97 protein-coding genes, 4 tRNA genes and 1 pseudogene (2 of these 102 running past the window's edge) are annotated in these 115,343 nt (G+C 38.8%); 55 read left to right on the top strand and 47 right to left on the bottom strand.

Features of this window, described 5'->3' with window-relative positions:
• Positions 1–12: the 5' portion of a GspE/PulE family protein gene (locus MKL33_RS01600; RefSeq protein WP_270906345.1), read on the bottom strand. Its footprint begins 1,746 nt before the window's first position; the window shows 12 of its 1,758 coding nt (coding positions 1–12); its start codon is at positions 10–12; the stop codon falls past the left edge of the window.
• Positions 13–267: 255 nt separating this feature from the next.
• Between MKL33_RS01600 and MKL33_RS01595 the strand changes: the two genes are divergently transcribed.
• A complete protein-coding gene (locus MKL33_RS01595; protein WP_270906344.1) occupies positions 268–1,539 on the top strand; it encodes an MgtC/SapB family protein in 1,272 nt (423 codons plus the stop codon).
• A 5-nt stretch (positions 1,540–1,544) separates the two neighbouring features.
• Here the strand turns inward: MKL33_RS01595 and tsaA are convergent, their stop codons facing one another.
• A complete protein-coding gene (tsaA, locus tag MKL33_RS01590; RefSeq protein ID WP_270906343.1) occupies positions 1,545–2,279 on the bottom strand; it encodes a tRNA (N6-threonylcarbamoyladenosine(37)-N6)-methyltransferase TrmO in 735 nt (244 codons plus the stop codon).
• A gap of 101 nt (positions 2,280–2,380) precedes the next feature.
• Here tsaA and MKL33_RS01585 point away from each other — a divergent pair, with 101 nt between their 5' ends.
• Entirely contained in the window at positions 2,381–3,160 is a 780-nt protein-coding gene (locus MKL33_RS01585) for a ferredoxin--NADP reductase (RefSeq protein WP_002118187.1), read from the top strand.
• Between the two features lie 57 nt (positions 3,161–3,217).
• Here MKL33_RS01585 and MKL33_RS01580 read toward each other — a convergent pair whose 3' ends face one another.
• Complete coding sequence (locus MKL33_RS01580; RefSeq protein WP_270906342.1) at positions 3,218–4,087, bottom strand: PhzF family phenazine biosynthesis protein; 870 nt, start codon at positions 4,085–4,087, stop codon at positions 3,218–3,220.
• 230 nt (positions 4,088–4,317) lie between these two features.
• Here MKL33_RS01580 and MKL33_RS01575 point away from each other — a divergent pair, with 230 nt between their 5' ends.
• The 4 genes from MKL33_RS01575 (at position 4,318) to abeS (ending at position 8,042) form a co-directional block, all read left to right on the top strand.
• A complete protein-coding gene (locus MKL33_RS01575; protein WP_270906341.1) occupies positions 4,318–5,784 on the top strand; it encodes an aminotransferase-like domain-containing protein in 1,467 nt (488 codons plus the stop codon).
• Positions 5,785–5,840: 56 nt separating this feature from the next.
• Entirely contained in the window at positions 5,841–7,211 is a 1,371-nt protein-coding gene (gene trhP / locus MKL33_RS01570; RefSeq protein ID WP_270906340.1) for a prephenate-dependent tRNA uridine(34) hydroxylase TrhP, read from the top strand.
• Between the two features lie 2 nt (positions 7,212–7,213).
• Positions 7,214–7,477, top strand: coding sequence for a YfhL family 4Fe-4S dicluster ferredoxin (locus MKL33_RS01565; protein WP_198306938.1), 264 nt, complete (start codon positions 7,214–7,216; stop codon positions 7,475–7,477).
• Between the two features lie 235 nt (positions 7,478–7,712).
• Positions 7,713–8,042, top strand: a complete 330-nt coding sequence (gene abeS / locus MKL33_RS01560) for a multidrug efflux SMR transporter AbeS (RefSeq protein WP_003650669.1) — start codon at positions 7,713–7,715, stop codon at positions 8,040–8,042.
• A gap of 74 nt (positions 8,043–8,116) precedes the next feature.
• Here abeS and MKL33_RS01555 read toward each other — a convergent pair whose 3' ends face one another.
• The 5 genes from MKL33_RS01555 to MKL33_RS01535 form a co-directional block, all read right to left on the bottom strand.
• Entirely contained in the window at positions 8,117–8,893 is a 777-nt protein-coding gene (locus tag MKL33_RS01555) for an ABC transporter ATP-binding protein (protein WP_151766947.1), read from the bottom strand.
• 9 nt (positions 8,894–8,902) lie between these two features.
• Positions 8,903–9,616, bottom strand: coding sequence for an ABC transporter permease (locus MKL33_RS01550; protein ID WP_270906339.1), 714 nt, complete (start codon positions 9,614–9,616; stop codon positions 8,903–8,905).
• A complete protein-coding gene (locus MKL33_RS01545; protein WP_087399935.1) occupies positions 9,613–10,302 on the bottom strand; it encodes an ABC transporter permease in 690 nt (229 codons plus the stop codon). Before MKL33_RS01545 ends, MKL33_RS01550 begins: the two co-directional genes overlap by 4 nt.
• 91 nt (positions 10,303–10,393) lie before the next feature.
• Positions 10,394–11,179, bottom strand: coding sequence for an ABC transporter substrate-binding protein (locus tag MKL33_RS01540; RefSeq protein ID WP_005307073.1), 786 nt, complete (start codon positions 11,177–11,179; stop codon positions 10,394–10,396).
• Between the two features lie 175 nt (positions 11,180–11,354).
• A complete protein-coding gene (locus MKL33_RS01535) occupies positions 11,355–12,383 on the bottom strand; it encodes a LysR family transcriptional regulator (protein ID WP_151821300.1) in 1,029 nt (342 codons plus the stop codon).
• Positions 12,384–12,584: 201 nt separating this feature from the next.
• On the opposite strand from MKL33_RS01535, the gene adeF reads away from it, so the two are divergent.
• Genes adeF through MKL33_RS01520 form a run of 3 tightly spaced genes read left to right on the top strand, consistent with a single transcriptional unit; the run spans position 12,585 to position 18,479 of the window.
• On the top strand, positions 12,585–13,805 hold the full coding sequence (adeF, locus tag MKL33_RS01530; protein ID WP_151821299.1) for a multidrug efflux RND transporter periplasmic adaptor subunit AdeF: 1,221 nt from the start codon (positions 12,585–12,587) through the stop codon (positions 13,803–13,805).
• A 6-nt stretch (positions 13,806–13,811) separates the two neighbouring features.
• Complete coding sequence (adeG, locus tag MKL33_RS01525; RefSeq protein WP_267530804.1) at positions 13,812–16,991, top strand: multidrug efflux RND transporter permease subunit AdeG; 3,180 nt, start codon at positions 13,812–13,814, stop codon at positions 16,989–16,991.
• Between the two features lie 12 nt (positions 16,992–17,003).
• Positions 17,004–18,479: an efflux transporter outer membrane subunit gene (locus MKL33_RS01520; RefSeq protein ID WP_270906338.1), complete on the top strand. Its 1,476-nt coding sequence runs from the start codon at positions 17,004–17,006 to the stop codon at positions 18,477–18,479.
• 62 nt (positions 18,480–18,541) lie between these two features.
• Here the strand turns inward: MKL33_RS01520 and glyA are convergent, their stop codons facing one another.
• Positions 18,542–19,795 carry a serine hydroxymethyltransferase gene (gene glyA / locus MKL33_RS01515; protein ID WP_032052288.1) on the bottom strand — a complete coding sequence of 418 codons (1,254 nt, stop codon included), beginning with the start codon at positions 19,793–19,795 and terminating at the stop codon, positions 18,542–18,544.
• A 61-nt stretch (positions 19,796–19,856) separates the two neighbouring features.
• Here glyA and MKL33_RS01510 point away from each other — a divergent pair.
• Positions 19,857–19,979, top strand: a pseudogene (locus tag MKL33_RS01510) (hypothetical protein).
• 62 nt (positions 19,980–20,041) lie between these two features.
• Here MKL33_RS01510 and MKL33_RS01505 read toward each other — a convergent pair.
• Positions 20,042–21,271 (bottom strand): alpha/beta hydrolase, encoded by a 1,230-nt coding sequence (locus MKL33_RS01505; RefSeq protein ID WP_270906337.1) that lies wholly within the window; start codon positions 21,269–21,271, stop codon positions 20,042–20,044.
• A gap of 248 nt (positions 21,272–21,519) precedes the next feature.
• Here MKL33_RS01505 and MKL33_RS01500 point away from each other — a divergent pair, with 248 nt between their 5' ends.
• The 11 genes from MKL33_RS01500 to MKL33_RS01450 all read left to right on the top strand — a co-directional run bounded on the left by MKL33_RS01500 (position 21,520) and on the right by MKL33_RS01450 (position 30,679).
• Complete coding sequence (locus tag MKL33_RS01500) at positions 21,520–22,206, top strand: putative quorum-sensing-regulated virulence factor (RefSeq protein WP_032035691.1); 687 nt, start codon at positions 21,520–21,522, stop codon at positions 22,204–22,206.
• Positions 22,207–22,350: 144 nt separating this feature from the next.
• Complete coding sequence (locus tag MKL33_RS01495; protein WP_161282428.1) at positions 22,351–22,980, top strand: hypothetical protein; 630 nt, start codon at positions 22,351–22,353, stop codon at positions 22,978–22,980.
• Between the two features lie 102 nt (positions 22,981–23,082).
• Positions 23,083–23,159 (top strand) — tRNA-Arg (locus tag MKL33_RS01490).
• Positions 23,160–23,276: 117 nt separating this feature from the next.
• Positions 23,277–24,212 (top strand): ABC transporter ATP-binding protein, encoded by a 936-nt coding sequence (locus tag MKL33_RS01485; protein WP_002118101.1) that lies wholly within the window; start codon positions 23,277–23,279, stop codon positions 24,210–24,212.
• Positions 24,209–24,982, top strand: coding sequence for an ABC transporter permease (locus tag MKL33_RS01480; protein WP_002118099.1), 774 nt, complete (start codon positions 24,209–24,211; stop codon positions 24,980–24,982). Before MKL33_RS01485 ends, MKL33_RS01480 begins: the two co-directional genes overlap by 4 nt.
• Positions 24,979–25,791, top strand: coding sequence for an NADPH-dependent 7-cyano-7-deazaguanine reductase QueF (gene queF / locus MKL33_RS01475; protein ID WP_086399239.1), 813 nt, complete (start codon positions 24,979–24,981; stop codon positions 25,789–25,791). The genes MKL33_RS01480 and queF overlap by 4 nt, the downstream gene beginning before the upstream one ends.
• A 23-nt stretch (positions 25,792–25,814) precedes the next feature.
• Entirely contained in the window at positions 25,815–26,465 is a 651-nt protein-coding gene (locus tag MKL33_RS01470; RefSeq protein ID WP_270906336.1) for a hypothetical protein, read from the top strand.
• A 126-nt stretch (positions 26,466–26,591) separates the two neighbouring features.
• Positions 26,592–27,734: a rod shape-determining protein RodA gene (rodA, locus tag MKL33_RS01465; protein WP_005068220.1), complete on the top strand. Its 1,143-nt coding sequence runs from the start codon at positions 26,592–26,594 to the stop codon at positions 27,732–27,734.
• Between the two features lie 19 nt (positions 27,735–27,753).
• Positions 27,754–28,755 carry a lytic murein transglycosylase B gene (mltB, locus tag MKL33_RS01460; RefSeq protein ID WP_130172347.1) on the top strand — a complete coding sequence of 334 codons (1,002 nt, stop codon included), beginning with the start codon at positions 27,754–27,756 and terminating at the stop codon, positions 28,753–28,755.
• 289 nt (positions 28,756–29,044) lie between these two features.
• On the top strand, positions 29,045–29,656 hold the full coding sequence (locus MKL33_RS01455; protein WP_002118141.1) for a septal ring lytic transglycosylase RlpA family protein: 612 nt from the start codon (positions 29,045–29,047) through the stop codon (positions 29,654–29,656).
• A 573-nt stretch (positions 29,657–30,229) separates the two neighbouring features.
• Positions 30,230–30,679, top strand: coding sequence for an Mpo1 family 2-hydroxy fatty acid dioxygenase (locus MKL33_RS01450; RefSeq protein WP_002118194.1), 450 nt, complete (start codon positions 30,230–30,232; stop codon positions 30,677–30,679).
• 43 nt (positions 30,680–30,722) lie between these two features.
• Here the strand turns inward: MKL33_RS01450 and MKL33_RS01445 are convergent, their stop codons facing one another.
• The 6 genes from MKL33_RS01445 to rpsB all read right to left on the bottom strand — a co-directional run bounded on the left by MKL33_RS01445 (position 30,723) and on the right by rpsB (position 35,094).
• Complete coding sequence (locus tag MKL33_RS01445; protein ID WP_270906335.1) at positions 30,723–31,040, bottom strand: AzlD domain-containing protein; 318 nt, start codon at positions 31,038–31,040, stop codon at positions 30,723–30,725.
• An 11-nt stretch (positions 31,041–31,051) separates the two neighbouring features.
• Positions 31,052–31,759: an AzlC family ABC transporter permease gene (locus MKL33_RS01440; RefSeq protein ID WP_270906334.1), complete on the bottom strand. Its 708-nt coding sequence runs from the start codon at positions 31,757–31,759 to the stop codon at positions 31,052–31,054.
• 88 nt (positions 31,760–31,847) lie between these two features.
• Entirely contained in the window at positions 31,848–32,672 is an 825-nt protein-coding gene (locus tag MKL33_RS01435) for a helix-turn-helix transcriptional regulator (RefSeq protein ID WP_005068210.1), read from the bottom strand.
• Positions 32,673–32,777: 105 nt separating this feature from the next.
• Entirely contained in the window at positions 32,778–33,263 is a 486-nt protein-coding gene (locus MKL33_RS01430) for a DUF3465 domain-containing protein (RefSeq protein WP_060464752.1), read from the bottom strand.
• A 65-nt stretch (positions 33,264–33,328) separates the two neighbouring features.
• Positions 33,329–34,204, bottom strand: coding sequence for a translation elongation factor Ts (tsf, locus tag MKL33_RS01425; RefSeq protein ID WP_002118238.1), 876 nt, complete (start codon positions 34,202–34,204; stop codon positions 33,329–33,331).
• A 137-nt stretch (positions 34,205–34,341) separates the two neighbouring features.
• Positions 34,342–35,094, bottom strand: a complete 753-nt coding sequence (gene rpsB / locus MKL33_RS01420; RefSeq protein WP_002118204.1) for a 30S ribosomal protein S2 — start codon at positions 35,092–35,094, stop codon at positions 34,342–34,344.
• Positions 35,095–35,304: 210 nt separating this feature from the next.
• Between rpsB and map the strand changes: the two genes are divergently transcribed.
• From map to MKL33_RS01400, 4 genes are all read left to right on the top strand, one after another.
• Entirely contained in the window at positions 35,305–36,132 is an 828-nt protein-coding gene (map, locus tag MKL33_RS01415) for a type I methionyl aminopeptidase (protein ID WP_002118165.1), read from the top strand.
• Between the two features lie 203 nt (positions 36,133–36,335).
• Positions 36,336–37,406, top strand: coding sequence for an OmpW/AlkL family protein (locus MKL33_RS01410; RefSeq protein ID WP_014207246.1), 1,071 nt, complete (start codon positions 36,336–36,338; stop codon positions 37,404–37,406).
• A 404-nt stretch (positions 37,407–37,810) separates the two neighbouring features.
• On the top strand, positions 37,811–39,157 hold the full coding sequence (locus MKL33_RS01405) for an MFS transporter (RefSeq protein WP_014207247.1): 1,347 nt from the start codon (positions 37,811–37,813) through the stop codon (positions 39,155–39,157).
• A gap of 170 nt (positions 39,158–39,327) precedes the next feature.
• Positions 39,328–40,542 (top strand): MFS transporter, encoded by a 1,215-nt coding sequence (locus MKL33_RS01400; RefSeq protein WP_202732170.1) that lies wholly within the window; start codon positions 39,328–39,330, stop codon positions 40,540–40,542.
• Positions 40,543–40,785: 243 nt separating this feature from the next.
• Here the strand turns inward: MKL33_RS01400 and sthA are convergent, their stop codons facing one another.
• On the bottom strand, positions 40,786–42,198 hold the full coding sequence (sthA, locus tag MKL33_RS01395; RefSeq protein ID WP_002118117.1) for a Si-specific NAD(P)(+) transhydrogenase: 1,413 nt from the start codon (positions 42,196–42,198) through the stop codon (positions 40,786–40,788).
• Positions 42,199–42,394: 196 nt separating this feature from the next.
• Here sthA and lipA point away from each other — a divergent pair, with 196 nt between their 5' ends.
• From lipA to MKL33_RS01380, 3 genes are all read left to right on the top strand, one after another.
• The gene (lipA, locus tag MKL33_RS01390) at positions 42,395–43,408 is read left to right on the top strand and encodes a lipoyl synthase (RefSeq protein WP_002118167.1); all 1,014 of its coding nucleotides are present in this window, start codon (positions 42,395–42,397) and stop codon (positions 43,406–43,408) included.
• Positions 43,409–43,687: 279 nt separating this feature from the next.
• Positions 43,688–46,150, top strand: coding sequence for an acyl-CoA dehydrogenase (locus MKL33_RS01385; RefSeq protein ID WP_270906332.1), 2,463 nt, complete (start codon positions 43,688–43,690; stop codon positions 46,148–46,150).
• Positions 46,151–46,256: 106 nt separating this feature from the next.
• On the top strand, positions 46,257–46,640 hold the full coding sequence (locus MKL33_RS01380; protein ID WP_270906331.1) for a carboxymuconolactone decarboxylase family protein: 384 nt from the start codon (positions 46,257–46,259) through the stop codon (positions 46,638–46,640).
• 37 nt (positions 46,641–46,677) lie between these two features.
• Here MKL33_RS01380 and MKL33_RS01375 read toward each other — a convergent pair whose 3' ends face one another.
• Positions 46,678–47,214 carry a cysteine peptidase family C39 domain-containing protein gene (locus MKL33_RS01375; RefSeq protein WP_270906330.1) on the bottom strand — a complete coding sequence of 179 codons (537 nt, stop codon included), beginning with the start codon at positions 47,212–47,214 and terminating at the stop codon, positions 46,678–46,680.
• A 221-nt stretch (positions 47,215–47,435) separates the two neighbouring features.
• Here MKL33_RS01375 and ahcY point away from each other — a divergent pair, with 221 nt between their 5' ends.
• The 6 genes from ahcY (at position 47,436) to MKL33_RS01345 (ending at position 57,290) form a co-directional block, all read left to right on the top strand.
• Positions 47,436–48,818, top strand: coding sequence for an adenosylhomocysteinase (gene ahcY, locus MKL33_RS01370; protein ID WP_033847673.1), 1,383 nt, complete (start codon positions 47,436–47,438; stop codon positions 48,816–48,818).
• A 70-nt stretch (positions 48,819–48,888) separates the two neighbouring features.
• On the top strand, positions 48,889–49,725 hold the full coding sequence (gene metF / locus MKL33_RS01365) for a methylenetetrahydrofolate reductase [NAD(P)H] (RefSeq protein ID WP_270906329.1): 837 nt from the start codon (positions 48,889–48,891) through the stop codon (positions 49,723–49,725).
• 18 nt (positions 49,726–49,743) lie between these two features.
• A complete protein-coding gene (locus MKL33_RS01360) occupies positions 49,744–50,466 on the top strand; it encodes a 16S rRNA (uracil(1498)-N(3))-methyltransferase (RefSeq protein WP_017480723.1) in 723 nt (240 codons plus the stop codon).
• A gap of 134 nt (positions 50,467–50,600) precedes the next feature.
• Positions 50,601–53,453, top strand: coding sequence for a putative bifunctional diguanylate cyclase/phosphodiesterase (locus MKL33_RS01355; protein WP_270906328.1), 2,853 nt, complete (start codon positions 50,601–50,603; stop codon positions 53,451–53,453).
• A 236-nt stretch (positions 53,454–53,689) separates the two neighbouring features.
• Complete coding sequence (locus MKL33_RS01350; RefSeq protein WP_002118176.1) at positions 53,690–55,960, top strand: NADP-dependent malic enzyme; 2,271 nt, start codon at positions 53,690–53,692, stop codon at positions 55,958–55,960.
• 91 nt (positions 55,961–56,051) lie between these two features.
• Positions 56,052–57,290, top strand: a complete 1,239-nt coding sequence (locus MKL33_RS01345) for a multifunctional CCA addition/repair protein (protein ID WP_262440600.1) — start codon at positions 56,052–56,054, stop codon at positions 57,288–57,290.
• A gap of 42 nt (positions 57,291–57,332) precedes the next feature.
• Here MKL33_RS01345 and MKL33_RS01340 read toward each other — a convergent pair whose 3' ends face one another.
• A complete protein-coding gene (locus MKL33_RS01340; RefSeq protein WP_005068179.1) occupies positions 57,333–58,508 on the bottom strand; it encodes a S1C family serine protease in 1,176 nt (391 codons plus the stop codon).
• 194 nt (positions 58,509–58,702) lie between these two features.
• Between MKL33_RS01340 and MKL33_RS01335 the strand changes: the two genes are divergently transcribed.
• The 6 genes from MKL33_RS01335 (at position 58,703) to MKL33_RS01310 (ending at position 61,293) form a co-directional block, all read left to right on the top strand.
• Positions 58,703–59,461 carry a Nif3-like dinuclear metal center hexameric protein gene (locus tag MKL33_RS01335; protein ID WP_001284932.1) on the top strand — a complete coding sequence of 253 codons (759 nt, stop codon included), beginning with the start codon at positions 58,703–58,705 and terminating at the stop codon, positions 59,459–59,461.
• 145 nt (positions 59,462–59,606) lie between these two features.
• Positions 59,607–60,233, top strand: a complete 627-nt coding sequence (locus tag MKL33_RS01330; RefSeq protein ID WP_000208083.1) for a superoxide dismutase — start codon at positions 59,607–59,609, stop codon at positions 60,231–60,233.
• 146 nt (positions 60,234–60,379) lie between these two features.
• A tRNA-Asn gene (locus tag MKL33_RS01325) sits at positions 60,380–60,455 on the top strand.
• An 8-nt stretch (positions 60,456–60,463) separates the two neighbouring features.
• Positions 60,464–60,539, top strand: a tRNA-Asn gene (locus tag MKL33_RS01320).
• A 178-nt stretch (positions 60,540–60,717) separates the two neighbouring features.
• Positions 60,718–60,793, top strand: a tRNA-Asn gene (locus MKL33_RS01315).
• A 56-nt stretch (positions 60,794–60,849) separates the two neighbouring features.
• Positions 60,850–61,293, top strand: coding sequence for a DUF2726 domain-containing protein (locus tag MKL33_RS01310; protein ID WP_032035708.1), 444 nt, complete (start codon positions 60,850–60,852; stop codon positions 61,291–61,293).
• A gap of 4 nt (positions 61,294–61,297) precedes the next feature.
• Here the strand turns inward: MKL33_RS01310 and MKL33_RS01305 are convergent, their stop codons facing one another.
• The 5 genes from MKL33_RS01305 to glnA all read right to left on the bottom strand — a co-directional run bounded on the left by MKL33_RS01305 (position 61,298) and on the right by glnA (position 65,947).
• Complete coding sequence (locus tag MKL33_RS01305) at positions 61,298–61,498, bottom strand: hypothetical protein (RefSeq protein ID WP_032035709.1); 201 nt, start codon at positions 61,496–61,498, stop codon at positions 61,298–61,300.
• Positions 61,499–61,604: 106 nt separating this feature from the next.
• Complete coding sequence (locus MKL33_RS01300) at positions 61,605–62,912, bottom strand: alpha/beta hydrolase (protein WP_069036066.1); 1,308 nt, start codon at positions 62,910–62,912, stop codon at positions 61,605–61,607.
• Positions 62,913–63,021: 109 nt separating this feature from the next.
• Positions 63,022–63,900, bottom strand: a complete 879-nt coding sequence (ubiA, locus tag MKL33_RS01295) for a 4-hydroxybenzoate octaprenyltransferase (protein WP_002119072.1) — start codon at positions 63,898–63,900, stop codon at positions 63,022–63,024.
• Positions 63,897–64,406, bottom strand: coding sequence for a chorismate--pyruvate lyase family protein (locus MKL33_RS01290; protein ID WP_032004566.1), 510 nt, complete (start codon positions 64,404–64,406; stop codon positions 63,897–63,899). Before MKL33_RS01290 ends, ubiA begins: the two co-directional genes overlap by 4 nt.
• A 125-nt stretch (positions 64,407–64,531) precedes the next feature.
• Positions 64,532–65,947: a type I glutamate--ammonia ligase gene (gene glnA / locus MKL33_RS01285; RefSeq protein ID WP_002052696.1), complete on the bottom strand. Its 1,416-nt coding sequence runs from the start codon at positions 65,945–65,947 to the stop codon at positions 64,532–64,534.
• A 763-nt stretch (positions 65,948–66,710) separates the two neighbouring features.
• On the opposite strand from glnA, the gene MKL33_RS01280 reads away from it, so the two are divergent.
• The 6 genes from MKL33_RS01280 to MKL33_RS01255 all read left to right on the top strand — a co-directional run bounded on the left by MKL33_RS01280 (position 66,711) and on the right by MKL33_RS01255 (position 73,526).
• On the top strand, positions 66,711–68,270 hold the full coding sequence (locus MKL33_RS01280) for a peptide MFS transporter (RefSeq protein ID WP_202732164.1): 1,560 nt from the start codon (positions 66,711–66,713) through the stop codon (positions 68,268–68,270).
• Positions 68,267–70,069 carry an aminopeptidase P family protein gene (locus tag MKL33_RS01275; protein WP_270906327.1) on the top strand — a complete coding sequence of 601 codons (1,803 nt, stop codon included), beginning with the start codon at positions 68,267–68,269 and terminating at the stop codon, positions 70,067–70,069. Before MKL33_RS01280 ends, MKL33_RS01275 begins: the two co-directional genes overlap by 4 nt.
• 292 nt (positions 70,070–70,361) lie before the next feature.
• Positions 70,362–70,946, top strand: a complete 585-nt coding sequence (locus MKL33_RS01270) for an anthranilate synthase component II (RefSeq protein WP_000925673.1) — start codon at positions 70,362–70,364, stop codon at positions 70,944–70,946.
• A gap of 9 nt (positions 70,947–70,955) precedes the next feature.
• Positions 70,956–72,005, top strand: a complete 1,050-nt coding sequence (gene trpD / locus MKL33_RS01265; RefSeq protein ID WP_069036882.1) for an anthranilate phosphoribosyltransferase — start codon at positions 70,956–70,958, stop codon at positions 72,003–72,005.
• A 9-nt stretch (positions 72,006–72,014) separates the two neighbouring features.
• On the top strand, positions 72,015–72,821 hold the full coding sequence (gene trpC, locus MKL33_RS01260; RefSeq protein ID WP_069036883.1) for an indole-3-glycerol phosphate synthase TrpC: 807 nt from the start codon (positions 72,015–72,017) through the stop codon (positions 72,819–72,821).
• A gap of 9 nt (positions 72,822–72,830) precedes the next feature.
• Positions 72,831–73,526, top strand: a complete 696-nt coding sequence (locus MKL33_RS01255) for a Smr/MutS family protein (protein ID WP_014207268.1) — start codon at positions 72,831–72,833, stop codon at positions 73,524–73,526.
• A gap of 10 nt (positions 73,527–73,536) precedes the next feature.
• Here the strand turns inward: MKL33_RS01255 and xdhC are convergent, their stop codons facing one another.
• The 3 genes from xdhC to xdhA are packed head-to-tail and all read right to left on the bottom strand — an operon-like array spanning position 73,537 to position 78,403.
• The gene (gene xdhC / locus MKL33_RS01250; protein ID WP_069036884.1) at positions 73,537–74,520 is read right to left on the bottom strand and encodes a xanthine dehydrogenase accessory protein XdhC; all 984 of its coding nucleotides are present in this window, start codon (positions 74,518–74,520) and stop codon (positions 73,537–73,539) included.
• 6 nt (positions 74,521–74,526) lie between these two features.
• Positions 74,527–76,902 (bottom strand): xanthine dehydrogenase molybdopterin binding subunit, encoded by a 2,376-nt coding sequence (gene xdhB, locus MKL33_RS01245; RefSeq protein ID WP_270906326.1) that lies wholly within the window; start codon positions 76,900–76,902, stop codon positions 74,527–74,529.
• Position 76,903: 1 nt separating this feature from the next.
• The gene (gene xdhA / locus MKL33_RS01240; RefSeq protein WP_270906325.1) at positions 76,904–78,403 is read right to left on the bottom strand and encodes a xanthine dehydrogenase small subunit; all 1,500 of its coding nucleotides are present in this window, start codon (positions 78,401–78,403) and stop codon (positions 76,904–76,906) included.
• Positions 78,404–78,664: 261 nt separating this feature from the next.
• On the opposite strand from xdhA, the gene folE reads away from it, so the two are divergent.
• Positions 78,665–79,213: a GTP cyclohydrolase I FolE gene (gene folE, locus MKL33_RS01235; RefSeq protein ID WP_002118643.1), complete on the top strand. Its 549-nt coding sequence runs from the start codon at positions 78,665–78,667 to the stop codon at positions 79,211–79,213.
• Between the two features lie 149 nt (positions 79,214–79,362).
• Complete coding sequence (locus tag MKL33_RS01230) at positions 79,363–80,514, top strand: extended-spectrum class C beta-lactamase ADC-285 (RefSeq protein WP_262697121.1); 1,152 nt, start codon at positions 79,363–79,365, stop codon at positions 80,512–80,514.
• A 67-nt stretch (positions 80,515–80,581) separates the two neighbouring features.
• On the opposite strand, the gene MKL33_RS01225 is transcribed toward MKL33_RS01230, so the two are convergent.
• The 4 genes from MKL33_RS01225 to hemE all read right to left on the bottom strand — a co-directional run bounded on the left by MKL33_RS01225 (position 80,582) and on the right by hemE (position 85,029).
• Positions 80,582–82,465, bottom strand: a complete 1,884-nt coding sequence (locus tag MKL33_RS01225) for an Lnb N-terminal periplasmic domain-containing protein (RefSeq protein ID WP_436792456.1) — start codon at positions 82,463–82,465, stop codon at positions 80,582–80,584.
• Positions 82,466–82,535: 70 nt separating this feature from the next.
• Entirely contained in the window at positions 82,536–83,006 is a 471-nt protein-coding gene (locus MKL33_RS01220; RefSeq protein ID WP_003650547.1) for a DUF3015 family protein, read from the bottom strand.
• Positions 83,007–83,155: 149 nt separating this feature from the next.
• Positions 83,156–83,950: a DUF817 family protein gene (locus MKL33_RS01215; RefSeq protein ID WP_039759049.1), complete on the bottom strand. Its 795-nt coding sequence runs from the start codon at positions 83,948–83,950 to the stop codon at positions 83,156–83,158.
• Between the two features lie 5 nt (positions 83,951–83,955).
• On the bottom strand, positions 83,956–85,029 hold the full coding sequence (hemE, locus tag MKL33_RS01210) for a uroporphyrinogen decarboxylase (protein ID WP_014207275.1): 1,074 nt from the start codon (positions 85,027–85,029) through the stop codon (positions 83,956–83,958).
• A gap of 301 nt (positions 85,030–85,330) precedes the next feature.
• Between hemE and MKL33_RS01205 the strand changes: the two genes are divergently transcribed.
• Positions 85,331–86,569, top strand: a complete 1,239-nt coding sequence (locus tag MKL33_RS01205; RefSeq protein WP_270906323.1) for a L,D-transpeptidase family protein — start codon at positions 85,331–85,333, stop codon at positions 86,567–86,569.
• Positions 86,570–86,689: 120 nt separating this feature from the next.
• Here MKL33_RS01205 and basJ read toward each other — a convergent pair whose 3' ends face one another.
• The 8 genes from basJ to basE all read right to left on the bottom strand — a co-directional run bounded on the left by basJ (position 86,690) and on the right by basE (position 96,786).
• Positions 86,690–87,859 (bottom strand): acinetobactin biosynthesis isochorismate synthase BasJ, encoded by a 1,170-nt coding sequence (basJ, locus tag MKL33_RS01200; RefSeq protein ID WP_270906322.1) that lies wholly within the window; start codon positions 87,857–87,859, stop codon positions 86,690–86,692.
• A 124-nt stretch (positions 87,860–87,983) separates the two neighbouring features.
• On the bottom strand, positions 87,984–88,739 hold the full coding sequence (locus MKL33_RS01195; protein ID WP_270906321.1) for a 4'-phosphopantetheinyl transferase family protein: 756 nt from the start codon (positions 88,737–88,739) through the stop codon (positions 87,984–87,986).
• Between the two features lie 10 nt (positions 88,740–88,749).
• On the bottom strand, positions 88,750–89,484 hold the full coding sequence (gene basH, locus MKL33_RS01190; RefSeq protein WP_270906320.1) for an acinetobactin biosynthesis thioesterase BasH: 735 nt from the start codon (positions 89,482–89,484) through the stop codon (positions 88,750–88,752).
• Between the two features lie 71 nt (positions 89,485–89,555).
• Complete coding sequence (gene barB / locus MKL33_RS01185) at positions 89,556–91,151, bottom strand: acinetobactin export ABC transporter permease/ATP-binding subunit BarB (protein ID WP_270906319.1); 1,596 nt, start codon at positions 91,149–91,151, stop codon at positions 89,556–89,558.
• Positions 91,148–92,758, bottom strand: coding sequence for an acinetobactin export ABC transporter permease/ATP-binding subunit BarA (gene barA / locus MKL33_RS01180; RefSeq protein ID WP_270906318.1), 1,611 nt, complete (start codon positions 92,756–92,758; stop codon positions 91,148–91,150). The genes barB and barA overlap by 4 nt, the downstream gene beginning before the upstream one ends.
• Positions 92,759–93,003: 245 nt before the next feature.
• Positions 93,004–94,155, bottom strand: a complete 1,152-nt coding sequence (basG, locus tag MKL33_RS01175; protein ID WP_270906317.1) for an acinetobactin biosynthesis histidine decarboxylase BasG — start codon at positions 94,153–94,155, stop codon at positions 93,004–93,006.
• Positions 94,156–94,270: 115 nt separating this feature from the next.
• Positions 94,271–95,140, bottom strand: a complete 870-nt coding sequence (gene basF / locus MKL33_RS01170; protein ID WP_130120285.1) for an acinetobactin biosynthesis bifunctional isochorismatase/aryl carrier protein BasF — start codon at positions 95,138–95,140, stop codon at positions 94,271–94,273.
• A gap of 17 nt (positions 95,141–95,157) precedes the next feature.
• Positions 95,158–96,786: a (2,3-dihydroxybenzoyl)adenylate synthase BasE gene (gene basE / locus MKL33_RS01165; RefSeq protein WP_270906316.1), complete on the bottom strand. Its 1,629-nt coding sequence runs from the start codon at positions 96,784–96,786 to the stop codon at positions 95,158–95,160.
• A 161-nt stretch (positions 96,787–96,947) separates the two neighbouring features.
• On the opposite strand from basE, the gene basD reads away from it, so the two are divergent.
• Both basD and basC read left to right on the top strand, forming a co-directional pair.
• Entirely contained in the window at positions 96,948–99,890 is a 2,943-nt protein-coding gene (basD, locus tag MKL33_RS01160; RefSeq protein WP_270906315.1) for an acinetobactin non-ribosomal peptide synthetase subunit BasD, read from the top strand.
• Positions 99,891–99,937: 47 nt separating this feature from the next.
• A complete protein-coding gene (gene basC / locus MKL33_RS01155; RefSeq protein ID WP_000717757.1) occupies positions 99,938–101,248 on the top strand; it encodes a putative histamine N-monooxygenase in 1,311 nt (436 codons plus the stop codon).
• A 67-nt stretch (positions 101,249–101,315) separates the two neighbouring features.
• On the opposite strand, the gene MKL33_RS01150 is transcribed toward basC, so the two are convergent.
• The 5 genes from MKL33_RS01150 to bauD form a co-directional block, all read right to left on the bottom strand.
• Entirely contained in the window at positions 101,316–103,643 is a 2,328-nt protein-coding gene (locus tag MKL33_RS01150; RefSeq protein WP_270906314.1) for a TonB-dependent receptor, read from the bottom strand.
• A gap of 85 nt (positions 103,644–103,728) precedes the next feature.
• On the bottom strand, positions 103,729–104,697 hold the full coding sequence (bauB, locus tag MKL33_RS01145) for a siderophore-binding periplasmic lipoprotein BauB (protein WP_114159093.1): 969 nt from the start codon (positions 104,695–104,697) through the stop codon (positions 103,729–103,731).
• A 6-nt stretch (positions 104,698–104,703) separates the two neighbouring features.
• Entirely contained in the window at positions 104,704–105,474 is a 771-nt protein-coding gene (bauE, locus tag MKL33_RS01140) for a ferric acinetobactin ABC transporter ATP-binding protein BauE (protein WP_000582122.1), read from the bottom strand.
• A complete protein-coding gene (gene bauC, locus MKL33_RS01135; RefSeq protein WP_207272409.1) occupies positions 105,471–106,418 on the bottom strand; it encodes a ferric acinetobactin ABC transporter permease subunit BauC in 948 nt (315 codons plus the stop codon). Before bauC ends, bauE begins: the two co-directional genes overlap by 4 nt.
• Entirely contained in the window at positions 106,418–107,359 is a 942-nt protein-coding gene (gene bauD / locus MKL33_RS01130; protein ID WP_001210791.1) for a ferric acinetobactin ABC transporter permease subunit BauD, read from the bottom strand. The genes bauC and bauD overlap by 1 nt, the downstream gene beginning before the upstream one ends.
• A gap of 631 nt (positions 107,360–107,990) precedes the next feature.
• Here bauD and basB point away from each other — a divergent pair.
• Entirely contained in the window at positions 107,991–110,021 is a 2,031-nt protein-coding gene (basB, locus tag MKL33_RS01125) for an acinetobactin non-ribosomal peptide synthetase subunit BasB (protein ID WP_270906365.1), read from the top strand.
• A gap of 70 nt (positions 110,022–110,091) precedes the next feature.
• Here the strand turns inward: basB and MKL33_RS01120 are convergent, their stop codons facing one another.
• Positions 110,092–111,939: an AMP-binding protein gene (locus MKL33_RS01120; RefSeq protein ID WP_270906313.1), complete on the bottom strand. Its 1,848-nt coding sequence runs from the start codon at positions 111,937–111,939 to the stop codon at positions 110,092–110,094.
• Positions 111,940–112,332: 393 nt separating this feature from the next.
• On the opposite strand from MKL33_RS01120, the gene MKL33_RS01115 reads away from it, so the two are divergent.
• Positions 112,333–113,193, top strand: a complete 861-nt coding sequence (locus MKL33_RS01115) for a siderophore-interacting protein (protein ID WP_270906312.1) — start codon at positions 112,333–112,335, stop codon at positions 113,191–113,193.
• A 190-nt stretch (positions 113,194–113,383) separates the two neighbouring features.
• Positions 113,384–114,070 carry a pirin family protein gene (locus tag MKL33_RS01110; protein ID WP_005068005.1) on the top strand — a complete coding sequence of 229 codons (687 nt, stop codon included), beginning with the start codon at positions 113,384–113,386 and terminating at the stop codon, positions 114,068–114,070.
• A gap of 34 nt (positions 114,071–114,104) precedes the next feature.
• On the opposite strand, the gene MKL33_RS20655 is transcribed toward MKL33_RS01110, so the two are convergent.
• Both MKL33_RS20655 and MKL33_RS01100 read right to left on the bottom strand, forming a co-directional pair.
• A complete protein-coding gene (locus tag MKL33_RS20655) occupies positions 114,105–114,350 on the bottom strand; it encodes a hypothetical protein (RefSeq protein WP_394899705.1) in 246 nt (81 codons plus the stop codon).
• A gap of 106 nt (positions 114,351–114,456) precedes the next feature.
• Positions 114,457–115,080 (bottom strand): helix-turn-helix transcriptional regulator, encoded by a 624-nt coding sequence (locus tag MKL33_RS01100; protein ID WP_017402695.1) that lies wholly within the window; start codon positions 115,078–115,080, stop codon positions 114,457–114,459.
• A gap of 254 nt (positions 115,081–115,334) precedes the next feature.
• Between MKL33_RS01100 and MKL33_RS01095 the strand changes: the two genes are divergently transcribed.
• Positions 115,335–115,343, top strand: partial view of a threo-3-hydroxy-L-aspartate ammonia-lyase gene (locus tag MKL33_RS01095; RefSeq protein WP_270906310.1) — the 5' end (the start) only. The gene runs 960 nt beyond the window's last position; only the first 9 of its 969 coding nucleotides appear in the window; it begins with the start codon at positions 115,335–115,337; its stop codon lies off the right edge, out of view.

The following is a 115,343-nucleotide window of genomic DNA, read 5'->3' as shown; positions in this document are numbered from 1 at the left end:
ATGTGCATTCATGCGTTATCCCCAATATATTTTTATAATATAGCAGAGATGTTTTACATTTAAATATCCTTTAACATCAGTTAATTAAACCACTTCTCATCTTAGTATTTTTTTGTGTCACAGGTCATATTTATAGAAATATTTTCTACATAGTTTTGTCTAAAAAAGACACTATGCTCACTATAATAAAAAGCATAAACTGAACATGAATACATGATTTTAAAATGATTCAAATCTACATATAACAATAAGCAAAGAGGAAGTAATATGGAACTTCCAATGACAATGTCATTACAAACAGCATCATTTGAAGAATTTATTACAGTCATTGCTGCGGCGCTTGGTTGTGGTTTATTAATTGGTTTAGAACGAGAACGAAGTAAGCTTAAACATGAATATAAAACCTTTGCGGGATTTCGATCTTTTGCCATTAGTGCATTATTAGGAGCGGTCTGTTTTATATTTGGCATTGAAATTGGAATTGTAGGTGCCTTACTCATTGGTGCTATTAGTATTGTTTCCCTCAAAAATCAGCCAAATGACCCGGGCGTGACCACCGAACTCGCCTTTATTATGACTTACTTCATTGGGGCACTTTGCATTTGGAATATTTCGCTCGCTGCTGGCCTAGCTGTGATAATGACAACTATCTTAATAGCTAAGCAGTCTATGCATGGCATTGCCAGTCAGTGGATTACTGAATCGGAGTTGCGTGATGGTATTTTTCTACTTGCCTTACTGTTAATTGCTCTGCCTTTAGTACCTAATAAGCCTTTTTGGGGGCCTGTTTTAAATCCACATGTGATTTTAAAATTACTGACTTTAATCTTATTTGTACAAGCCCTCGCCCATATTGCGAAGCGACTTTTGTCATCTAAAAATGCTTTATTGCTTTCTTCTTTAGCTTCTGGATTTGTTTCTAGTACAGCAACTATTGCCAGTTTAGGTTTAGAAGTACGCTCTGGCAAAGCCAACGCAACAACAAATGCAGGTGCTGCATTGATGTCTTGCGTTTCAACACTGATTCAAACCTTAATTATTGTGATCGGTATTAGCTTTGCTTGGTTCAAACTGATTATATTTCCTACACTTATTACCTTACTAGTTTTAGCAGTATGGGCTTTTATTTTATTACGTAAATCCGAACCTAGTACGGCTTCGCCCGAGCTTGACTCAAGAATGTTCAGCTTAAAAGAAGCCATTATTATTGCGGGTACACTTACCCTTATTCAGGCAGGTGTTTATGGTTTAAGTCTATCTTTAGGCGATGCGGGATTAATCGCGGGGACCTTACTTGCTTCTTTATTTGAAATACATGCAGCTATAGCGGCGGTCATTGTGCAAGGTGAACCTGATAGCGCACATATGACACCTTTATTAATTGCCTTTTTAGGAGGTTTTGCAGTTCACGCTCTTGCTAAAAGTGTGAACTCTGCAATTTCGGGCGGACTACGCTATGCCCTTGCTTTCGTTCCCGCCCAGCTCATTCATATGGCTATTTTTATTACTTTACTTTGGCTCAACATCCACTGGTTTTAAAATATCTATTGTGCAAGCGCAGAAGTCTTCACCACATCAATGACGGAAACTACAAATTGATCAACCTTAAAATGAATATCAAAGTCTGAAAATTTCATTTTATAGATTCTTTCAGGGTCTTCTTGGTAGGCAGGCCGAGGATCTAAAGCTAACACTTGCTCAAGCTCATCAATGTATTGCGAATCTATTTCTTTATTTTGAAGAAAATATTTTTGAGCTGTTAACGCAGTTTCATTCCAAATAACTGCCTTTCGTTCTGGTTCTGCATGCGCATAACCACTTTGAGCCTCCGCAATTGCATCAGAATATTGAATATAAGGTTTGATATCTAAAATTGGGGTGCCATTTAATAAATCACTTCCAGTGACATAGACACGCACAGACTTCCCCACTTTTTCGACTTTATTAAGTTTTACGACTGAAAGCCCGATTGGAGAAGGTCTATACATACTTCGTGTAGCAAATACTCCAATTTTTTCATTACCACCTAAACGTGGCGGACGAACCTGTGGACGGAACTTAGCTGCATTGCCTTGATTTTTATTGTCATGAAACTGCCAAACTAACCAGAGATGACTAAATTGCTCAATTCCCTCAAATGCTAACAAGTCGTTATATGGTTCTACCATATCAATATAAGACTCGATATTGACCAAATTAGGCTGGCGTGGAATACCGAATTTTTCACGATAGGGAGAGCACATGTGGCCAATGATGGGGAAGGTGACAGAATTGATCATCACTTTTTCTTATAAACACAATTAAATATATTCAGTTTATCGGGAATGAAATTAGATTAGAATAGCAATCTGTTTTCTTTTAATCGTGATCGAGACCTTTAATGGCTGCTTTTAACGTTGAACGCATTACTCATGTTCACCACTGGAATGACACTCTTTTCAGTTTTAAAACTACACGCGATACCAGCTTACGTTTTAAAAATGGTCAGTTCGTAATGATCGGACTTGAAGTGAATGGCAAACCGTTAATGCGTGCGTATTCGATTGCAAGTGCAAACTACGAAGAAGAGTTAGAATTCTTCTCAATTAAAGTACAAGACGGTCCTTTAACTTCGATTTTGCAAAAAGTACAAGTTGGTGATGAAATCTTAGTTTCTAAAAAACCAACAGGTACTTTGGTTCATGATGACCTTTTACCAGGTAAAAACTTATACCTTTTATCTTCTGGTACTGGTCTTGCTCCATTCTTATCAATTATTCGTGATCCAGAAACTTACGAACGCTTTGAAAAAGTAATCGTTGTTCATGGTACACGCTATATTTCTGAATTAGCTTATCAAGACCTTATCTTGAACGAATTACCAAACCACGAATTCTTTGAAGAGTTAGGTATTAAAGACAAGCTTGTTTACTACCCTACTGTTACTCGTGAACCTTTCCACACTCAAGGCCGTGTAACAACTGCAATTGAAACTGGTGCTTTATTCGAAAAAATCGGTTTACCACGCTTCAACCGTGAAACTGACCGTGCAATGCTTTGCGGTAGCCCTGCATTCTTAAAAGATGTGGCTGCATTACTTGACCAACACGGTTTAGTTGAATCACCTCGTATGGGTGAAATGGGCGACTACGTCATTGAACGTGCGTTCGTAGAAAAATAATTTTTTTCTAGACATAAAAAAACCGAGGCAAAGTCCTCGGTTTTTTTATGTCTGTCTTTATAACTTAATTGTACCATCGATACAGGTGACAGCGGTTCCACCCACCAAAATTTTATCTTGATACAATTCAAGTTGAAGTTGTCCGTCTCGACCTACCGCCCCACCTTGTGAAGAAACTACGACATCATTTTGTGCAGGAAGAATCCCATAATAACGAATAAATGAAGCTACGCTACCATTACCACTACCACAAACAGGATCTTCATTTATTCCACATGAAGGGGCAAATGAACGAACTTCTATGTGTTTTTGTTCATCATTATTTTCATGAAAACCAAAAACTGTCGCACCCGTAACTTTCATTTCTAAATCATGTTCTTTTAAAGCGGCAAAGTCTGGTTGGCTCTCTAGAACAGCCTCAGCATTAACAGCTTGTAATACAATCCAGCGCGCCCCTACATCTACCAATGCAGCGTTCCATTGAGTATTAATTTCACATTTTAAAATTTCTGCTAATTTTTCAGTGTGCATTGCATCTAGTGGAGTAATTTTAGGCTTAGGTAGTTCAAATGAAATATGACTTGACTCACTCACGGTCAGAGTCACGAAACCAGCACCGCACTGCTGTACCAGCTTACCTTCTTTCGCTTTAATTAGATTAGCCTCAAGCAAAGCATAGGCAGTACCAATTGTAGGATGGCCTGCAAATGGCAACTCACTTTGCGGAGTAAAGATTCGAACCTGATAGTCAGCTTGTGAATCGGTCGCAGGGAGTACAAATGTGGTTTCAGAAAGATTGGTCCAGTTCGCAATGGCTTGCATCTGCTCAGACGTTAAGGTGCTGGCGTCCATAATGACCGCAACAGGATTTCCTTTAAATGCTTGTGAAGTAAAAACATCAACTTGTTTAAATGCAACAACAGACATAGACCTCTCCTACTAATTTTAATATTAAAAAATATGGCTTTTAAGTCCTTACCATTTTTTGATCTTACTGATTTATTTTTAATGGTCACAGTATCAGTTTATATGAAAAATAATAGACACAGTTATTAAAACTATATCCCTATTAAATGGATTAATCTAAACGCATAACAATATTTGAGATAAATCAGAGATCGCTATAAAGTGTATCCATTGCTTTGGCTTTTTAATGAATGGATATGTACAAATATAAAAAAGTGAGTGATGACCTCACCCTTCAAATCCAGAATGGCAGGCAGCCTATTGGTTCACGCTTACCATCAATTCGCGACTGCGCAAATCATTATCAGGTCAGCATTAACACCGTAAAAGAAGCTTATCGTCAGCTTGAAGATCAAGGATTGATTTCTGTTCGTCCACAGTCTGGCTACTACGTTTGTCATGCGCCTTCAAACTTATTAGAACTCGAAGAGCGTTATGTCAGTGAAGAAAAAGTATCTCTTTCAGGAATTAGCTGTTTTCTCGCACAAATTGTTAAAAAACAAATGAACCCCGACTATGTCAATTTGGCCCTAGCTTGCCCTTCTGGGGAAAATTTTTATCCAATTGAACGCTTAAAACGCTTAACTGCTCAAGTTTTACGGACACAACCAGACATTTTTAAAAACTATACTTTACCGCCAGGTTCTATACGTTTACGCACTCAAATTGCTAGGCGAAGCTTACAACTCGGTATGTTTCTTTCAGCAGATGATATTGTGCTCACTCATGGCACGATGGAGGCTTTAAGTCTCGCGATTATGGCAACAACTCAAGCGGGTGACAGCATAGCGCTTGAGATTCCTACATTTCATAACCTGTACCCCCTCCTTCATAATTTAGGTCGAAAAATTGTAGAAGTGCCGACCTCACCACATACAGGTATGTGTCTGGATGCACTTGAAGAACACTTAAAATCTCAAAGTGTACAAGCCATTTTAACCATTCCGACAGGACACAATCCTCTCGGTTTTAGCATGCCTGAGAGCAGCCGCCGTCGCTTGGCAGAGTTAGCTAATCAGTTTCAGATTCCTGTTATTGAAGATGCGATGTATGCCGAATTGCAACTCACCGAGCCTCTCCTACCCAATATTAAGGCATTTGACCAAAATGGATGGGTTTTGGTGTGTGGCAGCTATACCAAAACTGTAGCACCTGATTATCGGATTGGTTGGTTAGAAGCTGGACGTTTCCGTAATATTGTGCAGCAGCTTAAATTTACAACCACTGTTGCTGAGCCAGCTTTACTCACAGAAACTTTAGGACTTTTCTTAGAGAATGGCGGATATGATCAACATTTACGTCAACTCAAAAAACGCTATCAACAGCAAATTGACACCATCAAATCTTATATTTGCCGTTATTTTCCAGTCGGTACTCGAGTCAGTCGTCCACAAGCGGGATTTATTTTATGGTTAGAACTACCCGAATCAATTGATACCCTAGAACTGTTTCACCAAGCAATGGACGAAAAAATCTTATGTATGCCCGGAATTTTGTGTTCGGCTGATAAACGTTTTAGTCATTGTTTACGTATTGCAGCTTGTTTTGAGTTAAACCCCAAAATGTTAAATGCTTTGATGCGCTTAGGAGAGCTAGCAAAAAATATGCTGCCCGTACAAAAGGATAATGATCAAATCCCTACTAATTCAGTAGGTTGAATCCCAAATCCGGAGTTAATAAAATAAAACCATATATTTTTTATGCCTTTTATTTTATGAAAACTGAGCTTCTCTCTCCCGCAGGTTCACTTAAAAACATGCGCTATGCTTTTGCCTATGGTGCAGATGCCGTATATGCAGGCCAACCACGTTACAGTTTACGTGTGCGTAATAATGCTTTTGATCATGACAACCTAAAAATCGGAATTGATGAAGCCCACGCTTTGGGCAAAAAGTTTTATGTTGTGGTGAATATTCAGCCACATAACAGCAAATTAAAAAACTTTATTCGTGATCTTGAACCAATTATAGCCATGCAGCCGGACGCACTCATTATGTCTGACCCGGGCTTAATCATGATGGTGAGAGAGCATTTTCCTGATGTGCAAATTCATCTATCGGTTCAAGCCAACGCTATTAATTGGGCCACTGTTAAGTTTTGGAAAGACTACGGTCTAAGCCGTGTGATTTTATCGCGTGAGTTATCTTTAGAAGAAATAGAAGAAATCCAGCAATATGTGCCAGATATTGAACTTGAAGTTTTTGTACATGGTGCTCTATGCATGGCCTACTCAGGCCGCTGCTTACTTTCTGGATATATGAATAAACGTGATGCCAACCAAGGTGCTTGTACCAATGCTTGCCGTTGGGACTATAAGTTGCATGAAACCCAAGAAGATGCAAACGGTGATGTGATTCCAGTTACTCAGCTCAATGAGTCAGAAAAGTCTTGCTGCTCATCAGCACAATCAGAAACAACCTCGGCTCAAACGCTGCTGGTACAACGCAATGATGAAGAAATGTTTGCTGCCGAAGAAGATGAACACGGCACCTATTTTATGAACTCTAAAGATTTACGTGCGGTACAACATGTAGATCGTTTAACAAAAATGGGCATCGCCTCACTAAAAATTGAAGGCCGTACTAAATCCTATTTTTACTGTGCCCGTACCGCCCAAATTTATCGAAAAGCTATTGATGATGCTTTAGCAGGCAAACCATTTGACCCAAGCTTAATGAACCAACTCGAAGGTTTGGCAAACCGTGGTTATACCGAAGGCTTTTTAAGACGTCATGTGCATAGCGAATATCAAAATTATGCTGATGGTTCATCACATTTTGACTATCAACAATTTTGTGGAGAGGTTTTAGAACGTCACGGTGATTATATTCGCATTGAAGTTAAAAACCGTTTTTTAGTTGGCGACTCACTTGAGCTGATGACGCCTCAAGGCAACATCACTTTTACTTTAACCGAAATGCGTGATTTAAAAGGTAACCCAATTACAGATGCTAAAGGTTCTGGGCATTTCGTTGAAATTCCACTCTCACAAGATGTTGATATCAGTTATGCCCTACTCGTACGCAATTTGCCGCATGCGAAAGAAAGTATTACTGCATCTACATTGGCTTATTCAGCGAGTTAAACATGGCACTTTTGATTACGAGTGACTGCATTAACTGTGATATGTGCTTACCTGAATGCCCTAACATCGCCATTTTTGAAGGGAGCAAAGTTTATGAAATTGATCCATACCGTTGTACCGAATGTATAGGCTTTTACGATGCGCCAACATGTAAGGCAGTTTGCCCTATCGATTGCATAAAACCAGACCCTGCGCATATTGAGAATAAAGAGCAACTTTTAGAGAAATTTAAAGGGTTAAATTTACTCAGCGAATCTATTTCTTAAAAAGACTATCGAGGATCAGGCTAAAGTTACTGATCCTCTTAAATGACTATGCAGATCAATGATTAAATAAATGAATAAATAGCTGAGAACACTTTGCTAGTGATAAAATCAATTTATCAGTTCAGTTTGATTTACTGGTCATTTTGTACCAAAAAAATTAAACAATCGTTAAAACTGCCAAACCATTTCAACATTTCATGTAGATTGATTAAAACTCATTCTGGCGCAGCTCCCCATGTCTTATCTTTATTTAGCAATTGCGATTGCTTGTGAAGTCATTGCAACTTCAGCTTTAAAAGCATCTCAAGGTTTTACTGTTCCTATTCCATCCATCATTACAGTTGTGGGCTATGCAATTGCTTTTTATTTATTATCTCTTACGCTAAAAACAATTCCGATCGGAATTGCATATGCCATTTGGTCGGGCGCGGGTATTATTTTAATTTCTGCAATTGGCTGGATATTTTACAAACAGCATTTAGATTTGGCGGCCTGTATTGGTCTTACTTTAATGATTGCAGGTATTATCATTATTAATGTGTTTTCTAAAAATACCCATCTATAAAATATAATTAAAAAAGTAACCGAGTAAGATGAAAATTCTTTTATAAAAATTTCACCTTACTCGGTATAAACAGCTTATTTCAAACTGCCCGTCAAAAATTGCTTTAAACGCTCACTTTTCGGATTGTTGAGTACTTCATCAGGATGGCCCTGTTCCTCAATTTTCCCTTGATGCAAGAAAATCACTTGATTAGACACATGACGTGCAAAGCCCATTTCATGTGTCACCACAATCATGGTACGGCCTTCTTCAGCCAAACTCTGCATAACCTTGAGTACTTCACCCACCAACTCTGGATCAAGTGCACTGGTGGGTTCATCAAATAGCATCACTTCCGGTTCCATTGCCAAAGCACGAGCAATTGCTACACGTTGCTGCTGACCACCAGATAAAAATGCTGGATATTTATTCTCAACACTTTCAGGCAATCCAACTTTACGTAGATATTTCCGCGCACACTCTTCTGCTTCAGCACGTTTTATCCCAAGAACATGAATTGGCCCTTCAATGACATTTTCAAGCACTGTCATATGTGACCATAAATTAAAGTGCTGGAACACCATCATCAGTTGAGTACGCATTTTTTGTAGTTGCTTTGGATCAACCACTTTTAAATTGCCTTTTTTATCAAAGACTGTGCGCAATTTTTCACCATTGAGTTTAATGGTGCCATTGCTCGGTTGCTCTAAAAAGTTGATACAACGCAGCAAGGTACTTTTACCTGAACCAGATGAACCAATAATACTAATCACATCGCCAGCATTTGCATCAAGTGATATCCCTTTCAATACTTCATGATCGCCAAATGTTTTGTGTAAATCACGAATCACTAGTTTTGCAACGTGTTCCATTTATGTCTCCTAATGATTCGATGGCTTTAAAAAGGCCAACCAACGTTTTTCCAACTTACGAAATATCCAAATCAAAATAAATGCCAACATCGCATATAACACCGCGGCAATCCCAAAAGCATTGAAAGTGTCATAAGTTGCCGCATTTACATCACGCGCAATTTTTAAAATATCTGGAACAGTTGCTGTAAATGCAATGGTTGTCGCGTGCAACATCAAAATGACTTCATTACCGTAAAATGGCAAAGCACGGCGTAACATCGACGGAATGATAATACGTGTGTAGAGTTTCCATTTTGACATTCCAAAAGCTTGGGCGGCTTCAATCTCGCCATGTGGAATAGAACGAATCGCTCCAGCGAAGATTTCAGTCGTATATGCACCAGTATTGAGCGCGAATGCCAAAATGGTGCAATTTATGCCCTCTCGAAAAAATGCATCGAGCGTCTGATGTTCATGGACGTAATCAAAGCTGTAAATACCTGAATAAATAATTAACAGTTGGATATACAGTGGTGTGCCACGAAAAACGTAGGTAAATAACCAAACTGGACCACGCAACCAAAGATTTTCTGATACTCGTGCAAGTGATAAAGGCACAGCAAGCACAAAGCCAATACCAATAGAAAGCACCAATAACCAAGCAGTCATCGCGACACCGGTCATCTGTATGCCATCCGTCCAAAGGTATGCCTGCCAATATTGTTGAAGGATTTCAATCATAATTGTCCCTTCCTCACACCAGCAGAATAACGACGTTCAAGCCACATTAAGATCAGGTTCGACACGGTGGTAATTGCCAAATAAATCGCAGCAGCCACGATGCTGAAAAAGAACAGTTGCATGGTACTTCTACCTGCATCTTGTGTAATTTTTACAATGTCAGTCAGGCCAATAATTGAAACCAGTGCAGTTGCCTTAATCAAGACTTGCCAGTTGTTACCAATGCCTGGCAATGCAAAACGCATCATTTGAGGGAATAATACACGTCGAAAAACCTGCCAAGGGGTCATACCATAGGCCTTTGCTGCTTCAATTTGACCCGTTGGAACAGATTGAAATGCACCACGAAAGGTCTCGGTAAAATATGCACCATAAATGAACGCTAAAGTAATCACACCCGCCACAAATGGATTGATATCAATCTGGTCCATTTGCAGTGCTTCAGTAATTTGGTTTAAACCTAACTGCAAGCTATAAAATAACAGCAGCATAATTACTAAATCAGGCACACTACGAATGAGCGTGGTATATGCGGTCGCAATATAGCGTAAAGCTTTAATATTAGAGAGTTTTGAACTCGCACCAATTAAGCCAATAATGACAGAAAGCAAAAGTGACAACAGCGCAAGCTGTATGGTCATCCATGTTCCGCTGAGAAGGAGTGGCCCATAGCCAGATAAAAACATGACTCATCTTCTCCTTAAAAACAATATCTAATATTGATGAGATGAGAATAGATTTTAAAATGTCGGCACTAAGCCGACATTTTTCACATCATTAGTAAATGTTAAAGGAGAAATATTTTTTCTCGAGTTTCTTGTATGTGCCATCCGCAATGATTGCTGCGAGAGCTTTGTCAATATTCGCTTTCAAATCTGCATCTTCTTTGCGTAAACCAATCGCTGCGCCTACACCCAATGTTTTTGCATCAACCACATTGCTGCCGACAAAAGTAAAGTTTTTGCCTTTTGGTTGTTTTAAGAAAGCACCATCAACCATGATTGCATCTTGTAAAGTTGCATCTAAACGACCTGACATCATGTCTTGATAAATCAAATCTTGGACTGGATAAGGTACAACAGTTACACCTTTTGTTGCCCAATAGGTTTTAGCATAAGTTTCTTGAATTGTGCCCTGTTGTACCCCTACACGCTTACCTTTCAATGATGCAGCTGTTGGTAATAACGGTGAGCCTTTTTTTGCAACCATACGTGTTGGTGTGTTGTAGATTTTGCTACTAAACAAAATTTGTTTCGCACGTTCATCAGTCACCGTCATTGATGAAAGAATACCGTCAAATTTTTTCGCTTTAAGTGCTGGAATCATCCCATCAAAAGAGTTTTCAACCCAAACACATTTGGCTTTGAGTTTTGCACAAATAGCATTACCCAAATCAACGTCAAAACCAGTTAACTTGCCATCTGGTGTTTTATATTCAAATGGTGCATAAGAGGATTCAGTACCAAAACGAATCACCTTCCAATCCTTTGCTTGAACATTCGTTGCAACAGCAGCCAAAACTAAGGTTGTTGAAACGAACATTTTTTTCATAAAGCTTGCCATCTTGAAGCTTCTCCTTAAAATCCAAATAAGGTGATAAAAACTTGAGTAATTTCTAAATTACTCTTCTGCCGAAATAATTGCAATTTCTATACCAGTAAATTAAGGATTTATGAAGATGTCAAAACAGCTGGTCGTATTACCTCATTAAATGTTGAAAAATCACTCAAATTTTAAGTTAGTTTTTGAGTGTGTAAGCCTCTGCCATATTTTCATTTTGAACCAATGTCCGGATGGTGTATTCATGGTTATGTTCTTTGGCACTGGCAAATTCACATTTTTGATCTAATGACATTGAGCAACCACTCAGCAATGGACAACCTGCAAATAATTCGGCTACCCAATCTACAAATACACGGACTTTAGGCGATAAATGACGGTTTTGTAGATAAACGACTGATATGGGCATAGGCGCAGGTAACCATTCAGTCAACACCTCTCTAAGCGCACCAGACTCTAAATGTTTTGCCACCATATAATATGGACATTGAATGAGGCCAAAACCTTGTACTGCCAAATCAATGTATGAATCACCATCATTGACAGAAACGCGCCCTTTCACGCCAACGCTGTGAATCTCCCCATCAACCATAAAATCCCAGTCGATATTACGCCCAGTACGACTATTAAAGTAATGCACGACTTGGTGTTTTTGTAGATCATCAATAGTTTTTGGTTCGCCATGTTCCACCAAGTAACGAGGTGCAGCAACCGTCACACACTGAATTGTTCCGATACGACGTGCCACCAAACTTGAATCTTTCAACTGACCAATACGAATGACACAATCCACCGCATCTTGTACCAGATCTACGGGGCGATCACTCATTCCAATTACCAAATCAATATCAGGATATTTAGAATGAAAATCACACAACATCGGAATCAGAATCAACCGCCCGATTGAAGCTTTAACATCAATGCGCAGTCGTCCTCGAGGCCCACGTTCTGAATCATGAAAAGTCGATTCAACGTCTTCGACATCGGCTAAAATTCGCGAAGTACGCTCATAATAAACCGCGCCATCTGGCGTCAAACTAAGTTTACGGGTGGTTCGGTTAAGCAATCGAACCTGTAAATGTTTTTCTAAACCCTGAATGGTTGTAGTCACGGAAGCACGCGGTAGGCCTAAACTGTCAGCCGCTAAACTGAAACTATTTGTTTCGACAACTTTGTTAAATACTTTCATGGCATGAAATAGATCCACACGCACACTCCTATCAATTAATGCATTTTTTCATTCAAACACATCAATTGTTATAAAAATACGAATAGTGTTATCGAATTTAATATATTTATTCGTGATTGACAAACTTTTATGCTCCGTCCATCCCATAAACCCTGTTTCTCCCATACGGACCATAATTAAAAGTCTGAAAACAGGTATCCAAATAAGTAGGAGCACCTCATGTCATTTTCCCGCAAACAGTTTGCGCTGTCTGCCATCTTTGTCGCCATTTTGGCAACGGGTGGCAGTTTTATGTTTTTACATGAAAATGCCGATGCAAAAGCTGCACCGACCACAGCTCAACAAGCTGCTACTGTTGATATTTCTAATGTCATCAGCAAAACCATTACCGATTGGCAAGAATATTCCGGTCGCTTAGAAGCCATTGATCAAGTCGATATTCGGCCACAGGTTTCAGGTAAACTCATTTCCGTACACTTCAAAGATGGCAGTCTGGTTAGAAAAGGCGAATTACTTTTTACCATTGATCCGCGTCCTTTCGAAGCAGAACTCAATCGTGCCCAAGCTCAACTCGCTTCAGCTGAAGCACAAGTGACTTATACAGGTTCTAATCTTTCTCGTATTCAACGTTTAATTCAAAGTAATGCTGTATCACGTCAAGAGTTAGATCTAGCTGAAAATGATGCACGCTCAGCCAGTGCCAACCTGCAAGCCGCTAGAGCAGCTGTTCAATCTGCACGTTTAAATCTTGAGTACACGCGCATTACTGCACCAGTCAGTGGTCGAATTTCTCGTGCCGAAGTGACTGTGGGCAACGTGGTCTCTGCTGGTAATGGAGCACAGGTTTTAACAAGTTTAGTCTCTGTATCTCGCCTTTATGCATCTTTCGATGTTGATGAACAAACTTACCTGAAATACATCAGTAATCAGCGTAACTCTGCACAAGTTCCTGTCTATATGGGACTTGCCAATGAAACTGGGTTTTCTCGTGAAGGAGTCATCAACTCAATCGACAATAACCTAGATACAACCTCAGGTACGATTCGTGTCCGAGCAACTTTCGACAATCCAAACGGAGTTTTATTACCGGGTTTATATGCTCGAATCCGTCTGGGTGGTGGTCAACCTCGTTCAGCAATTCTGATTAGTCCAACCGCGGTCGGCGTCGATCAAGATAAACGTTTTGTCGTAGTAGTTGATGCGAAAAATCAAACCGCTTACCGTGAAGTAAAACTTGGCACACAACAAGATGGCTTGCAAATCGTAAATAGCGGATTACAAGCGGGTGACCGTATTGTAGTGAATGGTTTACAGCGAATTCGTCCGGGTGACCCTGTGACCCCGCACCTCGTTCCAATGCCGAATGCGCAAATTACTGCTAACGCTACTCCTCCCCAACCTCAGCCAACAGAAAAAACATCAACTCCGGCAAAAGGTTAATCACATATGAATATTTCTAAATTCTTTATTGATCGGCCGATCTTTGCTGGTGTGTTATCAGTATTGATTCTACTTGCCGGTTTACTTTCGGTATTTAAATTACCGATTTCAGAATATCCGGAAGTTGTTCCACCATCTGTGGTGGTACGTGCTCAATATCCAGGTGCAAACCCGAAAGTAATTGCTGAAACTGTTGCTTCTCCGCTTGAAGAATCCATCAACGGCGTTGAAGACATGTTGTATATGCAGTCTCAGGCAAACAGTGACGGTAACTTAACCATTACAGTGAACTTTAAGCTCGGTATTGACCCAGACAAAGCTCAGCAATTGGTTCAAAACCGTGTATCTCAGGCCATGCCTCGTTTGCCTGAAGACGTACAGCGTTTAGGTGTTACTACGTTAAAAAGCTCACCGACTTTAACCATGGTTGTGCATCTGACTTCACCAGATAATCGCTATGACATGACCTACTTGCGTAACTACGCGGTGCTCAATGTAAAAGATCGCTTGGCTCGTTTACAAGGTGTAGGTGAAGTCGGTTTATTTGGTTCGGGTGACTACGCAATGCGTGTGTGGCTCGACCCACAAAAAGTAGCGCAACGCAATCTCACAGCAACTGAAATTGTGAGCGCAATCCGCGAACAAAACATTCAAGTTGCAGCAGGTACCATTGGTGCATCGCCAACAAATTCTCCTGTACAACTTTCAGTGAACGCTCAAGGGCGTTTAACGACTGAGCAAGAATTCTCAGATATCATTTTAAAAACTGCTCCTGATGGCGCTGTTACCCGCTTAGGTGATGTTGCACGCGTTGAACTTGCAGCTTCACAATATGGCTTGCGTTCATTACTCGATAATAAACAAGCGGTTGCTATTCCAATTTTCCAAGCGCCAGGCGCTAATGCTTTGCAAGTTTCGGATCAAGTGCGTAGCACGATGAAAGAACTTTCAAAAGATTTTCCATCTTCAATTAAATACGACATTGTTTACGATCCAACCCAGTTCGTACGTGCCAGTATTAAAGCGGTTGTTCATACCTTGCTTGAAGCGATTGCACTAGTTGTTGTGGTTGTGATTTTATTCTTACAAACATGGCGTGCTTCAATCATTCCATTACTTGCTGTACCAGTTTCAATTATTGGTACATTCGCGCTCATGCTTGCTTTTGGTTACTCGATCAATGCGCTTTCTCTGTTCGGGATGGTACTTGCCATCGGGATTGTGGTCGATGACGCCATTGTCGTCGTCGAAAATGTCGAGAGGAATATTGAAGCAGGCTTAAGCCCAAGAGATGCAACTTATCGCGCGATGAGAGAAGTGAGCGGACCGATTATTGCCATTGCTTTAACGCTTGTTGCCGTATTCGTTCCACTCGCCTTTATGACAGGCTTAACAGGCCAGTTCTATAAACAATTTGCCATGACCATTGCCATTTCAACAGTCATTTCGGCATTTAACTCCCTTACTCTATCTCCTGCTTTAGCAGCCATGTTACTGAAAGGACATGATGCTAAACCTGATGCATTAACCCGCCTTATGAACCGTGTATTTGGACGTTTCTTTGCGCTGTTTAACCGCGTATTTACCCGAGCGTCAGACAACTATGGTAAAGGCGTAAGTCGTGTTATCTCTCATAAAGCATCGGCAATGGGTGTATATGCTGCACTTTTAGGTTTAACCGTTGGTATTTCTTATATTGTTCCGGGTGGCTTTGTTCCCGCTCAAGACAAACAATATTTGATTAGCTTTGCTCAATTACCAAATGGCGCGTCTTTAGATCGTACTGAAGCTGTCATTCGTAAAATGAGTGACACTGCTCTTAAACAGCCTGGTGTAGAAAGTGCAGTTGCCTTCCCTGGCCTATCAATTAACGGTTTTACCAATAGCTCAAGTGCCGGTATTGTCTTTGTGACCTTAAAGCCATTCGATGAACGTAAGGCCAAAGACTTATCTGCAAATGCAATTGCTGGTGCGCTCAACCAGAAATATTCAGCCATTCAAGATGCCTATATTGCGGTTTTCCCACCCCCACCAGTGATGGGCTTAGGCACCATGGGCGGCTTTAAACTTCAACTCGAAGACCGAGGTGCCTTAGGCTATTCAGCATTGAATGATGCTGCACAAAACTTTATGAAAGCAGCACAATCAGCCCCTGAACTGGGTCCAATGTTCTCAAGTTATCAAATTAACGTACCTCAGCTGAACGTAGATCTGGACCGTGTAAAAGCCAAACAACAAGGTGTTGCTGTGACTGATGTTTTCAACACCATGCAGATTTATTTAGGTTCTCAGTACGTTAACGACTTTAACCGCTTTGGACGTGTTTATCAGGTTCGAGCACAGGCAGATGCCCCTTTCCGTGCTAATCCTGAAGATATTTTGCAGCTTAAAACCCGAAACAGTGCGGGACAAATGGTGCCTTTATCTTCATTGGTGAATGTAACTCAAACCTATGGTCCAGAAATGGTAGTTCGTTATAACGGTTACACATCAGCCGATATTAACGGTGGCCCTGCACCGGGTTATTCATCTAGCCAAGCAGAAGCTGCGGTTGAACGTATTGCTGCTCAAACTCTACCACGTGGTATTAAGTTTGAATGGACAGATTTAACTTACCAAAAAATCTTGGCTGGTAATGCAGGACTCTGGGTATTCCCAATTAGCGTTTTACTGGTGTTCTTAGTTTTAGCCGCTCAATATGAAAGTCTAACTTTGCCTTTAGCTGTAATTTTAATTGTACCGATGGGAATCCTGGCAGCTCTGACGGGTGTTTGGCTGACAGGTGGAGATAACAACATCTTTACCCAAATTGGTCTGATGGTACTGGTCGGGCTGGCCTGTAAAAATGCCATCTTAATTGTCGAATTTGCGCGGGAACTTGAAATGCAAGGTGCGACTGCCTTTAAAGCAGCAGTTGAAGCAAGTCGTCTACGTTTACGCCCAATTTTAATGACTTCTATCGCATTCATTATGGGTGTAGTCCCACTGGTTACTTCAACTGGCGCAGGTTCTGAAATGCGTCATGCCATGGGTGTGGCTGTGTTCTTCGGAATGATCGGGGTAACTTTCTTTGGTTTATTCCTGACTCCTGCCTTTTATGTCCTGATTCGTACATTGAATAGCAAACATAAATTGCATTCGGCGGCAGTTCATGAAGCGCCTTTATCTACCCCACATGATCATTAAGGAGGACATTTAATGGCTACAGCAAAACAAAGCTTGTTATTGTCCTCACTCATGGGAAGCCTGCTGCTTGCAGGATGCTCTTTAGCTCCGGAATATCAACCAGCAAAGGTAATAGTTCCCGTCAAATTTAAAGAGTCTGACCCTAAACTTGAAGACAATAATTGGAAAATTGCCCAACCTGCCGATCAGCAGATTCGAGGTGAGTGGTGGCGTGTTTTTAATGATGCTAAATTGAATGAGCTAGAACAACAAGCCATTTCTGGAAATCAGAGTCTTAAAGCGGCAGCGGCCAATATTCAGGCTTCACGTGCATTACGTTCCGCAGCACAAGCTGAACGTTTACCAAGTATTGGTGCTGGCTTTGGCCCAACTCGTCAAAAACCCTCTCCTGCTTCATTGGGTTTAGATGATAACGCTCATACATCTGCACAAACCTTATGGCGTGCTCAAGCGAATGTTTCATATGAGCTCGATTTATTTGGTCGTATCGCCAGTAGTGTCAATGCAGCAACAGCTGATGTACAGCAACAAGAAGCTTTATATCAGTCGGCACTTTTAGCTTTACAAGCAGATGTTGCCCAAGGTTACTTTCTCATTCGTCAGCTTGATGCTGAACAAGCAATTTATAATCGCACTATTAAATTGCTTGGCGAGACACGTGACTTAGTTCAAACACGTTTTAGAAATGGCTTAGTCAGTGAATTAGATGTTTCTCGCGCACAGACTGAACTGGCTACCGCCCAAACCAATGCACTGAACATTGCTCGTAATCGAGCTAATGCAGAGCATGCACTTGCAGTATTGTTAGGCAAAACACCTGCTGATTTTAGCTTGGCAATTGAACCTTTAACTGCAAACAGCCTCCGTTTGCCAGCCGGTTTACCTTCAGCTTTACTTGAAAGACGACCTGACATTGCTGCTGCCGAGCGTGCGATGGCAGCAGATAATGCGCGTATTGGAATTGCACGTGCTGCTTTCTTCCCAAAACTAGACCTGACAGGGGCACTCGGTTATGAATCATCAACTTTAGGTGATTTAGGTAAATGGTCGAGCCGTACATTCTTACTTGGTCCAGTCGCAGGCACTATTTTATCTTTGCCATTATTTGACGGCGGACAACGTAAAGCAGGAGTCGCTCAAGCGCGAGCTGCCTATGAAGAAAGCGTCGCAAACTATCGCCAAACTGTACTGAACGCATTTCGCGAAGTTGAAAATGGTTTATCTGACCAAAGAATTCTCGATCAGCAAATTCAGGCTCAAAGCCAAGCGCTATCTTCTTCTCGTCATGCAAATCAGCTTTCTCATCTACGTTATCGAGAAGGTGCGATTAGCTATCTTGATGTGATTGACTCGGATCGGACTATTTTGCAACAAGAGCAACTTTCTGCACAGCTTAACGGCACCAGAATGATGGCTAGTGTAAATTTAATCCGTGCATTAGGTGGTGGCTGGCATAATGCCGAGTCATCGGTAAAATCTGAAAGTTAATTCTTATCTAATTAACTTAATATAAAAAAAGCGCCATACGGCGCTTTTTTTATATTTACAACTTATTGTGCGTATACAGGGAATTTTGCACAAACAGTTTCAACTTTCGCTTTTACGTCAGCAATAACTTTTTCGTCACCTTTGCTGTCAATCACGTCAGCGATCCAACCAGCAAGTTCACGAACTTCAGCTTCACCGAAACCACGAGTTGTTACCGCTGGAGTACCGATACGGATACCAGAAGTCACAAATGGAGAACGTGGGTCATTTGGAACTGAGTTTTTGTTCACAGTAATGTGAGCAGCACCTAACCAAGCATCTGCATCTTTACCAGTTACATCTTGCTTGATTAAAGATAACAAGAATAAGTGGTTTTCTGTACCACCAGAAACAACGTCATAACCACGAGCGATTAACACTTCAGCCATAGCTTGAGCATTTTTCACAACTTGTTGTTGGTAAGCTTTAAACTCATCAGACATTGCTTCTTTGAAGCAGATTGCTTTAGCAGCAATCGCATGCATTAATGGACCACCTTGGTTACCAGGGAATACAGCTGATTGAAGTTTTTTCTCGATTTCTTCATTCGCTTTCGCAAGGATTAAACCAGAACGTGGACCACGAAGTGTTTTGTGAGTCGTAGTTGTAGTTACGTCAGCAATTTGAACTGGGTTTGGATATACGCCAGCAGCTACAAGACCTGCAACGTGAGCCATATCAACAAAAAGGTAAGCGCCAACTTTGTCCGCGATGTCACGGAAACGTTGCCAATCTACAACACGGCTGTAAGCAGAGAAACCAGCAACGATCATACGTGGCTTGTGTTCTAATGCTAAGCGTTCAACTTCTTCATAATCGATCTCGCCAGTTTCAGCGTTTAGACCGTATTGAACTGCATTATAAGTTTTACCAGAGAAGCTTACTTTAGCACCGTGAGTCAAGTGACCACCGTGAGCCAAGCTCATACCCAAAACTGTGTCGCCTGGGTTAAGAAGTGCTAGATAAACAGCAGAGTTAGCTTGTGAGCCAGCGTGTGGTTGAACGTTTGCGTAATCTGCACCAAAAAGTTCTTTAGCACGATCAATCGCCATTTGCTCAATGATATCCACATATTCGCAACCGCCATAGTAGCGTTTACCTGGATAACCTTCTGCATATTTATTCGTAAGTTTTGATCCTTGCGCTTCCATCACAGCAGGAGAGCAATAGTTTTCAGAAGCAATTAACTCGATATGTGCTTCTTGACGCTCACCTTCAGAAGCAATTGCTTGAGCTAATTCTGGATCAAATTCAGAAATGGAAATATTGGCAAACATTAGCGGGGGTCCTATAAAATTAGGGCTTTTAAGCCGTGCTAAGATTGCGACATATTGTAGCATGAACTTTATAATTAAACAGAATGAAGTTAGCTCAGTTTTAAATAAAAATGGCTCAAGTTTTATAAAAAATGAGCCATTGTTTATAAATCAATAAAAAAACTGCTTTAAAGCTTATATTTAAAATTTTTTCCTCATTCACTTTAACTTACACCAAGGTTAAAAATACTTTAAATATCAATAACTCTATTGTGCTGTTAGCAAAGTCTGAACATTTCCAACAATGTTGTCTACATTACTACTCATCGCCGTATTATGATCCCAGTTACCAGTCACATAACTATTAATTTTAGTGCCTACAACAGTGGCATTAGATATCAAGATATCCGTTGCTACTTTAGGAACTGTTGAATCTGCTAAGCCCTGATAAATAATGATTGGTGTCGTGACTTTCACTTGTAACGGCTGCGAATCTTTATCTAAAAATGTTTTAACTAGCGGCACAGCCATAAAGTTAGGTTGTGTACGTGTATATCCATCCAATGTTCCATTGTGATCTGTAGCATACTTAGTCATACCTGCGCCAAAAGCCTGGCCCAATGGTCCGGAACAAATTGTTTCTGCTTGCGCTGCAATACCAGAGATTTGCGAAGTAAAGACTTGTGGATAATCAAAAGTGGGTTGTGTGTTGCGGATACCCGCACTAACTAAAGCTGTATAAGTATCAAGTTGAGCATACATTGATATTTTTTTATCTAGAGTTGCATTAGCAACAGATTGCTCTCCCGCCACTAGAATAAAGCCTAAATTAGAAGCAGGTGCTACCGCTACTGTACCTTTATAGTCTAGTTGTGCACGGCTCGCATATTGTGCAGCACCTAATGCAGCATGTCCACCCTGAGAATGTCCTACTGTTAACCATTTTTTTGAAGTTAATAAGTTACGCTGTAATAAATAATTGCGTGTTGCAACCACTGCATCTGTAATTGAAAAAGCCTCACTTTTAACATTTAAAAAAGGATGTATGCCTGGTGTACCTAAACCCTCATAGTCAGGTGCGACCACAACATAACCAGCTGCTAATAATTTACTAATTAAATCTTTTGTACTATCTGCTAAAGCTGCTTTACTTGGTGCGCAAGCATCTGCCACACCCGTAGTACCATGCGCCCAGACTACAATTGGCCAACCGCCTACTGGTGGTGGAGTGTTTGGTGTAAATACCAAACTGGTTGCCTGCACTTCTTGACCACTTTGACCCAACATTTTATAAGTCAAAATACTACTTTCTGCGGCAACTGATCCTAAGTTGGTGCTTGTGTAAGCCTCGACCTTAACCACTGGATTTTGAATATTATTGGTTGGAGTCCCAGATGGATTAGTAGGAGCTGAGCCATCATCACTACTCCCTTCTCCACAAGCGACTAAAAATAAACTCGTGCTAAGAACGCTCGTCATTAATAGGTTCATTTTCATTGGTATATCTTCCCTTAAATTCCATTTTTGTTTTGCTTTAGTTTTTTAATCAACATTTCCTAATGTCTTAAAATATTTACGCCTAATCTTTATTTTCCGCAAGTTCTATTGGATGAAATTAATCTCTGAAAACTCTATTTTTAATATAAATTAACGTTCTCGCTACTCTCAGGCCTCACTTCATGTTTTAAAGTGGGTAGCCAACTGTTAACATTCTTGATTATTCGTGATTGATTAAAGGGCCAGTTATGCAAACCATTATTTTAGATACAGAAACACATACACTAAATGGTTTGCCAATTGAAATTGCGTATGCCCCTATTGAGATTAATGCAGGCAAGCTCACCTTAGATAAAAGCAAATTATTTGATCAACTTTATCAGGTTGGTACACCTATCTCTTACGCGGCTATGGCAGTACACCATATATTAGAGTCAGATTTAGAAAACCAGCCCCACTATAAAACTTTTAAATTGCCAGAGACTACAACTTATATTATTGGTCACAATATTGATTACGATATTGCCGCGATTGCTCGTTGTGGCGTGGATGTCTCTCATATCAAACCGATTTGTACTCTAGCTTTAGCGCGTAAAACTTGGCCTGAAGCAGAAGCGCATAATATTTCTGCACTCATCTATATGATTTCTCAAGGCAGCGGTAAAGCGCGAGAATTGCTCAAAGGCGCGCACCGAGCCGATGCGGATATTATTTTGACTGCTAATATTTTGATGCATATTGTCTATCATTTAAATATTCAAGACATTGAAGAGCTTTACCGAGTTTCTGAAGAAGCACGTATCCCTACGACTATTAATTTTGGTAAGCATAAAGGCACAGCTATTGCTGAACTCCCTAAAGACTATATTCAATGGTTATTACGCCAAGATGAACTTGACGTCTATTTACGTAAAGCGTTAGAAGGCGCATTTTAAAGTCTTAAATAGATGATATTCATCAATTCTTCATCATATTGTCATTTTTGAGTTTTATGGTTAACCCCATTTATATTTTATTAAAAACAGTACTGTTCAACCGAGAAAATTGGACAGTCTGATTTATTTTTTATTTGGGGAAAAATGATGGCTGGTTTTTATCGAACCAATTTAGGAAGAGTCGCGCTTCAACAACGCAACATTACTTTAAATGCAAAACAAAGACGTTTATTACTATTAATAGATCACGAAGATTTTCAAAATTTAAATAGCGAATTTAAAAAACGTATTGCATCTCCAGAGCTTATTCAACAGCTTATCGACTTAAAACTCATTGCTCCTTCTGGCGAAAATTATTCAGAATTAAATGAACAAATATCTTTCCCACAATTATCCGTAACTCCAATAGAAGCTCATCAAAAAAATACTATAGATGATAATAAAAGTGATGATACAGTTAGTGAAATTCAGGTTACTCAATCATCATCTTTTCAACTTTCACCTACTGAAATTACCCAGCCACCAATTCGAGTTCAACAGCTCTCTTTTGAAGAAATACAACAGTTGATGAAGCAAAGCTTGAGTCAATATTGTGGGCTTATGGCAAAACCACTTATTCAGAAAATAGAGCAAATAAAAACGCTGCAAGAGCTTAAAATGTGCCAAATGCAATGGATTACCAGCTTACAGGAGTCGCGTATTCCGCCTAATGAGCTAGCACATACGCTCCATTCTATTAATTATTCAATTCAACTTATTCAACAACGCATCTAAAAAAGCAACAAGCTGCTGTTTAATTAAGCATTAAACTCACTTGTTACCTATTTCGTGCTTTACCTATTGGTGTTTTTTTCCTATGATGTGGCCCACACATGTGCGCTCGTAGCTCAGTTGGATAGAGTACAGGTTTCCGAAGCCTGGGGTCGTGGGTTCGATCCCCGCCGAGCGCACCAGTTTATATATAATAACTTCATAAATTTATCTCAATTTCATAAAATTCCGACTATTTTACTTGGTTTATTAATCATTATCGCTCAAAATATACCCCTCTTTCATAATGTGAGAATTTCATGACTGATGCTTTGGTTTTAAGAGATTTGTCCAAAACATATCGTAATGGTTTTCAGGCGTTAAAAGGTATTAACCTCACTGTGCCTGAAGGTGAATTTTATGCGTTGTTAGGCCCAAATGGTGCCGGCAAATCAACAACCATTGGTATTATCAGTTCCCTCACGAAAAAAACCGAAGGAACAGTTGAGATTTTTGGACACAATCTCGACACTCATCCATCCTTGGCAAAACAACAACTTGGCGTTGTCCCTCAAGAATTTAACTTTGGACAGTTTGAAAAAGCGTTCGATATTTTAGTCACCCAAGCTGGCTATTACGGCATTCATAAAAAGATTGCAGAAAAACGTGCCGAACATTATTTAGAAAAGCTAGGCCTCTGGGAAAAGCGCAATATACAAGCACGTATGCTATCAGGTGGTATGAAGCGCCGACTCATGATTGCACGTGCCATGATGCATGAACCTAAACTTCTTATTTTAGATGAGCCTACTGCGGGTGTTGATATTGAATTACGCCGCTCTATGTGGGATTTTCTAACCGAAATGAACGAAAGCGGTACTTCTATTATTTTGACTACACATTATCTCGAAGAAGCAGAAATGTTGTGTCGTCAAATTGCTATCATTGACCGCGGTGTCATTAAAGAAGACACCAGCATGAAAAGTTTCTTAAACCAGCTGAGTGAAGAGTCTTTTATTTTTGATTTGGCAGAACCCATTGCCCCACTCCAGTTAAATATTATTGGTGTGAAGTTCAACTTAATTGATAGCAGCACTTTAGAAGTGACAATGGATAAAGCACATACATTAAATGACTTATTCCAACTTTTAGAATCACAAGGTATTCGTGTTCGTAGTATGCGTAACAAATCGAACCGTCTAGAAGAGCTATTCGTCAAAATGGTCGAGAAAAATCTTGAAGGAGAGGCAAAATGAATTTTAGCCAACTGCAAATTGCCCTCTGGACTCTAGTTCGTAAAGAAGTACGCCGATTTCTACGTATTTGGCCGCAAACCTTGTTACCACCTGCGATCACGATGAGTTTGTACTTTGTCATTTTTGGTAATTTGGTTGGTTCGCGCATTGGACAAATGGGCGGCGTGAGCTACATGCAGTTTATCGTACCCGGCCTCATCATGATGGCGGTTATTACCAACAGTTATGCTAACGTATCTTCAAGTTTCTTTAGTGTGAAATTCCAAAAGAGCATTGAAGAACTGATTATGAGTCCCGTACCACTACATATTATTTTGTGGGGCTATGTCATTGGTGGTATTTGCCGTGGTGTATTGGTCGGAGCAATTGTGACGACAATGAGCATGTTCTTTACAGACCTCTTTATACATAACTGGTTCGTAACTATATATACAGTCTTAATTACCTCGGTTCTTTTCTCATTAGGTGGTTTTATTAATGCAGTTTATGCAAAATCATTTGATGATATTTCTATTATTCCAACATTTGTCCTTACACCTTTAACCTATTTAGGTGGTGTATTCTATGCTATTAGTGCACTTGGCCCTTTTTGGCAAAAACTTTCTTTAATTAATCCTATTGTGTATATGGTTAACGCTTTCCGTTTCGGCATTTTAGGTCATAGTGACGTGAACGTTACGTTCTCTTTAATCATTGTGACATTATGCTGTGCTGTACTTTACGGAATTGCCTACTATTTACTTGCTCGTGGTTCAGGAATGCGTGAATGAGTGTCGAACAGTCTTTATTGGGTAAAGAAACTCAATATCCAACTAACTATCAACCTGATGTTTTATTTCCAATTGCTCGTGCTCAGTCTCGTGAAGCCTATTCGCATATTGAAGGTATTACACAAGGTAGAGATTGGTGGCATGTTTTTGAAATTTCATGGTTAAACGCTCATGCTATCCCGCAAGTTGCTATTGGCAGAATTACACTGCCAGCTTCTTCACCAAATTTGATTGAATCAAAGTCATTAAAGCTTTACTTCAATAGCCTTAACTTCACACAGTTTGACTCTAAACAATCATTTATTGAAACAGTTGAAAAAGACTTATCGGCTGCGGCCGGTGCAAAAGTTGAGTTAACCTTATTTCAAGTAGATGATTTAGAGATTTCTAAACCTCAAGGCATTTGTATTGATGACTTAGATCCAGAGCGTTTAGAGCAACATCCAGATGCGACTCTTTTAAAACGAGATGCGTCTGATGAAGAAGTCGAAATTGAACTATATTCTCATCTTTTAAGAAGTAACTGCCCAGTCACGGGACAACCAGATTGGGGTACAGTTTTTATCCGTTTTAAGGGCAAAAAACCTTGTTATCGTAGTGTTTTAGCTTATATTATCTCGTACCGTCAGCATAACGGCTTTCACGAACAATGTGTCGAGCAGATTTTTGCGGATATTTGGCAAAATTTGCAGCCTGAAAAGCTGATGGTTTATGCAACTTATACTCGTCGCGGCGGACTTGATATTAACCCTTGCCGAGTATCGGATCTTTCATGGATGCCAAAACCGATTCGATTGGCACGACAATAAAACGAATAATTTGAGGATACACCATGCCGTTTTTTGGTTTTACCCCTTCTGAAGGCTTATTGAACGATATACAAACTGGAATTGCGAACAAAAATTCTAGTGAGCCTTTATACCCACTTCGCGATAAGATTGCTTTACAACTTGATGAAGAGATTATTGATAATGTCTTAATTCAGTTAGTTCAGCACTTCCCTGCAAGTGAAAAGCGCGATACTGCCGAAAAACTAGCAGGCTATGTCAAATCAACAGTCGCTGTTCTTTTAAAACAATTGTTAAGCAAAGCGCCAAACGATGTTGTTAAACAGTCAGTAGAGTTCTCTGAAAAAAGCTTATTTAAAGATCCACAAGGTCAATATAAAGTAGGTGTAACTCTAGATCCTAGCTTAGTCACTAATCTTCAGCATAACTTCACTGAGCTTAAGGCGGGTAACGATATCAATAAAGCTGCATTGGCTGAACTGTATAAACAGTTTGGAGATGCTATGGTTAAACATTTTATGTCTGATTTTAATAAGACATTAGACCTTGGCATGATTAAGCGTAAAGCAGCTGATATTGGTGCGGCAGCTGTAACAAAAGCAGTTCATATTGCGATCGACAAACTCATCCCTAGCTTAAATCGCACTGAACTAAAAGCGATGGCTGAATATCACGAAAGTCTATTCTTTAACTAATAAAAAATAGCCTATCGGAAACCTAGCGAGAGCTAGGTTTTTTTATTGCAAAATATTGATATACATTGCCATTAATCAGGTTTATGTTAGCATGCGCCAAGCACTGATTGACCTAGTTAACGCCGCATGTCTCCTAGCCCACAATATAAGTTTTTACGCCAAGCTCCTCGAGATGGTCTTAGCACCGCTATGCAACCATCAAGGTGGCAACAACTCCACATTGACCCGTGGTTATGTCTATTTTTGCTGTTAAATGCGCTATTAGGTTTAACTGTACTATATAGTGCTTCGGCACAGGATGTAGGTCTGGTTAGTAAGCAAGCCATGAGTTTTGGTATTGGCTTTTTAGTAATGTTTGGTCTAGCCCAAATTCCGCCTAAGGTCTATCAAGCGTTTTCCCCATACTTTTATTTGTTCGGCCTATTTTCGCTTGTGGCAGTTATGGTATTTGGTGAAGTCCGAATGGGTGCTCAGCGCTGGATTGATATTCCGGGTTTCGGGAGTGTCCAACCCAGTGAGTTCATGAAAATCGGCATGCCGATGATGATTGCATGGTTTTTAGCACGAAAACCTCTTCCCCCTAGTTTTTCACAAGTTGTTTTATCATTAATGTTAATTGGTATTCCCTTTTTACTGATTGCAGAACAACCTGATTTAGGAACATCACTTTTAGTATTAGCAAGCGGTATATTTGTCTTATTTTTAAGTGGACTATCATGGCGAATGATTGGTGCAGCTGCCGCATGTGCAGCAATCGTAATTCCAATTGCGTGGGAATTTCTTTTACACGACTATCAACGCCAAAGGGTTTTAACCTTACTTGATCCAGAAGCAGACGCGCTCGGTACAGGTTGGAATATTATTCAATCTAAAACTGCAATTGGTTCTGGTGGTTTTTCAGGTAAAGGGTTCCTTGAAGGCACCCAATCACATTTACACTTTTTACCCGAAGGACATACTGACTTTATTATTGCTGCATATTCCGAAGAATTTGGACTCATCGGTGTACTTATTTTAGTAATCCTTTATTTTGCCATTATTTTTAGAACATTCCAGATCGGTTTACAAAGCTTCCATAACTATGGACGTTTAGTTGCTGGCGCCTTTGGTTTGTCTTTTTTTGTTTATGTATTTGTAAATGCGGGAATGGTCAGTGGTATTTTACCTGTAGTAGGTGTTCCTTTACCTTTTATGAGTTATGGTGGAACAGCTATTATTACTTTAATGGCCACTTTTGGTTTAGTCATGTCCATTCATACACATCGATAATCTGGAATTTTAAAACGATATGTTGTCTCAACACTTAAATAAAACTTTAAAAATGCTCGCTTTGTGTACTGGTCTAATCAGTACAAGTCATTTCGCTCAGGCCAACGATTTTGCCACACATCCTGATTATTTGAATTTTAAACAAAAGACCATGAGCGCTTATGGTTTAAGTAGCGCCCAAGTCGATGCAGCCATGAGTGGTGCAAAAAATTTACCAAACATTCTAAATATTATGACTCGCCCAGGTGAAAGTAAGCCTTGGTATGACTATCGTTCTATGTTTTTGGTTGAAGGAACAATTCAACGCGGTGTCCGTTTTAAAAATCAATATGCAGATGCTTTAAATCGTGCAGAGCAACAATATGGCGTACCTCAATCTGTCATTTTAGGTATTTTGGGTGTTGAGACAGGTTATGGCGCAAATAAAGGTTCTTTTATTACACGTGATGCCTTGGCCACACTTGCTTTTGGCTACCCTCGCCGTGCTGAATATTTTGGTGATGAGCTAGCTGCTCTTATTGCATGGACTTATAAAGAAGGCTACCCAACAAATAGTATTGTAGGTTCCTATGCTGGGGCGATTGGGTATCCACAATTTATGCCAAGCAATATTAGTAAATATGGGGTGGATTATGACGGTAATGGACATATCGACTTAAGAAATTCAGCAGAAGATGCAATCGGATCAATTGCAAACTATTTAGCAAAACAAGGTTGGCAACGAGATCAACCAATTGGGTTTATGGCACGTTACACTGGGTCAAATCCGGAAAGCATTATTGCCAAAGATTTAACTCAACCTTTTCCTTATGGCGCATTAAAGACGCTCGGTATTTCTCCATTGAATCCTTTAGTTAAAATTGATGATCTCGATATGGTGAATGTTATTCAATTACAAGACTATAACGGTCCAATTTACTATTTAACTTACCCGAATTTTCAAGTGATTACGACTTATAACAAGAGCCGCATGTACGCTACTGCTGTATGGTTATTAGGCACCGAAGTAGCTAGCCGATAGGCTAGCTTTTTTATACTTTATGTAAAAGTCAATAAATATTTTTGTTAAATAGATCACAATACATACATTTTTAATAACTTGTTACATTATTGATTATTTTTTAACCTAAAACTGTAAGTTTTTACCCTTTTTGTAAAGATTTCTCGTTAAAGACTAGACACTCTCCGTAAGCGATGAATATTATCCACCCCAATATAGCAATTGCAAAAGTGAATAATAAGGCATGTTCACTTTAAATTTCAGTCAATGGCTGAAAGAAAAAAGTACATGTTCTCAGGAGTTTATACAAATGCAGTTATCGCTGAAATACGTTCTTGCACTGACGGCTAGTTTAAGTATGGCCCCACTGCACGCTGAAATGGTGCAGTCATCATCATTAAACAGTGATGTAGATGGTCCTAATCTAGCAGCACGTGTATTGAGTAAAGATACTCAAAACTTTAATTCTCGTTTTTCTAACATTAACAGTCTTTCAATCACTGAACGTTCTGGCGATCAAATCCGTCGTCAAGCTATCGCAGCAAAAATTGAAATCCCTGAAGATGAGCCTTCAGTGATTGAAAAACTTAACACAGTAGCTTCAAACACTGTTCGTAAGTTTAGCCAAACTGGTATGGCATCTTGGTATGGCCGCCAATTCCATGGTCGTAAAACTGCAAGTGGTGAAACATTCGACATGAATGCTTTAACTGCTGCTCACCGTAGCCTACCGTTGAACTGTTACATTCGAGTAACGAATAAAGACAATGGTAAAAGTGTGGTTGTAAAAGTAAATGACCGTGGTCCTTTCCATGGCAACCGTGTACTTGACCTATCATACGGTGCAGCTAAACGTCTTGGTATTACCAATGCTGGAACTGCTAAAGTAAATATTGAGCGTGTTGATGGCCCAACTTCATAAGTTATAGCCTCTCGAGTTCATGTAAAAAGCCGCAATTTTTTTGCGGCTTTTTTTATATTTTAAGTTATTAAAATGATGCCTAACTTAAAGTTAAAAAATCCTCTTTTTTTAACCCTTATCTAACTCCGAATTTGAATATTTTTTAAACAAAAAACTATGCTTATTTAGTATAAGTCAATTTCATCTCTAATTTGCGCTTAGAGCGACTTTATTAAATTTGCGCTACCCTAGTACCATTTTTCCAAAATAAAGGCTATTTATGGCGTTTTTAGAGTAGATGAGTAGAGCTTTTTCATATAATTTTCCCATCAATCTCAAAATCACCCTTTTTTAGATGATTTCATCATTAAGCAACACAGAAAAAATATTATGAAAAATTGCATCATTCTTGAGGTCGAATTGACTACTTTTTCAATTACAGTCATATTATTTTTTCGTTTGCCCTTTCCTAGTTTTTTTTAACGCAATGTTCCCTATAGTTGAATAGTGTTAGTTTCTTGTCGAGATCCTCAAGAACAGGCTAAAATATACTCACAAAAATAAATCGAAGTTAAAACAAGGAGTGTGCTACCAATGAAATCCATTACTGAATGGTTTGATGAATATAGCGAAAGTCATCAAAATCCAACCAATAAACAAATTCACTGGCTTTGCGTTCCCGCCATTTTATTTTCTATTATTGGAATCATTGCGCATTTCAGCACATTGCTTACTGCTTTATTACTTGTGTTGACCTTAGTATTTTATGCACGTTTAGATCTTGTACTTGCTGTTGCAATGGCTGCCTTACTTGTTGTTATGGCATGGCTCATTTACACCCTACCTGTAGGAGTCGGATTTTATATCGCTATTTTTGTGATTGCTTGGGTTGGACAATTTTACGGACATAAAGTCGAAGGCAAAAAACCGTCTTTCTTTAAAGATTTACAATTCCTATTGATTGGACCAGTTTGGTGTATGGATGCTTATCTCTCAAAAATCTTACCTAAATGGAAAAGCAGACAAAAACAAGCTCTTGCTTAAAGATTAACTTAAAGCTGAATCCTTTCGATTCAGCTTTTGCATGTTAGTAATTGATTAGAAAATTTATAAAATAAAAAAATCCTAAACTTGCTATCACACTTAAAAGAACTTTTTTTAGGTAAATAGCGATCACAATACAAAAGATTGCTGCATAAATATAAGGATTATTTATCACGCCTCTTAAATGATCACCATCGAAAAAAATAACTGGAATACAAATTGCAGTTAACAAACAAGGTGCAGAATAGTTAAGCATCTTATTCAGAATAAGCGGCAGTTTAATTTTTACTTGAGGTTCTAAAAAATAATAGCGATTAAAAAAGACGATTGCTGCCAAGCCTAGAATCATAAACCAAGACATACTATTTCTCCTTACCTCTTTTTTTCAGTTAAAACAGCAATCAACATTCCCATCAATCCTGAAAGTAAAATCGCACCCTCAATTTGATAAAATTTAAATAAAAACCCACTTAAACAAGTTGTTAGCACACCAACTATGACCGGAAATCCTTTACATAACGGCACAATCATGGCAATAAAAATAGCAACGATCGAAAAATCCAAATGGTAATTTAAAAGATCAGGTATCACTGTCGCCAGCAGTATTCCCACCAAACTAAAAGCAACCCAAAATAAATAAAAACACAAACCGGCTCCCAACAGATATTCCGAACTTCTTTTTTCAAATGGAGCACTCACCGCAAACAATTCATCTGTTAATAAAAAACCTAAACTCAATCGTTTAGGTAAGGACAAAATAGAAGTGTCATTTCTTAAAGTTAATGCATAAATAAAGTGCTGAGCCGTTAAAAAGAAAATAGTCAAATAAATTGTAAAAACAGATGCACCTTCCATAGCCATGCTTAAGCTAACCAACTGAGCAGCTCCAGCAAAGACGAGTCCAGACATTGCTAGTGCTTTATAGAAAGATAATCCTGCATGAATTGCCATAGATCCCGCTAAGATTGCCCACGGAATAACAGAAATTGATAAGGGCAAAATATCCATTGCGCCACGTAAAAATAAATAGGATGGCTTATTTTTTGAAAACCCAACTGGCTGATTAAGCTGAATATTCATATATAAAATCCAATATAAGAAACATCTCTATACCATGCTTGATGAGTGCCGACTTATATTGGATAAAATTGCTTTAAAACTAATTTATTTATATGTTCAAACTCGCTACATATTGAGTGGGTGTGACGCCCATTGCTTTTTTAAAGTGACGGTTAAAATGGCTTTGGTCAGAAAAACCACATTGTTGTGCCACCATGGCAATTTGGTCCCCCTGTTTTAATAACTGTCTTGCTTTTTGTAAACGTGCTTGTACAAGCCAAGCGTGAGGTGGCAGACCTACATATTTTTTAAATTGCCTTAAGAAATGCCAAGCGCTCAAGCCGACCATGTCAGCCAAATCTTGTAAAGAAAAGTTTGTTTCAGGCATTTCTACGAGTAATTCTTTAACTCTTAATATTTTTGAATATGCTTCTGGTAACTCACAAAAAGTATGATTTGATTTACCATGTCTCTTCATAAGACAAGCTAACGTTGTTAAATACATCGTTTCTTTGAGTAGGAAATTATCTTTTTGTTCTAATAAATCAAAAAGTAAGCAAAGCTGTTGAGCCAAACCTAGGTCGCGAATCACAGCTTGAGGAAACCATGGTGCTCCATGTGGATTTTCAAAAAAATCTTGACTAACTTCTGCTAACATTTCAGGTGTTGGATAGATCGCTCGATAACGCCACCCTGACTCAACAGCCGATGAACCAGTATGAATCTCGTCAGCATTGACTAAAATAATATCGCCTTTAGGAGCTACATGTAGCTGTCCTGTCCTAAAAAAAGACTGTGCTCCCTCTTCAATCACACCAATACAGTACCCTTCGTGAGTATGCTTTGAAAATTGTGTTTGGTGATAATGTGCTTTTAATAACTCTAAACCGCCCAACTCTCGCACATGCAGATAATCGGCTTGCTCCCGCTGCATAAATACGTCTCATCTATTCAATAAAAAAACCATAGCACGTTTTAATAAACTGAATAGAACAAAATTGCTCTATGAAAATAATCTGATTAAACGTTCACTTGAGCTTTATTGATAGATCTGTCCGTCATGTTTAAGCCATCCACCTTCATGACGACCTTGTGGATCGTGATGAGTCCAATGTAGTACACCACCTTTCGGGTTGTATTCATATTCGCCATAAAACTCAACGATGTCACCTTTATTTAGATTAGAAATTTTAGGTGCCAAATCGATATTATGTGCAACCAAAATTGAAAGACCATTTTTTAATACTAGAATGAATTTCTGGTGTCTTGACCCATCATTATCATCTCTTAAAATTGCTTTGACTCGACCACTTCCCTGCACTTGAACATTACTTTGTCTCTGCTCATAAGCAGCTTTTACAGTGTCCACCCCATTATTTGAAAGTGTAGTTTCATTACGCTGAGCTGCGGGTATAGTTGATGATGGTGATTGATTTTGCTTATGCCCAGATAAATCTAGACCAAAATACGCAGCAATCAATAAAATAATCACACCAGCAATACTGAGATTTTTTTTATTTGTCATTGTATACCCTTATTTTAACTGAGATAAAAAAAGCCCCAATGGGGCTTTTTTTATTGTGATACGAATTACTTCGCAGCAGCTTGAGCAGCAGCAACTTCTTCAGCGAAGCTAAGTTCTGCTTTCTTCTCAATACCTTCACCAACTTCGAAACGTACGAATTCAGCAACAGTAGTACCAGTTGCTTTTAATACATCAGCAACTTTCTTGTCATTGTCGATTACATACATTTGACGATCAAGAGCAACTTCGTTCAAGTATTTATCAACTGAACCAGTTACCATTTTCTCAACGATGTTAGCTGGCTTACCAGATTCTAACGCTTTCGCTTCAGCAATTTCTTTTTCTTTAGCGATAAGGTCAGCAGGAACAGCTTCAGCATTTACAGCTACTGGGTTGAATGCAGCAACGTGCATTGCAATACCTTTACCAGTATCAGCATCACCAGTATAAGAAACTACAACACCGATTTTTAAACCGTGTTTGTAGATAGCCAAGTTTTCGCCTTCAACGATTTTCGCGCGACGAACTTGGATGTTTTCACCGATTTTTTGAACAAGTGCAATACGAGCTTCTTCAACTGATTGACCGTCTGCTAATTTTAATTCAGCGATTTTAGCAGCATCAGTTTCACCAGCAGCTAAAGCAGCAGTAGCAACAGCTTTTGAGAAGTTAGAGAAGTTTTCGTCTTTAGCAACGAAGTCAGTTTGACAGTTAACTTCAACTAAAATTGCTTTGTTGCCTTCTTGAACGATTGTGATTGCACCGTCAGCAGCAATGTTACCAGCTTTTTTAGCAGCTTTAGCTTGACCAGATTTACGAAGGTTATCAATAGCAAGCTCGATGTCACCGTTCGCTTCTGTTAATGCTTTTTTGCATTCCATCATTGCAAGACCAGTACGGTCACGTAATTCTTTTACCATGCTTGCAGTAATTGCAGTCATGTTGATCTCCTAAAATCGGTAGAAAATAAATCTTTTCAACAAAAACGGCCCAAAGAAACTCTGGGCCGTTTGCACTCTCGACGCTTAATTTGCCACCATTACATGTCGCAAAAATGACAAGCCTGCGTCAAAACGCATTAAGCCTCAGAAGCGTCTTTCGCAGCGTCATCGCCTTTTGCTTGAGCGTTCGCTTGAGATTGAGCGTATTCTTTACCAGCAAGAATTGCGTCAGCCATAGCTGAAGCATATAGAGTTACTGCACGGATCGCATCGTCGTTACCAGGAATAACGTAATCAACGTTGTCTGGGTTAGAGTTTGTATCAACGATACCGATAACAGGAATACCTAAGTTCTTAGCTTCTTTGATTGCAATCGCTTCGTGATCAACGTCGATTACAAATAATGCGTCAGGTAAACCACCCATGTTTTTAACGCCGCCTAAAGAGCGCTCAAGTTTTTCCATCTCACGAGCACGTTCTAAAGCTTCACGTTTAGTAAGCTTAGCAAAAGTACCATCTTGAGATTGAGTTTGAAGATCTTTTAAACGGTTGATAGATTGGCGAAGTGTTTTCCAGTTCGTCAACATACCACCTAACCAACGGTGATCTACATATGGTTGACCAGCGCGTTGAGCTTGTTCACGGATGATGTTAGAAGCAGCACGTTTTGTACCAACGAACAAAACTTTGTTCTTTTTGCTTGCTAATTGGTTAGCGAAGTTCAAAGCATCATTTAACGCAGGAACAGTGTGCTCAAGGTTGATGATGTGAATTTTGTTGCGCGCGCCAAAAATGTATTGACGCATTTTTGGGTTCCAGAAACGAGTTTGGTGACCAAAGTGCGCACCTGCTTGAAGAAGGTCGCGCATGCTTACGTTGTAATCTGCCATTTTCTTTACCTTAAAAGTTGGGTTAGGCCTCCATATATCCGCATTCTCCACCTTTTTACGGGCACCCAGAGTAATGTGACGATATATGTGCGGATTTTTTACTCCATCTATCAAAATTGTTCGTAAAAGATATTCACGAAAAGCATTTGATAAAATGGGCGGCTATTTATACCATAGACGCTTGTAAATTACCAAAAGTTTTTAGAGATCATGAACAGTACTTATACAGCTCCACGTCGATTAATCAAAACTCCAGATGAAATTGAAAAAATGCGCATTGCAGGACGACTGGCGGCTGAAGTTCTAGAGATGATCAAGCCCCATATTAAGGCAGGTGTAAGTACACTTGAACTTGATACCATTTGTCGTAATCACATTGAAAATGTGCAACATGCTATTCCTGCATGTGTAGGCTATGGTGGAGCTCCTGGGCGCCCTGCTTTTCAACACTCTATTTGTACTTCGGTTAACCATGTTGTCTGTCATGGTATTCCCTCTGAAAATAAAATTTTAAAAAATGGTGACATCCTTAATATTGACGTTACTGTCATTAAAGATGGTTATCACGGCGATACCAACATGATGTATGTCGTTGGTGGTGAAACTTCTATTTTAGCCAACCGTCTATGCAAAGTTGCTCAAGAAGCGATGTATCGTGGGATGGCAACTGTTAGAGATGGTTCATATTTAGGTGATATCGGCCATGCAATCCAAAAGTATGTCGAATCAGAACGTTTTAGTGTAGTACGCGAATATTGTGGTCACGGTATTGGAACTGTTTTCCATGATGAACCTCAAGTACTCCATTATGGTCAAGCTGGTACAGGTATGCGTCTGGAAGCAGGTATGACTTTTACAATTGAACCTATGGTAAATGCTGGCGTATGGCAAACTAAATTGTTAGGTGACAAATGGACTGTCGTAACGAAAGACCATAAACTTTCAGCTCAATATGAACATACTATTTTAGTTACCCAAACAGGCATTGAAGTCTTAACTGCTCGTCCAGAAGAAGACTTATCTCGCTTCAACCAATAATTTAAAAAACTTAAATAAAAGGCTACTTTGTGTAGCCTTTTATTATTTATTATGTACTTTTTATTAATAAATCTTTCCAAATATAAACAAATATTTCAAAAAAATTACAATTATTAATTTTTAATACACAATCTATTCAATAAAACAGGGTATGGTGGGCTCAATAAAAATCAGTAAACAAATGTCGGACATGGAGTCCTTTTATGATGAAAAAGTCATTATTTTGTATGACAGCTGCCTTTTTTGCTCTGCCAACATTCACTTATGCCGCTTCACCATATTTTAGTTTTAAAGATGGCGATGGCTTCAAACGTTTTTCTGTCTCTGCTGGTCCTTTATATGTAAAACCAACAGGAAAAGCTCAGCCTTTTAGGATTAATACTTCTGTTAAAGAAAATGAGCAATCTAAGGTCGGAGATATTAAAGTAAAAACTATTCAAGACAATATTTCTGATAGTAATAGTAATGTCGTTCTTGAAGAACTTATTGATGTTATTGGTTTAGGTACTGATACTATTCCCGCATGGTTAAGTGGAACCGCTGAAATTCGCGGTTTGAGTCAATGGGAAGCGGAGAATACAGGCTTAGAAGCTGATGATGTAACTACCCTCGGTCTTATGACAAATTACTTTTTTACAGATAATGTCTCATTAGAAGTAAAAGCAGGAATTCCACCTAAAGTCGATCTACAAGGTAAAGGTAAGATTTATGCGCCTTTTTCTGCTACTGCAAAACCTGCTGGCGGAATTCTTGGATCAATGGAGCTTGAAAATAATATTTTTATTACCGATCTTGAAGCCCATGGAAGTGCTGCATCAGCTCGAGCTTGGACACCAGCATTTGAATTACAATATCACTTTGGCAAAACTGGCGTAAATAAATTTAGACCGTATGTTGGACTAGGTGTGATGTATGCCTATTTCAGTGAATTAGAAATGAATCCTGAAATCGAAAATGATTTAGTCAGTGCTGGTCATATGATTGTAAATATTAAAGATGGTAAATCGGGTGCTGCTTTAGAAAGAAAAACTAGTTCTGGTGATCCTAAAGTAGACCTTGAGGCATCTGACGCAATTGCGCCCGTAGCAACTTTGGGTTTCACCTATGACTTCAATGACAAATGGTATGCGGTTGGTTCTGTCTCTTACGCTCACTTAAAAACGGATACGACCATTACAGTCAATGATGCCAAATATGGTGAATTAATTAATGCAAAAGCAGATATCGAAATTAATCCAATTTTAGGTTATGCCGGTATTGGTTATCGCTTCTAATTTTTGTGTCACCCAAAGCTATAAAAACTTATGCACGTTTTTATAGCTTTCTTTTTTCTAAATTTTGCTTCTTTTTAAATCAAAATGCTAAAAAAATGAGCACTTTTATAAAGCCGATAGAAAAAATTTACCGCCTTCCTCTCTTATGACCATTTACTGATTTATTTCTGTTTTTTAATTAATTTTATTTTTAATAAACTAACTCAATAGAATTAGAAAGTAATTTTTCCTTTTTAGTAAAATTAATTTTTTGGCACAAGCTTTGCTTTATTCATAGCGAGATGAGTCAACGATGATTCAATGAATAAACCAAGACGGCCAACGATGTCCGCTCTGATCGGTCTGCAGATAGGCAATAAATTGCCATGCAAATTAAAATTTCGTTCAGTTCAGAGGGACGGCGTATGTCTTCAAATATCAATCTAGATGCAAAAAAAGCAACTGAAATAAAATTATTTAGCTTTTCTACTCCTGCAATGCGCGCTTTCCACATGACATGGCTCGCATTCTTTGTGTGCTTCTTCGCATGGTTTGCTTGCGCACCATTAATGCCAGTGATTAAAGGTGAGTTCGGCTTAACCAAAGACCAGATTGCCAATATCAATATTGCCGCCGTTGCAATTACGATTTTAGTACGACTCGCTGTCGGCCCACTTTGTGATAAATATGGCCCGAGGATTACCTATACAGCTCTTCTCTTGCTTGGCAGTATTCCTGTATTTGGGGTTGCTGCTGCTAACAGTTATGAGTCTTTTTTATTCTTCCGCTTACTGATTGGTGCAATTGGCGCAAGCTTTGTTATTACGCAATATCATACAAGCGTTATGTTTGCACCTAATGTTGTAGGTACAGCAAATGCGGCAGCAGCTGGTTGGGGTAATGCTGGTGGCGGTGCAACCCAAGCTCTAATGCCTTTATTACTTGGTGCAATTGTCATGTTCGGTGTCGAACAAACTATGGGCTGGCGTGTTGCACTAATCGTACCAGGCGTAATGATGGTCATTGTTGGTATTCTTTACTGGAAACTCACCCAAGACTGCCCTCAAGGAAACTTTAAAGAAGTCCGTGCACAAGGTATTGAAGTTGGTAGTGGTAAAAAAGGTGGCATGGCAATTTTGATGCAAGCTGCTCGTAACTACCGTGTCTGGATTTTATTTGTGGCTTACGGTGCATGTTTCGGTATTGAAATTTTTATCCATAACGTTGCAGCAATGTACTATGTTGATCAGTTCAAGATGGATTTAAAAACTGCTGGTTTAACCGCGGGGATATTTGGTCTTCTTGCACTCTTTGCTCGTGCACTTGGCGGTATTATTTCCGATAAAGTCGCACTCAAAAAAGGTTTAGATGGCCGCACTAAAGTACTGGTACTCATGATTTTAGGTGAAGGTTTATTCTTAATTCTTTTCTCTCAAATGAATGTGGTTGCTCTTGCAATTATTTCCATGACCATTTTTGCCTTGTTTACTCACATGGCTTGTGGCGCGACATATGCTCTCGTACCATTTATTGATCGTAATGCTTTAGGTGGTGTTGCAGGCATTATTGGTGCAGGTGGCAATGCGGGTGCTGTTGCAGCTGGCTTCTTATTAAAAGGTTTGCTAGATGTTCAAACTTGTCTATTTATTTTAGGTGGTTTGGTTATGGTCGCAGGCTGTAGCGTAATTCTAATTCGCTTCACGACTGAACATAAAGAAAAAGAACAAGTACTTTTTGAACAAGCATTACTTGAACGTAATTCCGCAGCATAATTTCTACAAGAAGCAGAGATCAAAATGATGTCTGCTTCTTTAATTTTCTTGTCATAAAATACGATCCTTAAGAACTTTTTAATTCTTCTTAAATATTCCCTCCAACTATATCGATATTTTTCGATATATCTTCTACAATAAATCATCATTATTATAATTTTCCATTAATCATGACTAAAACTGGCAACCAATTTTCTCAATCTCTTATCTATATGCTGATTGGCAGTGCAATTATTCTGGCCCTTTCATTAGGTGTCCGTCATGGTTTCGGTCTCTACCTTGTACCCATGAGCCATGAATTTGGCTGGGGACAGCATGTTTTTAGTCTTGCGATAGCCATGCAGAACCTGATCTGGGGAGCTGTTCAGCCTTTTACCGGTGCAATTGCAGATAAATATGGCAGTAAAGTTGTAGTTGCTGTTGGTGGCTTACTTTATACCCTAGGCCTACTTTTAATGGCTTTTAGTTCAAGTGTACTCATTTTGAATTTAAGCTTAGGTCTTATTATTGGTTTAGCTTTATCAGCAACCTCTTTTACGGTTTTACTGAGTGCAGTAGGCCGAACTGCCCCTCCAGAAAAAAGAAGTATGGCAATGGGTATTGCCAGTGCAGCAGGCTCTTTTGGTCAGTTTATTATGCTACCTTCCACCCTTCTCTTGCTTAAAATGGTAGGATGGTCGTCAGCTTTAATGGTGAGTGCGCTGTTAATTGCGTTTATCATTCCCCTAGCATGGATGCTAAAAGGACCAAGCAATCAAACGCCAAAAGCAATTGTTCAACCTCAACTCACATTTAAACAAGTACTGAATATTGCTAGAAAACATAAGCCATTCTGGTGGTTAGCTTTAGGTTTCTTAGTATGTGGATTCCAAGTTGTTTTTTTAGGTGTACATTTACCCGGCTATTTAATCGACCACGGCTTTGATGCAGCTACAGGAACTGTGTTTCTGGCACTAGTTGGACTATTTAATATTGTGGGAACTTATGGGGCGGGTTGGCTGGGAGATCGATTCTCAAAACCTAAATTATTAATGGCACTTTACGGTAGCCGTGGCATCGCAATCATCGCCTTTTTACTATTACCTCTAAGCACTTATACGGTATATGCTTTTGGCGTCATTATGGGGCTACTATGGCTCTCTACAGTTCCACTTACCAACGGCATCGTGGCAAATATGTTTGGTGTTAAATACCTTTCAATGTTAAGTGGTATTGTGTTTTTCACCCATCAAGTCGGTTCTTTCTTTGGCGGCTGGCTTGGCGGTGTTAACCATGACTTAACAGGTAATTACAATGCAATTTGGCTATGTTCAATAGCTTTGAGTATATTAGGGGTAATCGTACATTTCTTTGTAAATGAGGAGGCTGTTATCCATGACGCATAATGCCTTACTTTTGAAAACAATTATGACTTTGCTCGTGATTACTCTGCTGGCCTCTTCAATCATTTTATGGAAACAAACTCCTGATTTATTTTTATATTTTAATCAAGCATTTTGTGCCCACTAGAGATATAGACAGCCAGACGCATACTGCAAATTGTCATAAAAATATAAAAAACCTATGGTCTAATGAAAATAAAAAAGCCCGCAAGTTTGCGGGCTTTTTTATGAAAAACTTATTTAAAATCAAAACAAACGATTCATACCATTAAGCGCAGCTACACGATATGCTTCTGCCATTGTTGGATAGTTAAACGTTGTTTCAACAAAATATTTCAAGGTATTGTTTGGGCTGTGCATAACTGCTTGCCCAATGTGGATAATTTCGGCAGCGTTATTACCAAAACAATGAATACCTAAAATTTCCATAGTGTCACGGTGGAAAAGAATTTTTAACTCGCCCACTGTATCACCAGTAATTTGTGCACGAGCCAAATGACGGAAAGAAGCCTGACCTACTTCATACGGAATTTTCTCTTCCGTTAATTCCTGTTCATTTTTACCAATTGATGAGATTTCTGGAATAGTATAAATACCTGTTGGGATATCACGTACTGGCTTCGCATCTTCACCACTCATGTTTGCACCAGCACAGCGCCCTTGGTCATAAGCAGCGGAAGCAAGTGATGGCCAACCAATCACGTCACCAGCAGCATAAATATTTTCAACTTCAGTTTGATATTGATCATTTACTGAAAGTTGACCACGGTTATTTGGTACTAATCCAACATTCTCAAGACCTAAGCCTTCTGTATTACCTGAACGACCGTTACACCAAAGAATCGCATCGGCTTTAATCTTTTTACCACTTTGTAAATGTAGTACAACATGGTCATCAAACGTTTCAAGATGATCCATTTGTTCATTGTGACGAATCAATACACCTTGTTCACGTAAGTGATAAGACAAAGCATCAGCAATCTCATCATCTAGATAACTTAATAATTTTTGCTGAGTATTAATCAAGTCAACTTTATGGTCTAAACCAATAAAGATTGAGGCATATTCACAACCAATAACACCTGCACCGTAAATAATGATTTTTTGAATTGAATAATCAAGATCAAGGATTTTGTCCGAATCGAATACGCGAGGATGATCAAAGTCTAAACCTTGCGGATGATAAGGACGACTACCTGTAGCAATCACGATTTGCTTACAGATAATTGTTTCTTTAATGCCTTCATGGCTAAAAACTAAAACTGTATTTTTATCTTGAATATATGCACGGCCGTGGAATACACCGATTTTATTGCGATCGTAAAAACGTGTATGTGTATCAACCTGTTGTTGAATTACTTTGTGTGCATTACGCAAAACCTGTTTCATGGTGAACTGTTTCCATTCACCTACTTTTTGAAACATTGGATCACGCTGATAACGAATAATACTAGAAACTGTTTGACGTAATGCTTTACTTGGAATGGTACCTACGTGTGCACAGTTACCACCCAGTTGATCACGCACATCTACAATTGCAACACGCTTACCCGCTTTTGCAAGCTTCATTGCCGCGCCTTCACCTGCAGGTCCAGAACCGAGAACTACCGCATCGTATTTAACGAAATTCCCACTAACGACCTCTTTTTTACGTGGCATTGAAAGCTCCTTCCTCACTTGAATGACCATATTTTATAATAAATTATGGCTAATATGCGGTGAATTTATGTATTTCTCAACCCTATATTTCTGAATAACCACATTTATTATATGAATAGTTATTTTCCGCTATTAACTGCAGAAGTTCGCTATAATACAATGTCAATGTCTCTATAAACGAGTGGAAAAGTTAAATATGTCAGAACACCGTAAACCTGAACAGGGTGTAAAACTTCGTGGCGCAGAAAAAGTCGCAAGAATTCCTGTAAAAGTTGTACCTACGGTTGAAGTGCCGCGTAAACCTGACTGGATTCGTGTCAAGATGACGGCACCAGAAGAAGTTCAGCGTATTAAAACCACTTTACGTGCTCAAAAACTCCATACCGTTTGTGAAGAAGCTGCTTGTCCAAACCTACCAGAATGTTTTGGTGGTGGTACAGCAACATTCATGATCATGGGTGACATTTGTACACGTCGTTGCCCTTTCTGTGATGTAGCACATGGCCGTCCAAATGCACTCGATGCAGATGAACCTCGTCACATGGCAGAGACAATTGCTAATCTTAAACTCAAATATGCGGTAATTACTTCGGTTGACCGTGATGACTTGCTTGACGGCGGTGCACAACACTTTGTGGACTGTATCAAAGAAGCTCGTGCACTAAGCCCAAATACATTGCTTGAGATTTTAGTACCAGATTTCCGCGGACGTATGGATATTGCTTTACGCATTATGACTGAATGTCCGCCAGACGTATTTAACCACAACATTGAGACTGTGCCACGTCTATATAAAGCAATGCGTCCAGGTTCAGACTATCAACATTCTTTAAACTTATTAAAAATGTTTAAAGAATATTGTCCTGACATCCCAACAAAATGCGGTTTGATGGTGGGTATCGGTGAAACTGAAGAAGAAGTTATTGCATTGCTTGATGACTTGCGTGCTCACGATGTTGACTATGTGACTATTGGTCAATACTTACAACCTTCTAAACAACACGCGCCAATTGACCGCTTTGTAACACCAGAAGAGTTCGAACGTTATGCAGAGCATGGCCGTAAACTTGGCTTTAGAAATATTTGGTCTGCACCAATGGTTCGTTCAAGTTACTTTGCTGATCGTCAATACCACGGTGAACCAGTACCAGAAGTTCGTCGCAAAGTAGATCCAGCTAAAAAAATCGCTGTTCAAGTTGTCGAAGCTTAAAAATTAAATATCTGTAAAAGCCCTCTACTTTAGAGGGCTTTTTATTTGTATAAGAAAATCAATAACATTTCTTGACAAATCGATAAAACAAGCCATTACACTTTCACTTAAAAATATCTTATACCTAAAAGTACGATATATCCCTGCTCTAGCATATACATCAATTGCGACATAAAAAATTAAATTTAAACAGCATTAAAAATTAGCTAGTTAAGCCTTAAATCTCTCCTCGCTTTTTTGTAACTTCTAACTTGAGGGCTTATCTAGCAAGGAGCAAGTATGATTTTCCTACTCTTTGTTTTAAGCGTTGTCATTCAGCTTTTTGCAATATGGGCAATTTTCTTTTTTAATCTAAACAGAACCATTGGCAGTGTTATTACGATTGCTGTAGCCATACTTACTACGCTCATATTAACGCCATGGGCTCTCCTTTTAGGTATTCCCCTTATTGTCCTTAGTATCATTATTTTATTTGCACCATTACGTTTTAATCTGATTACTCAACCTGCATATAAAACATTAGCAAACTCAATGCCGAGCATCAGTACGACTGAACAAGAGGCTTTAGAGGTAGGTACCAGTTGGTGGGAAAAAGAATTATTTATGGGGGCACCCGATTGGTCACAATTTGAAAAGTACCCCTACCCAACGTTGTCAGCAGAAGAACAAAGTTTTATCGACAATGAAGTTGAGCTCCTTTGTAGCATGCTAGATGAATGGGAGATTCATCATCACTTAAAAGATCTGCCACCAGAAGTTTGGCAATTTATTAAAGACAAAGGTTTTTTAGGACTCATTATTCCAAAGTCCTTTGGTGGCAAAGAATTTAGCTCATTTGCCCAAAGCCGTATTATGAGTAAAATTGCTTCCCGCTCACTCACCACAGCTGTGAGTTGTATGGTTCCAAACTCGTTAGGACCGGGTGAGCTACTCATGCACTACGGTACCGATGCACAAAAACAGCAATATTTGCCCGGCCTTGCTAAAGGTGAAGAGATCCCATGCTTTGGTTTAACCAGCCCAGAAGCAGGTTCAGATGCAGGTGCCATTCCAGATTCGGGCGTTGTTTGTTACGGCGAATATGAAGGTGCTCAAGTCCTTGGACTTCGCATGAATTTCTCTAAACGCTGGATTACGCTTGCGCCAATTGCCACCGTTGTTGGTCTAGCCTTTAAACTTTATGACCCAGAAGGCCTATTGGGAGATAAAAACAAAACAGAATACGGTATTACTTGTGCCTTAATTCCTGCAAGTCATGCGGGTGTAAAAATAGGAGCACGCCATTATCCTGGTTCACCATTTATGAATGGAACAGTAGAAGGAGAAGATATTTTTATTCCTATTGACTGGATTATTGGTGGTCAAGAAAATGCCGGAAAAGGCTGGCGAATGCTCATGGAATGTTTAGGTGTAGGCCGTGGTATTTCCCTTCCAGCTCTAGCAACAGCCGCAGGTGAAATGAGTTATTTAACCGTTGGTGCTTTTGCGAAAATTCGCCAGCAATTTAATATTTCTGTCGGTAAATTTGAAGGCGTACAAGAAGCAACCAGTGAAATTGCCAGCGATGCCTATATGCTTGAAGCATTTCGTTATTTAGTGACATGTGGCCTAAACCAAGGTGGAACACCTGCCGTGATGACTGCTATGGCAAAATATTATGCAACTGAAACGATGCGTAAAGTCGTAAATCACGGAATGGATATTGCTGGCGGACGTGCAATTCAACTTGGGCCACGTAATTTCCTTGCCCTTACCTATCAGGCAATTCCAATTGCTATTACAGTAGAAGGCGCAAATATTTTGACCCGTTCATTGATGATTTTTGGTCAAGGTTCAATGCGTTGTCATCCTTATCTATTTGAAGAGTTACAACTCCTTCAATCTGAAGATAAGAATAATTCAGTCAAAAAATTTGATGATTTGTTATTTAAACATTTAGCCTATACCTTTAACCGTGGTGCAAGATCATTTGCTTATGGTTGGACAGGTGGCTCAAGCGATGCGCCTCAGTCAGCAGATCAATTCACTGCAAGTTACTATAAAACGATTAATCGTTTTAGTGCCAACTTCGCACTTGTTTCAGATATGTCACTTGGCCTACTTGCAGGCGACTTAAAACGCAAAGAAATGTTATCAGGCCGCTTGGCAGATATTCACGCGCACCTTTTTATTTCTACTGCGATATTAAAATTTTATGAAGCTGGACAAAAAACTGAAGCTGAACAACTTCACGCTAAATTAGCGCTACAAAAAGCTTTCTTGAATATTCAGGAAGCATTTTGGGGATTATTTGAAAACTTCCCAGCCAAACTTCCAGCAGCATTTGTAAAATGGATTTGTTTCCCTTTTGGTCGTGTTATTTCAAAACCAGATGATGAGTTAAAACAACAAGTCGCTGAACTTATGATGCAAGAGCACCCTTTCAGAGAGCAGCTTAAACATCACGTATTCTATTCAACCAAAGCCGATGATGTGACTGGACGTTTAGAGCATGCTTTCCAAATTCTGCGAACCCTTGAACCGCTTTGGGATAAGTTTAAGAAAGCTGAATCCAAAGGCAAGTTTACGGGTCTTACTTTTGAGGAAAATATTGAACAAGCGATAAAAGAAGGCTTTATTTCTGAAAGTGAAGCTCAACAATTATTGCAATACAACGCAATTCGATTCGATAGCATGCTTACAGATGTGTTTGATAAAGATTTAAATAAAGATCTTCCTTTGTCGAACCCTCATCAAATTTAGTGACTGATGCCTCCACTAATTCACTATTGCAATCATTTTCGATTCGCATTAATTAATAAACAGCCATAAAAGCGTCAATTGACGCTTTTATTTTTAGGAGAAATTAATGTCTAAGCAAGATTACGAAAATGGATTAAAAGTTCGCACAGAAGTGATGGGAGAAGCTTTTGTAAAGCGTGCCCAAGAAAATACCGCACCCTTTACCCAGCCTTTACAAGACTGGATTAATGAACATGCATGGGGATCGACTTGGCAGCGTGAAGGTGTGCTACCTCGTAAATATCGTTCATTAATTACTTTAGCGATGTTAACTGCGCTTAAGTCACCAACCGAACTCAAAGGCCATGTTCGTGGTGCACTTAACAATGGTTGTACAGTTGAAGAGATTCAAGAAACTTTATTGCACAGCCTGCCATATTGCGGCGCCCCTGCTACACAAGAAGCTTTTCGCGCTGCTTTAGAAGTGATTCAAGAATATCAACAACAATAACTTCAATATGAGCCAGCACTCTACTGGCTCTTTTTATCTAATTCAATTTGGATGAATACATCTGAAAATTACGATCATCAATCACAATAGCCTGACGGCAAATCCCCTCTACTTGACGCTGCTTTTCGAAAACTGCCGCTGACATCGGTTCAAAACTATCAAAAAAGCAGATTTCATTTTGATCTATAGAATAAATGAGCGACTGATTTCCAAAACCTTCTAAAGTATCGTAGTACACAATCACCATTTTTCCGTTTTGAATTGCAGCTTGAATATCTTGATAGCTCAGTGCTGGTCCAGTTGGAATTTTTAATACCTTTGCTTCTTTATAGCTCATACGTTCGCTTTGGCTAATGCTAGGATCCTCATCTGAATGAAATGACACCTCAAATCCTAGTTTCTTTAAAGCAACAGCTAAGGCAATAGTATAGGTGCCTCCTTCATCGTGTCGGCAAACATTCATCAGCTCAACCACATCAATTTGTACTCCATGATGCTGAAGCACCATCCAAACTGCAAAAACGCCAAAGTTTGACTCTAGGCTTGCCAACGACTCGGGAATATTTAATGCCATAATTAGAATCTAAAGTGATAATTACGCAGATAATAAACAAAACTGGATTGGCACTAAAAGCTTTTCCAAGTACAATGTTTCGCTAGTCGAGGGATGCTGCGACAATTGATCGGCACTAAAGATCAATTTGCCAGGCTCGACGATCGGTTAAACACTCGTTTTAACCAACAACGGCATCCGCGAACAGAATGATCAATACTATTTTTTCCTAGGAGATCCTGATGAACGCGGTTAATGCTTCATTTACAGATTACAAAGTTGCTGACATCTCTCTTGCTGATTACGGCCGTAAAGAAATCAAACTTGCTGAAGCAGAAATGCCAGCTTTGATCGGCTTACGTAAACGCTATGCGGCTTCTAAACCACTTGCTGGCGCAAAAATCCTTGGTTGTATTCACATGACCATTCAAACAGCTGTTCTTATTGAAACGCTTGTTGAATTAGGTGCTGAAGTACGCTGGACATCATGTAACATTTTCTCTACTCAAGACCACGCTGCTGCTGCAATTGCTGCTCGCGGTATTCCAGTGTTTGCTTGGAAAGGTGAAACTGAAGAAGAATACGTATGGTGTTTAGAGCAACAGATTAATGTAAATGGCCAACCTTGGGATGCCAACATGATCTTGGATGATGGCGGTGATTTAACTGCTCTTGTTCATGAAAAATACCCTGCTCTTTTAGAACGCATTCACGGTATTACTGAAGAAACGACTACAGGTGTTCAACGTCTTATCGAAATGTGGAAAGACGGTTCTTTGAAAGTACCTGCAATTAACGTAAATGACTCAGTTACTAAATCTAAAAATGACAACAAATATGGTTGCCGTCACTCATTAAATGACGCAATCAAACGTGCAACTGACATGCTTTTGTCTGGCCGTCGTGCACTTGTAGTGGGTTATGGTGACGTGGGTAAAGGTTCTGCTCAATCTTTACGTCAAGAAGGCATGATCGTTCGTGTAACTGAAGTTGACCCGATTTGTGCAATGCAAGCATGTATGGACGGCTATGAAGTTGTATCTCCATACAAAAACGGCGTACAAACAGGCAAAAAAGAAGATATTAACCAAGATCTTCTTGGCAACACTGACCTTGTTGTAACCACTACTGGTAACTACCACGTGTGCGATGCAGCAATGTTAGACAGCTTAAAAGCTGGTGCAGTTGTATGTAACATCGGTCACTTCGACACAGAAATTGATACAGCTTATTTACGTGGTTACAAGTGGGTTGAAGTTAAGCCACAAGTTCACCAAGTTTATCGCTCAGAAGATGAAAATAACTACCTTATCCTTCTTTCTGAAGGTCGCCTTGTAAACCTAGGTAATGCAACTGGTCACCCATCACGTGTAATGGATGGCTCTTTTGCTAACCAAGTTTTAGGTCAAATTCACTTATTCCAAGAGAAATTTGCTGATCTTCCTGCAAATGAAAAAGCTGCAAAAATTCGTGTAGAAGTTCTTCCTAAGAAACTTGACGAAGAAGTTGCTGCTGCAATGGTTGCAGGTTTCGGTGGTGTACTTACTCAGTTAACTCAAGAGCAAGCCGATTATTTAGGTGTTGCTGTTGAGGGACCATTCAAGTCTGACGCTTACAAGTACTAAGAACTTAAGGGCAGACGGTGAACCGACTGCCCTTTTTTCTAAAATGTTTCGCTGTTTACAAGGATTTGACATGACTAAACGTACACCTATTTCTTTTGAGTTTTTCCCGCCAAAAACTGATGCTGGTGCTGAAAAACTTCGTATTGTTCACCAAGAATTACAATTTCTGAACCCTGAGTTTTTCTCAATTACTTATGGGGCTGGTGGTTCTACTCGCGAACGTACTCTGGCTGCTATTGATGATTTCAATGGTAAAGGTACACCAGTTGCACCTCACCTTTCTTGTATTGGTGATGATAAAGCTCGTATTGCTGAGTTACTGGATTTATATAAAGCTCAAGGTATTAACCGTATTGTTGCTTTACGCGGTGATTTACCTTCTGGTCAGGTTGGACTTGGGGAACTTCCTTACGCACAGGATTTAGTACGTTTTATTCGTGAGCACTCAGGTGACCATTTTCATATTGAAGTTGCAGCTTATCCAGAAATGCATCCTCAAGCTGAAAATCTTGATTCAGATATTCAACGTTTTATTGAAAAAGTACAAGCTGGTGCCAATGCAGGAATTACTCAATTCTTCTTTAATCCAGATTCGTACTTTTATTTTATAGAGCGTTTAGAGCAAGCTGGAATTAACATTCCGGTGGCTCCAGGAATCATGCCAATTACCAATGCAAGCAACTTAATTCGCTTTGCAGACGGTACGGGTGCTGAAATTCCTCGCTGGATCCGTAAGCAATTACAAGCCTATGGTGATGACAGTGAAAGTATCAAAGCTTTCGGTCATGAAGTTGTTGTTAAGTTGTGTGAACGCCTTATTGCAGGTGGTGCGCCAAGCTTACACTTCTATTCAATGAATCAAATCGAACCAACTCGTCAACTTGTTATTGATCTTGGTTTAAATTAATTTTGTAAGGCGTACCCAATGAACCGTTTTTTTATCGAAACTGAACTTACAGTTGGCTCAACAATTCAACTGACAGAATCAGTATTCCATCATTGGGTGCGTGTTTTACGTGCACAACTACAAGAACAAGCGACTCTATTTAATGGACAAGGTGGTGAATATCTCGCGACTTTGACCGAAATTAATAAAAAAAATGCGTTTGTCACAATTGAGAATTTTAACCCTGCAAACCGTGATGCCCCTTTTAAAGCTGTTTTAGGTCAAGTCATGAGTAAAGGCGATCGAATGGATTATGCCATTCAGAAAGCCACTGAATTAGGTGTAAGTCAGATTCAATTGCTAACAAGTGAGCGTTGTGAAATGCGCTTAAAATACGATAGAGATCAAAAAAAATTAGATCACTGGCAAGCTGTTGCAATTGCAGCATGTGAACAATGTGGCCTCAATTTGGTTCCAGAAGTATTAGCGCCTATTTCTCTTCATGAATGGTTAAGTTCTTCTCAGCTTCCTCAATCTAAATTTGTTTTAGCACCAGAAAAGGAACAAAAAGATGTATTGGCGGGCATACAGCCTGAACTTGCTTTATTGATTGGCCCAGAAGGTGGGCTAAGTGAAAATGAAATTACCCAAGCCAATCAAGCTGGATTTATGAACTGGTGCATTGGCGACCGAGTTTTGCGTACAGAAACTGCCCCTGTTGTTGCCTTGTCTATTTTAAATTATCGATTTTTATCCACCTAAGTTCTCTGCACATTGATTAAATCATTATTTAAAGTTAACTTACTTTTATTGTATGAATAAAATTTCAAATTCTTTTTCACTGATAAATCAGATTCTTTCTGTATATATGTAAAAAAATAGGATAGAAAAATCTTATGTCTGGGCTTCAGGAAGAATATCTACAGCATCAAACAAAAATTGAACAGCTGAAACTTTCAACTCAATATATCCGCTGGTATTTAATTAGCCTGATATTACTGTGCCTCATTTCATATGGTATTTTTTCTTACTATTTTTCATCTACAATAACAATATTTAGCTGGTCTATTGGCCTTACCGTCGTCGCTCTTGTCTGCTTATTATTTATTCCAAATATTTTAACTCACTATCGCACGATTGATTTTACAAAAAAAGCTGATCGTGCCTTACAAAGTATTTGTTTATTCTCAGGAATTTTAATTGGAATAAATGTCACAATTATTCATTTTTATCTACCTACTGAATTAATTGCACTACCAGATGCTCATATTTTAATTGCTTTATTTATTACTTCGGCTCATATCATTGGCCTTACTTTTTTAACACAGCAACCCCGATATTTTTATCTCTTATTTATTCCTAGTACCCTCCCTCTATTAATTGCTCAATTCACACATAATCCAATAACTCAGCTACCTTTTTATTTCTCCTATAACCTCACCTTTGTGGCAACTGTGCTTTGTGCATATGCAACTCAACGCAATTACCAAAAGATCTCTCAATTATTATTAAAAAATAAACAGCTTGTTCAAATTTCAGACCAGCATACCCAATGGGCTGAAGAATTATGTGTACAACTCCAACAAGAAGTGAATAAGTCCAAAGATATTGAAGCCCAGCTTCAATTTAATAATCATTTACTTGAGCAAAAAGTACGTGAACGTACCTATGACCTCACAAAAATGAATGAGCAACTCGAAAGCCATCACTATAATTTAGCTTTTGCACATGAAACTGCGGGTATTCGGCCTTGGGATTGGGATATTGAAAGTCAAAGATTGGAAATTACATTTTTCGATCAACAAAAACAAACTCAAACCGCCATTATTCATCTCAACACGATATTAGAGCGTATACACCCAAGCGATAAAAAACTTTTTGATGAACGTTTAAAACAACATTTGGAAGGCGTTACAGATCATTTTAATATCACCTTTCGAATTTTACGTCGAGATGGTTCTTGGAGATGGATTCATGATGTAGGCCGTGTCATCACCAGAGATCCAAAGACACAAAAAGCGCTTCGTATGGTGGGAATGACCCGCGATATACATCAAGAGAAGAAGGATCAAGAACATCTAAGGCTATCTGCAATTGTGCTCGAGCAAGCTGCGGAAGGAATATTTATTTTAGATGAGCACCTAAACTATATTGATGTAAATCCCTACTATGAAAAATTAACCGGATTTTCCAAGTCAGAGCTTCTGAGTAAAGAACTATTTAGCATTACAATTAATCAAAAAGAATTACAACAACAGTTTCATACATCAATAACCCAACAGCTCTTGGAGACAGGAGAATATATGGGTCAGTTTGACGAAAAGTTCAGTTCTGGTAAAAGCGTATATTTATGGTTGCATATCAATGTGGTCAAAGATGAATTCAATCAAATTACCAATTATATTGGATTTGCACGTGACCTCACTGAGCAAAAGCGCCAAGAGCAACATCTATCTTACTTAAAAAACTACGATAGCCTCACCCACCTGCCTAATCGTCTTTACTACTACAATCAATTACATCAATATCTCGTAAACCCTTCATATAACATTAAAAATTTAGCATTAATACGGGTAAATATTGACCGCTTCCGAGCTTTCAATGAGTTTTTAAATAATGATAGTGGTGATGAATTACTTAAACAGTTCGCACAAAGATTACGCTTAATCAATATCAATGCGATTTTAGTCGCCTATTTAAATAGTGATGATTTCGCAATCATTTATGAGATTTCGCCAATTCATCCAAATGTTGAGCAATATTGCCAAAACATTTTACAAGCACTCAATGCGCCTTTTTACATTGATAATCACGAATATTTTATTACCGCATCTATCGGTGTTGCATGTTTTCCTGAACATGGCAGACAAATTGATCATCTCAACAATCATGCAGAGCAAGCTCTTTCCGAGGCAAAACGTTTAGGTGGTAATACAATTTGCTATTACTGCAATAAAACAAATCACTCATATAAAACTGCCGATTTAGAGCAAGAATTACGTAAAGCTATTCAAAATGATGAATTTGTCATTTATTACCAGCCCAAAATTAATCTACACGATCAATCAATTATTGGCTTTGAAGCACTCATTCGTTGGCAGCATCCTGAAAAAGGATTAATCCTGCCAAATATGTTTATACCTTTTGCTGAGCGTAGTAGCCTGATCTCAGATATTGGGAAAGTTGTTTTAGATAAAGTTGGAAAGCAACTCCAAGAGTGGAAAAATGCTGGTTATATCAATATTCAAGTCTCTGTAAATATTGTCGCTCAACAAATACATCGAGGCTTATTACTCAACGACTTAGATGAGGTTTTGCAAAAATATAATATTCAAGGTTCAGATCTCGAACTTGAAATTACAGAGTCCGCTCTTTTAGACAATACTGCCAATGTAAAAACACTATTACACTCGATAAAACAACGAGATATCTCAATTGCTTTAGATGACTTTGGTACGGGTTATTCCTCTTTAGCCTATTTGACAGAGTACCCAATTGACGTATTAAAAATTGATCGTGCTTTCATTTCGAAAATTGGTGATCACAAACAAGAAGCAATTGTAAATGCAATGATCGCGATGGGTAAAAGTATGGGACTTAAACTGGTTGCTGAAGGTGTAGAAACAAAAGAACAAGTCACCTATCTACAAAAACAGCAATGTGATTTTTTACAAGGCTATTTCTTTAGTCGCCCTATTCCTGCCGAGCAGATTATTCCTTATCTACAAACAAATCAGCATATTTATTAATTGTTCCAATCATCTATTTTACCTATGCTGCTTTTTCCAAAAATGAGCGTTTTTGACTGTGAGAAATAAAGAAGTAGTGTTATATTCTTTAGCATTTAGCTCACCACGGGGCTATTGGCAATTCGTCTACTATTCTCTTAATTGGTAAAAATTAAAGCGTAGTTAAAGAAGTGAGTTGCCTCTCCCTAAATGAGCAATTTGACTAGTTTGCTTTTTTGTATCAAATAGAGACTCAGATGGACGATCAATCTTTAAAACAGGCCGCTTTAAATTACCATGAATATCCAAACCCAGGGAAAATCAGCGTCACCCCAAGTAAGCAACTTGTCAACCAACGAGATTTGGCTCTAGCCTACTCACCAGGAGTTGCTGCGCCATGTTTAGAGATTGAACGTGATCCATCTGCTGCTGCTAAATACACAGCTCGCGGAAACTTGGTTGCCGTAGTCAGTAACGGTACAGCTGTTCTTGGTTTAGGTAATATTGGACCATTAGCGTCTAAACCTGTAATGGAAGGTAAAGGCGTACTCTTCAAGAAGTTTGCTGGTGTTGACGTATTTGACATCGAAATTGCAGAAAACGATCCAGATAAAATTGTAGATATTGTTGCCTCTCTTGAGCCAACTTTCGGTGGTATCAACCTCGAAGATATTAAAGCGCCAGAATGTTTCTATATCGAAAAGAAACTTCGTGAACGCATGAAAATTCCTGTATTCCATGACGATCAACATGGTACAAGTATCATTGTAGGTTCAGCTTTGCTCAATGCATTGCAACTTGTAAATAAGAAAATTGATGAAATCAAAATTGTAGCTTCAGGTGCAGGCGCTGCTGCCCTTTCTTGTTTAGATTTACTTTGTGCTTTAGGCGTAAATAAAGAAAATATTATTGTTGCCGATTCTCGCGGTCTACTCACTACTTCACGTGAAGGCTTGGATGAATCGAAAAAACGTTATGTTCAAGACATTAAAGCAACTCAGTTACATGAAGTAATGGCTGGTGCTGATATGTTCTTGGGTCTTTCTGCTGCTGGTATTCTCACCAAAGAAATGGTGAAACAGATGGCTGAGAACCCTATTATTTTTGCTTTGGCAAACCCAGATCCAGAAATTTTACCTGAACATGCACATGAAGTACGTCCTGATGTAATCATGGCAACTGGTCGTTCTGACTATCCAAACCAAGTAAACAACGCATTATGTTTCCCTTACATTTTCCGTGGTGCGCTTGACGTTGGTGCAACAACGATTAATGAAGACATGAAAATTGCATGTGTACATGCAATTGCACGTATGGCACACGTAGAAGCAGATGCAGCAACTTATGGCGAAAAATCTGCTTCATTTGGCCGTGACTACTTAATTCCACGTCCACTTGACCAACGCTTAATTTTAGAAATTGCCCCTGCTGTTGCTAAAGCTGCAATGGATTCAGGTGTTGCAACTCGTCCGATCGAAGATTTCTCTGCATACCGTCAAAAATTATCTGAGTTCGTTTATAACTCTGCATTCTTGATGAAACCGATTTTTGCTCAAGCAAAAACTGATCCTAAACGCATCGCATATGCTGAAGGTGAAGATGAGCGCGTATTACGTGCAGTGCAAATCGCAGTTGATGAAGATTTAGCTAAACCAATTTTAGTAGGTCGTACTGCTGTAATTGAAGCTAATATCAAAAAATTAGGCTTACGTTTACAACATGGCGTAAACATTGAGATTGTAGATCAAGAACAAAACCCGATGTATGAAGAGTTTTGGAAAGACTACTATCAAACAATGCAACGCAAAGGCATTACTGTTGAATATGCTCAACGTGAAGCTCGTCGCCGTTCAACTTTAATTGCATCTTTACTGGTTAAATTTGGTAAAGCAGACGGTATGTTATGTGGTACTTACAGTAGCTATAACATTCACCTTGATTTTGTACGCAATGTCATCGGTCTAAAAGAAGGTATGAATAACTTCTTCACGCTAAATGCATTAATGCTTGAAGATCGTAACTTGTTTATTGCTGATACATACGTAAATACAAACCCGACTGCTGAACAACTTGCTGAAATGACTATTTTAGCAGCTGAAGAAGTACGTCGTTTTGGTATTACTCCACGTGTAGCCCTACTTTCTCATTCAAGTTTTGGTAGTGACCAGACTGATTCAAGTGCTCAAAAAATGCGTGAAGTTTATCGTATTTTATCTGAGCAAGCTCCTGAGCTTGAAGTTGAAGGTGAAATGCACGGTGATGCAGCATTAGACGAAAACATTCGTCAATTTGCATTCCCTGGCTCACGTTTCAAAGGTTCTGCAAACTTGCTCATTATGCCAAACCTAGATGCAGCAAATATTTCATTTAACTTGTTGAAAGCGACTTCTGGTAACAACGTTACTATTGGTCCAATTTTACTTGGTGCAGCAAAACCTGTTCATATTTTAACACCGACAGCAACAACTCGTCGTCTTATCAATATGACTGCTTTAACTGTTGCTGAAATCCAACAACAAGAAAAGTAATTTAGAAACTGCTTTTTACGAAAAGCATCTCTAATGACTTGAGAAAACCTCTATTCTGTAGCATGATTGCTTGAAGAATAGAGGTTTTTTCATGCAAGTGTATTTAGTAGGCGGTGCCGTCCGTGATTTTTTACTTGGGCATCCCTATCAAGAAAAAGATTATGTTGTTGTCGGTGCAACGCCGGAACACATGCTCGCCCAAGGTTTTCAACCTGTAGGCAAAGATTTTCCTGTGTTTCTTCATCCCGAAACGAAAGAAGAATATGCACTTGCACGTACTGAAAGAAAATCTGGTAAAGGCTACCACGGCTTTCAATTTTTTACCGATACCACAGTAAGTTTAGAAGAAGATTTAATTCGCCGTGATTTAACCATCAATGCCATAGCAATGGATCAGGATGGCAAATTATACGACCCATATGGCGGTCAAACAGATTTAGAAAATAAAACTTTGCGTCATGTTTCAGAAGCTTTTGCTGAAGATCCTTTACGTGTTTTACGTGTTGCACGCTTTGCGGCTCGCTATTCTTCGTATGGTTTTCAGATTGCGCCAGAGACAATGCAGCTTATGCAAACCATGGCCGAATCAGGTGAGCTTGATGCCTTAACACCAGAACGTGTATGGAAAGAGACTTCTCGCGCACTTTTAGAAGATCATGCAGATGTTTATTTTCAGACATTGCGTGACTGTGGGGCGTTGAAACATCTTTTCCCTGAAATTGACGCATTATTTGGTGTACCACAGCGCCCTGAATATCATCCAGAAGTGGACTGCGGCATACATACCTTAATGTCCTTACAGCAAGCTTGTAAGTCAAACTATTCGCTTGATGTTAGATTTGCTGTTTTAGTACATGATTTGGGTAAAGCATTGACTCCAGCTAACGAACTTCCTCGCCATATCATGCATGAAGAACGTGGAGTAAAACCTGTTACCGAATTATGTGAACGTTTAAAAGTTCCCACTCAAACTCGACAGTTGGCATTATCAGTGTGTAAAGAACATCTAAAATGTCATCAGATTATGTCGTTAAAACCAGGAACAGTATGGCGCCTATTACAGCGCCTAGATGTATTACGCCGTCCTGAGAGAGTTGAAGCTTTTGTACAAGCATGTGAATGTGATGCTAAAGGAAGACTCGGTTTAGAAGATCGTCCCTATCCCCAAGCTCAGTACATGTTGGATGCGATGCAAATCGTTCGCTCTATTAAAGTTCAGGATTTACCTGAAAACATTAAAGGTGCTGAGATTGGTGAAATACTCATTCAGTACCGTATTGATGCTTTAACTGAGTTCAAACATCAGCATCAAGCACTATCTCATACTTAATTAACACCAAGAAAAAAGCCTCATTACGAGGCTTTTTTATCTTTACTGTTTAGGCAGCGGTATAAATTGTGATTGAGTATTTTGGTTTTTTCTTTCCCCTACTGTCACCACAAAGTTTTGTTGCTTCCCATCTCGCTCGACCATTACATTAATTTCGCTGTTAGGCGCTTGTAATGCAACATAATTAATCAAATGAGATGCTGAAGTGATTTGTTGATTATTCACCTGAATAATTTTATCACCAATCTTAATACCTGCTGATGCAGCTGGACCATTTTTCAAGACATCTGCAACCACAACACCAATTTGCTGTTTAGGTGCTAATACGTCTTCTTGTGTAGGTGGTACTAAACTAATACCTAACCATCCACGGACTACACGGCCATCTTTCAAAATCGAGTTTAAAACTTGTTGGCAAACTTTAGCAGGAATTGCAAAACCAATTCCTAAAGAACCACCTGACTGAGAGAAAATAGCAGTATTTACCCCGATTAAATTCCCAGCCACATCAATTAATGCTCCACCAGAGTTACCTGGATTAATTGCGGCATCTGTTTGAATAAAGTCTTCATAGGTATTAATGCCTAAATCAGAGCGTTCAGTCGCAGAAATAATACCTTGAGTTACCGTTTGACCTACGCCAAATGGGTTACCAATAGCCAAGACCACGTCACCCACTTCATTACCACTCAACTTAAATGGCAATACAGGTAATTTATCTAAATCGATTTTAATTACGGCTAAATCAGTATCAGGGTCTGTTCCAACAATCGTTGCTTCTGCACGACGGCCGTCATGTAATGCAACTACAATCTGATCAGCTTGAGCAATTACATGATTATTGGTCAGAATATAACCATCAGCTCGTACAATAACCCCAGAGCCTAAGCTATTTTCATTTTGCTGTTGTTGTTCAGGAACCTGATTTCCAAAAAATTCGCGGAATACTGGATCACTTAATAAAGGATGATTTTGTTTAACTTTCTGGGTCGTAAAAATATTAACAACTGCTGGCGCTGCAACTTTTACTGCAGCGCTATAAGATACCACCCCGCCCGCTCGCGAAGTATCAACGAGTGGTTCAACTTTCTCAGCAGGCATTTGCACCCCATCAACTGCAACAGTTGGTTTCGGCTGATGGTATTTTTGCCATGCAATAAAACTGGCAATTACAATAATAAGTAACACCCAAGGTAACCATGTAAAGGTGCGGCGCACGTTCATATCCTCTACGCAAAGAAGTTTTTAATTAAATTAATATATTGAACAAAAAGAGTTTTCAGTTAAGCATTTTAAATTAAATATGTCGATATACATAAAAAAGTCAAAAAAGATTTGTCTAGCTTTAGTTACACAACAAAATATGTTTCTATAGCTTTAGCAATTATTTACTACTCAATTCAGGAAATATCATGGCAAATTTGCATGAAATTATTCAGTGGTGCGACCAAACCTTAAAAGCGGCAGAATTTAAAGATTACGCACCAAATGGCCTGCAAATTGAAGGTTCAACTGAAGTAAAACGTATCGTTTGTGCGGTTACTGCTTCCGAAGATGCGATTGATGCAGCAATTGCTCAAAATGCAGATTTATTACTCGTACATCATGGTTATTTTTGGAAGGGTGAACCGTATCCAATTACTGGAATGCGAGGCAACCGCATTAAAAAACTCATTCAAAATAATATTTCATTAGTCGCTTATCATCTACCTTTAGATGCACACCCAACTTTGGGCAACAATGTAGCGATTGCAGAAAAACTAAACTTGAAGAATTTAGAACCACTCGATTTAACCGAGAAACATCCGATTGGTAATATTGGTTATTTAGAGCAAGCAGTTTCTGTAGATGAGTTTAAAGCACAGCTTCAAAACAGTTTTGATTTTAAAGTGATTCATTTGCCAGCAGAAAAGCAAAGCATTCAAAAAGTAGGCTTCTGTACAGGCGGCGCTCAAGATTTTATTGCTAAAGCTGCTTTGCAAAATTGTGATGCTTATATTTCAGGTGAAGTCAGTGAACGAACTTTTTATGAAGCAAAAGAATTAGGGGTTCACTATTTCGCCTGTGGTCACCATGCTACTGAGCGTTATGGAGTTCAGCGTTTGGCACAAGCGATCTCAAAACAGTTTTCAATTGAAGCTGAATATTTTGAATTGAATAATCCGATTTAATTAAGTCTTTTTTTCAATCTGTGTTATGCGTATTAATTAGATCTTTATTGTGTATAGTTCTTTAAAACGATGCCCTATTGTTACCAGAATCATTTACAATAGAGCCACTTAATTGTATAACCCAGCAAATGCAAGGAATAGGAACATGACAACCATTACTTTACCTGCACTTCCATATGGCTATGATGATTTAGCGCCACATATTAGTAAAGAAACTTTAGAATACCATCACGATAAACACCACAATACCTATGTTGTTAACTTAAACAACTTAATCAAAGGAACTGACCTTGAAGGTAAAACTTTAGAAGAAATCATTAAAGCGACTGCTGGTGATGCATCTAAAGCTGGTATTTTCAACAATGCTGCTCAAGTTTGGAACCATACATTCTACTGGAATTCTATGAAGCCAAATGGTGGTGGTAAGCCTACTGGCGCAATCGCTGCTAAAATTGACGAAGCTTTTGGTAGCTACGAAAAATTTGCAGAAGAATTTACTGCTGCTGCAACAACTCAATTCGGTTCAGGTTGGGCTTGGTTAGTTGCTGATGAAGTAAACGGTAAACTTTCTATTACTAAAACTTCTAATGCAGACACTCCACTTGCACATGGTCAAATTGCTGTATTAACAATTGACGTATGGGAACACGCTTACTACATCGATTTCCGTAACTTACGTCCTAAATACATCGCAACTTTCTTAGAAAGCCTTGTGAACTGGGACTATGCAAATGCAAAACTTGCAGGTCAACCAGCAGGTGTAGAGAAATAATTTTATTTCTTTATGAAAAACCACCCTATTTTGGGTGGTTTTTTTATTTTTAATACAACAAAAGCATATTAATCAAGCAAACGATTCATTTTCTTTAATATTCTTATTGACGGTTTTAGATTTCATCCATAAAATGCGCATCAGATTCTCCAATAGCTCAGTCGGTAGAGCGACGGACTGTTAATCCGCAGGTCCCTGGTTCGAGCCCAGGTTGGAGAGCCATCTACTAATCTCCCATAGCTCAGTCGGTAGAGCGACGGACTGTTAATCCGCAGGTCCCTGGTTCGAGCCCAGGTGGGAGAGCCAAGATTCTAAAAGCCCGCATTTATTGCGGGTTTTTTCTTTTTTATCATTTAATACCTTTATTATTCTTAATAAAATCAACGTTTCGAGTATTTTTAAACCAAATGATTAGATATTCTCTCTAATTCTGCCATTAAGGCTTGACCCAGCCCCCTTTCCTGCCTAAAATCCTTTTCCAGATTCTCCCATAGCTCAGTCGGTAGAGCGACGGACTGTTAATCCGCAGGTCCCTGGTTCGAGCCCAGGTGGGAGAGCCAAGATTCTTAAAAACCCACTCATCATGAGTGGGTTTTTATTTGTATGATGCTTTCCCATGTTCGAATCGAGTCACTTATTTTTTATTGTTTTAGGTTGCGTAAGCACCTGTATTTTTCTTCTCGTTTGTTTACGTCCTTATTTATTTCCAAAACAAAAATTCTTTGCTCGTCCTGTCATTACAAACTTTGAAACTCAAATGTTTATACGTTTAAAACAAAGTTTCCCAAATTATCATGTATTAGCACAAGTGGCTTTTAGTGCTTTAATTACCAGTAATGACTATAAAATTCGTAGTCAGTTCAATCGTAAAGTTACTGACTTTGTCGTGCTAAATGACAAGATGGAAGTGATTGCTATTATTGAGCTAGATGACCCTACCCATCTTGAAAAAGTAGAAGAAGACCGTATTCGTGATCAAATGCTCACTGAAGCAGGCTACCTTGTAAAACGCTACACCAATATTCCAACTGTACGCCAATTACAAAAGGATATTCATTAACAAGCTATTTCGTTTCAGAATTTGCAGCTTCTTTCTCAGCTATTCTTTTTGCCATTTCTAAACGCTGCTGTTCATATTGCTTTTTATTCTTAGCATCACTTTTTGCAGCCAAGAAAAGTATTCCAATAATCAGAAAAGGAATAAGTAAACCCAATCCCATTAATAACCAAGGAACAGATTTTTTTTCAATAGGTTGCTGGCTCATAAGTTCTTCAAACTCAAATAGTATCGATTTCAGAATGCGTAACAATATAACAAAAAAAGGGCCTTCTTTAAGACCCTTTTAATTTGAATATTTTAAATATAAAAAATTATTGTGCTATTCCAGTACATTCAACATTCTTACTAGCATCTATTACTGATGGATCAAGCACTATATTTGTTTTAGCTGGCATCTTAGATTGAACAAATTGATAAATTTCAGCATTTCTACATACAATCGCCTGAGTATGGGCAGCTCCAACAACAGGTACAAATGTCACATCAGTTCCCATTTTTTTAAGTCCCTCTTGTAAGGCATTAGTAACAGGATATGGTACAGCCATATCCGCAGTACCTTGAACAATCATGACTGGTGAATTAATTTTTTTTGTAGCAGGTTGATTATCTACCAAGAATTTTTGCACCGTTGGATTCTCCTGGAAATTACCAGCTAGGCCTGGATAATCTAGAACTGTTTTACCAGTATTAGTCGCAAGAAAATCTCGAATATCATCTGCAAATTTATTATGCAAATCAGTTAAACAGACTCCATTTTCACCCGTAGTGCCTTCTGCAAACTCAGCTATACTTTGAGAACGTTGTTGAAAGATTTCACGATAATTAAATTTAGGTTCATAAGCAGTAATACCCACTGTGGTATATGCAGCATATGCAAGTAGCTCAGCATATACTTCTACAGCCGTACCAACAGGTGCGGTACCAGCCTGCTCTTTTTGAAGAATGTCTCTAATTGCTTGCGGAGCAACTACAGAAATAATATAGCCAAGACTAGAGGCTGGTGCTGTTGCAACCGCTCCTTTGTAGTTACTGTCGTTATTAGCAAATTCAGCTGTTCCTAATGAAGCATGGCCTCCTTGAGATTGTCCAATCGACATCCATGAACTATTCAATTGACTACCGTAATGATCTTTAGCAGCTTTAACTGCTGCAATTGCAGATTTAGCCTCACTTCCCAAATTAAGGTATGGATGCATCCCTCTAGTACCTAAACCTTCATAGTCAGGTGCCACAATCACATATCCAGCAGCTAATAAAGTATCAGCTAAAATTTTGAAGCGTGGATTAATCGTATTATTACTTGGTGCACAACTATCCCCTACTCCTACAGTGCCGTGCTCCCATACCACTACGCGATAACCATCCTTTGGTTGAGCAACTTTCGGGAACATGACTAAAGCGGTTGCTTCAGCTGTTTTCCCTTGTACATTCACCATGTTATAAGTCATTACTTTTATAGATGAAGCGCCACTTAAGGTATCCTTAGAATAGGATTTTTCAGAAACATAAGTTTTATCAGGATTTACACCAATATAGTCATCATCATCGTCATTACACGCTGTAAGAAATAGTGCTGAAGTTGATAATGTTATAGCTAAAGCAATTTTTGACCGTTTCATAGAATATCCTTTTTATGTGTTATTTATTCCGCATATTTTTATGCACAAATATTAAGACATAAAAAAAGTGCTCTGCATAGAACACTTTTCAACCTCACGGTCATTTTTACTATATGAAATTTAAAAATATTCCTAGAAAAATGATTAATCCCACCCAACGATTGTGACGAAATGCCCAAAAACAAACTTGAGGGTTGCGGTCTTTGGTTTTAACTGTTTGATATACAAAATCAAAGGCCACTACAACTAAAGCAATAATTGCCCAGGGGAATAAAATATTTTCTAAATATAGTGCAGTACCAATCAAAACAAGACTAGTTGCTTGTAAAAGAGCAATAATCTGGATGTCATATCGGCCAAAAAGAATAGCTGTAGATTTCACGCCAATCTTTAAATCATATTCACGATCTGTAATTGCATATTGAGTGTCAAAAGCCACTGTCCATGCCAAATTACCAAAATAAATTAGCCAACACGTTATATCTAAAGGCTTACCCATTGCAGTAAATGACATTGGAATCCCCCAAGAAAATGCCATACCTAACACTACTTGCGGTAAATGGGTATAACGTTTCATAAAAGGATATATAAATGCTAACGCCAAGCCCCCTAATGCACAGTAGAACGTCGCGATAGGTAAAAAGAACAGCGTACAAGCACTGGCAAATACTAATGCTAAAAATACATATACCGCTTCTCTTGGACTAATTACCCCTGTTGCCAAAGGGCGCGTTTTTGTACGCTCTACATGTCCATCTACTTTACGATCAGCAAAATCATTAATCGCACAGCCAGCGGCACGCATAAAAATTGTACCAAATACCATCGCCAAAAGAATATGTAGAGGTGGCATTCCCTCTGCTGCAATCCAAAGTGCCCACATGGTTGGCCAAAACACCAGTTCTGTTCCAACAGGCTTATCAAATCGACATAGATAATAATAAGCTTCTAAACGCTGACGCCATGTTGTGCCTGTTGCAGTCGTCATAGTAATTCCTTGTCGTGCTGCTGATTTAAAAAAGCTTCAAAAGCCGGTAAGAATGTTTCTTGGACGATAAATTTACATCCATGCCAAGTATAGCAACTTTGTCGCGTCCAGCCTTCTGGCAAACGAATGACACGACGGTCACAAAGCGGAGTTGTTCTTTGAAATAGAAAAAAGCCAATCGGTTTAGAACCGATGTGCTGAAATATACGCGCTCTTTTTTGTAAGCTTTGAATTGGAAAAATACTTTTTGCTTTCACCCACGGCTCTGCTTCACAACCATATAAATAGGTTTCCCTTACCCATGAAGTATGAGCATGAGGCATGTTCATCCATTGACTATCTGCCAAAGTTAAACGCTGAAAGTGCTCTTTAAAGGGCTTCACACTGAACTGGCCACCACCAAGCTCAGTGAGTTGTTGAGTCAGAGAACCAGAAGCATACAACCATGTTTTCAACTCAGGATTTAAAGTCTTTTCCTGTTTAAGTACTGGTTGTCGTTTACGCATAATCTGCTCACATGAAAACTCGCACCTAGTTTACTCCAATTTTTTGATAAAAAACGTAGAGAATTCAATCAACATTCCAAGCAATAAAAAAGCCTGCATATGCAGGCTTTTTTACGAAATACGTATTACAAGCTGTAGTACATATCAAATTCAACTGGGTGAGTAGTCGTGTTAAGACGACGTACATCTTCAGTTTTAAGTTCGATGTATGCATCAAGCATTTCTTTAGTGAACACTCCGCCTTTCAACAAGAATTCGTGATCAGCTTGAAGTGCTTCAAGAGCCATATCTAAGCTATGAGCAACTGTTGGGATTTTTGCTTCTTCTTCTGGAGGAAGATCATACAAGTTCTTATCAGCAGCTTCGCCCGGATGGATCTTGTTTTGGATACCGTCGATACCAGCCATTAACAATGCAGCGAAACCTAAGTACGGGTTCATCATTGGGTCTGGGAAACGAGCTTCGATACGCTTACCTTTAGGGCTAGAAACGTATGGAATACGGATAGAAGCAGAACGGTTACGCGCTGAGTAAGCAAGCATAATTGGTGCTTCGAAGTGAGGAACCAAACGCTTGTATGAGTTTGTAGATGGGTTTGTGATTGCATTCAATGCACGAGCGTGCTTGATGATACCACCGATGAAGTACAACGCCATTTCTGAAAGGCCTGCATATTCATCACCAGCAAACAAGTTCTTGCCATCTTTAGAGATAGACATGTGAACGTGCATACCAGAACCGTTATCACCTACCATTGGTTTAGGCATAAACGTAGCTGTTTTTGCATATTGATGTGCAACGTTCCAAACAGCATATTTGAACTGTTGAACTTCATCAGCTTTACGTACAAGTGTATTGAAGCTCACACCAATTTCTAACTGGCAAGAAGCAACTTCGTGGTGATGTACTTCTACACGACCTGGGCCCATAATGTCTTCGATTTTTGCACACATTTCTGCACGCATATCTTGTGAAGAATCAACTGGAGGAACTGGGAAGTAACCGCCTTTAACACGTGGACGGTGGCCAGAGTTACCAGACTCGTAGTCTTTACCAGTAGACCAAGCAGCTTCTTCAGCGATTAATGTATGACGAGCGCCAGACATATCGATGTCCCACTTCACTTCGTCAAATACAAAGAATTCTGGTTCTGGACCAAAGAATGCAGTATCACCGATACCTGTAGATTTTAAGTATTCTTCTGCACGGCGAGCAATCGAACGTGGGTCACGCTCATAACCTTGACCAGTTGAAGGTTCAATAACGTCACAAGTCACAACTACAGTTGGTTCAGCAAAGAACGGGTCGATAAAACCAGTTTCCGCATCTGGACGTAAAATCATGTCAGATGCTTCAATGCCTTTCCAACCAGCGATTGAAGAACCATCAAACATTTTACCGTCTTCAAAAGTATCTTCATCAATAGAATCAGCTGGGTAAGTTACGTGCTGCTCTTTACCCTTAGTATCAGTAAAGCGAAAATCGACCCATTTTGCGCCACTTTCTTGTATGAGTTGAAGGACCTTGTTCGCCATGCTCATTTTGCTCCAATGAAATTTTGTTGCACTTGTTAAGTGCGTGTTAGTTGCTGGTATTTATATAGCAATTCTCATACCAACTTTATAAGACTTACCTAAAACATTGAATTACTTATAACTATCCATGATTTAGGCCCCTTGTCTTGAACCCATTATACTGTTTGCATAGTTAAATGCACCATATTCAGACATTTTCAAATTATGGCATACAAGAATAGCTCGTAATCGCCCTAATTTAGTGCAAAATTGTTGCGCTAATATGAATCACCGCATCAATATCTAACAGTAATTTGTGATCATAATACTTTCTTATATAGAAATCTGACTTTCTTACTGTAATGCTTAAAAATAATAATCTATTCCCGATAGAACTATTAATCTCTAAATTAGACGATGGTATCTACAATATGCCCTTGCCAAAAAAGTTTGAACATAAATACGATTTCTAAGTAACTCTACACAATTTTTTTAAATAATATCAATTACCACTCTTCACTGCCCATCCATAGAAAGGTTGAGGTTTTAAAGTGTTAATTTAATTTTTCTTATCGTAGTTTTACGCTAGGGCTGGTCTGATCAGCTTTGGTGCACCAAGAGGAATCTTTTCGGCTGATAATTTCAACTTTCTAATTTTTTTACCATTTGTTATATACCTTTTTTATACATGACCAACTTGCTTTTTCATTTTAAAAAATCTAAAAAATAAAACATAACTTTTTTTTATAATTAAACAAACTAAAAGTTTTGTTTTATCTAAACTACAAATATGTTCAAAGGATTTGAAATGAAGCATGAACTCGAACAATATGACAGAGCTTTTTTCGGCCATCCAAAACCATTAAAAACTTTATTTTTTACAGAGCTTTGGGAAAGATTTTCTTATTATGGTATTCGGCCTTTACTCGTTCTTTATATGATTGCAATGGTTAATGACGGTGGTTTAGGCCTTGACCGTCCAACTGCAGCCGCAATTGTTGGATTATTTGCTGGATCTATGTATTTAATGACCGTTTTTGGTGGTTGGATTGCCGATAACTGGTTAGGTCAGGCACGATCGGTCTGGTATGGTTCTATTATTATTGCACTAGGTCATTTATCTATTGCTCTCACTACCATTTTTGATCAATTCTTTTTTTATTTCGGTTTAGTACTGATTGTTTTAGGTACCGGATTATTTAAAACCTGTATTTCAGTGATTGTCGGAACATTATATAAAGCTCAGGATAGTAGACGAGATGCAGGTTTCTCCATTTTTTATATGGGAATTAATTTAGGTTCTTTTATTGCTCCTCTTCTAACAGGCTTATTAGCACGTGATCATAACTGGCACTTAGGTTTTGGAATCGGTGGCCTTGGGATGTTAGTTGCATTACTTATTTTTCGTGTATTGGCTGTTCCTCAGCTACAAACTTTTAATGAGTTGCGTCAAGAAAATGACAATTGGAATAAACCTGTCATACAAAACAAAAATGCACCAAAAATTGCTTTCTCCTTCTTACTATCTGTTGCAGTCGTTATTGTTCTTACCTTATTTGGTGTCATTCATATCAATCCGGTCGAGGTAGCAACTTATTTAACAGTTGGGATTGGTATTGGGATTATTGCTTATTTTGCATATTTACTGCTTTTCCTGAATTTAGAGCAGCATGACAAATTTAAAATTATTATTTGCTTTGTTTTATTAGCAGCCTCTGCCCTATTCTGGTCAGCTTTTGAACAAAAGCCCACAACTTTTACTTTATTTGCACAAGACTATACAGATCGTATGTTTTTTAGATTTGAGATTCCAACTGTATGGTTTGAATCAATTAATGCCCTATTTATTATTATTTTTGCCCCAGTTGCAGCATGGCTTTGGGCAAGACTGGGTAAATCAAATAAAGACCCAAGCTATATCAGCAAATTTATTATTGCATTGTTATTCGCAGCAGGTGGCTTTCTTGTTATGTCTTTTGCTAGTCGTTTCGCAATTGCTGGCGGCCTAGTTTCACCATTTTGGTTAGTAGGAACTTTATTTTTACTTACCATAGGAGAACTGTGCTTAAGCCCCATTGGGCTATCAACCATGACTAAACTTGCACCTGATGTCATACGCGGTCAAATTATGGGGCTATGGTTTACTGGCACAGCTTTAGGTAATCTCATCGCTGGCTTAATTGGCGGGCACGTATCAGCAGATAATATTGATCATTTACCGAATCTCTTTATGCGATGCGTTTTGGCATTAGTCGTTGGTGCAATCGTGTTATTTTTATTAAAGAAACCTATTAATAGATTAATGAACAAAAGTACCAGTAAAGTTCAACCTGAGTTGGAAACTATATGAGCATTTTAACTGTTCCAGAAAAACTTGAGAAACTTCGTGAACTCATGCGCAATCAGCTTGTTGATGCTTTGATTGTGATGAGTGCTGATTCCCATATGTCAGAATATTTACCAGACTATTGGAAAGTAAGGCAGTGGTTAAGCGGTTTTAGTGGTTCTGTTGGTACGCTTGTGGTGACCCAAAAGTTTGCAGGTCTATGGGCGGATGGTCGCTATTGGGTACAAGCCGAGCAACAACTCGCTGAAACTGGCTTTCAATTACAAAAACTGACCAGTGATGAAACTTCTACACATCTCGCGTGGATTGAGAAAAATCTACCAACTGGTTCGGTCATTTCAGTAAATGGCCAAACATTATCCATTCAACAATTTAAGGCGCTCGAACATACTGCACGACTTAATCACTATAAACTTGAAACCCAGCAAGATTTAGTTGGAGAGATTTGGTTAGACCGTCCAGAACTTCCCTCAGAAAAAATCTATTTGATGCCTGAAGGATTAAATGCCCTCTCTCGTAAAGAAAAAATTCAGGCAATTCGCGAGAGCTTAGCTAACAAGAATATTGCGGGTCATCTTATTTCATCTTTAGATGATATTGCTTGGGTCTTAAATGCACGTGGACAAGATGTAGAGTATAACCCTGTATTCCTTTCACATTTGTATATCAGTACTCAACAGGCTGTTTTATTCATTGATAGCAACAAAGTTGATTCAACCTCTCAACAAGCTTTCAAAGCTGATGACATTGAGATTCGTGACTACGAAGATACAGCTAAGTTTTTATCGAATATTTCTGATACCTCGGTACTTTTAGATCCAGCCAAAGTCTCGATTTTTCATGAACAAGCCATCGCAAAAGATATTCAGGTTGTCTACGACATCAACCCAAGTACACTTTTTAAATCGCGTAAACATAAAAGCGAAATTGCTCATATCCGCCATGCCATGGTGAAAGATGGAGTCGCGCTTTGCCACTTTTTCCACTGGTTAGAGAAAGCACTTCATCATGGTGAAAGTATTTCAGAACTCACTATTGATGAAAAGATTACAGCTTTCCGTGCGCAACAAGATGGATTTATAGGGCCCAGTTTTTCAACGATTGCTGGCTTTAATGCTAATGGTGCTTTACCTCACTACCGTGCAACTGAAGAGCACTATTCATTTATTGAAGGCGATGGTCTATTGCTGATTGACTCAGGTGGGCAATATGTAGATGGAACAACGGATATTACTCGTGTTGTTCCTGTAGGCACGCCAACAGGACAACAAAAACGTGACTATACTCTCGTTTTAAAATGTCATATTGCTTTAGCAAAAACGATTTATCCAGAAGGTTTAGCTGCACCGCTACTCGATTCAATTTGTCGCCATACTTTATGGCAATATGGTTTAGATTATCGACATGGAACAGGCCACGGTGTAGGCTTTGCACTTAACGTTCATGAAGGTCCGCAAGTTCTTTCTTATTACGCACCTATTCATGCCTATAGTAAGTTGCGTGAAGGTATGATTCTTTCCAACGAGCCGGGCTTATACCATGAGGGACAATACGGTATTCGTATTGAGAATCTGGTTGCAAACAAACTTCACTCTGGGTTTGAGAAAACTTATGGTGAATTTTTAGAGTTTGAAACGCTGACCCTTTGCCCAATTCATTTAGATTGTATCGTTGTTGATATGCTAACGAATGAAGAGAAAGACTGGCTAAATACCTATCATCAAACTGTTCAAGAAAGGCTCGCTGAACACTTGTCTGGCGATGTTTTAGATTGGCTGATTTATAATACACGTAAGATTTAATCTTCTTTTATGAATAAGGCAGAATAATTTTTATTTCCAATAGAAGTTTATTTTGTCTTATTTCTACTTACTATAATTTTAAAAAGCACCTATTCCCAAAGCTTTTTTCAGCAAATTTCTAACGAATGAAATAGTTAAACTGGTTACTTCTTTTTTTGCTATATTAGCCAATTAGAAAGCGGCTTCTTATTTTATATATCTAGAAAGCCCTTTCTGAAAACGGGTATCAATATGGGTAACTATTTTAGTCACTTATTAAATATATATTAATTATCATGAGGTTAAGTTCATCATGCTTCTAATGATCGACAATTACGACTCTTTTACCTACAACATCGTCCAATACTTTGGCGAGTTGAATCAGGAAGTAAAAGTAGTTCGCAATGATCAAGTCACATTAGAGGATATTGAACGATGGCAACCAAAATATCTTGTGATTGGTCCTGGCCCTTGCTCTCCAAGTGAAGCAGGTATTTCAATTCCTGCAATTAATCACTTTGCCGGAAAAATTCCTTTGCTTGGCGTGTGTTTAGGGCATCAAAGCATTGGACAAGCTTTTGGCGGAAAAATTGTAAGAGCCAAAACGGTGATGCATGGACGTTTATCTGATATGTACCACAGCAACAAGGGTATTTTCAGTAATCTTCCTAGCCCATTCTCGGCAACTCGTTATCACTCTTTGGTGATTGATCAAGAAACACTACCTGATTGCCTTGAAGTAACATGCTGGACCAATGAAGCAGATGGCTCAATGGAAGAAATCATGGGTGTTAAACATAAAACACTACCTGTTGAAGGCGTGCAGTTCCATCCTGAATCGATCTTGAGTCAACATGGCCATCAAATCTTTAAAAACTTTTTAGATATTTATGCATAAGTGATCCCTATGAATATTCAACAAGCACTTAACCATATAACAAAAAATATTCACCTGACTCAGCCGCAAATGGAAGACATTATGCGTAGCATCATGCAGGGTGAGGCAACCGAAGCACAAATTGGTGCTTTGATGATGGGCCTTCGCATGAAAGGCGAAAGTATTGACGAAATTACTGCTGCTGCGCGTGTCATGCGTGAATTTGCCATCAAAATTGATGTCAGTGATATCAAATATTTAGTTGATATTGTCGGCACGGGTGGCGATGGTCAAAACTTATTTAATGTCTCTACCGCTTCAAGCTTTGTAATTGCGGCGGCAGGTGCAACCATTGCCAAACATGGTAACCGTGGCGTTTCAAGCAAATCAGGTTCATCTGACTTACTTGAGCAAGCTGGTATTAATCTTGATTTAGACATGCAACAAACTGAACGCTGCATCCGTGAGATGGGTGTAGGGTTTTTATTTGCTCCAAACCACCACAAAGCAATGAAATATGCTGTTGGACCACGTCGTGAGCTTGGTGTTCGTAGCATTTTCAATTTACTCGGCCCGCTTACGAATCCGGCCGGCGTAAAACGCTTTGTGATTGGCGTATTTTCAGATGAACTTTGTCGTCCAATTGCCGAAGTGATGAAGCAACTTGGTGCTGAACATGTGATGGTGGTTCATTCAAGAGATGGGCTTGATGAAATCAGCCTTGCAGCTCCTACAACTGTTGCTGAACTCAAAGACGGTGAAATTACTGAATGGACACTTACCCCTGAAGATGTCGGGATTGAGTCACAAACTTTAAACGGTTTAGTGGTTGCGGATGCTGCTTCCAGCTTAAAGCTGATTAAAGATGCATTGGGTAAAAATAAATCTGATATTGGTGAAAAAGCAGCAAACATGATTGCGCTTAATGCAGGCGCAGGCATCTATGTGGCGGGCATTACTAAAACTTATGCTCAGGCTGTTACCTTCGCTCAAGATATTATTTACGGCGGACAGGCTTTAGAAAAAATGAGTGTTTTGGCTGAATTTACCAAAACGTTAAAGCAATCTCAGGCAGATTAAGGACTTCTCATGATTAATATTCAAAATACCATTTTAGGTAAAATTGTTGACCGTAAACATGAGGAACTTGCTGCGCGTTTAAAACAACGTAATTTGCAAGATGTTGAAGAACTAGCAAAAGCTGCGACTCCAGTTCGAGGTTTTGCTAATGCTTTGCAACATAAACGTCCGGGTGTGATTGCTGAAATTAAAAAAGCGTCTCCATCAAAAGGAGTTATTCGCGCAGACTTTAATCCTGCTGAAATTGCCCAGCAATATGAACAAGCTGGAGCAGCCTGTTTATCGGTACTGACCGATGTTGATTTCTTTCAAGGTGCAGATGAAAATATTGCGATTGCTCGCAATCATTGTGCCCTGCCTGCATTACGCAAAGATTTCTTGGTTGACCCATACAATGTAGTTGAAGCACGTGCTTTGCATGCTGACTGTATTTTATTAATCGTTGCTTGTTTATCTGACCAGCAACTCGAAGAAATGTCGAAAACTGCGTTTGAACATCAACTTGATGTATTGGTTGAAGTTCATGACGAAGAAGAAATGGAACGCGCTTTAAAGCTTTCTGAGCAATGTTTATTAGGCGTGAATAACCGTAATTTAAAAACGTTTGATGTAGATTTAAATACATCCATTCGATTGAAAAAATTACTTCCGACCTCACGTTTACTAATTACTGAAAGCGGTATTGCGACACCAGATGATGTACATATGATGCAAGAGCATGATATTCACAGCTTCTTGGTGGGCGAAAGTTTTATGAAACAACCTCGTCCAGATCAAGCTTTTACTGCTCTTTTTGGACAACCCCAAACGGTTTAATGAAGATATATGAGTAATAAAGATTCATCGCTTTCTAAAGAGCAACAGAAGTTATTGAAGCAATTTAAAAAGCAAATCTCCAATCCTCATTCAAGCAAAATCACAAATCAGCCTGAGACTAAAAAATCTCAGGCTGAGTCTGAAGAATTGGAAGATACCCATCTGTTTCAACAGGCTGTTGCAGGTGTAAAACGCATCAACAATAGCAATGTTGCCGATGTAAAAATACCTCGTGCCAGAAAAGTCGATGCACAAACGCTAGCGAAACGTGCAGCTGCCGAAGGTGGTCGTGACACCGAACATGCTGAGTTATCAGATACGCAAGCTGCTTTAAATCCGGTCGCAAGCCAAGCAACGCTAAGCTATCGCATTGCGACTCTGCAACATAAAGTTTTTGAAGATTTAAAAGCAGGCAAGATGCGTTGGTTTGAAGCTGTAGATTTACACGGCTGCACGATTGAGCAAGCACGTGACGCAGTTTTACAAATTATCCAGATGGCAAAAGATGAAAATCAAAATGTCATCAAAATTGTGCATGGTAAAGGCCCTGAAGCGGTCTTAAAAACCTATGTCAACGGATGGTTACGTCAACACCGCGATGTTTTGGCCTTCGTAAGTGCACCTGAAAATCAAGGTGGTACAGGTGCCGTTCTCGTACTGCTTAAACGTGCAGAAAAAAATCCTAAGTTCGAACAAAAAAAATGATCCTTTGGGATCATTTTTTTACATCAAATACTTGTAATAATTGAGCAACTACTGCAATGGCAATCATTGCAGGTTGTTTCGATGAAATCCCTTCTATCCCGATCGGGCAAACCAACCGTTGCAAAGTTTCCTGACTATAACCTCGCACATGCATACGTTTTTCAAAAATGGCCCTTTTACTCTTTGAGCCAATCATCCCAACATAAGCAAATGGTTTTGCCGCAGGTTTCAAGGCTGAAAAACATAGTTGCAAATCTAATTGATGGTCATGAGTTAATATTAAAATTGCGCCTGAACGGTCAAAATACTCGATCTCGGCTTCTAAGGTATCAGTCGTTAAGCATTGCACCTGTTGCAGTAAATCTGGTGGAAAAATATCATCACGTGGATCAATCCATTTCACCCGAACACCAATAGGTAATAAACAACGGACAATTGCTTCACCCACATGCCCTGCACCACAAATCAGTACTTGCATGGCATAAGGCTGAATCTGCTGGCTAAATTGCCATTGCTCACTACTGTCAGAATCAAACTCGAAACTTGGTTGTTGCTTCATATCCATAGTCTGCCAAGTGGATGCATATTGATGTGAGACGGTACGCGATATACGCTTTCCAACTCGCCATGCTTGCAAACTCACGGATAAATCCGATGTGACCGTAGCGGGTGATATTTTTTCAAATAATAACCACATTACTCCGCCACAACACTGCCCTAACCGAGCACTGAGGTTAAAGCGTTCAATACGCCTCACACAAGTTTCCGTTTCTTTTAACATTGCTTTAGCAATATCAATCGCCTGAAACTCTAAATGCCCACCGCCGATCGTATCTGACTGCTGCCATTGCTGTTGCAAATTAAACCGCAACAACATGGTTGCACCAACCTCTCGCGGTGTAGAACCATCAGCGCGGACTACTGTGACCAATACCATAGGCAGAGCATCAACTTGCCACGCTACAAAATCAGTCCACCATTGTAAATGTTGCATAATCTTCTACATTTTAGCCTGTGGGCGAGCAGCCAAAGCTTGTCCCCGTCCAATCGCAATTGCACGTAAAATTTCTTCGGCAGTTGCTGGAGCATTGAGCACGAGCGGAGATTTTTCGGGAATAGCCGCCTGTACCGCCTGACGAATTGCAGAGAAAACAGATAATGCCAACATAAATGGCGGTTCACCTACCGCTTTAGAGCGATAGATGGTGTCTGCCTGATTTTGATTATTAAACAGTTTGACATTAAAAATATGAGGAATATCCACACTGGTCGGGATTTTGTAAGTTGAGGGTGCATGGGTAAACAAGCGCCCTGCGTGTGGTCCCTGCGGCTGCCAATACAGCTCTTCTGTCGTAAGCCATCCCATCCCTTGAATAAAACCACCTTCAATTTGTCCAATATCAATTGCAGGGTTAATTGAGCGCCCAACGTCATGCAAAATGTCAGCACGTAATACTTTCGTTTCCCCAGTTAAGGTATCTATTGCGACCTCACTAACCGCTGCACCATAGGCATAATAGAAAAATGGACGCCCTAAATGGTTGACCTGATCATAGTGAATTTCTGGAGTTTTATAAAAACCACTGTCCCATAGTTGTACACGTGCCATATATGCTCGTTGAACCAAGTCAGGAAATGTCCATGAATGACCATTCGCTGTTGAAACCATACTATCTTCAAACTGGACTTGTTCAGCTTCACTTTGACTTATTTCGGCTGCAAGTTTAGCCAGACGCTCACGAATTTTAATACAGGCATTTTGAACAGCTTTACCGTTTAGATCCGCGCCACTCGATGCTGCAGTTGCCGAAGTATTTGGTACACGAGAAGTATCGGTTGCAATTAAACGAACGCTATCGATTGGTAAACCCAACTCATGTGCAGCGACCTGCCGTACTTTGGTATATAGCCCTTGTCCCATTTCTGTACCACCGTGCGTAATCGCGACAGTGCCATCCATGTAGACATAGACCAGTGCACCTGCCTGATTGTAATGCACGGCGTTAAACGAAATACCAAACATTAATGGGGTTAACGCAATACCACGTTTAATGATGTCATTGTTCTGATTAAAGGCCTGAATAGCCTGTTTGCGTTTCGCATAATCGCTAGTCTGCAATAATTCAACTACCAATTTTGGCGCAACATTATCACGGACTTCTGCCCCATAGTGCATATGGTCACGTCCAGCACCGGGCTGTTCGGCAAAGAAATTACGTTGACGAATTTCAACCGGGTCACAACCTAAATAACGAGCAATGTCATCAATAATATTTTCGATGACAAACATGCCTTGCGGTCCACCAAAACCACGGTATGCGGTATTAGAAACAGTATTGGTTTTACAACGTAAGTTACGTAGCTCAACTGCATTTAAATAATAAGCGTTGCCAATATGGCAAATTGCTCGTTCATTCACTGGCCCAGAAAGATCAGCGGAAAAGCCGCAGTTTGAAGCCAGTTGCACCTTTAAGCCTTGCAGAACACCACTCTCATCAAAGGCTACAGACCACTCATAAGCAAAACCGTGACGTTTGCCTGTAGCACTCATGTCATCATCACGATCTAAGCGTAATTTACACGGACGACCTGTTTTTTTCGCTGCCAAAGATGCAATGCATGCCCACTGCGCCGACTGTGACTCTTTACCACCAAAACCGCCACCCATACGGCGACTTTCCACACTGACCTGATGCATATTCATGCCTAATACATGACAAATCAGTAACTGCATTTCGGTTGGATGTTGTGTCGAGCAATAGACTTTTAAACTCTGATTTTCTTGTGGAATCGCATAGGAAATTTGCCCTTCAAGATAAAAATGCTCTTGCCCACCCAGCTCAATAGCACCTGAAAGTTGATGAGCTGCATTTTGAAATGCCTGTTCAACTTCACCATGGTTAAATTCAACAGGTGGTAACACCCACGATTCTTTTTTAATTGCATCTTGAATCGTTAAAATCGGAGTTTCGGGCACATACTCAATTTTTGCTAAACGAACTGCCTGACGAGCTTGCTGATAACTCTCGGCAACAACCACAAACAAGGCTTGTCCATAAAACTCAACCTGCTCTTCGGCAAAAATTGGGTCATCTTTAACAATCGGCCCCCAATTATTTTCAACCTCAATATCCTTTGCCGAAAAAACTGCATAAACACCTTCAGCCTGACGTACGGCATCCAAATCAAACTTACTGATTTTGCCTTTGGCACAATTTGAAAATCCAACTGCCAAATGCATGGTATTTTCAAGCTCGGGTAAATCATCAATATAAGTTGCCTGCCCAGTCACATGTAAATGTGCACTTTCGTGTGGAATCGAGTCGCCTGCTTTAGCTGATTTTTTAGAAATATTTAAGTCAATGGTTTGATTCATTTTAGATCTCCACCATAGCAATCAAGTCATTCACACGAGTGATCGTTTGAGACAGGATTTTTTCTACATAAAAACGCTGTAAACAGTTTTTCGCGACGTGTAAACGATATGCCGAGCTAGCACGTCCATCATCTAAAGGCTGATAGTCTTGCGACAAGGCCTGCTGTGCCTGAACGATCAATTCTGCTGTAATTTGCTGACCTTCCAATATGGCTTCTGCATATTTTGCACGTTTGGGAAGAGCCGCCATGCCACCAAAACCAATTCTTACATTGTGAGCGACCTCATAATGATCTAACTCGCAAGAAATGGCCGCACATACAGCAGAAATATCCTGCTCAAAACGCTTGGCAATTTTATAGCTGGCAAATTTAAAACGTGTCTGCCCTTCGCGAAGCGGAATAACAATCACCTCAACAAACTCACCAAGTCGTAATGCTGTTTTTTGATAGTCTAAATAAAAGTCTTCCAAAGCAATTTCACGGGTCTGCTCACCTACACGCAAAATCAATCGTGTACCTAGCGTAATTAATGCCGGCATTGAATCACCAATAGGCGAACCATTAGCAATATTTCCACCTAGTGTTCCTGCATTTTTAATCGGCATGGAAGCAAAACGGCGCTGTAATTCTTGAAAGTCGGGATAAAAATCTGAAATTTTAATGAGTGCATCGCTCAAACTTACATTTGCTCCAATCGTTAAAGCATGGTCTGTGACTACAATCTTTTTCAGCTCTTCAACTTGACCGATATAAAGCATATCGGTCAAATCACGGCCCTGCTTTGTTACCCACAAACCGACATCTGTGCTACCCGCAACAATACGCGCTTGCGGCAACTGCAAGCGCAATACGGCAAAATCTTGCAAAGTCTTTGGTGCAAAAAATTGTTGACCATGATCATTTAAATGTAATGCAGGTAATGTTCTGATCTCTTTTAATACATCAATTATTTTTTGACGGTTTAATAAAACGCGCGGATAGTCATATGCTTTTTGTGCTGCATCTAAAATAGGGCGATAGCCTGTACAGCGACATAAGTTTCCAGAAAGATAATCACTGATTTTATCTTTGCTTGGAGAATGTTGTTCATTTTCGTACATTGACCATAACGACATGATAAAACCGGGTGTACAAAAACCGCATTGTGAACCATGCATATCAACCATCGCCTGTTGTACCGGATGAAGTGTGCCATCTTGTACAGGCAATAAGCTATGAAGGTCTTCTACTGTAAATAAGGCTTTACCATCTAAAGTCGCTAAAAACTGAATACACGCATTCACACTGCGTAATTGCAGGTTGTCATTGACCAACTCACCAATCACTACTGTACATGCACCACAATCGCCCTCAGCACATCCCTCTTTTGTACCAGTCTGCCTAGTCTTACCAGTTTGGGTATATTCTCGTAGAAATTGTAAAACCGTCATTGTAGATACTACATTTTCTACTTGCTGCTGACCACCACGGAAAAAGAAGGTGATTGGACGTTCTAACATGTTTTATCCTTATGCTTTATAATAATGCTTCTGTGCAAATATGATGCCATTACGCGATCATTTAGAACTTACCAATATTAAGCGCACATTTCATGTCCAAACACTTGACTATTAACGATAAAAAACATGAAATTTATTCATCTTTTATTAAGCTTGCGCAAAACCAAAATAAATATAGTGCGAGGATTTATGAACATCAGGTCATGTTTCTGATACAATGCCGAGCTTGTCTAATAGAGTAAATTTATACGTCTTATGTCAATGCAGCAATCGTACGCAAATATCCTGACTGCCGTCGGTGAAGATCTTGATCGTCCCGGCCTTAAAGATACGCCTGTGCGTGCGGCTAAAGCTTTTTCATATTTAACTTCTGGCTATAGTAAAACTTTAGAAGAAGTCACCAATAATGCTGTTTTCCCATCAGATAACCATGAAATGGTATTGGTGAAGAATATTGAATTCTATTCGCTTTGCGAACATCATCTCCTCCCATTCTACGGTCGTGTTCATGTTGCCTATTTACCGGAAGGCAAAGTTCTTGGCTTATCTAAATTTGCACGAATTACCGAGATGTTTGCTCGCCGTTTGCAAATTCAGGAAAATCTGACTCAACAAATCGCAGAAGCTGTCGCAGAAGTGACTGGTGCTCGCGGTGTTGCTGTAGTCATCGATTCAGCACATATGTGTATGATGATGCGTGGTGTAGGTAAACAAGAGTCTACAACCCGTACAGTTTCATTTGTCGGCGATTTTAAAACCGACAAAGAAGCACGTCGTGAATTTTTAAGTGCAGTACCAGAAAGCTATTAATCCAGTTTTACTGCCAAAATAAAAGCCCGACGAAGTTGGGCTTTTTTATATCTATTTAAAGCACTTAACCAATAAAACATAACAATTAAATTTGGTGATTTTTGTTATAAAAGTACGCATCTTTATTTTTAAACGATTTAGAGTTAATCATGCGATTTAAAAAAATTTCTTGTCTACTTTTATCCCCGCTTTTTATTTTTAGTACCTCAATTTATGCGGGCAATACACCAAAAGACCGAGAAATTAAAAAACTGGTAGATCAAAACTTTAAACCTTTATTAGATAAATATGATGTGCCGGGTATGGCCGTGGGCGTTATTCAGAATAATAAAAAATATGAAACGTATTATGGTCTTCAATCTGTTCAAGATAAAAAAGCCGTAAGTAGCAGTACCATTTTTGAACTAGGTTCTGTCAGTAAATTATTTACCGCGACAGCAGGTGGATATGCAAAAAATAAAGGAAAAATCTCTTTTGACGATACGCCTGGTAAATATTGGAAAGAACTAAAAAACACACCGATTGACCAAGTTAACTTACTTCAACTCGCAACGTATACAAGTGGTAACCTTGCCTTGCAGTTCCCAGATGAAGTACAAACAGACCAACAAGTTTTAACTTTTTTCAAAGACTGGAAACCTAAAAATCCAATCGGTGAATACAGACAATATTCAAATCCAAGTATTGGCCTATTTGGAAAAGTTGTGGCATTGTCTATGAATAAACCTTTCGACCAAGTCTTAGAAAAAACAATTTTTCCGGGCCTTGGCTTAAAACATAGCTACGTAAATGTACCGAAGAACCAGATGCAAAACTATGCTTTTGGCTATAATCAAGAAAATCAGCCAATTCGTGTTAACCCTGGTCCGCTAGATGCTCCAGCATACGGCGTCAAATCGACACTACCCGATATGCTTAAGTTTATTAATGCCAACCTAAATCCACAAAAATATCCAGCAGATATTCAACGTGCAATTAATGAAACACATAAAGGTTTCTATCAAGTCGGCACCATGTATCAAGCATTAGGTTGGGAAGAATTTTCTTATCCAGCGCCTTTACAAACTTTATTAGACAGTAATTCAGAACAAACTGTGATGAAGCCTAATAAAGTGACTGCTATTTCAAAAGAACCTTCAGTTAAGATGTTCCACAAAACTGGCTCAACCAATGGTTTCGGAACATATGTCGTGTTCATTCCTAAAGAAAATATTGGTTTAGTCATGTTAACCAATAAACGTATTCCAAATGAAGAACGCATTAAAGCAGCGTATGCAGTATTAAATGCAATAAAGAAATAATCGTCTTGCCTAAACACAAAAAAGAGAAATGAATAATTTCATTTCTCTTTTTTTAAGGGCGTATTCTTTAAAAGAACCAGACATATCCTAGACTTGATTTCATCCAGTCTTGATGGTTTTGTTGTTCATAATCCCAATTTAATCGAACGGCATTATTGCGATTAATCACATATTGCCACTGAGTATTTACTCTCAAATTCCATTGGTTTTGATCTTCCCAATAGGGCAACTCAATTTGCACCACAGAGTTGAAGCGCTCAAACCATTGGTTCATACATCCTAAAGTTGGGCCCATCCCTACACGCCACCCTTTATCGAGATTTGAACCCGTTTGTACATAAGTTTGTACTTGTCCATAGCAAATATGCTTTCGCTCATAGTCTGCAAGACTGTAACCGACCTGAGCATTAAAGCTTGCTACACCGTGTTGTTTGTCTTCGCTAAAGCGTCCATCATGAATGGCTTCCTGACGCCAACCTAAATTAAATCCCCAACTCAGTGGTGTTTTAAATGGTTGAATCGGGTTATAAGAGTTCACTTCTAACAGATCAAGACGTTCTAGTTTTAAATGGTCATTTCGCCACTGCGCGTTACCATTTAAAAAGAGTAATTGAGTACCTGCACGATATCCGCCTTGAGGGTCTATTAAGTCATGGTAGGCTTGCCGATGACCAAGTTCAATAAACTTATCATCTTGCACCTCACCAGCTTTCACGGAAAAGTTACGCGCGTTATGGCCTTGGGTTGGTTCCTTTTCTGGTCTTTTTGGTTCTTGACGCTGCTTATCTAAATCAATCTGACTTCTGAGTGCTAAAAGCTGACGTAACTGCGGCTGAGCAATGCTTTCTTCTATTTTTCGGCTAATAAATTGGAGGTATAAATCATCGTAAGCCATCTCTAAAATCTTAGCCTGATCCTGCTCAGTAAATGATTTTAAAATCTGAGAAGATTGCTGTGTCGGCATCATCGTAATTTGATGAGCCACCTTCGCCAATGAGGCACCATGCTGATGAGCTTGTGCCAATAATTGAGTTTCTAATGCAGGTCGATATATAGGAGCTTTGGTAAGTCCCTCCTGCTGCATCGATTTAATGGTTTCCATTGGAATGGAGGCATAAGTAAATTTTTCTTGTAAGTTAGATTCAGGTTTTACTAAATCCACTAACCCCAACAATCTATAGGCACAGTTATCACTCACAAAGTAATATGGGAAACTCACGTGTTGCATTTCCCAAATGTGAGACACCAAGAAACGTGTTTCCTCGGGAGTTAAATTTAGCTCATATTCCCATAAATCACGGCTTTCAAAATCGCCATATTCTTTTACTTTACGGTAATAAGGCATTAGTGAATATTCACCCGGATACTGCCCTGTTAAACCTTTCCATGCATATGACCAGTTGTCGTTGCCTGCCACAGTTGCTGCGTAGTTTACGGCGTAAGAAACTAAATTTAATTGTTGCTGATCTTTGGGGTCTAAACGCAATAACGTATGGCCAAACATGGAGCTCGGATTGCCCATAAAATCGGTCGCATAAATTAATGTCGCTTTGTAGGGCTTAATTTGCTCAATCCAGTTTTCAAATTCAGTACACTTTACTTGAGGCAATTCATTTTCTTGAATGCCGACTTTTTGCATGAGCCATTGGCTACGCGCAGGGAACTTACAACGAACCGACTGATTATCTTGAGCAGGTATAAATAATGCCGAGATATCCGCTTTCAGTTCTTCTTTTAAGTTATTTTTTCCATTGTCTGATAAGAAATAGCCAGAATAAGTGACCTCACTTTTCTGGTTTTTATTGGCATACATGAGCCTTTGCCATGTAATATCTTGGTCAAGATTTTGTTGTTCTGCGATTGACCAATATTTTTGAATAGATGGATTTATATCTGCTGAATACGCAATATTCACTGCCAAAGAGGCAAAAACTAAAACAACTGACTTCATTAAGCTCATCAATTTTTATCATTAAATATAAGAAAAACCCTGCCATACGACAGGGTTTTCAGTTTCAAACTTATACGTAAGCTTTTAAAACGTCGTCTTTAGCCATTACAGTTTGTAATGACGCTAAAACTTGAAGCGTATTTTGGTTATTTGCAGAATAGATTTCACCAAAGTTTGCTTTTGAAACTTTAAAGAAACGGTCTTTGTCTTGAGGTTTAATTTGCATTAACTCAGCAAGTACGTTCAGGCTTTCACCTTGGCCTACTGCCATATCACGTGCTAAAGCTTCAGCATTTTCATTTGTGAATGTAACCACTTGAGCAGTTACTGTTCCGCCTTGACGGCAGCCTAAAGTACCGAAAGTGATCCCTAATAATTGGTTAGTAAAAATACCGTTTGTTGTTGCAGCAAGAATTTTAGGCGCTACTCCTTTTTTGCCAGCCCATACTTGTGTACCCACACCACAACCTACGTCGTTGTCAGCCATTGCAACACTTGAACCAGCTGCTAATAACGCAGCTAAAGCTAATTTTTTTAACATAGATGTAAATCTCCAAAATCATTATTGATTGTTTCTTATGTGTTGTATTGTTATGTGTAATTTTTATTACACGCTATTAAAGATAGCGAGATGGTTGTGAATTAGCAATTAAAAAATAAACAATATGATAAAAAGTGCAAAAGAAAAATTTATCTTAAATTCCAGTTACCTTGATTATCTCGATGACCCAATATTTTAAGTACCAGTACTAAACTTAAGAGTAATAATAAATACCATGACCCCAGTTTACCCCAACCCACCATATGCCAAGCATCTACCTGACTTGGATAGAGCCAGATTTTATAAAAAGTACTAATATTTTCAGCAATCCAGATGAGAAAAGCGAGGGTAAATAATACAGGTAACATCGGAATTTTAAATTTATATTCATTTAACTGAAAATAAAGTTTGGTATTCCAAAAAATAAAAATACTGATCGCAAATAAAATATATCGGATATCAGGTACAAAAAATTTACTCATAAAGTTTATATATGAGAAAAATGCGAGTAAAAGCATCGTTCCAAAACTTGGGAGTTTTTCAAAAGAAACTTGAAACAGTCGAATTGACCGTGCAAAAAAACTACCTACAGCCGAATACATAAAGCCTGCAAATAAAGGCACAGTTAAAATTTTAAATACCGCAGGCTGAGGATATTGCCATGATGCAATCGCAGGGTGTGTTAAGAATATTTCCATGACCATCGCCATGACGTGAAATAAAGCAATAACTTTGGCTTCTGCCCACGATTCAAGTTTTAAATATAAAAGACAGATCTGTATCAGCACTGCATAGATCAGTAAATAATCATAGCGATAAAAACCCATATATTCATGGCTTCCCATCGGTGCTGTGAAAGCAAAAGCAATTAAAAGCAGAATACCAAACAAGGCTGCCGAAACAGCCTTGCCGATAAAATGAATTGGTAAAGTAAGATGGCGCACAAAAACTATCCTAGATATTTAGCACTATACTCATGCACTGTATCTACAAAGATTTTTGGTTGCGCAGGGTCTACCCACTGAGTAATACCGTGGCCTAAGTTCGCAACGTAACCTGTTTTTTCGCCGTTTGCATAGGCATCGTCTAACATTGCTTTTACTGCTTTTTCAATTGAAGCAGCCGAGCCATATAAAACAGCAGGATCAAGATTGCCTTGTAACGCTACACGCCCAGACACAACATTTCGAGCTGTATTAAGCGGAGTAGTCCAGTCCAGTCCTAATGCATCTGCACCAGTGGTAATCATTGGCTCTAACCATTGACCGCCACCTTTCGTGAACACAATAACAGGAATACGGCGGCCATCTTTCTCACGCTGCAAACCAGCAATGATTTTATTCATGTAGTTTAAAGAGAATTCGACGTATTCGCGGTGTGCTAATGCCCCGCCCCAGCTATCAAAAATCTGGATCGCCTGAGCACCTGCATCAATTTGAGCATTTAAATAGTCAATGACTGAATCTGCTAAATGATCAAGTAAGGCATGCAAAACTTCTGGTTGTGCATACATCATCTGCTTGGTAAAACGGAACTCTTTACTTGACCCCCCTTCAACCATATAAGTTGCAAGCGTCCAAGGACTACCAGAGAAACCAATCAGTGGAACCTGACCACCTAAGGCAGAGCGAATTGTACTTACCGCATTCATCACATAATCAAGGTCTGATTTTGCATTTAACTTGGGTAAATTCGCGACATCTTGTTCAGTGCGAACCGTCTTTTGAAACTTAGGGCCTTCACCCGTTTCAAAATAAAGCCCTAAACCTAATGCATCAGGAATTGTTAAAATATCTGAAAATAAAATCGCTGCGTCTAAGTCGTAACGGCGTAAAGGCTGCAAAGTTACTTCACAAGCAAATTCTGTATTTTTACATAGAGATAGAAAGTCGCCTGCTTTTGAACGTGTTTCACGATATTCAGGCAAATAACGTCCCGCTTGACGCATCATCCATACCGGTGTGGTATCTACAGGTTCGCGTAACAAAGCTCGTAGGAAACGATCATTTTTCAAAGTCGTCATTACCAATCTCTATATTCTTTATGTGGCAGCATCATATCAAAAACATAAAGATTTTTATAATTTCAATTTCACACAAAAAACTCGTCAATCTACTAAAAAATGCATATTTACACAAAAGTCTACTGCAAGCTGCGGGGTTTTCTGCAATACTTGCAACATGTTACATCGGGTCTATTGATATTCTTTTAACCACTAAATTGCCAATCTTGAACTCATAGAGATGAGTTATTGGTAGTTTTATGCACTTTTAGATTAGATCAAGCCCCTATTGCTTATATGAAAATTCTTAAGGTTGAATTACATGTTTGTTCGCTCATTACTCGCTATGAGTTTAAGTTGTATTATTGCTAATGTTGCTTTTGCTGCTTCAACAACTGAGCAACCCCTGAACCCTAAAAAGGTATCAGCTCCTGTAGAAGATCCGATTGATCCTTTAGCAGTAGATGCAGCTTCAACTGTAAAAGCTCAAGCTTCGACACAAATTACCGCTCAAGAACAAAATGATCTAAATCGAGCGTCAACAACATTACAAAATTTGCAAAAAACTGAAGACCCAAATGCCGAGTCTGGTATTGCTGCATCTACACCAGTAGCAGCTAAAACCACAACTGCCTCTGCTACAGCACAAGTACCTGCTGCATCATGGACTTTAGATAGCTTAAACTCGGCTGAATGGTCTGAAAATATTGGTAAAGGCCAGCTTCCAGTTTACGCACGTGCGCATGTTATGCTCAATAATACACATGCATCGCCAGGTGCGATTGACGGCATGAGCGGTAAAAACACATTAAAAGCAATCTCTTCATTCCAACAAATGAATGGTTTATCACCTACTGGTGAACTGACTAAAGAAACTTGGGATGCATTAGTTGCTAAACAAACAAAACCAGCATTTATTGAATACACTATTTCTGATGCTGATTTAAAAGGCCCATATGCTGAGTCGATTCCTTCTGACTACGCATTACAGGCCAAAATGAAAGGTTTGTACTACACTCGTGTTAGCGAAATGTTAGGTGAGAAGTTTCATATTGATGAAGCTTTCTTAAAGAAAATTAACCCAACTGCGACATTCAAAAAAGCGGGTGAAAAAATCATTGTTCCAAACGTACGCAATGATTTACCAGAAGACATTCATTTAATTATTGCGCATAAAGGTGCAAAACAACTGTACCTCTTCAATAGTCGTAACCAAATGATTGCGTCATTTCCTGCAACAATTGGCAGTACTGATACGCCTTCTCCGACCGGTACTTACAAGGTAGTTGGTGTAGCACGTAACCCTTGGTATAGCTACTCACCTTCTAACTTCGTCCAAGGTAAAAACTTAAAACCGCTTTCTTTACCACCTGGCCCAAATGCTCCTGTAGGTAATATCTGGATCGGTTTAAGTAAAAAATCATTTGGTATTCACGGTACACCAAACCCGTCTTTAATTTCTAAAACTGCATCACATGGTTGTATCCGTTTAACTAACTGGGATGCTAACGATTTAGGTAATAAAGTACGTTCAGGCGTAACTGTTAAATTCTTAGAATAATCCTCTTAAATAAAAGAGCCTGCTTTATGCAGGCTTTTTTTATTAAATTTTTAATATATCTCAGTGGAATATTTAGTTATTGTTTTGACTATAAACATAACACCAGCCTAAGTTTAATAATTACACAGCAATTTTTGTATTTAGAATATTTAGCATGGTTTGCATCTTAGCTTCTGTTTCTAGCCATTCAGCTTCAGCATCTGACCCTTCAACAATTCCCGCACCCGCATATAAGCGCATTTTATTTTCACTGAGTAGACCACAGCGAATCGTCACTACCCATTCTCCATTACCCTCGGCATCCATCCAGCCTACTAACCCCGTGTAATAATGTCGGTCATAACCTTCATGATCTAAAATAAACTGCTTAGCAACATGAGTTGGTGAGCCACAAACCGCTGGTGTTGGATGTAATTCTAATGCAAGGTTTAATGCATTCGGTGCCTGTTGTTTGAGCACACCTTGGAACTCTGATGATAAATGCAACATTGTTGATGTTTCTAAAATATCTGGAAATTCAGAAACCTTAAGCTCTACACAATGAGTGGCTAAATTTCTAATAATATTTTCAACCACAATTCGATGTTCATGCTGGTCTTTCTCAGAATGATTTAATTCTTGTTGGCTGACGAAATTTTTTTCAGAAATTTGAGATTTGGGTCTAGAACCGGCCAAAGGATTACTGGTTACAATACGACCTTGTTTTGATAAAAGCAGTTCTGGGCTTGCGCCTAGAATATAATCATTATGTTCTACTGGAATCACAAAATTATAAGCATTTGGATTTTGTTTTAATAAAGCAGCCAATAAGTTTTCTGGCTCTTGATGACGGTTGAACTCATATTCAACAGCCTGAGAAAGAACAACTTTTTCTACCTTCTTTTTCTCAAAAGCATCTAATGCTAACTGTACTGTACCTTCAAATTTTTGGCGTTGAATGAGTAATGATTTATTAATTACCTCAATGTTATTACGATTTTTTAATGAGTTAATCGTAGAAGATGCTTGTGTTATTTTTTTATGATCAGCATAAAAATTTAAGCTACTTTTCTTTGTAATATCAAAAGGTATAGCACCAATTAAAACTGGATTTTGATGGCCTTGCTTTTTAATTTCTTCAAAACATTTTGCAATCTTATCATTAAATTGTGCGGTATTTGCTGCAGGTGTATTTAGCGTTTTAACGAATTCGTTGACTTCGAGATAATAATTTTTCGTAGAGAAACATGAAAATTTCTTTTGACCGATATGATCTAAATTTTGCTCTACTGATATTTGAGTCTGCATCATCTGTATATCACCTCTCACATTGATTTTTTTCAAGCAAATTCTGTAGTACTTCTTTTTAAATATAGGAGTATAAAAATACTGAAACACACATTAATGCAAATGATTATTATTATCAATAATAAAATTAGTTTTCAATGCAAGAAATTGTAATTATCTCGTTATTTGTATAAAAAAATTGAACTTTAATCTCTAGATTTATCCCGATTGAACTTTCTTGACTAAGGTAAAAATAAAGAAACTCGCCATCTAGTTTTTTAAAATTTATGTTTTTAAAATCAATAATTTGCTTATATTTTAAATAAATTGCTTTAATGATACTTTCTTTAGCAGAGAATATTACCAAATATAAATATGCATGACTTTTTTGCAGCTTTTCAATTTCTGCTTGTTCGTTTTTATTTAGAAAAACATTATAAAATTCATCTTTCTTTTGAAAAAAAATATAATGTTTTTGAGACTCTATATCGATTCCAAATATTTTTTCTTTAGCCGTGGTATTTCTAGCATATGCGATGGCATGACATGATTTTTTTGATCCAACATGGCTAATCCCACCTATCACTCCTTCGGGCCATAGGGGTTCCCCATGTCTACCTTGATAGACAATAGAATGTTGTAAATTGAGGCTTTGTAATGCATATTTTGCTGCTAAGCGTCCCGTCAAGAACTCTAATTGACGAATGAAGCGTGAGCTTTTTATATTCGGTGGAAGAAATATATTCAGCTCCTGATAGATATGATCAAGCTGAGGTATTTCTTTGATTTCACTGAGCTGGACTTTATGTATATCTAGCCCGAAAGCTGTTAGCTTTTCATATTGAATATTTATTTCATCCAGACATGAATTAGCCCCTCTATTTACTGGCTTCTCCCTATTCATAGCCTGCACTTTATTCAATATTCACGGTCAATGTTTCAACGATGGCAGCAATGTTTTCAAGCATCTTTATTCGGGTCTCGGGATTGAGAAAGTAGAAATGGTCCCCTTCAAACTCAATACTTCCTAACCAATTTTCTGTGTGTTGTTGCCATGCATCCATCATTCTTTTGTTAGGAATATCAGGGTCCTGTTTGCCATAAAATGCAACGATCGGAACTTCAGTCTTGTGTATGTTCTCGCTAAGCAATTGATCACTAAGATAGAAGTCGTTACGAATGATTTTGAGAAAGAATGTGAGTGCATCCTGATTATTTAAAATTTCATTAGGAAAATTATTGTATCGTTTTAATTCATCAATAATTTTTTCATCAGTTAGCTCATGCTTGTACCGCATATGTTGAATATAGCGATGCTCAGGTCGGCTACTTATAACGATTAATCTCAACTGATCACTTATGGTTTTTCCATTCAAATAATTGAGTACTTTCCAAATCAAGCCACTTCCTACACTATGTCCAAATAAAATAAACGGTGTGTCTGAATAAGCTTGTATTTCATTGGCAATTTGCATAGCCAATAGATCAGGATCATCAATCAGTGGTTCATTTATTTTTATACCATGCCCCGAATATTCAATAGGAATAATACGAATATTGTCAGAGATCTGCTTTTTCCATGGATGATAAATACTCGCGCTACTCCCCGCAGGCGGTAAACAGAACATATTATATTGAGGTTTATTCATTTAAGAATTCTCCAAATATTAAGCATTTTTCTTTTATAAAAAATGCTTAAATCAGGTTTCTGCGCTATTTTTTAAACAGAGGTTGAAGCTAAATTTATAGTTTGAGTCGGTTGCCAAATAGCTGAGTCACGATGTGTCACAAAAATAACCGTCGAAGAAAGGGCACGTATCGTTGCAACAATTTCCTGCTCAGTCTCTTCATCCAAAGCAGACGTTGCTTCATCAAGTATTAAAATTGGCGCTTTTTTGAGTAATGCTCGGGCAATTGCGACCCGCTGACGTTCACCACCAGACAATGCGGTGCCTTGTTTACCAACCGATTGGTTAATTCCTTCTGAACTGCGATCAATCATTGCCCCTAATGCGGCATCTCTTGCAGCCTTTTCTATTTCATCATCAGTTGCATCAGGTTTTCCTAAACGGATATTTTCAGCCAGTGTTCCTGTGAACAAAATAGGTTCTTGTGTGACATAAGCAATATTCGAGACCAAATCTTCATATTTCATTTGATTAAGAGCTATGTCACCTAGGGTAATTTTTCCTCTTTGTGGATCATCAAACCGTGTAAGCAATTCAAGTAAAGTGCTCTTACCACTACCGCTTGGTCCGGTAACCCATACTCTGCTCCCCAATGCGATGTCGAAAGTCATATTTTCAAGTGCTGGCGCATAGCTAACGCCTTGTACCGAAATATGATGGCCAGTAGGAATTTGAGGATGTAATGGCTCAGGCAACTCAGGTGGATGTGTGATCTGATTAAAGTTGCGCAGTGCAGCAAACAAATCATTGATATGTAACCCTGCGGTAGCAAGTTCACCTAATGGCGCTGCTGCACGTCCAATTAAGACGAGTAATGCCAACACCAAAGCAGCATGATTGACACCAGCAAGTACTAGATAAGTTGCCATCCCAGCAATTGGTAAAACACTTGCCAAGGTTGCAACAAAACTTGCAAATGCAGCAGCACGGTTGATCCGTACTAATGTCTCTTCTTGCTCTTCCCAACGATGTTCTAGCCTTTGGACCGCACGTTCTGGTCCCGCTGCTGTGCGTAATAACTCAACATGATCAACCAATTCCAACGTTGCTTGTGAAGCCGCTAAATCGGCAGTATCACGCTTTTTATCAATATGCATGAGTGCACGTTGTGCTAGGAATTGAGCAAATAAAGAGAGTAAAAGTAAGCCTAAAGCGACAAATGCTACGCCTGCTCCGGCAAGCATGCCTATTCCTATTGTTAGAAATAAAGGCATAAATGGAGCATGTAAAAAGGTTTGCAATTGATGAGCAGGAATACTCATAAATCCAGGAATTCCCTGTCCAGCAATTGTCTTAATCTGAGCACGCTGTTCATTGGTAAACCAAGAGAGCTTGGCACGAGCTAAAGATTTGCCTAACTCAGCAAATAGGTCTCCTGCTAAACGCACACCAGTAAGGAAGCCAGCACGAGTGACTATAACTGTCACTAATATTGCTGCAATTGCACTGATGAGAACCCAACTTGGAGACCATTGATTGACAATTGCAAATGCCAAGACGGTATATGCGATTGCTTCAATTGCGGCAACAATGATCCATCCGATACCAACAATAATTAATTTTTGTTTTGCTGCACGAGGAAGCATCGAAAAAATCTGATCTTTATTTAATTTAGCAGCAGTATTCATAAAGATTTCCCTGAGTCAGTTGGGCCGTTAAGCACTAACCTGCTGTCAGCATGAGCAGCTAAGGCAAGATCATGAGTGACCATGACGATGGTTTTATTCTGGTTTTTAGCTAAGTCACTTAACTCCAATATTATTTTTGTCGCATTGGTCTGGTCGAGTGCACTCGTTGGCTCGTCTAATAAAATAATAGGAGCTGAGGATAAAAAAGCACGCGCTATTCCTATGCGCTGTTTTTCACCGCCTGAAAGTAAAGTTGCATCTGCATTTAAATCTACTTTTAATTGGGCCTTGAGTAATGCCTGCTCAAGTTGTTCATCATTTGCATTAATGGCAGATAAGGACAAGTTTTCTCTTACTGTGGCCGGTAATACATCTCCACCTTGTGGAATAAACAAAACCTTTTCATGTCTTAATTTTTCATGTAATTGCAAAATATCTGTTTTTGCTAATTGAACGACACCTTCTTGCAATACAGCGAACCCAGCAAGTGCTCGCAGTAAGGTTGTTTTGCCAACTCCACTTGGCCCTGTAATTGCAGTAATTGAATTTTTTGGAAATGCATAACTTAATCGATCCAATACTTTTTGATTTTCAATTGTAAAGCTCGCATTAACTATTTCGAGTGTTACATCTTGCTCAATCTGTTGTAGATTGCCCGATGAGAGTACTGGCTCTTTTAAGAATGTAGATAGACGAGTAGCTGCAGCTCGCCCAGCAGCGACATAATCAAGACCATGCCCTAAACGTAGTGAAGGTGTCACGATAGCCAAGCTAAAGAAAAGTGTTGCAGCCAAGGTCATACTGTCGTATTGATAAGCCACGAGATAGGCTATGGCAAAGGTTGCAACAGCTTGTAGTAATGCAGTGGCAACAGCAGCGAGTGTTGCGACTTTACTCACCCAAGACACCATATTTTGAGTGAAATTTTGTGCTGATTGAGTATAGGCTGTTAAAGCGCCTGATTGTTGCCCATATATTCGATTATCACGAATGCCACGTGCATAATCATCAGCGGAACCAATAATATCTAACATGACCTGCATACGTGCAGCGCCATCTCGTTTTGATACATTGGGAACAATAATTAAATAATAGAGTGAAGCAATTGCCCCAGGTAATAATACCCAAAGGGCCATCGGGCCAACCAAAGCAATTAATAAAACAATAGAAACTAAAGGGATTGCAGCAAAAATCGCAATTTCCGACGGTAAATGCGCCACCATGTGATGTAAAGTTGCGATATCGTCTGAAACCAGTCGTTTTAAGCTTTGGTCACCCTGTTTTGATAGGGTTGTGTTAGGTAACCGAATTAAATGATGAGCAATTTGACGACGTAATCGTGCCGAAAATCCAGCCTCTGCATCATGCACTAACCATGAAGCCAGTGCTGCCAATGCCGCCCCGACTATCCAAAAAACCGCTGAAAAGATCACCCAATAAGAAGATAAATAACCAATCAACTGAATCATGCCCCACAGGGCTGTTAAAATGGCTAAACCAGAAAATACGGCAGCAAGTGTTCCTGCAAATAATTTAGGAAATGCTGGCTTGAGTGCAGGTGCCAAGGAAGAGTCTGTCATCAGATGAGATAACTTTAAATCAGACATGCTTATCTCTCTTTATATTCATAGAAAAAGCGGTACTTAAAATAAAATCTCGCTTCAATTGACCAGCAAGAATTGTCATTTTCGGCTTTAAAAAAGCATGAATAAGAAAATCATATAAAAAGTATTTTTTTAAAAACTTTAATTGCATCAAAAACTTCCTAACCACCCTATCAAAATATTTTTAGATCATTTTCTAGACTGTAAAAATTAATATGGATTTGTCTAAATCATTTTGGTTGATATGACTAAAAACCAACTGTACGTTTAGAGGCACCTTGTAAATCAAAAATAACGTCGTCAATTAAGCTATCAATCTGACGTGTATCTCGGTGATGTGCCGTAGTAATTAAATGAGCCATATTTCCCGAGGTTGCCAGATAATGCTTTTTCCAGATGTGCTCTGAAGGACACGGAAATACCACAGTGATTGAATTTGGATTCCGCCAAGCAGGAATGCCCACTGCTTGAAAGCGATCAACTGCGTACTGGGCCATTTTTAGACAATGTTGAATTCTCTGCCGTCTTTGTAAATTGGTTTGGCTACGTATTGCCGCCCACATCAACAAGACAGTATGGCCATTGCGAGAACCACTAATGGTTTGATCACGTGTAGAGATATAGTCCACATCTACCGATATAAGCTCTACATTTTGGCGCTTGGCCACAACAATGCCACACGGAATTGGTGAGCCAATCATTTTATGGCCAGACACACAAATCGAGTCGATGCCATGAGCAAAGGAAAACGCTTGAGGATAATCAACAAAAGGTAAAATCATGCCACTTAAGGCAGCGTCGGCATGAATATAATAATCTCGGCGTATGATTCCGATTTGCGCTAAGCGCTCTTGAATCATTTCAATATCATCAATTGCGCCAGTCATGGTCGTGCCAATATTTGCAAAAATAATGGGGTGACTTTCTTTATTGGTTTTTATTTTATGGATTAAATCATCATAGTCGATTTCACCATTATCCAATGATTCAACCACGCAAGATTTCATCTGCAATAATTTGGCGATTTTTCCAACCGAATAGTGCGTATCTTTTGAGTAATATAATGTGGAATCAGGAAATAGCTCACGCGCCAGATAGCAGCCAAACATATTACCTTCTGTGCCACCGTTGGTTACGTATCCCCAGCTTTCTTCAAAGGGAATTTGAAAAATTTCAGCAAAATACGCCATGACATCTTTTTCAAAATCAAAAGAATTCAATGCGTAATTGCTATAGTCTTTCCAATCACCACAATTATTAATAGAGAATTTGAAAAAACGGAATAAAGCTGAATAATCAAAATCTGCAGATTCAGGATATCCAATATTGAAGTATTGATGTTTTAAACAGTAATTCCAGAATGTCTCAATTCTCTCTTGATCAGCAGGCGATAAAATCATTTTTTGCTCCGTTAATATGACGATTACAAGTCGTCTAAGGAGTCGCTATCAAAGATATAAATTTTATGTAAAATTTAGCGACCAGGATTTGTCGTATGCCTTATGAGGCAACCCTCTACCCTGCAATCCGTTGCCGTGCATCCACCAATGACCACCAATTTGATAAAGTGGGTGTGCGTCCTAATTCCTCAAAACTAATATTGATTCCCTGCGCTTTGAGTTCCGAAGAAAACTGCATAATTCGTAATGAGTCCAGTCCATAAAGAATCAGGTTTTCTTCGGGGTCTAATTCTTCTTCTTCAATCAGTTGCTGGACCTTTTGCTCTAGCCAAGGTCGTGTAATGCCTGTTGCCACCTGCCCCACTACAGATTCGGTATCAGTGACTTGACCACAACGTGAAGATACATATTTCAAAGCTAAGCGATGTTCTTCTTCTGAAAAATCGGCAACTGCATCGCCAACCAAAAAGGGTTGTATGTCACTCATAAAGGCTTCAATTGCCGTAACCATACAACCGATATGAGCATAGACACCGCCAATAATGAGCTGATCACGATTCCAGTTTTGCATTCTTTCTAGCAAATCCGAACGTTTAAACGCGCTATAACGCCATTTCGTTAAGACAATGTCATGTTCAGCAGGAGAAAGTTGATCAATAATTTTTTGCTGATCGATTGTTGAGGCTGGCAAACCCGGTCCCCACATCGCATTCAGTAATGCTCGATCTGCCACTGGCTGCTCATAAGGCTGTGCGGTATAGACAACAGGAACATTGTTCTGATGTGCCCAAGTTCTTAGTTGAACTAAATGATTAACAACCGTTTTAATTAATTCACTTTCAGCATCGTAAAAATTTAAAAAGTAACGCTGCATATCATGAATTAATAAAACTGCTCGAGAAGGATCTAACTGCCAGTCTGTTTTATTATTTGGATAACTCTCTCGTTTGGGCATGAGATAAGTAGAAATTTTTGAAATAGCCATATGCTGCTCAATATTTATTAAGATGTTGTAGATGTATTTAAAATGCTGCGAAGTTGTTTTTTGTCCACCTTACCGACTGCAGTCAGTGGCAAACTTTCGATTAATTTGATCTGGTCTGGAAGTTTGTATTGTGCAATACCCAACTCCATGAGATGGCGTCTGAGCACAACAGCTTTAAGTTCAGGATTACGAGAAACAATAAAGGCACAACTCTTTTCACCGAATTGTTCATCAACAATCGCGACCAAAGCTGCGTGCATAACTTCCGGATGTAGAAGAATAAGTTTTTCTATTTCTTCCGAAGCAATCTTTTCACCACCACGGTTAATCTGGTCTTTAATTCTTCCTACTACACGTAAATTACCATCCGAAGTACGCTGCACGAGATCGCCCGAATAGTAATAGTTATCCTCATCAAAGACCTGTGAATTATGTTCAGGGCTTTGGTAATAACCACAAAAGGTATAAGGTCCCCGAGTCGCAAGCATTCCTACTTCACCTTCTGGGACTTCCCTATACTGTTCATCCACAATTTTGATTTCATCATCAGAACTGATAGGACGCCCTTGTGTCGTAAATATTTGCTCATCGGAGTCATCGAGTCTGGTGTAATTGACCAAGCCTTCAGCCATTCCAAATACTTGTTGTAATTTACAATTGAGGACTTCAGGAACTTGACGGGCTAAAGATTCAGGGAAACTTGCTCCACCTACTTGAAGCAACTTTAAAGACTGAATTTGATCTTTATATTGAGCTGCTTTTTCTAGCCACATAATGACAGCACTCGGCACTAAAGATGCCATATTGACTTGATGTCTTTGAATAATAGAAAAACAATTGAGCGGTTCAGGATTTGGTGCCATCACAACACATCCACCTGCATGTAAAACGCCTAATGCACCGGGTGAACTCAACATAAAATTATGGGGAGCTGGTAGAGCACACAATAACCGGGTATTTGAGTTTAAACCGCAAATCTCGGCACTGGCCCGCACACTATAGTCGTAGTCATTATGCGTTCTTGGAATAAGTTTTGGTGTTCCCGTACTTCCACCTGACAACTGAAAGAAAGCAACTTCATCAGCAGGTGTAGATGAAAAATCGACAAAGGTCTCTGCTGGTGTTTCAATCCAGTCTAATAGTCCGAAATCGGTAGCTTGATGATTGAGCATCAAAATAATTTCAGGACTTAAATTTACATCATGAAGTGAGTCAATGAACTGATTATTGCTAAAGACTTCATGCTGACGCGAACCAATTAAAAGCTTAGGTTGAATCTGTTTAATAAAGGCATTTAGTTCATATTGGCGATGGCTATATAGCGCATTGAGTACGACCACACCAGCCTTAAGCAAGGCAAAAAAGACAATATAAAACTCTGCAACATTGGGAAGTTGTACTAAAGCAGTATCACCCTTGCCCAAGCCTTTCTCAGCTAGTCGAGAAGCTAAATTTGTTGATAGCTGGTCCAGCTCGATATAACTCAACTGACGCTCACCACAAATAATTGCCGGCGAATGCGGATGCGATTGAACCCCTACCGTTAAAATGCGCGTCAAAGGTTGGTCAATCCAATAACCTTTATTTCGATAGTGTTGCGCTCTCTCTGGAGACCAGCGAACAAACTCAATCAACTGTTTTTTCATGACATTCTAAATATTCAATTTAATTTAATGGTTATCAAGCTATTGATTCTTCGTAAATTTTCTTACATATCAGCATAAATATTTAATTTGAATACCGACAAAAGAAAACTCTTAAGACGGACAAGCTATATATTCACAGCAAAATTGGAAATGATTAACAAATGCAACTGGTAATCATTTTCATTTGTTTGTATGATGCTGAAACAAGATTAATTTGTCAACCGAGTTATCGTTCAATGTGTGAATTAACTTCGATGCAAGCGGCCTGCTGGTTTGGTCGCTCTGGCAACGCAACTTTAGGTGGGGTTGCTGCCCACCTCTATGCAGAATTTGACGGTCAATTTATTGATCTACAAAAATTACATTTAGCACTTCAACGACTTTATAAAGAACACGCTATTTTGAGATTAAGTTTGAGTGCCGATGGCATCGCAAACATCATGGCTGAGAAGGCTCAACAGATATTAGAAGTCGATGATTTTTCAAAGCTTAGCGATCATCAAATTGAGCAAATGCTCATGCAAAAACGTGAGCAATGGACCCATCAAAAACTTGATTTAAGTCAGGGCCAGACTGTAAGATTTTCTGTAAGTGTTCTTAAAAAGAATATTTTTCGTTTTCATGTAGATACGGACATGATTGCTATAGATCCGTCCAGCTTCTTGAATTTAATGGAAGATCTTTCTTTGTTTTATGAAGACCTAGAAATATCATTCTCCCGCCCGCCTAATTTTTTTGACTGGTATCAAAAAATACGGACAGACCCTAACCTAAAAAAATTAAACCAACGAGACCGCTTATGGTGGAAACAACGTCTGCCTCATATTAGCCCTGCTCCGTCTCTACCTTTCATTCATCAAGAATTCAAAACAGCAAAAAGTGATCGTTTAAGTACGTGGTTATCGCCGGAAGAACGAAAAGCATTACAACAACTTGCTAGAGAACAACGCATTACCGTGACCAATCTGATATTAGGTTTATTTGCTTATACGCTTGGTCATGCAACCAAAGATCACAGCTTCCGATTAAATATTCCTACTTTTTGGCGTGAGCCGGTTTTAAAAAATATCGAAGGCTCTATTGGTGATTTTGCTAATTTAGTCATCCTTGATGTCGATATGAAAGGAATAACTACCTTAGCTGCATTCTGCAAACAAATAGCAAATCAAATGCTTGAGTTATTAGAGCATTCACATTATTCGGGTGTTAACGTTCTACGTGACCTATCCCGTTATCATGGTAGTGCACAGATTGCTCCCGTGGTATTTACAGCGGCACTTGATTTAGAAAATGATAATTTACTTTCCGAACGTGTCCGCCGTGTTTTTGGCTCAATGAATTGGGTCATTTCACAAGGGCCGCAAGTTGCACTTGATGCACAAGTTGCTCATGTAGATGACGGTATTTTAGTTAATTGGGACATCCGTTTAGATGCTCTACCCAAAGAATGGACCACGAATTTATTTGAATCTTTCATTCATTTACTTAAAAATCTTGCAGCACACCCTGAGCAACTTAATACACAAATTATAAGCCCAGCACAAAATACCTCATCAGATCGTACGTCCCAAAAACCATTAAATGCATTACAACAAGCCTACCTATTAGGCCGAACTCAAGCCCTTCCTTTAGGTGGTGTTGCCATGCAAGAGTTTAGGCAGTATCACGGCACAATAGATATTGTTTTATTAAGACAACGTTTGACAGAAATGGTACGGCGGCATGACAGCTTACGAACCTATATTGATAAAAATAGATTAGTACAATATGTAAGCGATCAAGTGAGTGTCAATTTAAAAGAAATAGACCTAACTACAGGGGAACCTGAACGTGCTTCTCACTACATCGAGTCCTATAAAAATAGTTATACGCATGAGCTATTTGATTTAAATCAGCCGCCTTGGAATATCACGGTTTTTTTATTAAAAAATAATCTGTTAACAATTTTTGTCCGCTTTGATGCATTGATTTTAGATGGCCGATCTATAGCTTCACTTATGTTAGAGCTATTTGATGGGCAACAACATGATATCCAAACACAAATAGAAGAAAATGAAGCTGAAAATAGCTTATCTGTTCATCAGGCAGATATGGCTTACTGGGAAAGAAAATTTTCTAAATTATCTAACATTCCTGCGCTTCCGTGGAAAACACCCTTACAGCACTTATCGACTTCACATTACCAACGTAACAGTCTGGTTATAGAAAAAGATCGATTTAAACAGTTGTCTAAAATTGGAGCGAAACATTCACTGTTTAAAAACTCAGTCATCATGGCGATTATTTTGGAAGTGCTATCTCATTGGAACACTGACAAATCTCTATGTGTTGCTGTTCCTACACTTCCCCTCTATGCCGGACCATTTTCCAATAGTTCTACGTTTATTGCTGTTGAGTGGAAAACTTCAGATCAATTTGCTGAACAAGCAAACCGTTTGCAAACTGAAGTTTTAGAAGGTTTACAGCATCTTTCATTTTCAGGCGTTGATCTCGCCCGACTATTATTTGAAAAAGTTGGCACTGCTCCAGTATTACCGATTGTAATTACAAATGGTTTGTCATGGCCTGTATTATCTGAATCTCATTCTATTCAGCAACTAGATGGACTAACCCAAACTCCTCAAGTTGCAATTGATATTCGCTTTAGCACAAGAAATGACGGCGCTTTAATTTTCGATATTGATTATGCTCAAGAAGCATTTCCACCTCACATGATTGAGGATTTCTTGAATGCGCTACAATTGGCAATCAAGCAAATTATTGATTCAGAAATATTCAGTTTTGATCTCAGCAATTTTTTCAATGAGCTTCAAAATAAACGAACATATTTTAAGAATAACGAGTCCGATCATTCATCTATACCACTTAAAAATAATGCTAAACAGCAAAATCAACTACTCGATATTTATTTAGAAGTGATAGGCCACACACCAAATAAGGAAGTGGACAGCTCAACTCATTTTACTCATCTCGGGCTGCGTCCACATCATTTAAAGGTCGTTTCAAAACGTATTAATGAAACATACGCGATTCAGCTCTCACCTGTTCAACTTATTCAATGTCGCAATATTGCTGATGTAGAGAAATTACTAACACCACATTAATTCGTATTTTTAACTTTCATCATTTTGGAAACAGATAAAGTATAAACATGAAAAAAATAGATATTACCGGAATTGGTATTGGGCCATTCAACTTAGGTTTAGCTGCTCTTTTGTCTCATCATCCCGAAATCAAAAGTGTATTTTTAGAACGCAAACCAGAATTTCGATGGCATGAGGGCCTGCTATTGCAAGGCACGACATTACAAGTCCCTTTCTTTGCCGACTTGGTTACTATGGCCAATCCCTGCCATCCATTAGGCTATATTAATTATTTACATCAACATGATCGCTTACATCAGTTTTATTATTACGATAGTTTTTTAATTCCACGCCGTGAATACGACCATTATTGCCGTTGGGCTTCAAAACAATTACCTGATTGTCGATTTGGAGAAAACGTAAGTCATGTGGAATATGACGCCAAGCTCGATAAATTTATTATAGAAAGTGAATCAGCCTCGGGTGAAAAACAAAAATACATAAGCCAAAATCTGGCGATTGGTATTGGGACTAAACCTCGAATTCCTAAGTGGCTTGAAACATGCAAACACCCTTTAGTAAAACATTCTGCGGAGTTTGCGAAAATTCAGGAACAACTCAAACAATGTAAACAAGTCACGGTTATTGGCTCAGGCCAGAGTGCAGCAGAATGTGTGCTTGCTTTATTTAATTCACTTACACCAGAACAAGTAAAAGCAGGCGCATCTATTCGTTGGATCACACGTTCTGCCGGCTTTCACCCAATGGAATATTCTAAACTTGGGCAAGAATGTTTTACCCCTGCATATATGCAATATTTCCAAAGCCTGCCTAGAGATAAACGTCGCGATATTGCTGCTAGTCAGGGCCTGATCTATAAAGGCATTAGTTTCTCAACCATTGGTGATATATATGATGTGCTTTATGAGCGTTCAGTGGCAGGTGAGAAATCCGGTTTAAGCTTATACACAAGCTGTGAGGTTGAATCGGTTGAAGAACTTGAATCGGGTTCTCTGCGTTTAACCTGTTTGCATACTCAACTCGATCAACGTTGCGAATTAGAAACTGATGCCCTTGTCGCAGCTACAGGCTATGTTCATGATTGGCCTGAATGGTTCCAAAATATGAAAGGTTCTATTTTAGCTGTTGATGATAAAAATGATTGTATTGTTCAAGAAGACTTTACGGCTTTACGTTGTGATCAGGGACAAGGTCGAATTTTCATTCAAAATGCCGAGATTTTTCAGCAAGGTGTAGGGTCTCCCGACTTAGGGATTGGAGCAACCCGAAACTCAGTCATTATTAATCAATTACTGGGGCGTAATGCTTATCGAATTCCTAAACAGTCTTCTTTCCAGCACTATGGTTTACCAAAATAAAAACGCTTAATAAAAAAACTGCCAAATCAAATTTGGCAGTTTTTTTATATGTTCTTTTTAGATCAAATTAAAAATCAATTGTGGCAGATAATAAATAAGTACGTGGTGCACCAAGCATTAAATTTGTAAATTGAGGCATTGACCAATATGACTTATTGGTGAGGTTATCAATATTCCCGCGAATAGTGACAGGAAATTGAGCTATTTTCGTATTATAACGTGCGCCAATTCCGTACACTTCACGTCCAGGTACTGAAGTTGAGTTATCATTATAAATATATTGTTTAGACGCAGCTGTCGCATTGGCAGTCAAAGTTAAGCCAGGGATATACATCACATCACCTTCAATACCAAGTTTAGCTTGCACTTTTGGAACACCGGCAACAACATTTCCTAACTCGCTTTCAATTCTGGTTTTTGTAATTTTAGGATCAATATAAGTTAATCCTCCCATTACACGAATACTGTCAACAGGTGAACCATAAAAGCCCCATTCAATTCCGCGATTACGTTGTTCTCCATCAGCGCCATAAATAGATTTGATTTTTTCATCGGTACTTTTAATTACATACGAATTTCTAGATTTGATCTGAAATACACTAAACGTATTGGTGAATTTACCGCTGTCAATTTTAATTCCGGTTTCCATCTGTTTAGTTTTAAAAGGAGAAAATATTTGCCCCTCATTTTCGTAGTTTTGTCCGGTAGGTACGGTTCCCCCTGAGCTTAACCCTTCAATATAGTTTGCATATAATGAAACATGATCATTTGCTTTTACCAAAATTGCAGCTGCAGGTGTAATAGCGTTCTTATCATAACGACCGTTAATATTTCGGACGCCCTGCCCATTTAAACTTTCGGTGACAATATTTTGATAACGCAGTCCTAAGGTTAATTGGACTTGATCTTGAAGAACCGACATCGTATCGGCTAAGCCAACACTTGTTAAATTTTCTTTATTACTAAAAATAGGTGCAATAGGAACGCGATTCGGTTTACTGCCCCAATTCGGATTATAAATATTAGTTACACGATCTCCCTCAGGAAATCCTTGTCTAATACCAGCTTCGTCATCCGTTTCGCGGTAATGTGTTGCATTTAATGCCAGAGCATGTTTTACAGCACCTGTATCAAATTTACCACGTAAACCCACTTCAGCAGATTTACGTTCATATTTGAAACCTAAATGTGCAATATTAAACTTTATATCTCCCGCTTCGTTTTGTATTTCAGTTTTAGCAGCACCTAAAGTGTTATATTCTGTTTTACTCATACCTGCCGTTGCATACGCCATCCACTTATCATTTAAGTCATACTCGCCTCGGATCATACCTCCCGTATCACGCGTGTTATAGACCGTCCACGTTGGGTTCAATAAAGTATCGGGGTTTGGCGCTTTGGGTAAATTGACACCTGGTAAAATGGTTAAACCACGATTTATACCGTCAGCATGATCACGGCTAGTATATAAATCGGCTGAAAGTCGCGCATTGTCGCCTTTCCAATCTAAACCAAGTGAAAATAGATGAGTGGTTTTTTCCTGCTCTTTAATCGGTCCTTCACCATCTCGATATACGCTATTGAACCGCACACCAAACTCTTTGTTTTCACCAAAACGGCGTCCAATATCCAGGTGGCCTCCGAATTGTGAATCCGACATATACGTCGTTGTAAAACGAGTTAAGGGATCATCTCCTGCACGTTTCGGAACCAAGTTAACTGTTCCCCCTAAAGTTGAACCTGGAGGCATTCCGTTTAACATTGCTGAAGGGCCTTTTAACACGTCAATACGTTCAAACATTTCCGGTGAAGCGCGGTATAAAGGAGCAATACCATATAATCCGCCCATAGAAGTATCGCGGCCAGCAGCCACAGAACTTGATCTAAATCCACGAATAGCATAACTTTCTGCAATTACGCCGTAAGCGCCAGTTGAAAAAATAGATGGATCCGTTTTTGCAATCACATCAGTGATATCTTTCGCTTGCTGATCTGCAATATATTTTTCTGTATACGCAATGGTATTAAACGGGGTTTCCATAGCGGTTTTATTACCTAAAAAGCCAACTGAGCTTTTTGACGAAACTTGCCCACCTGCATAAGTATCATCTTGTTCAGCTTTTACGGTAATTGCTGGTAAAGCTGCTACATTTGTTTGAGCAGCTTCTTGTTGTTCTAGAGTTTTTGTTGAATTATCAATAACAGCAGCATAGGAATTTGATGCACATAGAACAAATACAGTGCCTAATGCATAGCCTAATCGAAGGGCCATTTGTGCAGATGCAATACCATTTAATACAAAAGAACGTTGATTAATTCTTTGATCATTCCCACTTTTAAAATTACGGTTATCGCTAACGTTGTTCATTGAAAGACCTTTAATGTTGTGATTCATTTTTTATTAACTATCTGCTTAAAATACAAAGCAAAATAGTGAAAATTTATGCTGTAAAATTTGATTAAGTGATATGCGTAAAAATTTATTGGTAGCCTTTTTTTACATCTTCCATCACTATTTTGAGCGAGGTTGGGCTTGCAGCAGTGGTGTACCACGCATCTGCATCGACAAAAATGACACGACCGTTTTTCCACGCTTTGGTTTGACGTAATAATGGATTTTCAACACTGGCAGCATTAATGTTTGAGCGATGTTCCATCACAGCAGTTCGGTCCACGATATAGAGAATATCTGGGTCCGCTTTTTTGATGAATTCACTCGAAATAGGTTGCCCATGTAGACTTGTATCCATCACACCACTTGCAGGCTTTACCCCAAAAGCATTAAAAATAAAGCCATAGCGTGACTGAATACCAAAATTACTAAATGCCCCATTGTTATGAAGAACGACTAACGCTCTTTCTGGGCGATTGGCCGTTACGGCTTGTACTTGCTTCACCTGTTCATCGAGTTCAGAAACTTTCTGGCGGGCTAAATCTTCTTTATTAAATATTTTTCCTAAGGTCATCATATGGTCTTTAACCAGACCAATATGATTACTCTCACTGTTGTTGAAGTTAATATCGTAGTGAATGGTCGGGGCAATTTTTGACAGTTCCTGATATTGATTAACGTGTAATGGCGTCATCAAAATCAGGTCTGGTTTTAATGCATATATCCGCTCCATATTGGGCTGTACAATTGCACCCAAATCCTGAATTTGTGCATCTTTTTTATATTTTTCCAAAAAGTGTGGAACATAATCTTTTGGCATTCCCATAATCGGGACATTGAGTTGATCTAGAAAGTCAGCTTCATTCATATCAAGTACGGCAACGCGTTGCGGTAAATGATCTATCACCGTAGTTCCAAGTGCATGTTTCACCGTAATCGGTTCTGCTAGCTTCTGAGAAGCTTGAGTGTTATCTGCAACTTTTTGATCACATGCTTGTAGAGTGATAGCTGCCGCTATGATTAGGGCTACTCCCCCATACTTTTTCTTCCAGTTCATATGTATTCAAGCTCCAGATGAGTTGAAGTAATTACACATACAGCCACGCTCACTGTATGTAATTTCAAAATCAAGCTCGTACAGATCATTTAATTGCGCCTCTGTAATCACTTGTTCCGTTAACCCACTGAAATGAAGCTTGCCGTTCTTGAGCGCGACAATATGGTCAGAGTAATTCGTGGCAAAATTGATGTCATGAATGACTAAAATCACAGTGCGCCCTTGTTCATCACATAAGCGTCTGAGTGCACGCATAATTTGAACGGCATGTTTCATATCAAGGTTATTTAAGGGTTCATCTAATAAAAGTACGTCTGTTTGCTGGGCGATCGTCATCGCCAAAAAGGCCATTTGCCTTTGACCACCACTAATTTCATCTATGTAAGATTTGCGCAGCGGCTCTAAAGAAAGAAACTCAATCGCTTCATCAACCACCTGACGATCTTGCTCGGTTAAAACACCACGGCTATAGGGAAAGCGTCCAAATGACACCAGCTCTTCTACGGTTAAGCGCAAATTAAAGCCGGGTGCTTGACGTAAAGTCGCGACATGCTTGGCGTAAACAGCGGTTTTAATACCCGCAATATTTTGATGATTAAGAAAAATCTCGCCTTTATCCGGCTCAATTAAACGTGCCATCATCATGAGCAAAGTCGATTTTCCGGCTCCATTTGGACCAATGAGTGACGTCACCTGACCTGTAGGAAATTCAACATTTACGTCAGTCAGTATTGGCTTATTTCCATATGACTTATTGATATTCTTGACATGAATCATGCGACACCTCGGGTACGAACCGTCAGCGCAAGGAAATAAATGCCACATACCAGATTGACCAGAATGCTGACGGTCGTTTTGTAATTAAAAACGTGCTCAACTAAAATTTGAGCAGCAATAAATATGGCAATCGTGATGGCACAGCCCATAGGCAGCGTTAATTTATGCTTATAACTTCTTGCTAGCGCATAAGTAATGTTGGCAATGAATACGCCCATAAATACTGTCGGGCCAATCAGACTGGTAGATACCGCAACCAAAATAGCGATCAGGGCTAAATAGAAACTGACATAGCGGTGATGATGAATGCCTAATGAAATCGCTTGCTCACGCCCTAAAATCAGAACATCCAAAACAGGAAGTGCTTTCCTACCAAGGAATAGAACAATGACTACAGCCAAGCTGGCATAAAATAAAGTTTCTGGCTGAGAGCGATTAAACGAAGCATAGCTAAGGCCTTGGAAAACAGAAAATTCACCAGGGTTAATTTTGAGTTGAATAAATTGAGTAACCGTCCCGACGACCATCGTAAGGACTAAACCTAAAAGCAACAGGAGAAACACATCATTTCTGCCATATGGCAATAACCACTTATGGATTACCCACGAATAAAGCAGCATTAAAACGATAGAAATAAAGAAATTACCGTTTACACCTAACTGGCTTAATCCATGCGTTCCCCAAAAAAACAACAACAAAACTTGCCATAAGAGATAAATCGCTTCATAGCCCATAATGGAAGGGGTCAAAATACGATTACCGACCAGTGTCTGAAAAACAATCGAGGAAAAAGCAACGCAAATACCGGCTATAACAATCGTGGCAAGACGCAGAAGTCGGTTAGGAATGACATAATCAAAATCTAACCCTGAGTTTAAAAATAAAAAACTTATTGCTAGGCAGATGACAATCAGATAAATCATCCATAGCTTTGTAATACGCATTATCTAAACTCCCTCAAAATGAGGATGAGGAAAATAATTCCCCCCACACCACCTGCGGTAAGTCCGATTGGCACTTCAAATGGATAAATAATCGAGCGGCCAAGAATGTCGCAAATCAGTAATAGAGATGCCCCACCTAAAGCCACAATGGGCAAGGTTTTAGCTAAGTTTTCTCCGTATTTCAGTGCGACCAAATTGGGGACCACGAGCCCGACAAAAGGAATGGCACCAACAGTAATTACTGTGGTTGAAACTGTAATGGCAACCAGTATTAAACCAATGGCGGCTATAGCTGCATAACTAAGTCCCAAGCTAGAAGCCATCTCTTCACCCATACCAATCACGGTAAAGCGATGTGCAAAAAGATAAGTCAGGACAACAATTGGAAAAATAATGTAAATAACTTCATAGTGACCTTGGACAATTTTTGAAAAATCTCCTAAAAGCCACCCTTGCATACTTTGTAAAATATTAAAGCGATATGCATAAAACTCAGCTAAGGCACTCAGTACACTGCCGTACATCAAGCCAATAACCGGTACTAAAACCGTATTTCTAAAACGGATCCGACGGATAATTGCGATATAAATTAAGCTGGCAATAAAGCAAAAAATGATCGCAAATATCATCTTACTCAGCGTGCTGGTTACCGGAACTAAAGTTAACGACACTAAAATTCCCAGCTTGGCAGCATCTAAACCGCCCGAAGTTTCTGGTTCAACAAACTTGTTACGCACAATATGCTGCAAGATGACACCACATACCGCCAACCCGATACCGGTAAGCACAATGGTAATCAAACGAGGGATACGGCTGGCTGTAAGAGTGAGCCAACTCTCATGAGAAAAAGAAAATAAGGTAGACCACTGTATTTGCTCAGCCCCGAGCAATAACGAACAAATACATAAAATGATAAAAATACAGAATAAGCCAAATCGCATCAGTGGCGTGCCCCACTTGAGCGTAATAAAGCCGATGCAAATCGCAAATTTAGTCCCATCAAACTAAAGCGAGGGAAAATTTGTTCAATATTTGATGGGCTTATTAACCTTTCATGATTGAATATTCTCATGAAAATTCCTCAATTTTATCGAGACAACAGAATCAGTTCCTTTTGAATAGGCAAAATCACAGCCCTATTCTGAGGATCGTTTTTTTCATCTTTAAATTATTTTTGCCGAACCAATTTCGAATTAAATAAATATTAATCATTCACTTATTATTTATTTTCTATTTTAAAAATTCGTCATTCTCAATTGGCACCATCTTCTTGCAAATAATAATCTTGATGTAAATGAGAATCAATTATAGTATGTTTAAAGGTAAAATGTAACCCTACTGTTACATCAGTACAGTTCATGTGGACATCAACTCATTAGAAAAAGGTCAATTTTTGTAAACAAGCAAATCTATAACACTATGAATTATATGAAATTTAATCTAATGTAAAAAATTTGCGAAATAAAAATTGACGAAAATAGCCATTTGATAAACTAGGATTCATTTATGTTGGAACAATTTTCCAAATCGCCCTCTCTCCTTTCGGTTACTGATTACGAAGAACATATCTGGATGTTGCAATTACAGCAGCCTGAACAAGTTAATCGACATTTTAATCTGTGGAAAGTTAATCAAGGTTTAGACATTCAACTGCTGATTAAAGCAATTCAAGACATTATTAAAACTACACCTGACTTAAATGTCCGTTATACATTTAGTGACGAAGGCGATTTATACAAATATCCATTTGATGACCATTCAGCTTGCCTAGAATTAAAAAAGAGCAATACAGAACAAGTATTTGAGCAGGTAGCTACCTTAAAAGCGCAATCATGGAATGCAGAATTTCATCCCCCTTTTTTTACAAGTCTCATAGAAACTGAACAAGACTATTTTCTTATTTTAGCGCTCCACCCTATTCTTGATGAAAGCTATCAAAAGTCAGATTTCATTCAGGCCATACAAAATCGTTATCAACAATATTCACCCAATAATATGCCATTGGTACTAACTGAAATTGATATCTCACATCATCTAGATACAAGTTTCGCAAAAGCGCCACAACAACCTAACCAAACTTATGTTTCAGAAATTATTTTAGAAGAGTTCCGAAATACGCTCGCTGAACCCGAAATGAGCCAACATGATGACTTTTTTGATTTTGGCGGCCATTCACTATTAGCAACACGAATTATTGGGAATCTACTCAATAAACATGGAATTGAGATTCAATTTAATGATTTCTTTAAATCTCCATCTGCTGCTGACTTAGCCCAATATGCTTTCGTTAAATCTGCAAAAACTGAAAAAACCACCTTACAAAGTGTCGATAAAGCCCCGCTTACTTTAGCTCAAGATTTCCTGTGGCAAGCTTATTCTGCGTTCGATTTTAGCCCAATTTATAACTTGCCATTTGCCGTAGAATTCCTTGAAGAAATTAATGAAGATATTTTCTTGCAGGCCTTTACAGATATTGTTGAGCGCCATGCAGGTTTACGAACAATTTTTAATACCGACAATGCTCAAACCTATCAACAGGTGGTTCCTACGTCTGAACTTCAACAATTCAAATGGTTTTGGAACAGTGCCGAAAGTAAAAATGCAACGCTTGCCAGTGAAGCTTCATATAAATTTGATTTAACCCGTGAACTTCCCTTAAGAATTCGTTTAATTCGAAATGCCAAAGGTCGCCAAACTCTATCGTTCTTAGTTCACCACATGGTGATTGATGAATGGTCTTTAAATACGATTATGGCTGACCTTGCGCATGCTTATCTTGCTCGCTCAAATGCTCAAGCTCCAAACTGGAAGGCACCTGCCCAATCTATTCTTGATTTTTCTTTACTTCAGCAAAAGCAAGGGATTAACCAAGACCATCTAAATTATTGGACGAATCTGCTAACAGGAGCAACCAAAGGTTTAAACCTCCTTGTTTCAGAACATGAATTAAATGCTGAAAAGGTAAAACCTCCAGTCCAATGGCTCGAACTTAAATTTGCACCAGAAATGCATGACAGGCTCCTTGCATTTTCGAGACAACACGGCTCTTCTATTTTTGCTGTTCTCTATACTGCTATCGCCAATGCTTTACAGCAACAAGGTAATTTAAAAGATATTGTGATTGGTACTTCTGCATCTGGACGAACTGATCCTGAATTTTTTGATACGGTGGGTTACTTTACGACCATGGTTGCGCATCGCACACAATTTAGCCCATCAGATTCATTCCAATCGTTGCTCCACAATATCAGCACAATGATTAATACCTCGATGGCCTATGCAGATATTCCCATCAACCATATTCAAAATGCATTAGGAATGAGCGCAGATGAAGGACTGTTATTTGATGTGTTTATTCATATCCATTCAAATAACGCTTTAAACGGCGCGCTCAAAACACCTCAGGGACAAGACCTTCCTTATCGTCAGATCTTGCCGGAACGTGATGAATCGATGTTCGGATTACATTTTGAAATTATGGAAAATGTGATTGATGGACAACATCAGTTAAGCATGATTATTACGTATCAAGCCCACCGCTTCCCGACTGCAACAGTGCAAAGTATCTGTGAAAAAATTAAGGCAACCTTAGCTCAAATCTAGTTGCCCTAAAACTAACCATGTGCTTAAAAGCAAACATCTCGACTCTGCTTTTAAGCACATTTCAATTTTTCTATTTTATTTGCTGCTCTACTTTATTCACCACATCCTGAATTGTTTTGCAGCTAACTAGCGTATAAAAATCAATTTCTGTATTGAGCTTCTGAGAAAGTTTCTGAGCAATACTCATGAGTTGTTTCGGACGAATTCCTATCGCTAATATTTCACTTCTATAAAAAACATCCATTCTTTCAGCTTGCCTGTCAGCTATGCATTCACGGAAAACCGATAAAACCGAATCCCCCACCTCAGCGATTGATGACTGTGTTTTAGTGGAGTTTGCAGACAACGTAGAAGATACGTAAATTTTCCCCTGAGCGATTTCTTGCACAGCTTTACGATCAATTTTTCCATTTCGGGTCAGAGGTATGGTTTCGACGGCCAAATATTTCGAAGGAATATGTGAACTCGGCAAATGCACTTTTAAAAAGTTCTTTAATTCGGGGCTATTTAAGCGAGTAGTTTTGTATTTATTTTCTAGGGTATAAACGGCGACTAACTCTTGAGTTTCAGTCGTTGGATGTACACAACTTACCACCACACAGTTATGAATATACGGGTTCTTCGTTAAAGCATTTTCAACCTCGGCCGCAGAGATTCTCACGCCTTTTATCTTTAAATAACCTTCCTCACGTCCAGCAAAAATAATATTTCCATCTTCCCTAAAATATCCTTGATCACTCATGCGAAAAGCAGTTTGAGTTTCATTTTCACTCACTTGAATATCAACGAAATCTTTATAATAAATTTCCCCATCAAGTAAATAACCATTTGATAAATTCAGGCCGGACATATACATGGTACCGACCTCGCCCATTTGGCAAGGCTTCAGATTTTCATCCAAAATAAAATAATGGTTATTTTCTAAAGCTTTTCCATACGGAATAATTTCCTGATCTTGCTCATTTATTTCATGCCATATACTCCAAATTGTTGTCTCTGTAGGTCCACCTAATGAAAATAAACGAGCGTTAGGCAATTGTTCTCTTAACTTCGAAATGAGTGAAGGTTTGATATAGTCGCCGCCTTGGGCAATTAAACGCAAAGATTGTAGTTGTTCTTTTTGAGCTACACTGAACAACATATCGACAATGGCAGGCACACTGCTCCAAAGCGTAACCTTGTAGCGATCTACTAAATTGGCCCAGACAATAGCATTTTTACTTTGCTCAAAAGATGGCACCACCAAAGTTGCACCCACTGCCATTGAAGCAAATACATCAAATAACGACATATCATGATGAAACGGTGTTACCGCCATAATCACATCATCAGCAGTAATTTTCCATTCCGAGATTGTTTGTTGTAGCGTGTTTTCTGTGGCTTGATTATTTAAGACTACACATTTCGGAGTTCCTGTACTTCCCGAAGTATATAAATAATATGCCGGAAGACGGTTGATTTCGGCATTAAAGCTCGGTTCATACTCAGTTGTAGCCGATAAAATTTCATTAATATTTAGGTTTTGAACACCAGCAATGGATGAGTCACTCACCACAACATCTGCCCGACTATTCGTCAATAAATAGTTCAGTCTCGACGGCGGTGAATCCATATCTACAGGTAACCAAATGATGCCTGTGAGCGCACATGCCAAAGCGGTATAAATATGCTCAGGACTTTTTCTCAGGCAAATGGCTACCACAGACCCTGTCGCCAAATCTTGCATTTTTAGCGCATACATAACTTTGGCGACCTGAGTCCCTACCTCAGCATAACTAATGCTACGGTCTTCAAAAATGAGTGCTGTTCGATTGGAATTTTGATCAAAAATATTTTCATAAATTCGCTTTAAGAAATTTTCTACGTTGTTATTTTTATCATTCATTTGCCCTAAATTTTGACTCAAATTTTTTAGCATTTATCTTGGTCCTCACCCTATTCTTTATGCAATACCACCCCACCTAATATTCAAAACAAAGTTATAAAAATGTCGTCTTTATCGCTGTTTGTTCGAATAATAGATATCCCAGCACAATAATACAAATGATAATCATTTACAATTAATATTGTGAGAAATATCTATTTTCCTCCTTTAAAAGCACTTTATAAAAAATAATAAATATCAAAACAATAAGATAATTTTTAACCTTAGGCCTAATCATTTAGAGGGCTATATTTATGAACTAAAAACCACAATTAATAATGATTATTATTTACATTTAGAGCTAATTTAGTTATCGTAATGAATAGAGAGACTACATCTATATTAATTATTACGCTCTATAGTAATCATGAAGCTTGGGTTATATGTATGACAAAAATTGCAGAAAAATCGAAACAAGAATATGGCGAGTTACTAAAAGAAAAAGACCATTTACAAGATATGGAACAGCTTGAGATGACCATCGTCTCGATCCATACGCCGTATCCGTCCATTGTAAGAATTCAAGGAAAAATCAACACATTACAGCCAGAGCTTTGGCAAGCTCCTAATTTGGCAATTCGTTTAATTGTGAGCAATCCGCCAGAGGGACAACCCATCTCACGCGTCTATACGGTCCGTTCGTTCAATCCTGTAAATGCTCAAATCGAAATTGATTTTGTTAAACATGAAGATTTAAGTCCAGCAATGGAATGGCTTAATTCGGCTCAAGTGGGTACAAAAATCGGGCTTATTGGCCCCCGCCCTCATTTCATTCCCAATTTCATACATAAAAAACATGTGGTCATGTTTGCCGACGATACGGCTGTACCCGCGTTATATTCGATATTGAATGAATGGGAAAATGGTGTAAGTGCGGATATTTTTATTGAAAGTTTTGAAAAAGATATTGCTAGCCAATTACCCCATCATGACCATGTTGAAATTCATTCGTTCTATAAAGAACATCACACGCCACAAAAAGGTCTTCTTTTAAAAGCAGCATTTGCACTAAAAACTTATGACAATATTACGATTTGGGCGGCTTGCGAACGCAAAGAAGCCAGAGCTTTACGCCAGTTTTTTCTAGAAGACAAACAGTTTAATAAAAATGACGTGCGTATTGCTGGCTATTGGAGAGATGGCGTATCAAGTTCAGAACTAGACATACTCCGCGCTCAACATTATCAAAAACATATTCAGCAAGGTAAGACGTTGAATGAATATGATGACCTTGATCTAGCGAATTAAGATCAGCAATCATTTGAATAAAACCTGCTTTGTGCAGGTTTTTTTTATGGGTCAACATACATCTATAATTATAAAACTATACGACCATATCAATTATGCAACGACATGTTGCAGTTAACCTATTTTTTAGCCCCACATAGAACATTACTATATTTCTCAAGAGATAAATAAAAATTTGGGAGATTAGATCATGAATGCTTATCTACATCGTAGTGAAGACCGAGGTCATGTAAAAGCAGGCTGGTTAGAGTCTTATCATAGCTTTTCATTTGGTAGTTGGTACGACCCTAAATATATGGGTGTAAGCGCTCTACGTGTAATTAATGACGACCAGATTGATGCACATAATGGTTTTGGTACGCACTCCCATGACAACATGGAAATCTTAACTTGTGTGCTAGATGGTGCAATTTCACATCGCGACACGATGGGAAATGAAGGCCAGATTAAAGCTGGTGAATGGCAACTCATGAGTGCCGGCACAGGTGTTGCCCACAGTGAAATCAACAACACTGACACGCCTGTACATTTACTACAAATCTGGATTATTCCTGATGAAAGAGATGCCGAGCCAAATTACCAGCAAATTAATCTTGACCCGCGTAAAGATCCAAACAAATGGCATTTAATTGCAGGGCCTGATGCAAATGCACCAATGCATATTCGCCAAAATGCAGAAGTAAAATCTGCAGTATTGGAAAAAGGACATGAGTTAACTGTTGATACGGTTAAAAAAGTGAACTATGTGCACGTGATTTCAGGTGTAGTTCGCATTGGCGATCAAGAAGTTAAAGCTGGCGATGCTTTAGTTTTTGAAGATAAAGCGACAATTCACGCAACTGAAGACAGTCAATTTATTTGGTTCGATTTACCTTAAATCATCAAAAGCCCTTTGCATAAAAGGGCTTTTTTTAATCTCCCCCGCCACCGCCGCCATCACATCCACCTGAATCTGAAGATGATGATGAACAGTCATTTGAATAACTAGAGCTATGATGATGACTCGGACTATTATCGTGAAAATGATGTGGTGAAGCAGATGAATGATCATGCTCACCAGATGGTGAATAATTTTTTAAATTTCTGAGTAGCGCGATTAAACAAATGAGTCCAATACTAGAAAAAATGATTATGAATATAATAATAAATAACTTCAAATAACGACCTCCTAGATCAAGCTATAGAGATGCTTGTTGTGTTCCCATTTATTATATGAGTCATGTTTAATAAACAAGTTGTTTTTTAATGAATAAGATAAAACTTTTAAGTTTCCTTTACATATAAATAGGCACTTGCTCTGGATATACCCAAATGTTGTGCAACCGTCTCTACAGCCTTTTTAATGTCTAATAAGCCATTATTCTTTAACTCATGGATTAATTGTTTTCGCTCATTAAGTTTTAACATGCGTGGTGTAGTGGCATGTTTCGAAGCAAATTGATCGATATATCTTCGAATTGCTTCTGTACCATTCGGTTCTAAATTTTCAATAATGTTATTAGTTTCAATTTTAGTAAACTGATCTAAAGCGCTTTGCATTCCTCTAAATAGAGTTAAATCAATATTCATACATAAAGCAGCCACATACTCGCCTTCTTCATCTTTAATACCAATAGAGGTACTTTTTGCAGGTCGACCATCAGCAAACTGGTTTGCGTAGTTTGAAATGAGGTTTGGAAACTCTGGAGACATAATTCTAGCCAGTCCTAACTCGGTTGCTGGATCTCCAATTTTTCGGCCTGATAGATTGTTATGTATAGAGAGTATGGCATGCTCAGGATTTGTTAAGTCATGGACAACAACTTCGCAAAAAGGAAATAGTGTTTCACTTAGCCCCTTCGCGATGGTATCTAGTTGAGTGAGTAAATGTTTATCACGATTGCCCAATGTATTTCCTCCTAATGACTTAATTACTATTTCAAACCTAGAGTAAAGGATGTAATAGCAATTTAGACTTTTTATCTAATTTTAAACTTAATGTAAATCAAAATCTTATATCTCATTGTTATCACATTAGAAAATAAAATTAGACATTTTATCTAAAAATATATATTTTATCTAAACAAGGTCAATATATTTAGTGTTCCTTGCGCAATAGGAAATCTTGCATCTAAAAACATTGAATAGAATTAGGTTTAATTATGAAAAAT

Origin of the sequence: Acinetobacter sp. AOR43_HL (assembly GCF_027854635.1) — a bacterium.
Lineage (GTDB): Bacteria > Pseudomonadota > Gammaproteobacteria > Pseudomonadales > Moraxellaceae > Acinetobacter > Acinetobacter pittii.
Note: the sequence above shows the minus strand (reverse complement) of the source record. Positions and strands in the feature narration are given on the sequence as shown.

What these genes read in the sequence shown, in the direction of transcription:
- MKL33_RS01595 (WP_270906344.1), top strand. Translation starts at nt 268, where the DNA reads ATGGAACTTCCAATGACAATGTCATTACAAACAGCATCATTTGAAGAA.
- tsaA (WP_270906343.1), bottom strand. Translation starts at nt 2,279, where the DNA reads ATGATCAATTCTGTCACCTTCCCCATCATTGGCCACATGTGCTCTCCC.
- MKL33_RS01585 (WP_002118187.1), top strand. Translation starts at nt 2,381, where the DNA reads ATGGCTGCTTTTAACGTTGAACGCATTACTCATGTTCACCACTGGAAT.
- MKL33_RS01580 (WP_270906342.1), bottom strand. Translation starts at nt 4,087, where the DNA reads ATGTCTGTTGTTGCATTTAAACAAGTTGATGTTTTTACTTCACAAGCA.
- MKL33_RS01575 (WP_270906341.1), top strand. Translation starts at nt 4,318, where the DNA reads ATGGATATGTACAAATATAAAAAAGTGAGTGATGACCTCACCCTTCAA.
- trhP (WP_270906340.1), top strand. Translation starts at nt 5,841, where the DNA reads ATGAAAACTGAGCTTCTCTCTCCCGCAGGTTCACTTAAAAACATGCGC.
- MKL33_RS01565 (WP_198306938.1), top strand. Translation starts at nt 7,214, where the DNA reads ATGGCACTTTTGATTACGAGTGACTGCATTAACTGTGATATGTGCTTA.
- abeS (WP_003650669.1), top strand. Translation starts at nt 7,713, where the DNA reads ATGTCTTATCTTTATTTAGCAATTGCGATTGCTTGTGAAGTCATTGCA.
- MKL33_RS01555 (WP_151766947.1), bottom strand. Translation starts at nt 8,893, where the DNA reads ATGGAACACGTTGCAAAACTAGTGATTCGTGATTTACACAAAACATTT.
- MKL33_RS01550 (WP_270906339.1), bottom strand. Translation starts at nt 9,616, where the DNA reads ATGATTGAAATCCTTCAACAATATTGGCAGGCATACCTTTGGACGGAT.
- MKL33_RS01545 (WP_087399935.1), bottom strand. Translation starts at nt 10,302, where the DNA reads ATGTTTTTATCTGGCTATGGGCCACTCCTTCTCAGCGGAACATGGATG.
- MKL33_RS01540 (WP_005307073.1), bottom strand. Translation starts at nt 11,179, where the DNA reads ATGGCAAGCTTTATGAAAAAAATGTTCGTTTCAACAACCTTAGTTTTG.
- adeF (WP_151821299.1), top strand. Translation starts at nt 12,585, where the DNA reads ATGTCATTTTCCCGCAAACAGTTTGCGCTGTCTGCCATCTTTGTCGCC.
- adeG (WP_267530804.1), top strand. Translation starts at nt 13,812, where the DNA reads ATGAATATTTCTAAATTCTTTATTGATCGGCCGATCTTTGCTGGTGTG.
- MKL33_RS01520 (WP_270906338.1), top strand. Translation starts at nt 17,004, where the DNA reads ATGGCTACAGCAAAACAAAGCTTGTTATTGTCCTCACTCATGGGAAGC.
- glyA (WP_032052288.1), bottom strand. Translation starts at nt 19,795, where the DNA reads ATGTTTGCCAATATTTCCATTTCTGAATTTGATCCAGAATTAGCTCAA.
- MKL33_RS01505 (WP_270906337.1), bottom strand. Translation starts at nt 21,271, where the DNA reads ATGAAAATGAACCTATTAATGACGAGCGTTCTTAGCACGAGTTTATTT.
- MKL33_RS01500 (WP_032035691.1), top strand. Translation starts at nt 21,520, where the DNA reads ATGCAAACCATTATTTTAGATACAGAAACACATACACTAAATGGTTTG.
- MKL33_RS01495 (WP_161282428.1), top strand. Translation starts at nt 22,351, where the DNA reads ATGATGGCTGGTTTTTATCGAACCAATTTAGGAAGAGTCGCGCTTCAA.
- MKL33_RS01485 (WP_002118101.1), top strand. Translation starts at nt 23,277, where the DNA reads ATGACTGATGCTTTGGTTTTAAGAGATTTGTCCAAAACATATCGTAAT.
- MKL33_RS01480 (WP_002118099.1), top strand. Translation starts at nt 24,209, where the DNA reads ATGAATTTTAGCCAACTGCAAATTGCCCTCTGGACTCTAGTTCGTAAA.
- queF (WP_086399239.1), top strand. Translation starts at nt 24,979, where the DNA reads ATGAGTGTCGAACAGTCTTTATTGGGTAAAGAAACTCAATATCCAACT.
- MKL33_RS01470 (WP_270906336.1), top strand. Translation starts at nt 25,815, where the DNA reads ATGCCGTTTTTTGGTTTTACCCCTTCTGAAGGCTTATTGAACGATATA.
- rodA (WP_005068220.1), top strand. Translation starts at nt 26,592, where the DNA reads ATGTCTCCTAGCCCACAATATAAGTTTTTACGCCAAGCTCCTCGAGAT.
- mltB (WP_130172347.1), top strand. Translation starts at nt 27,754, where the DNA reads ATGTTGTCTCAACACTTAAATAAAACTTTAAAAATGCTCGCTTTGTGT.
- MKL33_RS01455 (WP_002118141.1), top strand. Translation starts at nt 29,045, where the DNA reads ATGCAGTTATCGCTGAAATACGTTCTTGCACTGACGGCTAGTTTAAGT.
- MKL33_RS01450 (WP_002118194.1), top strand. Translation starts at nt 30,230, where the DNA reads ATGAAATCCATTACTGAATGGTTTGATGAATATAGCGAAAGTCATCAA.
- MKL33_RS01445 (WP_270906335.1), bottom strand. Translation starts at nt 31,040, where the DNA reads ATGTCTTGGTTTATGATTCTAGGCTTGGCAGCAATCGTCTTTTTTAAT.
- MKL33_RS01440 (WP_270906334.1), bottom strand. Translation starts at nt 31,759, where the DNA reads ATGAATATTCAGCTTAATCAGCCAGTTGGGTTTTCAAAAAATAAGCCA.
- MKL33_RS01435 (WP_005068210.1), bottom strand. Translation starts at nt 32,672, where the DNA reads ATGCAGCGGGAGCAAGCCGATTATCTGCATGTGCGAGAGTTGGGCGGT.
- MKL33_RS01430 (WP_060464752.1), bottom strand. Translation starts at nt 33,263, where the DNA reads ATGACAAATAAAAAAAATCTCAGTATTGCTGGTGTGATTATTTTATTG.
- tsf (WP_002118238.1), bottom strand. Translation starts at nt 34,204, where the DNA reads ATGACTGCAATTACTGCAAGCATGGTAAAAGAATTACGTGACCGTACT.
- rpsB (WP_002118204.1), bottom strand. Translation starts at nt 35,094, where the DNA reads ATGGCAGATTACAACGTAAGCATGCGCGACCTTCTTCAAGCAGGTGCG.
- map (WP_002118165.1), top strand. Translation starts at nt 35,305, where the DNA reads ATGAACAGTACTTATACAGCTCCACGTCGATTAATCAAAACTCCAGAT.
- MKL33_RS01410 (WP_014207246.1), top strand. Translation starts at nt 36,336, where the DNA reads ATGATGAAAAAGTCATTATTTTGTATGACAGCTGCCTTTTTTGCTCTG.
- MKL33_RS01405 (WP_014207247.1), top strand. Translation starts at nt 37,811, where the DNA reads ATGTCTTCAAATATCAATCTAGATGCAAAAAAAGCAACTGAAATAAAA.
- MKL33_RS01400 (WP_202732170.1), top strand. Translation starts at nt 39,328, where the DNA reads ATGACTAAAACTGGCAACCAATTTTCTCAATCTCTTATCTATATGCTG.
- sthA (WP_002118117.1), bottom strand. Translation starts at nt 42,198, where the DNA reads ATGCCACGTAAAAAAGAGGTCGTTAGTGGGAATTTCGTTAAATACGAT.
- lipA (WP_002118167.1), top strand. Translation starts at nt 42,395, where the DNA reads ATGTCAGAACACCGTAAACCTGAACAGGGTGTAAAACTTCGTGGCGCA.
- MKL33_RS01385 (WP_270906332.1), top strand. Translation starts at nt 43,688, where the DNA reads ATGATTTTCCTACTCTTTGTTTTAAGCGTTGTCATTCAGCTTTTTGCA.
- MKL33_RS01380 (WP_270906331.1), top strand. Translation starts at nt 46,257, where the DNA reads ATGTCTAAGCAAGATTACGAAAATGGATTAAAAGTTCGCACAGAAGTG.
- MKL33_RS01375 (WP_270906330.1), bottom strand. Translation starts at nt 47,214, where the DNA reads ATGGCATTAAATATTCCCGAGTCGTTGGCAAGCCTAGAGTCAAACTTT.
- ahcY (WP_033847673.1), top strand. Translation starts at nt 47,436, where the DNA reads ATGAACGCGGTTAATGCTTCATTTACAGATTACAAAGTTGCTGACATC.
- metF (WP_270906329.1), top strand. Translation starts at nt 48,889, where the DNA reads ATGACTAAACGTACACCTATTTCTTTTGAGTTTTTCCCGCCAAAAACT.
- MKL33_RS01360 (WP_017480723.1), top strand. Translation starts at nt 49,744, where the DNA reads ATGAACCGTTTTTTTATCGAAACTGAACTTACAGTTGGCTCAACAATT.
- MKL33_RS01355 (WP_270906328.1), top strand. Translation starts at nt 50,601, where the DNA reads ATGTCTGGGCTTCAGGAAGAATATCTACAGCATCAAACAAAAATTGAA.
- MKL33_RS01350 (WP_002118176.1), top strand. Translation starts at nt 53,690, where the DNA reads ATGGACGATCAATCTTTAAAACAGGCCGCTTTAAATTACCATGAATAT.
- MKL33_RS01345 (WP_262440600.1), top strand. Translation starts at nt 56,052, where the DNA reads ATGCAAGTGTATTTAGTAGGCGGTGCCGTCCGTGATTTTTTACTTGGG.
- MKL33_RS01335 (WP_001284932.1), top strand. Translation starts at nt 58,703, where the DNA reads ATGGCAAATTTGCATGAAATTATTCAGTGGTGCGACCAAACCTTAAAA.
- MKL33_RS01330 (WP_000208083.1), top strand. Translation starts at nt 59,607, where the DNA reads ATGACAACCATTACTTTACCTGCACTTCCATATGGCTATGATGATTTA.
- MKL33_RS01310 (WP_032035708.1), top strand. Translation starts at nt 60,850, where the DNA reads ATGTTCGAATCGAGTCACTTATTTTTTATTGTTTTAGGTTGCGTAAGC.
- MKL33_RS01305 (WP_032035709.1), bottom strand. Translation starts at nt 61,498, where the DNA reads ATGAGCCAGCAACCTATTGAAAAAAAATCTGTTCCTTGGTTATTAATG.
- MKL33_RS01300 (WP_069036066.1), bottom strand. Translation starts at nt 62,912, where the DNA reads ATGAAACGGTCAAAAATTGCTTTAGCTATAACATTATCAACTTCAGCA.
- ubiA (WP_002119072.1), bottom strand. Translation starts at nt 63,900, where the DNA reads ATGACGACTGCAACAGGCACAACATGGCGTCAGCGTTTAGAAGCTTAT.
- MKL33_RS01290 (WP_032004566.1), bottom strand. Translation starts at nt 64,406, where the DNA reads ATGCGTAAACGACAACCAGTACTTAAACAGGAAAAGACTTTAAATCCT.
- glnA (WP_002052696.1), bottom strand. Translation starts at nt 65,947, where the DNA reads ATGAGCATGGCGAACAAGGTCCTTCAACTCATACAAGAAAGTGGCGCA.
- MKL33_RS01280 (WP_202732164.1), top strand. Translation starts at nt 66,711, where the DNA reads ATGTTCAAAGGATTTGAAATGAAGCATGAACTCGAACAATATGACAGA.
- MKL33_RS01275 (WP_270906327.1), top strand. Translation starts at nt 68,267, where the DNA reads ATGAGCATTTTAACTGTTCCAGAAAAACTTGAGAAACTTCGTGAACTC.
- MKL33_RS01270 (WP_000925673.1), top strand. Translation starts at nt 70,362, where the DNA reads ATGCTTCTAATGATCGACAATTACGACTCTTTTACCTACAACATCGTC.
- trpD (WP_069036882.1), top strand. Translation starts at nt 70,956, where the DNA reads ATGAATATTCAACAAGCACTTAACCATATAACAAAAAATATTCACCTG.
- trpC (WP_069036883.1), top strand. Translation starts at nt 72,015, where the DNA reads ATGATTAATATTCAAAATACCATTTTAGGTAAAATTGTTGACCGTAAA.
- MKL33_RS01255 (WP_014207268.1), top strand. Translation starts at nt 72,831, where the DNA reads ATGAGTAATAAAGATTCATCGCTTTCTAAAGAGCAACAGAAGTTATTG.
- xdhC (WP_069036884.1), bottom strand. Translation starts at nt 74,520, where the DNA reads ATGCAACATTTACAATGGTGGACTGATTTTGTAGCGTGGCAAGTTGAT.
- xdhB (WP_270906326.1), bottom strand. Translation starts at nt 76,902, where the DNA reads ATGAATCAAACCATTGACTTAAATATTTCTAAAAAATCAGCTAAAGCA.
- xdhA (WP_270906325.1), bottom strand. Translation starts at nt 78,403, where the DNA reads ATGTTAGAACGTCCAATCACCTTCTTTTTCCGTGGTGGTCAGCAGCAA.
- folE (WP_002118643.1), top strand. Translation starts at nt 78,665, where the DNA reads ATGCAGCAATCGTACGCAAATATCCTGACTGCCGTCGGTGAAGATCTT.
- MKL33_RS01230 (WP_262697121.1), top strand. Translation starts at nt 79,363, where the DNA reads ATGCGATTTAAAAAAATTTCTTGTCTACTTTTATCCCCGCTTTTTATT.
- MKL33_RS01225 (WP_436792456.1), bottom strand. Translation starts at nt 82,465, where the DNA reads ATGAAGTCAGTTGTTTTAGTTTTTGCCTCTTTGGCAGTGAATATTGCG.
- MKL33_RS01220 (WP_003650547.1), bottom strand. Translation starts at nt 83,006, where the DNA reads ATGTTAAAAAAATTAGCTTTAGCTGCGTTATTAGCAGCTGGTTCAAGT.
- hemE (WP_014207275.1), bottom strand. Translation starts at nt 85,029, where the DNA reads ATGACGACTTTGAAAAATGATCGTTTCCTACGAGCTTTGTTACGCGAA.
- MKL33_RS01205 (WP_270906323.1), top strand. Translation starts at nt 85,331, where the DNA reads ATGTTTGTTCGCTCATTACTCGCTATGAGTTTAAGTTGTATTATTGCT.
- basJ (WP_270906322.1), bottom strand. Translation starts at nt 87,859, where the DNA reads ATGATGCAGACTCAAATATCAGTAGAGCAAAATTTAGATCATATCGGT.
- MKL33_RS01195 (WP_270906321.1), bottom strand. Translation starts at nt 88,739, where the DNA reads ATGAATAGGGAGAAGCCAGTAAATAGAGGGGCTAATTCATGTCTGGAT.
- basH (WP_270906320.1), bottom strand. Translation starts at nt 89,484, where the DNA reads ATGAATAAACCTCAATATAATATGTTCTGTTTACCGCCTGCGGGGAGT.
- barB (WP_270906319.1), bottom strand. Translation starts at nt 91,151, where the DNA reads ATGAATACTGCTGCTAAATTAAATAAAGATCAGATTTTTTCGATGCTT.
- barA (WP_270906318.1), bottom strand. Translation starts at nt 92,758, where the DNA reads ATGTCTGATTTAAAGTTATCTCATCTGATGACAGACTCTTCCTTGGCA.
- basG (WP_270906317.1), bottom strand. Translation starts at nt 94,155, where the DNA reads ATGATTTTATCGCCTGCTGATCAAGAGAGAATTGAGACATTCTGGAAT.
- basF (WP_130120285.1), bottom strand. Translation starts at nt 95,140, where the DNA reads ATGGCTATTTCAAAAATTTCTACTTATCTCATGCCCAAACGAGAGAGT.
- basE (WP_270906316.1), bottom strand. Translation starts at nt 96,786, where the DNA reads ATGAAAAAACAGTTGATTGAGTTTGTTCGCTGGTCTCCAGAGAGAGCG.
- basD (WP_270906315.1), top strand. Translation starts at nt 96,948, where the DNA reads ATGCAACTGGTAATCATTTTCATTTGTTTGTATGATGCTGAAACAAGA.
- basC (WP_000717757.1), top strand. Translation starts at nt 99,938, where the DNA reads ATGAAAAAAATAGATATTACCGGAATTGGTATTGGGCCATTCAACTTA.
- MKL33_RS01150 (WP_270906314.1), bottom strand. Translation starts at nt 103,643, where the DNA reads ATGAATCACAACATTAAAGGTCTTTCAATGAACAACGTTAGCGATAAC.
- bauB (WP_114159093.1), bottom strand. Translation starts at nt 104,697, where the DNA reads ATGAACTGGAAGAAAAAGTATGGGGGAGTAGCCCTAATCATAGCGGCA.
- bauE (WP_000582122.1), bottom strand. Translation starts at nt 105,474, where the DNA reads ATGATTCATGTCAAGAATATCAATAAGTCATATGGAAATAAGCCAATA.
- bauC (WP_207272409.1), bottom strand. Translation starts at nt 106,418, where the DNA reads ATGCGTATTACAAAGCTATGGATGATTTATCTGATTGTCATCTGCCTA.
- bauD (WP_001210791.1), bottom strand. Translation starts at nt 107,359, where the DNA reads ATGCGATTTGGCTTATTCTGTATTTTTATCATTTTATGTATTTGTTCG.
- basB (WP_270906365.1), top strand. Translation starts at nt 107,991, where the DNA reads ATGTTGCAATTACAGCAGCCTGAACAAGTTAATCGACATTTTAATCTG.
- MKL33_RS01120 (WP_270906313.1), bottom strand. Translation starts at nt 111,939, where the DNA reads ATGCTAAAAAATTTGAGTCAAAATTTAGGGCAAATGAATGATAAAAAT.
- MKL33_RS01115 (WP_270906312.1), top strand. Translation starts at nt 112,333, where the DNA reads ATGACAAAAATTGCAGAAAAATCGAAACAAGAATATGGCGAGTTACTA.
- MKL33_RS01110 (WP_005068005.1), top strand. Translation starts at nt 113,384, where the DNA reads ATGAATGCTTATCTACATCGTAGTGAAGACCGAGGTCATGTAAAAGCA.